Origin of the sequence: uncultured Shewanella sp. (assembly GCF_947501225.1) — a bacterium.
GTDB lineage: Bacteria > Pseudomonadota > Gammaproteobacteria > Enterobacterales > Shewanellaceae > Shewanella.
Map to the genome: position 1 here is coordinate 57,672 of NZ_CANMUW010000008.1, position 115,343 is coordinate 173,014.

The 115,343-nt window shown below is 48.3% G+C and carries 88 protein-coding genes, 2 tRNA genes, 1 pseudogene and 1 riboswitch (2 of these 92 cut by a window edge); of the genes and pseudogenes, 54 read left to right on the forward strand and 37 right to left on the reverse strand.

Going from position 1 to position 115,343, the window contains the following annotated elements:
* The 6 genes from hrpA to Q1B47_RS12990 all read left to right on the forward strand — a co-directional run.
* Positions 1-1,759: the end of an ATP-dependent RNA helicase HrpA gene (gene hrpA / locus Q1B47_RS12965; RefSeq protein ID WP_299794617.1), read on the forward strand. Its footprint begins 2,123 nt before the window's first position; 1,759 of the gene's 3,882 nt are visible here — the last part of the coding sequence; its start codon lies off the left edge, out of view; it ends in the stop codon at positions 1,757-1,759.
* 713 nt (positions 1,760-2,472) lie between these two features.
* Positions 2,473-2,754 (forward strand): chaperone NapD, encoded by a 282-nt coding sequence (locus tag Q1B47_RS12970; protein ID WP_299794340.1) that lies wholly within the window; start codon positions 2,473-2,475, stop codon positions 2,752-2,754.
* Positions 2,755-2,774: 20 nt separating this feature from the next.
* Positions 2,775-5,264 (forward strand): periplasmic nitrate reductase subunit alpha, encoded by a 2,490-nt coding sequence (napA, locus tag Q1B47_RS12975; RefSeq protein WP_299794343.1) that lies wholly within the window; start codon positions 2,775-2,777, stop codon positions 5,262-5,264.
* Between the two features lie 12 nt (positions 5,265-5,276).
* Positions 5,277-5,732, forward strand: coding sequence for a nitrate reductase cytochrome c-type subunit (locus tag Q1B47_RS12980; protein WP_299794346.1), 456 nt, complete (start codon positions 5,277-5,279; stop codon positions 5,730-5,732).
* A 17-nt stretch (positions 5,733-5,749) separates the two neighbouring features.
* Complete coding sequence (locus Q1B47_RS12985; protein ID WP_299794349.1) at positions 5,750-6,340, forward strand: NapC/NirT family cytochrome c; 591 nt, start codon at positions 5,750-5,752, stop codon at positions 6,338-6,340.
* Between the two features lie 9 nt (positions 6,341-6,349).
* Entirely contained in the window at positions 6,350-6,478 is a 129-nt protein-coding gene (locus tag Q1B47_RS12990) for a TIGR02808 family protein (RefSeq protein ID WP_299794352.1), read from the forward strand.
* Between the two features lie 124 nt (positions 6,479-6,602).
* Here the strand turns inward: Q1B47_RS12990 and Q1B47_RS12995 are convergent, their stop codons facing one another.
* On the reverse strand, positions 6,603-7,526 hold the full coding sequence (locus tag Q1B47_RS12995; RefSeq protein ID WP_299794354.1) for a LysR family transcriptional regulator: 924 nt from the start codon (positions 7,524-7,526) through the stop codon (positions 6,603-6,605).
* 382 nt (positions 7,527-7,908) lie between these two features.
* Between Q1B47_RS12995 and Q1B47_RS13000 the strand changes: the two genes are divergently transcribed.
* Together Q1B47_RS13000 and Q1B47_RS13005 are read left to right on the forward strand one after the other, a co-directional pair.
* Positions 7,909-9,630, forward strand: coding sequence for an ABC transporter substrate-binding protein (locus Q1B47_RS13000; protein ID WP_299794355.1), 1,722 nt, complete (start codon positions 7,909-7,911; stop codon positions 9,628-9,630).
* Complete coding sequence (locus Q1B47_RS13005; RefSeq protein WP_299794356.1) at positions 9,617-10,381, forward strand: ABC transporter substrate-binding protein; 765 nt, start codon at positions 9,617-9,619, stop codon at positions 10,379-10,381. Before Q1B47_RS13000 ends, Q1B47_RS13005 begins: the two co-directional genes overlap by 14 nt.
* Before the next feature lie 148 nt (positions 10,382-10,529).
* Here Q1B47_RS13005 and Q1B47_RS13010 read toward each other — a convergent pair whose 3' ends face one another.
* A complete protein-coding gene (locus Q1B47_RS13010) occupies positions 10,530-11,540 on the reverse strand; it encodes a D-alanine--D-alanine ligase (RefSeq protein WP_299794358.1) in 1,011 nt (336 codons plus the stop codon).
* A gap of 274 nt (positions 11,541-11,814) precedes the next feature.
* Between Q1B47_RS13010 and Q1B47_RS13015 the strand changes: the two genes are divergently transcribed.
* The 6 genes from Q1B47_RS13015 to Q1B47_RS13040 all read left to right on the forward strand — a co-directional run bounded on the left by Q1B47_RS13015 (position 11,815) and on the right by Q1B47_RS13040 (position 17,031).
* The gene (locus Q1B47_RS13015) at positions 11,815-12,282 is read left to right on the forward strand and encodes a MarR family transcriptional regulator (protein ID WP_299794360.1); all 468 of its coding nucleotides are present in this window, start codon (positions 11,815-11,817) and stop codon (positions 12,280-12,282) included.
* Between the two features lie 38 nt (positions 12,283-12,320).
* On the forward strand, positions 12,321-13,379 hold the full coding sequence (locus tag Q1B47_RS13020) for an HlyD family secretion protein (RefSeq protein WP_299794362.1): 1,059 nt from the start codon (positions 12,321-12,323) through the stop codon (positions 13,377-13,379).
* A gap of 181 nt (positions 13,380-13,560) precedes the next feature.
* Complete coding sequence (locus Q1B47_RS13025; RefSeq protein WP_299794364.1) at positions 13,561-14,601, forward strand: DUF2955 domain-containing protein; 1,041 nt, start codon at positions 13,561-13,563, stop codon at positions 14,599-14,601.
* A 371-nt stretch (positions 14,602-14,972) separates the two neighbouring features.
* A complete protein-coding gene (locus Q1B47_RS13030) occupies positions 14,973-15,419 on the forward strand; it encodes a hypothetical protein (protein WP_299794366.1) in 447 nt (148 codons plus the stop codon).
* A 137-nt stretch (positions 15,420-15,556) separates the two neighbouring features.
* Complete coding sequence (locus tag Q1B47_RS13035; protein WP_299794368.1) at positions 15,557-16,252, forward strand: HupE/UreJ family protein; 696 nt, start codon at positions 15,557-15,559, stop codon at positions 16,250-16,252.
* A gap of 95 nt (positions 16,253-16,347) precedes the next feature.
* Positions 16,348-17,031 (forward strand): hypothetical protein, encoded by a 684-nt coding sequence (locus Q1B47_RS13040; RefSeq protein WP_299794370.1) that lies wholly within the window; start codon positions 16,348-16,350, stop codon positions 17,029-17,031.
* Between the two features lie 60 nt (positions 17,032-17,091).
* On the opposite strand, the gene Q1B47_RS13045 is transcribed toward Q1B47_RS13040, so the two are convergent.
* From Q1B47_RS13045 to hypB, 3 genes are all read right to left on the reverse strand, one after another.
* Positions 17,092-17,433 (reverse strand): hydrogenase maturation nickel metallochaperone HypA, encoded by a 342-nt coding sequence (locus Q1B47_RS13045; RefSeq protein ID WP_299794372.1) that lies wholly within the window; start codon positions 17,431-17,433, stop codon positions 17,092-17,094.
* A gap of 81 nt (positions 17,434-17,514) precedes the next feature.
* On the reverse strand, positions 17,515-20,202 hold the full coding sequence (locus Q1B47_RS13050; RefSeq protein WP_299794374.1) for an FAD-dependent oxidoreductase: 2,688 nt from the start codon (positions 20,200-20,202) through the stop codon (positions 17,515-17,517).
* Positions 20,203-20,264: 62 nt separating this feature from the next.
* Positions 20,265-20,936, reverse strand: coding sequence for a hydrogenase nickel incorporation protein HypB (gene hypB, locus Q1B47_RS13055; protein WP_299794376.1), 672 nt, complete (start codon positions 20,934-20,936; stop codon positions 20,265-20,267).
* 501 nt (positions 20,937-21,437) lie between these two features.
* Here hypB and Q1B47_RS13060 point away from each other — a divergent pair.
* Positions 21,438-23,342, forward strand: a complete 1,905-nt coding sequence (locus Q1B47_RS13060; RefSeq protein WP_299794378.1) for a diguanylate cyclase — start codon at positions 21,438-21,440, stop codon at positions 23,340-23,342.
* 34 nt (positions 23,343-23,376) lie between these two features.
* Here the strand turns inward: Q1B47_RS13060 and Q1B47_RS13065 are convergent, their stop codons facing one another.
* Genes Q1B47_RS13065 through recC form a run of 4 tightly spaced genes read right to left on the reverse strand, consistent with a single transcriptional unit; the run spans position 23,377 to position 33,317 of the window.
* Complete coding sequence (locus tag Q1B47_RS13065) at positions 23,377-24,003, reverse strand: DsbA family protein (protein WP_299794380.1); 627 nt, start codon at positions 24,001-24,003, stop codon at positions 23,377-23,379.
* Positions 23,994-26,054 carry an exodeoxyribonuclease V subunit alpha gene (gene recD / locus Q1B47_RS13070; RefSeq protein WP_299794382.1) on the reverse strand — a complete coding sequence of 687 codons (2,061 nt, stop codon included), beginning with the start codon at positions 26,052-26,054 and terminating at the stop codon, positions 23,994-23,996. The genes Q1B47_RS13065 and recD overlap by 10 nt, the downstream gene beginning before the upstream one ends.
* Positions 26,051-29,716, reverse strand: coding sequence for an exodeoxyribonuclease V subunit beta (recB, locus tag Q1B47_RS13075; protein ID WP_299794384.1), 3,666 nt, complete (start codon positions 29,714-29,716; stop codon positions 26,051-26,053). Before recB ends, recD begins: the two co-directional genes overlap by 4 nt.
* Before the next feature lies 1 nt (position 29,717).
* Positions 29,718-33,317, reverse strand: a complete 3,600-nt coding sequence (gene recC / locus Q1B47_RS13080; protein WP_299794386.1) for an exodeoxyribonuclease V subunit gamma — start codon at positions 33,315-33,317, stop codon at positions 29,718-29,720.
* Positions 33,318-33,707: 390 nt separating this feature from the next.
* Here recC and Q1B47_RS13085 point away from each other — a divergent pair, with 390 nt between their 5' ends.
* On the forward strand, positions 33,708-34,982 hold the full coding sequence (locus Q1B47_RS13085; protein ID WP_299794388.1) for an MFS transporter: 1,275 nt from the start codon (positions 33,708-33,710) through the stop codon (positions 34,980-34,982).
* A gap of 198 nt (positions 34,983-35,180) precedes the next feature.
* Here the strand turns inward: Q1B47_RS13085 and Q1B47_RS13090 are convergent, their stop codons facing one another.
* A complete protein-coding gene (locus tag Q1B47_RS13090; RefSeq protein WP_299794620.1) occupies positions 35,181-35,471 on the reverse strand; it encodes a hypothetical protein in 291 nt (96 codons plus the stop codon).
* A gap of 482 nt (positions 35,472-35,953) precedes the next feature.
* Here Q1B47_RS13090 and Q1B47_RS13095 point away from each other — a divergent pair, with 482 nt between their 5' ends.
* The 5 genes and pseudogenes from Q1B47_RS13095 (at position 35,954) to Q1B47_RS13115 (ending at position 40,840) form a co-directional block, all read left to right on the forward strand.
* Positions 35,954-36,958, forward strand: coding sequence for a substrate-binding domain-containing protein (locus tag Q1B47_RS13095; protein WP_299794390.1), 1,005 nt, complete (start codon positions 35,954-35,956; stop codon positions 36,956-36,958).
* A gap of 195 nt (positions 36,959-37,153) precedes the next feature.
* Positions 37,154-38,044: a translation initiation factor eIF-2B gene (locus Q1B47_RS13100; RefSeq protein ID WP_299794392.1), complete on the forward strand. Its 891-nt coding sequence runs from the start codon at positions 37,154-37,156 to the stop codon at positions 38,042-38,044.
* A gap of 171 nt (positions 38,045-38,215) precedes the next feature.
* Positions 38,216-38,965: a hypothetical protein gene (locus Q1B47_RS13105; RefSeq protein WP_299794394.1), complete on the forward strand. Its 750-nt coding sequence runs from the start codon at positions 38,216-38,218 to the stop codon at positions 38,963-38,965.
* 705 nt (positions 38,966-39,670) lie between these two features.
* A pseudogene (locus tag Q1B47_RS13110) lies at positions 39,671-39,796 on the forward strand (transposase); the annotation flags it as partial.
* A 69-nt stretch (positions 39,797-39,865) separates the two neighbouring features.
* Positions 39,866-40,840 carry a transposase gene (locus Q1B47_RS13115; RefSeq protein ID WP_299794396.1) on the forward strand — a complete coding sequence of 325 codons (975 nt, stop codon included), beginning with the start codon at positions 39,866-39,868 and terminating at the stop codon, positions 40,838-40,840.
* Positions 40,841-41,088: 248 nt separating this feature from the next.
* Here the strand turns inward: Q1B47_RS13115 and Q1B47_RS13120 are convergent, their stop codons facing one another.
* From Q1B47_RS13120 to Q1B47_RS13135, 4 genes are all read right to left on the reverse strand, one after another.
* On the reverse strand, positions 41,089-42,039 hold the full coding sequence (locus Q1B47_RS13120) for a putative phage abortive infection protein (RefSeq protein WP_299794398.1): 951 nt from the start codon (positions 42,037-42,039) through the stop codon (positions 41,089-41,091).
* A gap of 131 nt (positions 42,040-42,170) precedes the next feature.
* Positions 42,171-42,779, reverse strand: a complete 609-nt coding sequence (locus Q1B47_RS13125; RefSeq protein ID WP_299794401.1) for a hypothetical protein — start codon at positions 42,777-42,779, stop codon at positions 42,171-42,173.
* 1,194 nt (positions 42,780-43,973) lie between these two features.
* A complete protein-coding gene (narL, locus tag Q1B47_RS13130; protein ID WP_299794404.1) occupies positions 43,974-44,615 on the reverse strand; it encodes a two-component system response regulator NarL in 642 nt (213 codons plus the stop codon).
* A 99-nt stretch (positions 44,616-44,714) separates the two neighbouring features.
* Positions 44,715-46,466 carry a histidine kinase gene (locus Q1B47_RS13135; protein ID WP_299794407.1) on the reverse strand — a complete coding sequence of 584 codons (1,752 nt, stop codon included), beginning with the start codon at positions 46,464-46,466 and terminating at the stop codon, positions 44,715-44,717.
* 393 nt (positions 46,467-46,859) lie between these two features.
* On the opposite strand from Q1B47_RS13135, the gene Q1B47_RS13140 reads away from it, so the two are divergent.
* The 7 genes from Q1B47_RS13140 (at position 46,860) to Q1B47_RS13170 (ending at position 56,735) form a co-directional block, all read left to right on the forward strand.
* The gene (locus tag Q1B47_RS13140; RefSeq protein WP_299794410.1) at positions 46,860-48,464 is read left to right on the forward strand and encodes an antiporter; all 1,605 of its coding nucleotides are present in this window, start codon (positions 46,860-46,862) and stop codon (positions 48,462-48,464) included.
* Positions 48,465-48,607: 143 nt separating this feature from the next.
* The gene (locus Q1B47_RS13145; protein WP_299794413.1) at positions 48,608-52,372 is read left to right on the forward strand and encodes a nitrate reductase subunit alpha; all 3,765 of its coding nucleotides are present in this window, start codon (positions 48,608-48,610) and stop codon (positions 52,370-52,372) included.
* 12 nt (positions 52,373-52,384) lie between these two features.
* Positions 52,385-53,923 (forward strand): nitrate reductase subunit beta, encoded by a 1,539-nt coding sequence (gene narH / locus Q1B47_RS13150; protein WP_299794416.1) that lies wholly within the window; start codon positions 52,385-52,387, stop codon positions 53,921-53,923.
* 3 nt (positions 53,924-53,926) lie between these two features.
* Positions 53,927-54,661: a nitrate reductase molybdenum cofactor assembly chaperone gene (gene narJ, locus Q1B47_RS13155; protein ID WP_299794419.1), complete on the forward strand. Its 735-nt coding sequence runs from the start codon at positions 53,927-53,929 to the stop codon at positions 54,659-54,661.
* 10 nt (positions 54,662-54,671) lie between these two features.
* Complete coding sequence (gene narI, locus Q1B47_RS13160; RefSeq protein WP_299794422.1) at positions 54,672-55,349, forward strand: respiratory nitrate reductase subunit gamma; 678 nt, start codon at positions 54,672-54,674, stop codon at positions 55,347-55,349.
* 315 nt (positions 55,350-55,664) lie between these two features.
* Complete coding sequence (locus tag Q1B47_RS13165; RefSeq protein ID WP_299794425.1) at positions 55,665-56,480, forward strand: peptidylprolyl isomerase; 816 nt, start codon at positions 55,665-55,667, stop codon at positions 56,478-56,480.
* A gap of 111 nt (positions 56,481-56,591) precedes the next feature.
* Entirely contained in the window at positions 56,592-56,735 is a 144-nt protein-coding gene (locus Q1B47_RS13170; protein ID WP_299794428.1) for a hypothetical protein, read from the forward strand.
* A 91-nt stretch (positions 56,736-56,826) separates the two neighbouring features.
* Here Q1B47_RS13170 and Q1B47_RS13175 read toward each other — a convergent pair whose 3' ends face one another.
* From Q1B47_RS13175 to rmuC, 10 genes are all read right to left on the reverse strand, one after another.
* Positions 56,827-57,090 carry a hypothetical protein gene (locus tag Q1B47_RS13175; RefSeq protein ID WP_299794432.1) on the reverse strand — a complete coding sequence of 88 codons (264 nt, stop codon included), beginning with the start codon at positions 57,088-57,090 and terminating at the stop codon, positions 56,827-56,829.
* A gap of 147 nt (positions 57,091-57,237) precedes the next feature.
* Entirely contained in the window at positions 57,238-57,633 is a 396-nt protein-coding gene (locus Q1B47_RS13180) for a ribonucleotide reductase subunit alpha (protein WP_299794434.1), read from the reverse strand.
* A gap of 133 nt (positions 57,634-57,766) precedes the next feature.
* Entirely contained in the window at positions 57,767-59,497 is a 1,731-nt protein-coding gene (locus Q1B47_RS13185; protein WP_299794437.1) for a bifunctional protein-serine/threonine kinase/phosphatase, read from the reverse strand.
* Between the two features lie 79 nt (positions 59,498-59,576).
* Entirely contained in the window at positions 59,577-61,052 is a 1,476-nt protein-coding gene (locus Q1B47_RS13190; protein WP_299794440.1) for a NarK family nitrate/nitrite MFS transporter, read from the reverse strand.
* 552 nt (positions 61,053-61,604) lie between these two features.
* The gene (locus tag Q1B47_RS13195) at positions 61,605-63,629 is read right to left on the reverse strand and encodes a DUF3488 and transglutaminase-like domain-containing protein (RefSeq protein WP_299794444.1); all 2,025 of its coding nucleotides are present in this window, start codon (positions 63,627-63,629) and stop codon (positions 61,605-61,607) included.
* Complete coding sequence (locus Q1B47_RS13200; protein WP_299794447.1) at positions 63,626-64,615, reverse strand: DUF58 domain-containing protein; 990 nt, start codon at positions 64,613-64,615, stop codon at positions 63,626-63,628. The genes Q1B47_RS13195 and Q1B47_RS13200 overlap by 4 nt, the downstream gene beginning before the upstream one ends.
* Positions 64,616-64,622: 7 nt before the next feature.
* Positions 64,623-65,534, reverse strand: a complete 912-nt coding sequence (locus tag Q1B47_RS13205) for a MoxR family ATPase (RefSeq protein ID WP_299794450.1) — start codon at positions 65,532-65,534, stop codon at positions 64,623-64,625.
* Between the two features lie 143 nt (positions 65,535-65,677).
* On the reverse strand, positions 65,678-66,373 hold the full coding sequence (locus tag Q1B47_RS13210) for an EAL domain-containing protein (RefSeq protein ID WP_299794453.1): 696 nt from the start codon (positions 66,371-66,373) through the stop codon (positions 65,678-65,680).
* Positions 66,374-66,598: 225 nt separating this feature from the next.
* Complete coding sequence (locus Q1B47_RS13215) at positions 66,599-68,548, reverse strand: transglycosylase SLT domain-containing protein (RefSeq protein WP_299794456.1); 1,950 nt, start codon at positions 68,546-68,548, stop codon at positions 66,599-66,601.
* 111 nt (positions 68,549-68,659) lie between these two features.
* Positions 68,660-70,156 (reverse strand): DNA recombination protein RmuC, encoded by a 1,497-nt coding sequence (gene rmuC, locus Q1B47_RS13220; protein WP_299794459.1) that lies wholly within the window; start codon positions 70,154-70,156, stop codon positions 68,660-68,662.
* A gap of 275 nt (positions 70,157-70,431) precedes the next feature.
* On the opposite strand from rmuC, the gene msrP reads away from it, so the two are divergent.
* The 6 genes from msrP to Q1B47_RS13250 all read left to right on the forward strand — a co-directional run bounded on the left by msrP (position 70,432) and on the right by Q1B47_RS13250 (position 77,165).
* Positions 70,432-71,448, forward strand: a complete 1,017-nt coding sequence (gene msrP, locus Q1B47_RS13225) for a protein-methionine-sulfoxide reductase catalytic subunit MsrP (protein ID WP_299794623.1) — start codon at positions 70,432-70,434, stop codon at positions 71,446-71,448.
* A gap of 91 nt (positions 71,449-71,539) precedes the next feature.
* Entirely contained in the window at positions 71,540-72,169 is a 630-nt protein-coding gene (msrQ, locus tag Q1B47_RS13230; RefSeq protein ID WP_299794462.1) for a protein-methionine-sulfoxide reductase heme-binding subunit MsrQ, read from the forward strand.
* 200 nt (positions 72,170-72,369) lie between these two features.
* Positions 72,370-74,016 carry a methyl-accepting chemotaxis protein gene (locus Q1B47_RS13235; RefSeq protein ID WP_299794465.1) on the forward strand — a complete coding sequence of 549 codons (1,647 nt, stop codon included), beginning with the start codon at positions 72,370-72,372 and terminating at the stop codon, positions 74,014-74,016.
* A gap of 231 nt (positions 74,017-74,247) precedes the next feature.
* Positions 74,248-74,742, forward strand: coding sequence for a putative 4-hydroxy-4-methyl-2-oxoglutarate aldolase (locus Q1B47_RS13240; protein ID WP_299794468.1), 495 nt, complete (start codon positions 74,248-74,250; stop codon positions 74,740-74,742).
* A gap of 30 nt (positions 74,743-74,772) precedes the next feature.
* Positions 74,773-76,593 (forward strand): AsmA family protein, encoded by a 1,821-nt coding sequence (locus tag Q1B47_RS13245; protein WP_299794471.1) that lies wholly within the window; start codon positions 74,773-74,775, stop codon positions 76,591-76,593.
* Positions 76,593-77,165 (forward strand): BsuPI-related putative proteinase inhibitor, encoded by a 573-nt coding sequence (locus tag Q1B47_RS13250; protein ID WP_299794474.1) that lies wholly within the window; start codon positions 76,593-76,595, stop codon positions 77,163-77,165. The genes Q1B47_RS13245 and Q1B47_RS13250 overlap by 1 nt, the downstream gene beginning before the upstream one ends.
* A 92-nt stretch (positions 77,166-77,257) precedes the next feature.
* Here the strand turns inward: Q1B47_RS13250 and Q1B47_RS13255 are convergent, their stop codons facing one another.
* The 3 genes from Q1B47_RS13255 to gloB all read right to left on the reverse strand — a co-directional run bounded on the left by Q1B47_RS13255 (position 77,258) and on the right by gloB (position 81,504).
* The gene (locus tag Q1B47_RS13255; protein ID WP_299794477.1) at positions 77,258-78,814 is read right to left on the reverse strand and encodes a PAS domain-containing methyl-accepting chemotaxis protein; all 1,557 of its coding nucleotides are present in this window, start codon (positions 78,812-78,814) and stop codon (positions 77,258-77,260) included.
* Positions 78,815-79,039: 225 nt separating this feature from the next.
* Positions 79,040-80,596: a LysM peptidoglycan-binding domain-containing protein gene (locus tag Q1B47_RS13260; RefSeq protein WP_299794480.1), complete on the reverse strand. Its 1,557-nt coding sequence runs from the start codon at positions 80,594-80,596 to the stop codon at positions 79,040-79,042.
* A gap of 89 nt (positions 80,597-80,685) precedes the next feature.
* On the reverse strand, positions 80,686-81,504 hold the full coding sequence (gene gloB, locus Q1B47_RS13265) for a hydroxyacylglutathione hydrolase (RefSeq protein WP_299794484.1): 819 nt from the start codon (positions 81,502-81,504) through the stop codon (positions 80,686-80,688).
* A gap of 169 nt (positions 81,505-81,673) precedes the next feature.
* Here gloB and Q1B47_RS13270 point away from each other — a divergent pair, with 169 nt between their 5' ends.
* Both Q1B47_RS13270 and Q1B47_RS13275 read left to right on the forward strand, forming a co-directional pair.
* Complete coding sequence (locus Q1B47_RS13270; RefSeq protein WP_299794487.1) at positions 81,674-82,393, forward strand: methyltransferase domain-containing protein; 720 nt, start codon at positions 81,674-81,676, stop codon at positions 82,391-82,393.
* Positions 82,394-82,501: 108 nt separating this feature from the next.
* Positions 82,502-83,398 (forward strand): LysR substrate-binding domain-containing protein, encoded by an 897-nt coding sequence (locus tag Q1B47_RS13275; protein ID WP_299794490.1) that lies wholly within the window; start codon positions 82,502-82,504, stop codon positions 83,396-83,398.
* Positions 83,399-83,401: 3 nt separating this feature from the next.
* On the opposite strand, the gene rnhA is transcribed toward Q1B47_RS13275, so the two are convergent.
* Complete coding sequence (gene rnhA, locus Q1B47_RS13280; RefSeq protein WP_299794493.1) at positions 83,402-83,872, reverse strand: ribonuclease HI; 471 nt, start codon at positions 83,870-83,872, stop codon at positions 83,402-83,404.
* 67 nt (positions 83,873-83,939) lie between these two features.
* Between rnhA and dnaQ the strand changes: the two genes are divergently transcribed.
* From dnaQ to Q1B47_RS13300, 4 genes are all read left to right on the forward strand, one after another.
* Positions 83,940-84,668, forward strand: coding sequence for a DNA polymerase III subunit epsilon (gene dnaQ / locus Q1B47_RS13285; RefSeq protein WP_299794496.1), 729 nt, complete (start codon positions 83,940-83,942; stop codon positions 84,666-84,668).
* A gap of 10 nt (positions 84,669-84,678) precedes the next feature.
* Complete coding sequence (locus Q1B47_RS13290) at positions 84,679-85,995, forward strand: TIGR03503 family protein (protein ID WP_299794499.1); 1,317 nt, start codon at positions 84,679-84,681, stop codon at positions 85,993-85,995.
* Positions 85,996-86,125: 130 nt separating this feature from the next.
* Positions 86,126-86,202 (forward strand) — tRNA-Asp (locus Q1B47_RS13295).
* A 69-nt stretch (positions 86,203-86,271) separates the two neighbouring features.
* Positions 86,272-86,348, forward strand: a tRNA-Asp gene (locus Q1B47_RS13300).
* A gap of 583 nt (positions 86,349-86,931) precedes the next feature.
* On the opposite strand, the gene Q1B47_RS13305 is transcribed toward Q1B47_RS13300, so the two are convergent.
* Positions 86,932-88,539, reverse strand: a complete 1,608-nt coding sequence (locus tag Q1B47_RS13305; protein WP_299794502.1) for a M28 family metallopeptidase — start codon at positions 88,537-88,539, stop codon at positions 86,932-86,934.
* A 261-nt stretch (positions 88,540-88,800) separates the two neighbouring features.
* Here Q1B47_RS13305 and Q1B47_RS13310 point away from each other — a divergent pair, with 261 nt between their 5' ends.
* A complete protein-coding gene (locus Q1B47_RS13310) occupies positions 88,801-90,642 on the forward strand; it encodes a sodium:proton antiporter (protein WP_299794505.1) in 1,842 nt (613 codons plus the stop codon).
* 93 nt (positions 90,643-90,735) lie between these two features.
* On the opposite strand, the gene fadE is transcribed toward Q1B47_RS13310, so the two are convergent.
* Complete coding sequence (gene fadE, locus Q1B47_RS13315) at positions 90,736-93,183, reverse strand: acyl-CoA dehydrogenase FadE (RefSeq protein ID WP_299794508.1); 2,448 nt, start codon at positions 93,181-93,183, stop codon at positions 90,736-90,738.
* Positions 93,184-93,423: 240 nt separating this feature from the next.
* On the opposite strand from fadE, the gene Q1B47_RS13320 reads away from it, so the two are divergent.
* The 3 genes from Q1B47_RS13320 to Q1B47_RS13330 all read left to right on the forward strand — a co-directional run bounded on the left by Q1B47_RS13320 (position 93,424) and on the right by Q1B47_RS13330 (position 94,858).
* Positions 93,424-94,203 (forward strand): class II glutamine amidotransferase, encoded by a 780-nt coding sequence (locus Q1B47_RS13320; RefSeq protein WP_299794511.1) that lies wholly within the window; start codon positions 93,424-93,426, stop codon positions 94,201-94,203.
* Positions 94,204-94,213: 10 nt separating this feature from the next.
* Positions 94,214-94,456, forward strand: coding sequence for a hypothetical protein (locus Q1B47_RS13325; protein WP_299794514.1), 243 nt, complete (start codon positions 94,214-94,216; stop codon positions 94,454-94,456).
* Between the two features lie 108 nt (positions 94,457-94,564).
* Positions 94,565-94,858 (forward strand): YciI family protein, encoded by a 294-nt coding sequence (locus Q1B47_RS13330; protein ID WP_299794517.1) that lies wholly within the window; start codon positions 94,565-94,567, stop codon positions 94,856-94,858.
* An 85-nt stretch (positions 94,859-94,943) separates the two neighbouring features.
* On the opposite strand, the gene Q1B47_RS13335 is transcribed toward Q1B47_RS13330, so the two are convergent.
* A complete protein-coding gene (locus Q1B47_RS13335) occupies positions 94,944-95,711 on the reverse strand; it encodes a DUF3108 domain-containing protein (protein WP_299794520.1) in 768 nt (255 codons plus the stop codon).
* 211 nt (positions 95,712-95,922) lie between these two features.
* On the reverse strand, positions 95,923-96,294 hold the full coding sequence (locus Q1B47_RS13340) for an MGMT family protein (RefSeq protein ID WP_299794522.1): 372 nt from the start codon (positions 96,292-96,294) through the stop codon (positions 95,923-95,925).
* Between the two features lie 193 nt (positions 96,295-96,487).
* Here Q1B47_RS13340 and Q1B47_RS13345 point away from each other — a divergent pair, with 193 nt between their 5' ends.
* On the forward strand, positions 96,488-97,174 hold the full coding sequence (locus Q1B47_RS13345; RefSeq protein WP_299794525.1) for a hypothetical protein: 687 nt from the start codon (positions 96,488-96,490) through the stop codon (positions 97,172-97,174).
* A gap of 94 nt (positions 97,175-97,268) precedes the next feature.
* Here Q1B47_RS13345 and Q1B47_RS13350 read toward each other — a convergent pair whose 3' ends face one another.
* A complete protein-coding gene (locus Q1B47_RS13350; protein WP_299794528.1) occupies positions 97,269-98,990 on the reverse strand; it encodes an MFS transporter in 1,722 nt (573 codons plus the stop codon).
* A 240-nt stretch (positions 98,991-99,230) separates the two neighbouring features.
* Between Q1B47_RS13350 and def the strand changes: the two genes are divergently transcribed.
* Entirely contained in the window at positions 99,231-99,722 is a 492-nt protein-coding gene (gene def, locus Q1B47_RS13355) for a peptide deformylase (RefSeq protein WP_299794531.1), read from the forward strand.
* A gap of 40 nt (positions 99,723-99,762) precedes the next feature.
* Here def and Q1B47_RS13360 read toward each other — a convergent pair whose 3' ends face one another.
* Positions 99,763-101,187 carry a histidine kinase sensor domain-containing protein gene (locus Q1B47_RS13360; RefSeq protein WP_299794534.1) on the reverse strand — a complete coding sequence of 475 codons (1,425 nt, stop codon included), beginning with the start codon at positions 101,185-101,187 and terminating at the stop codon, positions 99,763-99,765.
* A gap of 134 nt (positions 101,188-101,321) precedes the next feature.
* Here Q1B47_RS13360 and Q1B47_RS13365 point away from each other — a divergent pair, with 134 nt between their 5' ends.
* Positions 101,322-101,828, forward strand: coding sequence for a tRNA-uridine aminocarboxypropyltransferase (locus tag Q1B47_RS13365; RefSeq protein WP_299794537.1), 507 nt, complete (start codon positions 101,322-101,324; stop codon positions 101,826-101,828).
* 99 nt (positions 101,829-101,927) lie between these two features.
* Here the strand turns inward: Q1B47_RS13365 and Q1B47_RS13370 are convergent, their stop codons facing one another.
* From Q1B47_RS13370 to Q1B47_RS13380, 3 genes are all read right to left on the reverse strand, one after another.
* The gene (locus Q1B47_RS13370; RefSeq protein WP_299794540.1) at positions 101,928-105,392 is read right to left on the reverse strand and encodes a zinc-dependent metalloprotease; all 3,465 of its coding nucleotides are present in this window, start codon (positions 105,390-105,392) and stop codon (positions 101,928-101,930) included.
* 26 nt (positions 105,393-105,418) lie between these two features.
* Positions 105,419-106,288 carry a hypothetical protein gene (locus Q1B47_RS13375; RefSeq protein WP_299794543.1) on the reverse strand — a complete coding sequence of 290 codons (870 nt, stop codon included), beginning with the start codon at positions 106,286-106,288 and terminating at the stop codon, positions 105,419-105,421.
* Positions 106,289-107,234: 946 nt separating this feature from the next.
* The gene (locus Q1B47_RS13380; RefSeq protein ID WP_299794546.1) at positions 107,235-107,915 is read right to left on the reverse strand and encodes a hemolysin III family protein; all 681 of its coding nucleotides are present in this window, start codon (positions 107,913-107,915) and stop codon (positions 107,235-107,237) included.
* A gap of 457 nt (positions 107,916-108,372) precedes the next feature.
* Positions 108,373-108,471, forward strand: a riboswitch (TPP riboswitch).
* Between the two features lie 224 nt (positions 108,472-108,695).
* Between Q1B47_RS13380 and thiC the strand changes: the two genes are divergently transcribed.
* From thiC to Q1B47_RS13415, 7 genes are all read left to right on the forward strand, one after another.
* Positions 108,696-110,654, forward strand: a complete 1,959-nt coding sequence (gene thiC, locus Q1B47_RS13385) for a phosphomethylpyrimidine synthase ThiC (RefSeq protein ID WP_299794549.1) — start codon at positions 108,696-108,698, stop codon at positions 110,652-110,654.
* Positions 110,655-110,657: 3 nt separating this feature from the next.
* Positions 110,658-112,235, forward strand: coding sequence for a thiamine phosphate synthase (gene thiE, locus Q1B47_RS13390; RefSeq protein ID WP_299794552.1), 1,578 nt, complete (start codon positions 110,658-110,660; stop codon positions 112,233-112,235).
* Entirely contained in the window at positions 112,232-113,005 is a 774-nt protein-coding gene (locus Q1B47_RS13395) for a HesA/MoeB/ThiF family protein (protein WP_299794555.1), read from the forward strand. Before thiE ends, Q1B47_RS13395 begins: the two co-directional genes overlap by 4 nt.
* Positions 112,992-113,234: a sulfur carrier protein ThiS gene (gene thiS, locus Q1B47_RS13400; protein WP_299794557.1), complete on the forward strand. Its 243-nt coding sequence runs from the start codon at positions 112,992-112,994 to the stop codon at positions 113,232-113,234. Before Q1B47_RS13395 ends, thiS begins: the two co-directional genes overlap by 14 nt.
* Position 113,235: 1 nt before the next feature.
* Positions 113,236-114,000, forward strand: a complete 765-nt coding sequence (locus Q1B47_RS13405; protein WP_299794560.1) for a thiazole synthase — start codon at positions 113,236-113,238, stop codon at positions 113,998-114,000.
* A 36-nt stretch (positions 114,001-114,036) separates the two neighbouring features.
* Positions 114,037-115,158 (forward strand): 2-iminoacetate synthase ThiH, encoded by a 1,122-nt coding sequence (gene thiH / locus Q1B47_RS13410; RefSeq protein ID WP_299794562.1) that lies wholly within the window; start codon positions 114,037-114,039, stop codon positions 115,156-115,158.
* A gap of 100 nt (positions 115,159-115,258) precedes the next feature.
* Positions 115,259-115,343, forward strand: partial view of a chemotaxis protein gene (locus tag Q1B47_RS13415; protein WP_299794565.1) — the 5' portion only. 185 nt of this gene lie beyond the right edge of the window; 85 of the gene's 270 nt are visible here — the first part of the coding sequence; the start codon lies at positions 115,259-115,261; its stop codon lies off the right edge, out of view.

Sequence of the window (115,343 nt, forward strand, 5' to 3'; positions counted from 1 at the left end):
GGGCAGTGTTGTCGCACTGGAAAACCAGGTCCTGTATGGCCTGACCATAGTTAATCGCCGTAAGACCCAGTATGGGCCGGTCAACGCTATTGAGGCGCGCGAGATCTTCATCCGCAGCGCCTTAGCCGACGGTGAGCTGCGTACCAATGAATCTTTCTTCATAAAGAATCGTAACTTACTCAAAGAAGTTGAAACCCTGGAGCATAAATCACGTCGCCGGGACATTTTGGTGGATGAACAGGTCCTGGTGGACTTCTATGAACCGCGAATTCCCGCGGGTATCTATAACGCCCCTAAATTTTTTAGCTGGTGGAAGACAGAGCGTAAAAAGAACCCGCATCTGTTAGATTTTGAACGTGAGCAATTGATGCAGCGCGGTGATAGTCATATCTCGGCACTGGATTTCCCGGATTTCTGGCATCAGGGGAACCTTAAGTTAGCTGTAAGCTATCACTTCGAGCCATCGGCCGAAGATGATGGGGTTTCAGTTCATGTACCGGTAGCCCTGCTTAACCAGATCGAAGATGTGGATTTTGATTGGCAGGTGCCGGGTCTGAGGGAGGAGAAGTGCATCGCATTGATTAAATCGCTTCCTAAGGCGATTCGACGCAACTTCGTTCCGGCGCCGGATTATGCCAAGGCATGCATACAGGCGATGAAGCCCTTCGAGATGAGCCTTATCGACGCCATGTGTAAACAGTTGTTGCGCATGAGTGGCGTGCGAGTCGCACCTGAAGATTTCGATCTCAATCAACTGACCAAGCATCTGCTGATCAATTTTAAGGTGGAGGGAGATAAGGGTAAGCTGGTTGCGCAATCCCGAGATATAGAAGAGTTAAAAGCCTCTCTGCAGGGGCAAGTGTCTCATGCTATCCGTCAGGTGGCCGATTCAGGCATTGAGAAATCGGACCTGTTAGAGTGGTCTTTCGGGGATCTGCCGAGCCAGTTCCAACAGAAGAAGGGGAACTTCGAGGTTAAAGCGTTTCCGGCTTTAGTCGATAACAGAGAATCTGTTGCTATCAAGTTATTCGATGATGAGAATGAAGCGATTCGGGCGCACCGCTCCGGTCTGCAGCGACTCCTGTTGATCAACATACCATCACCGGTTAAGCACCTGCAAAAAACCTTGCCAAACAAGGCGAAGTTAGCGATGTACTTTAACCCCTTTGGTCAGGTACAGATCTTGATCGACGATATTTTAGCGGCCGCGGTGCAACAGTTACTCGACGAGAAAGGTGTCGATGTGCGCTCACAGGCGAGTTTCGAGCAGGCTAAGGATTGGGTAAGGCAGGAGCTTAACCCTACGGCGGCCAAACTTGCGCTGAAAGTCGAAGAGATACTGACGCTCTATCAGAAGATTAAGAAGCGCTTGAAAGGTAAGATAAGCCTGGATATCGCCTTTGCAATGAGTGATATTCAGACACAGTTGGACAAGCTGGTATTTAAGGGGTTTGTCGAGCAGTGTGGATGGCAGCGTCTTCCGGATATGGTGCGTTACCTGAAAGCTATCGATAATCGATTGGATAAGTTACCCGTCGACCCTAATCGCGACAGGCTTCATATGCAAAGCATCAATAATGTACAAAATGAGCTCGAAACCCAATTGGCTAAACTTCCCAGATCGGCTGCCATCCCTGAGTCTCTGCTCGATGCCCGTTGGATGATTGAGGAGTACCGGGTCTCCTGTTTTGCTCAGGTTTTAGGTACGGCTTACCCTATCTCCGAGAAGCGTATTCTGAACAGAATTAAAGAGAGCTGATCTCAATTTTTTGATAGAGGAAACGACACCTTTTCATTGAAAAGCGCAGCGTTATCGTCTGCGCTTTTTTATTCCCCCGGCTTTTGAATCCGGGGGCTCGACACCCCCTCATTGTCTGGATGTATCTGCGCCTCCTACCATCACCGCCTTAACTCAGTGTTAAGTGCCTGCTTTTTGTACACGCTTTTTGTGAGCTGTGTATCTATTTAGCGATAGCTTTACATCTTGCTAACTTGTTGTTAGGGAGATTGTGTGAGTTGGATCACGTTAAAAGTTGTTCCAGATCATGGTAATTATTAGAATGTTTGATTTTTAAGCTAAAATGTTTAGGTATTTGTTTTGATCTGGATCACAGGTTGCCCTGCAAATGTGATGGCCGTCGATCCGCTTGGGCTTTACCAAGTTAGGGGTATACAGCTGGAGATCTCAATACGGGTACCATTTCAAGCAAGTTAACAGCTTGGTTGAGATTTTACATACCAATCATCTAATTCGAGCCTGAATCTATGGCTCACCATGTGCGAGGCTAACGCCCCATGTTGGAGGAGTTATGAGTTTCACAGCCGAAGAAGAGAAAAGTCTAGAGCTTAAGGCTTTTATTTTTCTTACCGCCTTTTTCGCCTCTGTTGTATCGGTACTTTTGAGATTTTCTTCTCTGGTTGTCCAGGCTGTGTCATTTAAAAATTGTCCCAAGATAGATAAGGAACACCCACATGTCGTTAGCTGAGGCGCATATATCAAGCCTGCTTGTACAAGTTAGCCCCGAGCATTTAGAGGAAACCAAAGGCCTTATAGCAGGGTTAAAAGAGGCCGAAATTTACGGTGTTAATGAAGTCGGAAAAATTGTTGTGGTGCTTGAGACCCAAACAGAGGGCTTTATTAGCGAGATCATAGAACAGATTAACGACATGCCTGGAGTGTTAGGTGCAACCATGGTGTATCACCAGATTGATGTCGAACCAAACAGCAAAAAATCAATTTCCAAAAATAGCTAATGTGTTAGCGAGGAACAAGTATGAAAATGTCTAGACGTGAGTTTATCAAAGCCAATGCCGCAGCATCAGCTGCAGCACTCGCTGGAATTACTCTTCCTGCCTCAGCAACAAACTTAATTGCTTCAAGTGAAGAGTCAAAAATTCATTGGGATAAAGCGCCATGTCGTTTTTGTGGTACAGGGTGCTCGGTACTTGTGGGTACACAGGAGGGGAAAGTCGTTGCAACCCAAGGTGATCCGGAAGCCCCAGTTAACAAGGGATTAAACTGTATTAAAGGTTACTTCCTGTCAAAGATCATGTATGGGGCAGACAGGCTTACTCAGCCTCTCTTGCGTCAAACTAACGGTAAGTTCGACAAAAACGGTGAATTTGCACCGGTAAGCTGGGATGACGCTTTTGATATCATGGCCCGGAAATGGAAATCGGCCCTTAAGAAGAAAGGGCCTACCAGCGTTGGTATGTTTGGCTCAGGCCAGTGGACAGTCATGGAAGGCTACGCGGCCGTTAAGATGATGAAAGCGGGTTTCCGTTCAAACAACATCGACCCTAATGCTCGTCACTGTATGGCTTCCGCTGTAGGCGCCTTTATGCGTACCTTCGGTATTGATGAGCCTATGGGCTGTTATGATGATTTTGAAGAAGCCGATGCATTCGTTTTATGGGGTGCGAATATGGCTGAGATGCATCCCATTCTATGGAGCCGCATCACCGACAGACGTTTGAGTCATCCCCATGTGCAAGTGAATGTGCTATCGACTTACTATCATCGTTCATTTGAACTGGCAGATAAAGGTTACATCTTTAAGCCACAAACTGACCTTGCGATAGCTAACTATATCGCCAATTACATCATCGAAAACGATGCCGTTAATTGGGACTTCGTCAATAAGCATACGCACTTCAAACAAGCCACCACCGACATAGGTTATGGCTTAAGAGATGAGCACCCACTACAACAAGCCGCAGCCAACCCTAACGTAGGTAAAGTCGATTCCATCGATTTTGAACAATATAAGCAATCTGTTGCCCCTTACACGTTAGAGAAAACCGCTGAGATGACGGGGGTTGATGAAGAGAAACTTCTGGCTCTGGCTAAACAGTTCGCCGATCCAAAGATTAAGGTCATGTCACTTTGGACTATGGGGATGAATCAGCACACCCGTGGGGTATGGATGAACTCACTGGTTTACAACATCCACCTTCTGGTTGGAAAAATCTCTACACCAGGTAACGGTCCATTCTCACTCACAGGTCAGCCATCGGCATGTGGCACCGCACGTGAAGTGGGCACCTTCTCACACCGTCTGCCAGCAGATATGGTGGTGGCTAATCCTAAGCACCGTAAACTGTCTGAAAAATTATGGAAACTGCCGGAGGGCACTATTCCGCCTAAACCTGGTTTCCATGCGGTGCTACAAGATCGTAAGTTAAATGATGGTGAACTCAATGCCTATTGGGTGATGTGTAATAACAATATGCAGGCAGGCCCAAACATCAACAATGAGCGTCTACCTGGCTATCGTAATCCGGAAAACTTCATCGTTTGCTCTGATCCTTATCCGACGGCGACGGCGCAGGCATCAGACTTGATTCTGCCAACCGCTATGTGGGTAGAGAAAGAGGGGGCTTATGGTAACGCTGAGCGCCGTACACAGGCTTGGTATCAGCAAGTTTCAGCCCCGGGTGAAGCTAAGTCAGATCTCTGGCAGATCATGGAATTTTCAAAACGCTTCAAAATTGAAGAGGTGTGGAGCGAAGAGCTAATCGCAAAGATGCCTGAAGTACGCGGTAAGACCATGTATCAGGTGTTATTTGAAAATGGTCAGGTGAATAAGTTCCCGTTATCGGAGGCGCAACCGCTTAATGATGATGCTAAAGATCAAGGCTTTTATGTACAAAAAGGGCTATTTGAGGAGTATGCCAGCTTCGGTCGTGGCAAAGCCCATGATTTAGCGCCATACGAACGCTACCACAATGAACGTGGCTTACGTTGGCCTGTCGTCGATGGTAAAGAGACCAGGTGGCGCTTTAAAGAGGGATCCGATCCCTATGTTGGCAAAGGTAAAGGATTTGAGTTCTATGGCAAGCCAGATGGTAAAGCATGGATCATCTCTGCACCCTATGAGAAGCCACCGGAATCTCCGGATGAAGAGTATAACCTATGGTTATGTACTGGCCGTGTATTAGAGCATTGGCATACCGGAACCATGACCCGTCGTGTCCCTGAGCTATATAAAGCGGTTCCTGATGCGGTTTGCTATATGCATCCTGATGACGCTAAAGCCCATGGTGTTCGTCGTGGTGATGAGGTCCTGATGAGCAATAAGCGTGGTGAAGTGCGTGCCAGAGTCGAGACGCGTGGTCGAAACCGCCCACCAAAAGGCTTGGTATTTGTTCCTTTTTTCGATGCGCGAATTCTAATCAATAAGTTGATTCTAGATGCCACGGATCCTCTGTCTAAACAGACAGACTTTAAAAAGTGTCCAATAAAAATTACTAAAGTGGGTTAAGGCGGGGTTAACATGAAAAAGTTACTTTTATTATCAATCAGTTTGAGTTTAGGCCTGATGAGTGCTTTTGCTGTTAGCCAAGGGCGCGGCATTGGTGGCGTTGAATCGCTTCGGGGCAGCGCTGAGCTGGAAGCGACAAGAGCCGCCGACCCTATGAAGAAGGTACCACGAGATCAAGTCGATATCGAAAGCAGTTATGTGTTTCAGCCACCACTGATCCCACACCATATCAGAAACTATGAAGTCTCTCTTAATGCTAATAAGTGTTTATCTTGCCACGGCTGGAAAAACGCCAAAGAGATGGGAGCAACCAAGATCAGTGTGACTCACTTTACTAACCGGAACGATGAAGTGTTGGCCGATGTTTCTCCCAGAAGATACTTTTGCCTGCAGTGTCACGTGACACAAGCAGATGCGAAACCTTTAGTGGGTAACTCCTTCGAACGTGTTAAGTCACTGCAAAAATAAAATAGGCGGGTAATAATATGAAATGGATTATTAACGCCTTAAAAGGCTTCTGGGGCATATTGAAGCGGCCCAGTAAAGCCGCTGTGGGTATCGTTCTATTTATGGGCTTTGCAGGAGGGCTGCTCTTCTGGGGTGCTTTTAACACAGGTATGGAAGCGACAAACACCGAAGAGTTTTGTTCCGGATGTCATGCGCCGATAGTGGCAGAGATTCAAGAAACTATTCACTACGCAAACCGATCTGGTGTTCGTGCCATATGTTCAGATTGTCACGTGCCTCATGCATGGACAGATAAAATCGTGCGTAAGGTTCAGGCATCTAAAGAGCTGTTTGCATATTTTGTAACTCAAACCATTAACACACCAGAGAAGTTCAAAGAGCGTCGCGCTCATTTAGCCGAAAGGGAGTGGGCAAGACTGAAAAAGAACGACTCTTTAGAGTGTCGTAACTGTCATAACTTTGAGTATATGGATTTCTCAGAGCAGAGCCCACGCAGCGTAAGGCAGCACTCCACAGCCCTTGCCAGTGGGGACAATACTTGTGTGGATTGCCATAAAGGTATCGCCCATAAACTGCCGGATATGCACAAAGTCGAAGGTTGGCAATAAGGAGTCTATATGAGTACGTTAGAGAGTGTTATTTGGCATATTCTTGGCTACAGCGCCATGCCTGTAATTATATTAGCGGGATTTGCTGTGGTTGCTGCAGCCTCTGTTTGGATTCTTTCCAAAACAGCTGATAAATAAAAATTTCTGTCAGTTGGCAAGAGAAAGACGGCTTATACCGATCTAAATAAACAGTGCAATAAACCTGAAAGCCTGACTTTAATATTAAAGTCAGGCTTTTTTATTTGACGCACAACGCCCGTTGTCAGGTTTCAGGGGTATTGTTACTTATCAACTCTCTTAACCAACGGTGGCTCAGGTCATGATCAAAATGTTTATGCCAAAAAAGTACATAGGCACCCGGCACCAGATTTAACGGGATATCCAGGGTGGTTAACGCAAACTGATGACTCATCTGAGCGGCGTATTTTGCCGGGCAGCAAAGCAGTAGCTCGCTGTTTTCACAGAGGTGCATGGCACTATGGAAATCGGTTAAGTTAACGGCGATATCCCGTTTTTGTGACTCAAGATTGAGCACATCGTCCAGTAACCAATGTTCAAGTCCACCGAAGGTGACCTGAAGGTGGCGGTATTTGAGAAAGGTGGCTAAATTCCAACGCTCCTTGAGCAGGGGATGTTTATTACTTACTAAGCAAACGGGGTGGTCACGGAGTAGCTCAACATAGTTGAGTTCCTCGGGGATATTGGTCATGTGTAGCTGTGATCGTGTATCCCACTCCCTGCAGGCGATCCCCATATCTAATTCGCAACGAAGCAGTCTATCCATGCTCTCGGCATGCCAGGTCTGACTATCTAACTTAACGCTTGGCGCTTGTTGCAATAAGCTTGGCATAAAGTGGGGATAGGTCAACGAGTAGGCTGTCTCGACAATATTGAGCCTGAACTTTCTTCGACTGAGCGCTGGCTCGAATTCACTCGGGCGGGTGAGTTTGGCTACCTGTTTGAGTATTTGCCGAAGCTCGGGCGCCAGTTGCATCGCCTTTGGGGTTGGCCTTAACCCATAAGCTGTTCTTTCAAAAAGCTGATCATCGAAGGTATCTCTCAATCTGGCCAGTTGTTTACTCACTGCCGACTGGCTGAGATGAAGACGCGCCGCCGCAGCGGTGACACTTTGCTCTTCAAGTAACACTTCGAGAACACTGAGCAGGTTAAAATCAAAATTTTTCAATCTGTTACCATTTATTTAGATAAGTAGAGTTTCAGGGGAACAGCAATACTCTCAAAATGGCCGAAAGAGGCGAAAAGTAGCTCCAAGGTTCCTGAACTCCTTGAGATACAAGGGCCTAGCCATTCAGATGCGGGCCTATATGAAAGATAGTGCGCATTTTTCACATCATAGATGATCTATAGATAGCTGGGAAAGAGTAATTTGCGTGGGGGAGTTAACTTAGCTGCAAAGGCCGCTTTAAAAGAGAGTATCGGATGGGTGAGTCATATGTCATGCATAATTGGTTGGAGTGGCAGAAATTTGGCTATTCGGCCATAGTTATAACGTTTAGTGTAAGTTTTAGCAGATATTTTTCCGGTCTAATAATTGAGTGGAGTATGAAGTGGTCATTCACGACATTAAGATACTATTGATTGTCACAACCCTTTTCGTTCCATGGATAAGCTTCGAGTCATACGCACTTTTCGACCCTAAGGTGAAAGCAGCCGAGTATTGGGTTACCAATGAATTTAAACCCTCTACCTTGACCCAGGCCCAGCAGATGCAGGAGATGAACTGGTTTATCGAGGCTGCAAAACCCTATTCCGGATTACAGATCCGGGTGGTATCGGAGCGTATAGCGACACATGGTTACGAGGCCAGTGTGCTCGCCAAAGCATTTTTCGAGATAACGGGCATACATGTCGTTCATGAACTGACCGGTGAAGATGATGTCATAAAAAAACTGTCGGCACAGATTTTCACCCATCAAAACCTCTACGATGCGTACATCAACGACAGTGACTTGATTGGCACCCATTTTAGATCCGATGCCATCCTGCCTCTGTCTGACTTCATGAAAAATGAGGGGGCATCGGTCACCTCACCAGACTTAGATCTACCTGACTTTATCGGGCTTAAGTTTACTACCGGCCCCGACGGTAAGCTTTATCAGTTGCCGGATCAGCAGTTCGCTAACCTCTATTGGTACAGGCATGACTGGTTCAACCGAGCCGACTTTAAAAAACGTTTTAAACAGCGCTATGGTTATGAGCTTGGTGTACCGCAGAATTGGCAAGCCTATGAGGATATTGCTGAATTCTTCAGCGACGATGTAAAAGAGATCGATGGCGAGCGTATCTACGGGCATATGGACTATGCCAAAACAGACCCATCTCTGGGCTGGCGGATGTCTGATGCCTGGTTGTCGATGGCTGGCGTGGGGGATAAAGGTTTGCCTAATGGTCTCCCTGTCGATGAGTGGGGGATCAGGGTCGAGCAATGTAGTCCTGTCGGGGCGAGTGTCGAGCGGGGAGGTGCCTTGAACGGACCGGCTTCTGTGTATGCGATCGACAAGTTTATCTATTGGTTGAATCGATTTGCTCCGGAAGAGTCTATCGAGCTTAACTTCACACAGGCCGGAGAGTGGCCGGGTAAGGGGTTAATAGCGCAACAGATATTTTGGTATACCGCCTTCGTCGCCGATCTGACTAAGCCTGGTTTACCGGTGATGAATCCAGATGGCACGCCTAAGTGGCGTATTGCTCCCTCTCCGGTTGGAAAGTATTGGCAAGATGGCATGAAGTCGGGGTATCAGGATGCAGGTTCATGGACCATCTTGAAAAGTACTCCCCTTGAGCGGCAGCAGGCTGCCTGGCTTTATGCGCAATTTGTGGTTTCGAAAACCGTATCTTTAAAGAAAACCTTAGTCGGCTTAACACCGATCCGTCGCTCTGATATTGAGTCTGATGTGATGACCCAAAAAGCGCCCTACCTGGGTGGTCTGGTCGAGTTCTATCGAAGTCGTGGACGGGATGTGTGGACGCCTACCGGGACCAATGTTCCCGACTATCCGGGGCTGGCAAATTTCTGGTGGCAATATATTTCACAGATCATCGAGGGAAAGGTCACGGTACAAAAGGGGATGGATAACTTTGCCGCCGCTGTCGATAGGCGATTGAAGCTTATTGAAGAGGAGGGAGAGATGAAGTGCGCCCCCAAGTTAAACCCGGTTTCCAAGAGGGAGTTCTGGTTGAACGCGCCAGGAGCTCCTAAGCCACAAATTACTGCACCTGAAGCGGGGAGAACTCTTCCCTATGAGGAGGCGATAGATGTATGGAAGTAGCCTTAAACGGGTTTGCAAACGGTGTCGTTCGATAATCGTTTGTGCGTGTGCAGTCGGTATAGTTTCACTGGTAAGCGCGAGCTTAAGGGCCGAGACGATACAGGTATTGACCTATGAGGAGTCTCCGTTTGCGGTCAAGGTGGGGAAAACTCATCATGGATTACTGGTCGACATGCTTAAGGAGATGTTCTCACGAACATCGCTCGAATACCGGTTAACCTTTATTCCCTTGAAACGGGCGATCATTACCACCGAGCGCATGCCGGGGCATTGCGTATTACCGGTAGCAAGGAGTCAGGAGCGAGAGGCACACTTTCATTGGATAAGTCCGGTGTTGGTATCCAGGTACGGACTCTATAGCCGGAGCAATCAGACTATCCCGCTTACCACCCTCAGCGATGCGAGACCCTACAAGATTGGTAGTTTTCTGGGAAGCGGTATAGGTGAATATTTGACAGAACTGGGGTTTGATGTAGAGCTGGCATCGGTGAGTGCGCAAAACCTGCGTAAACTCAAACGTGCGAGAATAGAGCTTTGGGCGGCGGAGCTTGTCAGTGCTCAGGAGCAGATGAATAAGCAAGCCATCAACTTCGGTGTACCGGAGCTGGTCTTCTATACTTCCCTTCGTGCCATGGCGTGTAACAAGGAGATGCCGTTTGAGCAAACCTCGGCATTAGAGCGTGCCCTTAAGTCCATGTATCGTGATGGGTACATGAGTAAGCTGTATCTGGAATACGGCGTTGAGATGTGAACGTGAAATGAAATGCGCTTCTGATTGTCAGTCTGAGCCATAGAGGTGCTCAGCGTGAAACTGAGTATAGAAGATAAAAAGCCGGAGCTGCTCCGGCTTTTTTATCATTTGGGGTGACGGCTTATATCGGGTAAATGAATAACGCTATTCAGGCTTGTTCCGCCAGTTGAGCCTTAATGTTGCTTATCAGGAAATCACTGAAGCTATCGCCGTGATTTTCCAGCATCTTGGGAAACATGGAGATAGGTGTTAATCCAGGGAAGGTATTGATCTCGTTGAGAAGAATTTCATTGTCCTCGGTGAGGAAGAAGTCAATGCGCGAAAGATGACTGAGTTTCATTCCCTTGAACACCTTAATGGCATATTCGCGGATCGTTTGGCTTAACTCATCACTGATCTCCGCTTCAACTTTAGTTTCTGCCTGACTGTCCTCAGCATATTTCTCATCAAAGGTGTAGAAAGTATTGGAGGCGCAGATGATCTCACCGGGTTTAGTGGCAACAATTTCACCATTGAGTTCATAGGCGGCGACCTCCAACTCCCGGGCCTTGATGGTTTTCTCTATCACTACATAAGGCGAGTAGCTGAAGGCATCTTTCAACGAGCCCTCAAGCTCATCGAGGGAGTCGACACGGTAACAGCCTACAGATGAGCCTTGAGATGCAGCCTTGATAAACACGGAGCCCCAGGTTTCTAACGCCTTAGCGGCCCGGGCTATGGCGTCATCATTAAACTCATTGAGAAAAATATAGGGCGTGTTTGGAATGCCGAGTGCGCTGAACCACATCTTGGCCGTGACCTTATTGAAACAGTTTCTGCTGGCTTCTGAGTCGCAACCGAAATAGGGCAGGTTGATCAACTCAAAGAAAGATTGAATATCGCCGGTTTCTCCCGGATAGCCATGAATACATGGGATGGCGTAATCGACGGGCCAGGGAGCCAGAGTTTCATCTTCGAAACGTATCTGTTTACGGTTAGTCAGCTCACAGGTTTTCCCATCTGCGGTGCGATAATGCCCCTGCGCGTCCAGCTCGACACGTAATAGGTTGACTTCGGGTATATCTGCGAGTGAAGTTTCAAAAAAGTTTGCCGACAGCAGGGAGATCGCGTGTTCATCTCCACCACCTCCACATAGCAAAAGTAGATTCGTTTGGCTCATTGTATCTTCATCTCCGACATATAAACGTATTTGCAGGCTCACTATGGCTTAACCGCTATTTATTGCAACCATGCAGGAGTAACTTCTTACTTAAATGGCGAAGAAATATCCCAATTTCGATGCTTCAGGCTGACTTGGAGCAGAATCAAATCTGATAGATAGGTCATTCGGCCACAACGGCGGACTTTAGTATGGCTTACGGATCATGTCAGATATTTACTTTGCACGCTAAGTAATGTACAATGCTTAGCATGCTAACTAAATGGAGTTTGAGATGGTTGATGATATCAAGGTGCTTAAGGAGTTATCACTCGCAGAACAGTTGAGGCGGGTGGCACGTTTATGGCGCAATGTGGCAGACAAGGAGTTGGCGCCCCTGGGGCTCACCCACCCCAGATGGACCGCGCTGTGGAAGTTGCAGAATCTCAATGACAATGTCAGTCAAAAAGTATTGGCACAGGCTCTGGAGATAGAGCTGGCATCTTTGATGCGAACTTTGAGTCAGTTGGAGGAGCAGAACCTTATTGTCCGCCACAGCAGTGAAACCGATAAACGGGTGCGAATTGTGAGTTTGACCGGGGAGGGGCGGCAGATGATCAAGCAGGTTGAAGCGCGTATTTTGCAGATCCGCAGAGACTTGATGACAGGAATCAGCCAGGAGGAACTGGATCAGTTTAAGCGTACCGTCGAGATCATTGCCGGCAACGCGTTAGCACAACTGAACGAAAGTGAAGAGGATTAAATATTAGTGAAGAGAGTAATCATCGGGGGAGGAGTTTGATGACGCCGGATCAGAAATTTGCACGCTGGATTAAATTATCAATGTTAGTTTTTGTGATGATTTTTTCCTATTTTATTTTTGCCGATTTTAATATGCCATTGACCCAACAGGCTATGGCAACGAGAGATGTGACTAAGGTGGCACCCAGAGTCAATGGCCATATCGTCACAATCAATGTTGAGAACAATCAATCGGTACGTAAGGGCGATATTCTGTTTTATATCGACCCTACACCTTACCAGCTTAATGTTGAGAAGGCGGCGCTCAACCTTGAGCAGACACGCAAGTCCAATGCAGAGTTAGATGCCGCATTAGTGGCGGCAGCGGCCGATGTTAAAGCCGCTGGCATCATTGCACAGCAGAAGCAGGCGGATGCTGAGCGGGTAAACTCCCTGTTCGAAAGTCATGGCGTATCCAGACAGAAGAAAGACAGTCTGGATAGCGAGGCAACTGCGGCCAAGGCGAGTTTGCTTGCCAGTAAGGCGCGGCTGAAAGAGTTGAGGGTACGCCGAGGTGAACTCGATGAGTCTAATGTTAACCTGCGACTTGCACAGAACCAGCTCAAACAAGCCAAGCTAAACCTATCCTATACCCAGGTCAGAGCCGAACAGGATGGAACCGTGACCAATCTTCAGCTTCAGGCCGGCGCGTATGCGACTGCGGGTCAACCCTTGCTGGCTCTGGTGTCATCTGAGCTCGATATCATCGCCGACTTTCGTGAAAAAAGCTCACGCCGGGCCGTAAATGGCAGCCGGGCCCTGGTTGCATTTGATGGGGAGCCGGGTCAACTGTATCAGGCACAGATCGCCAGTAAAGATGCGGGCGTGAGTGTTGGTCAGTTCGATGCCAATGGCCTGCTTGCAACGCCAACGGAGTCAAACAGATGGGTCCGGGACGCTCAGCGTATGCGTCTGCACCTGAATCTAGAGGTGCCTTATCCAGACGCGCTACCCTCAGGAGCCCAGGCCACGGTTCAGCTGCTGCCCGACAGCACACTCTTATCATGGTTTGCAAGTACACAGATTCGTATTCTGAGTTATCTGCATTATATCTACTAGAGCCCGTCGCGCTCGAACTGCATCTAATTTCTGATATCTGGTTAACCCTTTGTCCATGTAGGGCAAAGCGGCTTTATTACGCCAAAATTTGAATCATCAGGCAGCTTAATCCGGTTAAGGAGGTGGGTTAAGTTTGCCGCTGTTCATCACTTAAACTGTCTGCTGCATTATAGGAGGAAAGATGAAGTTATGGCATCATCCACTATCGGAAAATGATATACGTCAATGCCTGCGTATTGCGACGGGGGCGAGTATAGGTTTTTTCCTGTGTAAGTTCTTTAACTGGAGTTACGGGGTTTTCTTTACTGTTACCCCCATCTTGCTTCTGGGGATGATCTCGAAAGTAACGGGAGATGCCGCTCGCCAGTGCCTGGCCTCTGCCGTAGTGTGTGGATTGGAGGTGGGAATATTAGGTGGTCTGTTTGGTTCAGCCCCGGCTCAGATGGCGATCGTCGCCTTCCTGCTTTTTATCTATAAATTTGCCTGCATGTCAAAGGGGAGCCTGTTTCTTTTTGGTGCCAACGGTGTGTTGAGTTTGAGCATCATGCTCAACTTCGCCAGTTATCCTGCCACCGACCTTAATGAGCTGATCTTCACTAATCTTGGTGCCAGCTTCTTGAGCGTGATAATAGCCTTCGCAATGATGGTGTTGATACCGGATAGAGGATCTGATGAGAAAGCATCGGCACATGTTCAACCTAAGGCTAAAAGAGAAAACCAAACGCGTCATGAAGTGCTTATGGGGGCGACTATTGCGACCATCTCTTTTCTAATGTTTCAGGTATTTGATTTAAGTGACTCCCTGTCGGCCCAGGCAACAAGTGTGCTGTTACTGTTTCCTATGCACTGGAACGGCACTCTGGGCTATGCAAGAAAGCGCGCCATGGGCACTATCTTAGGCGTCGCGGTGGGTTTGATTGCACAGGTTGTACTCTACAACTGGTCCGGAGAGTTGCTGTTAGTTCTGCCGGTTTTGTGGATAGGCCTGATGTTGTTCAGTTATGCCCATACTAAAGAGGGAGGGGGCTCAAGTGTGGGGTTCGGTGCCCTCACCACATTGGGGATCTTATTTGGACAAAATCTCGCGCCGGATAATGATCTCTTCTTCAGTGCATTGTATAGGGTCAGCAGCATTCTTTTCGCCATCGTCGTAACCCTGTTAATCTGTTACATCGTCCATAAATCACTCAACAGTTTCGCAGCCACGCGCTATGGGCAATAGACAGCACAAGCTTCGACCGAGGATCAGGCGCCGTCGTGACTAATCTTTCGGCGCTGCCGGCTCTGTTGGTGGGAGAGTTCATGTGACCAGGCTCTCATCGCTGAGGAGTAAAAATGCATTTGCCGTTGGCATATGGGGAGACAATCTGGTTGAACTGCTATCAGTTTCTCCCGCTGGAAGTTTGTGCCGGGATCTGATTTAATGCTTCGGGTTGAATATATGGCTATGTTCTCTGAACGGAAAAGTACCCACTGGAGCCGAATCTGTTTTCTGTTAAAACATTCAGATCATTTGCCTGTCGCTATTTACCCGCAAGCTCGGGAGAGCGGGGGCAATCTAAGTTTACGCTGGCTGTCTTGCTGGTGGTCTTGATGTGCCAGATGTTAGCAACAGGGACTGCATTTTCTGTTCAATATCCCGGTGGTGAGCACCCTATGGGGGTCGCGTTGAGCCATCATCACGTTCATGGTACTAGTCATAGTGTGAGTGACGGGGCAGATCAAGCCACACTCTCTGTCGGGGAGCATAAGGCCCATGGCCATGGCGCGTTCAATGCCACCGAACCTGTAAACGGCTCACCATATTTACAGCCGGATCAGGCTTCAAATCTTTATTCTACTGAGGTAGCCGGTTCGGCAACTGCGTCAGACGCTCCGGAAGCGGAACATGAACATGCGAACCACTCCCACACCCCATCACATCCCCCTGTAGACGCCATTTTTAAGGCTGAATTTTTTCAGTCTGATACGCTTATCGACCATGATATCTCATACCTGAATTTAGGTTACGCACCGCCTATACCTCCTCCATATTCATAGTTCTCTCTTTAGGCGAGCAGCACGCTCGTCGGATCAAGCTGTAAGGAGATGACGGGGAACGATTATGTCTCCCCGTGTCCTGCATTCATGGGTTAGTCCTTTCTACGGATTAACACCCAGATTTTGGAGTATGTGTAATGAGCCGTTTTCTGGCAAATACCATCAAGTTATTGGTGGTTTTCTCTGGGGTTATCGCCTCGTTTTCTCTATCCGCCCACGGCGTCGATGGAGACACCAGGCAGTTTTTAACCCTGAACCAAGGGGTGTCGATTCTGCCCTTTATCTATATCGGAGCCAAACATATGGTGACCGGATATGATCACCTGCTGTTTCTTGTCGGAGTGATCTTCTTCCTCTTCCGGGGCAAGGATGTGTTGCTGTATGTCAGCCTGTTTACCATAGGCCACAGCATCACACTCCTGTTCGGTGTGTTGAGCGACATTCAGGTCAATGCCTATCTTATCGATGCCATCATAGGTTTTTCGATCGTATATAAGGGGTTCGACAATTTAGGCGGCTTTAGACGGGTGTTTGGTTTTCAGCCCGATACCCGAATGGCGGTGATGATCTTTGGCCTGTTTCATGGGTTCGGCCTGGCCACCAAGATTCAGGAGTTTAACCTTCCTCAAGAGGGCTTAGTGCCCAATATTCTGGCATTTAATGTCGGGGTGGAGTTGGGGCAGTTTCTGGCACTGGGTATCGTGCTTATCCTGATGAGTTTCTGGCGCCGGCACAGGAGTTACCTTAAGTTCTCAGCCACAGCCAACACCCTGTTGATGAGTGCAGGCATGATGTTGGTGGGCTTTCAGTTAACGGGATATTTTACCGGTTGATACGTTGAGTTGAAGCCGTTAATCACGCCACTACATCAAACTGCCAGTCAGAAACAGATGAATAAATTACGCTCATCATGGGCGAAGGAATAAATATGACAACGAAAAATCTTAAGACTGACCCGAGTAATAACTCCATTGATAACAGTGAGATTGAAACTGTTAACGGGATCCCTGTTCACTCGACTACCAGCCTGATCAAGGCAAGTATCGTGGCCGTCGCAATCGCCTCTGTCGTGTTTGTCACGGCAATACTACCCGCCGAGTTCAATATCGATCCCACAGGGCTGGGTAAGCTCTCCGGATTGACTAAACTGGCTCAGGCCGCTCCGTCAGGGGGGGAGCCTGATCTTGCTGAGATCACAGATGTGAAGCAAGAGACGGTTATCGCATTCGGGCAGGGGAGAGAGCTTGCCGACGCGCCTTCAGTGGCAGAGATAACACAAAAGCGTCAGACCCCCGGGGTGAGAAGTGATACGGTGAAGATCGATATTCCAGCAGGCAAGGGGCTTGAGTATAAGTTATTGATGGATGAGTTTACTCATCTGGAGTATGAGTGGAGCACCGGAGGTGAGGCGCTCTATTTTGACTTCCACGGTGAGCCTCAGGGGGACACAACCGGCTATTTCGAGAGTTTTTCCATCACTACGTCAGATAAGATGAAGGGCTCGCTTACCACGCCTTTCGCCGGTTCTCACGGTTGGTATTGGAAGAATAAAACAGATGCCGCGATTACCGTAACCCTGTCGATGAAGGGAGATTACACCATAAAGGGTTAGCTGAACCGGTAACTATATGGGCGCACCGGTTGCGGTGCGTTTCCCGATAAGATCATCGCGCTACTGCGCGATGATCTCTTTAACAATAAACTCCTTGCCACTGAGTAGTCCCCACTCTTCAGCTTCACATCCTGGACATCTGGAGTGGTTTTCAAGGATATTAAATACCTGATGACAGGCCTTGCAGAGTGCGTTAGCGGGTAAGACTTCGATCTCTAGTCTGGTTTTTTCCAGTATCGTGCCATCGACTGCCGCCGGGTAGCAAGCCTGGATATATTCAGGGATCATGGATGACAGCTGGCCAATCTGCAGCACTATGGTATCCACGCTCTGCAGCTGGTTTTTTTCGGCCACCTTAATCACTGTCTTAACAACTTCGATGACTACACCCAGTTCATGCATAACAACATCCTTTATCGGGGGAGAGATACCTGACTGTGATAGCCGGGACAATCTGGCACTCCCGGCTGTCACAGGCATAAGTTAGTCGGTCATCATGGCTTTAATGCGCTTGATGGGGGTCTTCATCGCAATCCTGACCTTACGTTTGAGCGCATGTTTTATGATCACCTTCTTCACGGTGTGAAGATCGGCGCCATCTGCATCATAGGCTCTGACCAGAGATATGGCATCGAATTGGCACTTGGTGGTACAGGCACCGCAACCGATACACATAAACTCATCGGCAACGGCAACACCACATCCCAGGCAACGCTCGGTCTCCTGTTGTACCTGCTTTTGAGTGAAGGTTCCCCTCAGATCCCTGAAGGTCTGCCTGGATGCTTTACCGTCGACCTGAGCGAGGGTCTGCCTCGGGGCTGTATCGAAGCCGTCCAGCGATAGTTGTTCTTTGTCGAATGAGCGGTAATCCCGCTTAATACGGCCAAGTATCAGGCTCTGTCCCTGCTGCACGTAGCGATGTATCGATATGGCGCCCTCTTTACCCTGGGCTATCGCATCTATGGCAAACTTAGGGCCGGTTAACACATCACCGCCGACAAAGATGTCCTTTTCACTGGTCTGGAAGGTATCGGGATCGGCCTGAACGGTCAGATTGGGATTAAGCTTCAGCGCTGTGCCGGACAGTAAGTTGCCCCAGTCGATTGCCTGCCCCACCGAGATCAGCAGGTGATCGGCCTCTACCAAAGTGGTGGTCTTGTCATCGAAACGGGGAGAAAAGTTACCCTGTTCATCGAATACCGACAGACACTTGGCAAAGGCGACACCACTGAGGCGGCCTTCGTGAGTGATGATGCGTGTCGGCCCCCAGCAGTTGTTGATAGAGATCCCCTCGCTAATCGCCTCTTCGATCTCTTCGATATGGGCGGGCATCTGCTCCAGGCTCTCCAGCGTAAATAGATCGACGGTGCCGGTACCGATGCGGGTCGCGGTCCTGGCGACATCGATAGCGACATTTCCGCCGCCGATCACGACGACCTTTCCTTCGAGCTCTTTGGTTTCAGCCAGATTGACCCTGCGCAGAAAGTCGACCCCGGTCATGACCCCTTCGGCTTTTTCTCCCGCAAGGCCTAAGCGTCTGCCTGACTGCGCGCCTATGGCGAGATAGAAGGCTTTGTAATCTTGGGTTCGTAACTCGTCGAGGCTGATGTCTTTACCCACTTCGACGCCACACCTGAAGCTGACACCAAGGGCTTTTAACACCTCAATTTCGGCATTGATCACCTCTTTTTCCAGTCGGTAAGATGGGATCCCTAAAGTTAACATACCGCCCAGTGAACTCTGCTTTTCAAATACAGTGACCCTGTAGCCCTCTACTGCCAAAAAGTAAGCGCAGGAAAGTCCGGCGGGTCCACTACCGATAACGGCAATCTTCTTGTCATAACTGTGCTTAATTTCCGGGATAAAGCGAGTTTTAGCATCGAGATCCTGTTGGGCGATAAACTTCTTTATCTCGTCGATGGCGACAGGGTTATCTATGTCGCCACGGGTACAATCGGACTCACATTTTTTCGGACAGATACGCCCACATACGGCTGGGAAGGGGTTCTCTCGTTTAATCAGTTCGAGAGCCTCACGGTATCTCCCTTGAGCCGCTAGCTTGATATATCCCTGAATGCCGATGTGAGCCGGACATTCGGCCTTACAAGGGCTGGATCCACTGTCCATTACTACCTGCTTGTTGGTGCGATAATCAGGGTTCCACTTGTCCGGACCCCAGTGGGTGTCGTGGGGCAGTTCACGCTCAGGTGTTTTAGCCGGTGTTGCGCTGCACAGTTTCTGACCTAACTTCAGGGCGTTGGTCGGGCAGACCTCGACACATTCACCACAAGCCACGCACTGCTCAGCGTCGACGTCGACGACATAGTTGGAGCGAACCATGTCCGGATTCTGCCACATGCCGGCGAGGCGGAGCGCAAAACAGCCACAGCCACAGCAGTTGCAGATGGCATGAGTCTCTCCGGAGCCGTCAAAGTTAGGCATGCTATGCATCAAGCCATTTTCTTCCGCTTTTCTGATAACCTCAAACGCCTCTTCGCGGCTTATCTTGCGGCCCCGGCCGGTACGAATATAGTATTCGGCGGCATGCCCCATCTGAATACACATATCCTCTTTGAGGTGGCCACACCCTTCGCCCATAGCTTCCCGCGATGTGCGGCAGGCACAATCGGATAGAGAGAACAGTGTGTTGTCATTGAGGTATTTGGACACCTCTTCATAGGAGGCGCTGCGGGTCTCCCCATCGATAGCGGTTTGAATAGGGATCACGCGCATCGGTCCGGAACCAACCGGAATATTTCCTGCAGCGAGCGGCCCCTTTTTCTTGCCAAAAGCATCGAAGGCGGCACCGAGTTGGGGGAATTTCTGTATCAGGGCTTTGTTGTTGACGATCATCTCCATATGACCCGGCACCCAGACATCTATCCAGTATTTATCTATGCCATCGATCTCGTTGACGAAGGCTGCACCCACCATGGCAACTTCCCAAAGCAGCTCGGCAGTTTCCTCTTCAGATCTGCCACACTTCTGTGCGACCTCCTTTGCACTGAGGGGGTTACGTAAACCCAGACAAAGTGCCACCTCGGCCATCGGCTCGGTAAGTATGGGCTCCAGGATCTGATACTCGGGATCCTCCGGCGTTATTTCGCTTCTCGAACCTCGTTTCGTTCTGCTGATCTTATTGGCGAGATCTAATACTCTTTCTTTTACCATGCTGCTGGCTCCGGGGTAAACGGCTACATCTTATAGTTGATTAAATCTGGACTTGAATTCAGTTATGTCTGATTCCAGACTCTGACCTGGTTGCGAAGCCAATCGGCCCACAGCTCAACTCCCTGACCGGTTTTGGCCGAGATAGGGATGATAGTGATATTGGGGTTGAGTTTTCTGGCCCGCGCTTTAACCGCTTCGATATCGAAATCGAAAACGCCAATAGTATCTATCTTGTTGATTAGCAATACATCGACCAGAGAGAACATCAACGGGTACTTCAGGGGTTTATCATCGCCTTCGGGCACACTCAGAATCATGGCATTTTTGGCCGCGCCGGTATCAAACTCGGCAGGACAGACTAAGTTGCCTACATTTTCCAATATGGCCAGATCTAAATTATCTGTGTTCAGTCCTGTCAGTCCCTGTCTGGTCATATCGGCATCGAGATGGCACATGCCTCCGGTGTGAAGTTGAATCACCCGGGTCCCCGTTTGGGCAATGGTGTGGGCATCGACATCTGAATCAATATCCGCTTCCATGATACCGATGTTCATCTCACCTTTGAGGGTTTCGATGGTACTCACTAAGGTGGTGGTTTTCCCCGACCCCGGTGATGACATAAGGTTAAGCAGAAACACCTTCTCCCTTTTCATCTCGTCTCTTAGCAGGTCGGCCTGAATGTTGTTGTTTTCAAAGATACTCTCTTTGATTTCTAGGGTTTTGAATGTGTCCATAACTACTCCTGATCTGAATTCTGACCAATGGGCCGGACTTAATCCGCTCCAGTTTCCTGCCGCGCTAAAAATCTAATAGGGAGGTGAAAACCGATCTACCCTTGGTTTAGAGTATTTGCTCTATTTATGTTGCTAATTTACGTTTTTTGCTGCCATTTTGTTGTGATAACTCTCTCAAAAAACAAGTGCTGGCCTTATATTCGAGCTGTTAATACAAAGGTTACTGAAAAATAAAGAAAAATAGTGAAAGGGCTTTTTGTTGTTTAATACCAGAGTGAATTTACTAAAATGGTGTGGCTGGCTTATCTGGCCGAGACAATGGCCGGTATTGGCGGGAGTCAACACAGGATTAACAGCTCGACTGCTTATGACAACTCTTGTCAGCTAACTGCTTAATGGCTCAATAACTTTCAATTACCCCATATATATCCATACTAAAAGTAGGCCGATATGTTGTTTGGGGTTAAAGCAAAGTGGCTTTCAATGGTAAAAGGGCAAGATATGAAGGATATTTTCGGGTTTAAAAACCTATCTTCCTCCACAGTAGGAAAGCGCTACTACTGGCTCTTTACGCTATTTTTCCTGCTCTTTGGCAGTTTAGTCGCGGTGATCACCTCATTAATCAACTACAACATTCAATATACCAATATTGAGAGTGAGATCCGTGAAAAAGTGGCCGCAGAAAAGGCGATAAAATATGAGCTGCTCAGTGAGTTTATTCAACATGCACAAAATGTCGTGCGTGCCATAGCCGGCAGCGAATTTACACATAGATATGTCAGCACAGGCAGCGCTGAATCGCATCATAATCTGAATCTGTTGCTGCATGCGGCAACCGTATCAAACAATGCTTTCATGCAACTTCGTTTCATCGATTCTACAGGTATGGAGTCTGTCAGGGTGGAGCGAATAGAAGGCTTGGATATGCCGCTAATCATTGACAAGAAAAGGCTGCAGAATAAACGGGACAGGTATTACTTCAAAGAGGCGGCTCTCCTGTCAGAGGGGGAGTATTGGCACTCAAAGTTCGACTTGAACATGGAACACGGCCGGATAGAGATTCCTATCCGTCCCACGTTTCGTATCGCGACTCCGGTATTTTCCCAAAATCAGTTTTCGGGGCTGATCATTGCGAACATCTCAATCGATACCCTCCTCTCTACCGTCGGCACCTCTTCCGATTTCGATATCTATATCATAGACAGGGAGGGGGAGTTTATTCTTCACCCTTCATATGCACTGGCCTGGAGCCGCTACCTGCCGGACCGCTCAAATGTATTTACTCAGTTTCCTCAGTTCGGCGCATCTGTATCAGAGCTTAAGGATAGCCGTAAAGCAGGTCATTTTACCTTTTCTGTTAGTGAGATATTCATGAATGATGATGAAGCGTTTGTGATGGCAGTCCCTCGAAAGAGCTTACTTGCCAAATTCAGGAAAAATAACATGTTAACCGCGGGGCTAACCGCGCTCACCGTGCTGATGGTATCCTTCATTTTGTCGGGGTTAGTCGCAATCATTCCGGCCCGGTTGCAGAGAAAACTGAGCGATGCGTACTTTAAGATTAAAAATTATGCCGAGATCATAAATCGGTATGTCATTACATCATCGACGGACAGAGCGGGTCATATTCTCTCTACCAGTGCCGCATTGAGCGAGGTATATGGTTTTTCGGCGCAAGAGATGAAGGGCAAGAAACACAATATCGTTAAACATCCCGATACCCCGGCCGAAACCCATAGGGATATCTGGCGGACTATTTTGAAGGGAAAGACCTGGCATGGGGAGATCAAAGATAAAGCTAAGAATGGAGAAAGCTTCTGGCTAAATCATGTGATCACTCCCGATTTTGACGATAAGGGCAAGATTGTGGGTTTTACCTCGGTCAGTCATGACATTACCGACAAGAAGGAGATCGAACGTTTGTCAGTTACCGACACGCTTACCGGACTCAGTAATCGTCGTCGACTCGACGATCTGTTTAGCCATGAGTTTGATCGCTTCAATCGATATGAACGTCAGTTTGCCATGATCCTGCTCGATGTCGATCACTTTAAACAGGTTAATGATAAGTTTGGTCATAAGGTGGGAGACAGGGTTTTAATCGAGATGGGGCGGCTCCTGGCCTTGAATGTGCGTAAGAATGATCTACTGGGCCGATGGGGAGGGGAGGAGTTTCTGCTTATCTGCCCTGAAACCTCCCTCGATGGTGCAATAAAGCTGGCCGAAAAAATCAGGCAGATTATCGAAGTGACAGATTTTTCTGAAGTCGGTCGTGTGACTGCAAGCTTCGGAGTGACGGTTTCGATAAAAGATGATAGCGACGAAGCTATGTTTGTCCGGGCAGATAAAGCCCTATATATGGCTAAGCGGGACGGACGTAACTGTGTCGTACATCTGACCCTGTGAAACCTTGTATCTGCAGCAGTGCTATAAACCGTGCTCAGCAGAGCCGCTGTGCTACTGCGTTAAAGCTTATCTGCCACCGTTTATAATCCAATGGGATAGGCGTTAACTCTCCGCCATGCTCCAGCACTAATGAGGGGAAACCTCGAATGGGAAGCCGGCGTACACCGTCAATCTCCTCCATCAGGCAACGGTCCAGGCTATTGCTGTGGATCTGGCTCGTAAATCTGTCTGCATCGAGGCCGATGCTGGCAGCGATGTCGGTTAAAGTTTCAATATCTGACGGATTTCTCGCCTCAAGATAGTATGCCTGTTGGATACTCTGAACCATGGCTTGTTCCAGCCCCGAAGCCCTGGCAATCAGAGCCGCGCGGCAGGCCGGGTAGGTAGAGCGTCTGGGATTACATAGCTGCCAGAAATCGTGGTTAAACTCTGTGCCTAATTCCCGGTTGATCTGCTGCCAGGTTTGTTCGAGAAAACGCTGCATATCTTCAGCCATGGGCTCATCAGAATCCGGTGCCAGTCCGCCGAGCCTGTACTCGACCTCAATTCCGGCTCTTTGCAGCTCTGCTTGCAGTTTGAGCCAGGTCGGGGCGTAGCCCCAACACCAGCTGCACATAGGATCGTACACGTAATAGAGTCTGACCGGACTTTCTAGCCCCATAAGCGCCTCGCCAGACCCGATGAACGTTGAGTGGCCTGCAGGCTGGCATGCTCGAACACGGCTTGTGATCCAAGGCAGGTGAAGTGGAGTTTCGCGCGGGTGATGGCCGTATAGATGAGCTCCTTGGTCAGCAGCTGCTTCTGGGCCAGGCTTGGCCAGATGGGGAGTACGAATGCCACATTGGCAAACTCACTGCCCTGACTCTTATGCACCGTCATGGCATAACAGGTGTCGTGGCTTGGAAGGCGTGCGGGCAGCACCTTCAGGATGCTGCCATCGGCCTGAATGAAGTGTGCCATGAGCCGGTGAGCGTGCTTAATCCCTTGTTCATCTTCAGTAAGATGTTGAGATGAGCGTTGCGATGAGATATCGGGCAGGATGAGACCGATATCGCCGTTAAACAGCCCCAGGTTATAATCGTTACTCTGAATGATCACAGGTCGCCCCGGATAAAACTCGGTGTCACCTGTGATAAGTTTGGCCTGTTTAAGCGCGGTCGTGACCCCCTGGTTGATGCCATCGACACCATACTCGCCCGAGCGCATGGCACACAGGACTCTGAATTCGTTATAGCATTCGATGATCGCCGATGCACTTTGGTCGCTATCCTCGGCCATCTTGAGATATCGGCGGTAATGGGCGACGGCCTGCTGTAGCAGCTCATCCAGCCCGGAATTTCCTGCATTGGTCTTGTGGTGCTCAATCCACTGAAGTTCATCGTATCCGGCTTGCCATACCTGCATAATCCGGTCTTTGTCCGAGTCATTGACCGCCGAGGCCAGCAGGCCGATACCCGCATCTCCTTTAAATCGGTGGCTGTGCATCAACATGCAGAGGCTGTCACCAATCCTGGGTTTGGGGCTGATAAAGGGGGTGAGATCAAATTGAGTCAATTGAGATAGATGCTCTCCATAATCAGTAGAGTATCGCATCCGCCACTTGTTCATTGAGCCGTTATTTGGGTCTGTGGCCGGCTGTTTCAACCCGGCGCAGATATCCGCCAGCACGGCGCCCGCTTCTACCGAGGCTAACTGATCCTGATCTCCAAGAAGAATGAGTCTGGCACCTTCAGGAAGTGCCGATAATAGCTTATGCATCATGGGCAGATCGACCATAGAGGCTTCATCGACCACCAACAGATCCAGTCTCAGAGGGTTATCCTTGTGGTGCCTGAACTTAGGCGAGTTGGGTATCACCCCCAGCAGGCGGTGCAGGGTGGAGGCCTCCTCGGGTACCCGGTTTAAGCTTGATAGATCTACCCTGTCGGCGAACGGAGCCAACTCCTGTTTAAGCCGAACTTTCGAGGCCTTAATTGACTCGCTCAACCTCGCCGCAGCCTTACCGGTCGGTGCGACTAAACGTATGGTCATGGCCTGGTTTTGAGTGAGTAAAAACAGTAATTTAGTTACTGTGGTGGTTTTACCCGTGCCCGGTCCGCCGGTGATCACCGCTAAGCGTTTGGTGAAGGCGGTGGCGGTGGCAATTTTTTGCCAGTCAAAATCGCCGGCCTCCTTGTCATCACGTCCGGGAAACAGCATCTCCAGGGTGTTGCGGGTATCTGTGACTGCAGAGGGGGGAAGCGCGATTTCACCTTCGGCCAACTGAGTAAAGTAAGTCGCAACTTGTGTCTCGAACTGGTGATAGCGCTGCAGGTAAAGATCACCCTTATCCAGCACAATTGGTGTAGCAGGCGAGGTGGCGAGCTTTGAATCCACTGAGCCTACCGCACCGAACCTCGTTAGCTGTTCGACTACCTCATCGTGACTGCACGTTATGCGGCAGTGGGAAACCTGCTCGTGCATCGGGTTTTCCAGCACTATCTGATGAATAGGCAGGCAGGTATGTTGCTGGGATAACTGACGGCTGAGCAGCGCACAGATCAGCAGGAAGAACTCACTTTCACCGGCCTGTCTTTGATGTTCGCCTTTATGCATCAGCGGCTCATGAAAGCGGGATAACTCCAGTGCGAAGTGTCTGTCCAGCGGCGTGATTAACCGCTCCGACTCCCATAGCTTCAGAAGGTCTTTGATGGGGTGTGTTGACTGGATCATAGTTTTAGCTCCATCTGCTCTGTCTGTGCCTGAGGAGCATTTGATATTGATTGTTCATTGTCGAACAGCGCATCGAGTGATTCGATAAGCGCCTTGGGTGGCTTATCATAGAAGACCCCGGCCATGGGGGCACTGACTGACATCCCCCGCAGGAAGAGATAAAAGCTGCCGCCGATATGCAGATCATAATCGTAATTTGTCATTCTCAGGCTCAGATATCTGTGCAGCGCCAGGGTATAGATGATGTACTGCAGATCGTATCTATGGCTGCGGATAGCGCCGCTCATGGCGTCGAATCCGTAGTGGGTGAAATCATCACCCAGATGGTTCGACTTATAGTCGGCAATATAGAACCGGCCCTGATATTCGAAGGTCAGATCGATAAAGCCTTTCAGCATTCCCTTGAGCGACTCGAAGTTAAGTCCGGCGCTGTAGCCATGCTGTTCGAGAAGCGCATTGAGTTTATCGGCCTTCAGCGCCTCAATAGGCAGGTAGAACTCCATCTCAACCAGTTTTTGGCTATTGCTCAACTGAGCAAGTTTGAGTGAACCATCCTGCAGCAGCGGCGCTTCGAGCAGATCCAGATACCAGTGGGTCAGCACATCGAACCAGCTTTCATCGATACCATATCGCTCCATGGCGCCGGGTAACTGCTCAGCAAGGCCCGCCGGTGCATCGGTGAAGTCGATAAGTTCCAGTACCAGGTGCATAAAGCTACCTGCGTTGGCGCCGCGTTCGAAGCTGAAGCGCGACGGTACGGGGTCGCTCTCATCTTCGATGATCTCAAGTTCCGGAAAGGCCTCATCATCGGCTCCCGGTTGCACCCGCTCATGGGGCAGGTCTTTTACCAGCCCCGAGTAGCTGCCGACACGCCATGGCGTATAAAGTTTACGTTCAAGCACTCTCGGTGCCAGATGTGGTTGCTCAGCGCTGAGGGGAGCAAAAACCTGAGTCGGGAGATCGCCGAGCATCTCATTGACACTTATCGCCTCACTGGCAAGTTGTTGTGCCCTGTTTTGAATATGTGAAAACTCGCAGGCCTTATCTTCTATGCCGAGCAGGTAGCCGATACCGGTTTCGTGAAGCTGGCTGGTGATCCCCGCCTTCTTGGTGAAACGGCTGTGGTTAGCGACATAGAGGTAGCAGCGGTACACGGGGCGGGTCATGGCCACATATAGCAGACGAAGATCTTCGGCAAGGTTCTCCCGCTTGTGTCGCTCCCAACCTTCATCGCTCTGGGCGATATCCCATATCAGCTGCTGCTTGTCATGGTAGAGCATAGGTGCCGGCTTACGGCGGTTGTCACGGGCCAGACTGACGAAGGGAATAAAACAGACCGGATATTCGAGCCCCTTACTCTTATGTATGGTGACGATCTGTACCAGGTTCTGTTCACTCTCAAGCCGCAGTTGTGCCTCCTCGTTGGCACTGTTTTCGATAAGGGCCTGCTCGTACCAGTTAACCAGCGCACTGATCCCGTCGAGTTCGGTGGCCTTTTGCTGCAACAGCTCGGCCAGGTGTCTGAAGTCGGTCAGTCGCCGCTCGCCATCTTCGCTTTGTAGCAGGCGTTCGATGAGTCTGGTTTCGTTAGCCAGGTTTAAAAGGGCGGGCATGACGCCTCGTTTGAGCCAGTTTTGATGCAGGCCATCAAACTGCTCTAGCAGGGTCTGCCTGATCATCTCATCCTGATTGAAGCCGTGAATGGCCTGTGCGTTATACCCCAGCAGAGAGGTGGCCAGTGCCGAGCGCAAGGCGCGCTCATCTTTTGGTGTAGCCAGTGCGTGCAGTACAAGCGCCATCTCGCGCGCTTCCAGGGTGTTAAATACGCTGTCCCGACTTAAGAAAACGGCACCAATCTGTCTGCTCGATAGTGACTCTCTTACTACTGCGGCTTCATTTCTGTCGCGTACCAGCACCGCGATATCTTTGGCTTTAAGAGGGATGCCACTGATGGTGCAGTCCCCGGACTGTGACTCGCTGAGCAGTCGGGCGATCTCTGCCGCCGCATCTTCGGCTAACTGTTTTCTGGCGCTGGTCTTATTGAGACCCTTTTCGGGATCTTCACTCAGCAGCTTAATTTTTAATGCAGCCGGGTCCTCATGCTTCTCGACTAATAACTTGTCAGCGGCGAAGGGGGAGGGTTGCACCGGCTCGAAGGGGATAGCGTCACTGATAAAGGCATCGTCCCGGTTCTCAAACAAGGCATTGACTGCCAAAATCATGTTACGGCTGGAGCGGTAGTTAGTGTCCAGGTTATAGTGCTGAGGAGTTTGCTCCCGCGCCTCAATGTAGGTGTGAATGTCGGCGCCCCTGAAGGCATAGATCGCCTGTTTCGGGTCGCCAATCATCAACAGGCTCAAGCCTTTCGATGAGCTCTCCGCCGCGGCCTCATCTGTGGATATTGCAGGCTTGGGTCGGTAGATCCGGTTGAAAATGGCAAATTGCAACGGATCGGTATCCTGAAATTCATCGATAAGGGCCACGGGGAAGCGTCTGGCTATGGTGTCGGCCAGACTTAGCCTTTGTCCATCGTCCTCCCGATGGGTCGGGCGCAGGGCTTGCTCCAGCGTTATAAGCAGATCGTCGGGTGTCAGCAGGTTGCGTTCAGATTTCTGATTGGCAAATCGGGCCGAGATGCCGTGTCTGGCACAATAGAGGAAACTTGGCACAAAATCTTTGATAAGCACGCACAAACGCTCGATATGATCGAGCACAGGTGCCTGCTCGGGCGTGGGAATTTCACCACCCTTGTTAAGCTTAAGCCCGCTCAGTGACAGGCTCTCCATCACCTTCATCGGCGGCAGGCTGTGGCTGAATTTGCACCAGTTATCCATGGCATCGAGCATGACCGCGAGCTTGGGAAACCCATCGGCTTTCTTGCCGAAGCGTACGCCATTGAGTGGCAGCGAGTGCAGTAAAGTCTCGATAACCTCTCTCTCGCGGGGCCATATAAGCTTGAGCCGACTCAAGCTTTGTGTGAGTGCTAGTTGCAGCCTATTGAAATCTTTTGGTTTTGGTTGAGCTGTGGCCTGGCTGGCACCGAGCAGAGGTCTTAGCTGTTTGGAGAGGGCATCGGGATCGGCGAATTTCTTCTGAATTATCTCGGCAAGATATTCCGGCAGCGGATAGCACTGCTCACGCCAGAAATCACGTACGGCGTGGTGCAGAAACTCGCTGTCATCTAAGGTGAATTCAGATTCAAACAGCAGGGATGACTCGAACGCCATATCGGCAAGAATACGCTGACAGAAACCATGAATGGTAAAGATGGACGCTTCATCGAGGGATTTAAGCGCCAGATCCAACCGCTTAAGAGCCAGATGGCGTTCACTCTCGGGAGTCAGCCGATAGAGGGATTCAATCAGTTCATCACCGGTCTTAAGGCCGATAAAGCGGCGATAGGCCAGCTGAATTTTACGCCGGATACGATCTCTGAGCTCTCCCGTGGCGGCGTTGGTAAAGGTCACCACCAAAATTTGTTCACAGCTCAGAGGCTTCTCTGTCTCATGGCCCAACAGCAGACGAACATACAGACCGGCTATGGTGAAGGTCTTGCCCGTGCCGGCGCTGGCCTCAATTAACCGGCTGCCGCCAAAAGGCAGGGTGAGGGTATCGAGTGGCTGTGACTGGCCTTGAGTTTGGCCTGTAGTAACGGATGACATATTAACAGCCTCCTTCGACGAAGTTTGACAGCTCGCTGAGCTTATCTTTGTGGTACAGGCTGAGCATAGGGCTGAGCAGCGTCATGGCAATCTGTCCGAATTGATCCTCTGTAAAATCCTCGGGGAAATTGTACAGGCGCTGGTAGTGGGGCTCGAAGCCTTCGCCGAGCTGGCTCTGCTCATCTATCCATTGGCTTTGGGCATCGATGAGTTTATCTATGTGATCGCCTTCGGCCTCGACATAGGCGAGGGCGGTTCTGGGCATAAACATCAAAGGGTGCAGCTGCCCTGATTGGAAATAACTCAGCCACAGACGCAACTGAGTCTTTGCCTGCTCAGGTGTGACACCATGAAACGCATGGAAATGGCCGATATCCAGCAGATAGCTGATGTGCTGTCCGCTTTCCTTTATGGCGTTTTTCCCCATAGCGCAGATACACAGGTGCCGGATATAGACCCGGATCAGGTCGCGGCCATTGGCGGTGCCCGGGCGGTAGTTAACCAGCCCCTTGGCGCAGAGATCGTCGATGCGCCCCACTAGTGTCACGGCTTGCTTGAGCGGATCATCCATCTCCTCTTTTGTGAAAGGGAGGTCTATATCCAACGAGTGCTGATCCTCACCACGCAGATAGAGCGCACGGCCGATCAAGGGCTTAATATCATGCAGGTATTGACCCAGTAGCAGATCATCAAATGGCTCAAGAGGAAGCTCACCACTGGCCTTTAATCGTTGCAGCAGTGCTTCACCCGGCAGCTCAAGGCCTTGAGAGATGGCGTTATCGAGCAGGTTGGCCTGCAGCTTATAACGCTCAAGGGCATTGAGGCTGAAAGGCTCGTCATTATCGTCGGCCTGAATATTCAGGCCCAGATCGACTTTAAGAGTGCGATTGAAGAAGTACTGCGCCGGGTTTCTGAAAAAGCGGATGAGCGCGGATACCTCAAGTTCGTTCTCCTGCAGAGAGTCAGTAACCTCACTGCCTTGTACAATCTCATGGCCAGGGGGGATAAAGCGGGGCGTTTCATCCGGATTATCGGCGGACTTCGCCGGGCACCACTGCGCCGAGTAACTCTGCTTTAACGGCGAACTCTCATCGCTGTGCGGCAGGTAAAGCCGCTCATCGAAAGGTTGCAACGGTTGCTCAATCAATAACTGTTTATGGATCGCGGCTTCGATGGCAGGAATATCGGGCTCAAGACCGGACTTGATCAGCCCTGCGGCAATCTCCTGGGGCAGGTAACAGAGCTGACAATATTCGACCAACTCGGAGACCAACATGGAGGGGATCCGTTCAGAGTTATCCCGTTCACTGTGACCTATGTAGCTGATGTAGAGCTGCTCCCTGGCCGAGAGAATGGCCTCCAGAAACAGGTATCTGTCATCTAATCGACGTGAACGGTCACCTTTACGTGGCCCGAATTGGGCCACCAGGTCGAAACCGACCGGGTGCTGTACCCTGGGGTAGATCCCATCGTTCATGCCGACCAGGCACACCAGCTTAAAGGGGATGGAGCGCATCGGCATCAGGGTACAGAAGTTAACGCTGCCGGCCAGGTAGCGCTGGCCTACGCGGGATTCACTCAGGGTGCGGTTAAACCAGTTTTGCAGCACCTGTGTATTGAGTGGAGTAACTTGTCCCGCCTCAATCAGCTCCGTTTTAAGTTTGTTGATGGCCTCGCGAATCTCCTGCAGCTGTTGCTGCTCCTCATCATCGACCTCATAAAAGTCTTCCAGAAGCCGGGCCAGCTGCCCCATGCGTTCATCGATTGAACAGCTCTGAGCCAGTGCCAGCTGGTACTCATCTAAGGTTTCGATGAAGTTGAGCAGCTTACCCAGGGCCTGTGCCGATTGACCTTCGATACCTTCGACCAGCAGGGTATCGTGGTAAAGCCCGGCATCATCACTGAAGGCGTAGCCTAAGATAAGACGCTTGATACCGAAGGCCCATGAGTTCTTGTCGAATGCGGGCATAGATTGAGCCGCACGGCTCTGTTCATCCCGTCCCCAGCGTACGCCGGCCTGTTCGAGCCAGTGACGTATCATGGAGAGTTCATCATCATCGAGCTCGAAACGTCTGAGTACGGCCGGCACCTCAAGGATGCCTAAGATATCGGTCAGGGCGAAACGACTCTGGTTGATAGCAAGAATGTGCAGGAAACTGTTGATGAGTGGTGACTCCTGCGCCGCACCGCGATCGGCGATGGCGTAGGGGATGTAGTGCGCTCCCTGTTTTGCGGAGAACACGGCATCGATATAGGGGGCGTAGGCAGCCACATCGGGCAGCATGATGACGATATCTTTGGCAAGCAGCGGATCGTTTGGATCTGCAGGCTCCCGGGATAACATCTCGAGCAGATGATCGTGCAGCGTCTCTATCTCACGCAGCGGGCTGTGACAGCTTCTAAGTGTCAGCGAATCATCGGATTCTGATAGTATGCGGCGATCGTCGATGGTCAGGTACAAAGCTGCATCCGGCCCTAGGCTTCTGTTGCGGGTCGTGAGCTCCAATATATCGTGCTGAACACCGCGAAGCAGGGTTTGCTCCGCATCATCCAGTGGGTCTTGATAGCACTCGAAATTAAAGTCGGTGTGCTCTTCGGGCAGCTCCAGTATCAGGTCCAGCAGCTCGCGTCCCATCTTGCCGTTATTGGCAAGCAAGGGGTTACCGACCTCGAGTTTATCTTCCCACTGCGCCTCGAGCTTATTCTTGTTGGCATATTCAAGGGCCATACGAGCACGAAGACGAGGATCGACAATATCGCCCCAGTAATGCTGACAGGGGCTTAAATTCAGCATGATCACATCGATACGCTTAGCCAGATGATAGAGCACATCCAGAGTTTGTGGTGCCATGGATGAGATACCGAATACAAACAACCGTCTTGGGAGACCAACGAGACAGGTATCGGGGTCATCCAGTGCATCGAACAGAGACTGATGCAGATTGGCCCTGTGGTAGCGACTCTTGTTGAGGCGGTGATTATTAAATTCAAGCAGAGCACGCCACAGTATTGGCTGCCAGGCCTGGGCCGGTGATAACTTATCACCTTTGGGGGGCAGGGTGGGCTCATTGGCCTCCCAGGCCGCTATCCAGTCCGGGCGGTAGACCAGGTATTGGTCGAAGATATCGGCTATCTGCCCACAGAGCTGGAATAGCTTCAATGGGTCGGCGTTCTTGCCGAGGGGCTGCTCATTGCCGTCACCGGCGACTATATCACCTAAAGATTGGGATGAAGGCTCGGTGCTGTCTGTGTTCAGGTAGTGGCTGAGCGGCGCGAACTCTTCGATATGCAGCAGCTCCGGCAGCAACTCCATCAACTTCCAGGTCATGGCTGGCTTAGTGAAGGCGTTCTCTTTGGGCACATCGCTCAGCAGGGTGTGACAAAGCTGCCAGATAAAGCTCGAGGGAAGGGGAAATTCCAGCGCCGCGGCTATCTTGTTCTGTCTGGCAATCTCCAGCCTTAGCCAGGTGGACATACCCGGGCTCTGGACTAATACCTGCTCCGGCATCAACAGCGGCATGCCGGGCATGGGGGTCTGTAGCTCGGTCGCGAGTTGGGTCGAGAGTGCTTCCATTCGATTAGACTGTACAAGATAGAGCATGAATATTCCCAGGCAAAGAAACGATAGGCATTCAGTGAGTCGATTCACCATCGGATTAGTCAACTATTCTATGTGTTTAGTTCGGTAAGTCCAATGAAACTATGGGATATTGATCTTAATGGAGCATGTTTCGACAATAGGCAGATACAGATGTTTACACTGAGTCAGTATCGGGATTTTTTCCGGCAATCACAGACTCACACCGGGTGCTGTTTTCGGGTGATGATAGTTAAAATTTGATGTGGAACATCTAATTAGGCGAATGCTAATCAATGGGGTTGGTTTTTACACAGATTCAATTAATATAAAAATGAGACGTAAGTATTTACAGGGTAAGAGTTCTCAGGGTTATTCAGGGAACACTTTTCGGGAACACTATTCGGGAACACTATGGATATTCAACAGCGTCGCTCATATCAGGCTCTAACACTCGCCACCCTGGCATTTGCCGCATGTTTCTCTGTTTGGACCCTCTACTCAATTATCGGCATCGAGCTCAAAGAACGTCTGAGTTTGAGCGCAACCGAGTTCGGTTTTCTGCTTGCCGCGCCTATTTTTACCGGCGCAATCTTTCGGGTTCCCATAGGCTTTGTGGCCGAAAAGGTGTCGTGTCGTGAGCTCTTCTTCTGGCAGATGCTACTCGCGGTTCCGCCTCTGTTCTATCTGCCTCATATCGAAACCTACTGGGGGTATATCTGGATTGGCTTCGTGCTCGGCCTAACAGGGGTCTCGTTTACCATAGGTATCCGTTATGTTACCGATTGGTTTGAGACCAAGCGCCAGGGCTTCGCGCTGGGGGTGTTTGGTGCCGGCAATGCGGGCGCCGCCATTACTTTGGTGTTAGTGCCCTTTATTGTCGACATCTTCGGCTGGAACCAGATAGGCTACGCCTACGGGGTGGGCATGATCTTTATGGCGGTGCTGTTTCGTGTGATGGCGCCCGAGGTGAATGAGTACTACCAGAAACAGAAAGACAGCCATGATATGGCGTTTCATATGGCGCCGCTTAAAGATCTGCAGGTGTGGCGTTTCGGACTCTACTACTATTTCGTATTCGGCAGCTTCCTGGCACTGATCCTCTGGTTACCTCAATACTATGTCTCCGCTTATAACCTCTCTCTGACCCAATCTATGGCGCTGACACTGCTGTTTGTCACCAGTTCCAGTATGGTCAGGGCCGTGGGCGGCTGGTTCGCCGATACCTATGGGGCGAGGGCGGTTAACTGGACCGCATTTTGGATCTGCATGGTGTGCCTGTTCTTCCTGAGCTACCCGCCGACCACAATGATCATTCACGGCGTGACTAAAGATGTTGAGGTCTCGTTTGAGGTGAATGTCTGGGTGTTTACCTTCCTGATCTTCATCATCGGTCTGGCACAGGGCTTCGGCCGCGCCAGCGTCTATAAGACTATCTATGATTACTATCCGAATCATATGGGCAGTGTAGGCGGCATCGTCGCCGCCATCGGGGCCTTGGGGGGCTGTACTCTGCCTATCATGTTCGGTTTCGCCGTCGATGTTATCGGTGTCTACAGCGCCTGCTTCATGCTGCTCTATGGTGTGTTGGCAACCTGTATGGTGGTGATGTACTTCGCCCTCAGGGCCGAGCGGCATCAGAAGCTGTTGAGAGACTCGATAGCGAATAACTTTCTGGAGCAGGACTGACTCAGTGCTCACTTAATGCCAGTTGACGTAAGTGCAGCGCCTTCAAATAGATGCATAAGGTTGGTGTTTTGCGGATAGTTTCTAACCTGATTTAAAAGTAAAGCCGGTTAATTTAGATGACCGGCTTTTAGTTGGTGAGCTTTGCTAACAGCTTTTGATTGAAAATTTAACCTGTTATCCCGGATAAAACCTAAGCTGTTACTGCTTGCACTTGTAAATAACGGCGACCACGCTTATCTCTTTGTCTTTATCTTCACACTCATCGATGTGTAGCCAAACGATATGGGTGCCACCTAAGCCTTCGCCATACTTTATCGCCTGTTTCTTCGCATCTCTTAATGCAAACTCACCCGAAGCCTTGCCTCTGGCCATGGCGAAACTGTCACAGTGAGTCACCTCAAAATCATAGGCTTCATTAATTCGGTAGTGCAGGGTGCCAGAATCCTGTTTACTATCCCAAAGCGAACAGCCCGTAGCAGATAAAGCGATAAGAAAAGAGATAGATAAAGAGGTTAGGGGCGAGATAAGGAAACAGTTACCCCCCCGTAAAGTTTTTAACACGAAATGAATCCCTTTTGGTAAGCGACGGCGTGAAAGGTATTACGGCTAAGAATTTGTATCAATGCTGATTGTTACACACCTTGTTAATCATGCTTATTCTTTTTGAAAACAGAGTAATAAACAGTCAAGCTATGTAAATGATTGAAAAGTTGTTGGTACAGCGGGTAAAAGTGGCTGGTGGCAGATACCCATAGGTAGGAGAGAACTTTTTGGCGTGTTTGTGATCCTTTTGGTGTATTTGTAACTAACTTGGTGTGCCCGCCTCGGCTTTGAGCTAGTCTATGGGCTCGCAGTCTGCTCTGCGCTTGAGTCTGACATCTTAGTTGAGACCTTATCTGGTGCAGATAAGCTTCTTCTTGCGATTGAAAATATAGGTTAACTAACAGTCTCATTATATGGGAGAAAATTTGATGAGATTATCGATACTAGTTTTAGTATTTACCATGTTGCCATTACTTTCAGCCAGTGGAAAGGATCTTAAGTTCGCCGTTGTCCCTAAGTACCACAGTGTCTTTTTTGAACAGAGCAAGCAAGGTTGTATGGAGGCTGCGGCTCAATTAACGGGCGTCGAGTGCATATACCGGGGGCCCGAGACCGCGAGTGTCAGAGTCCAGGATCAGATCATTTCACAACTGATCGACGAGGGGGTTGACGGTATCGCTGTCGCCGTGACGCAGTCTAAATTCCTCGCAGAAAACAGTATTCAAAAGGCGCGCAGTGCCGGTATTCCTATTGTCACCTATGACTCAGATTTTGACGCTCAGACCCTCAATAAGTACAAAAACATACGTTCAAGTTATATCGGGACAGATAATTTCGAGTTTGGCAGGGCGTTAGGGGAGCAGTTAAAGAAGCAGCGTCCCGATGGAGGCACCTTGATCATTCAAACCGGACGCCCGGACTCTCCCAATCTGAATCTCAGAATCATGGGGATCCGCGCCGCACTGTCCGGCAAACACTATACTTCGCCGCCAGGGAAAATGCTCCGCAACGACAATGGCTGGACCGAGGTGAGAGAGCCTTTCAATAATTTCGATCAGCTCTCAAGGGCGGTAAAGCAGATGGAGTCGGTGGTGCAGGGAAGGCGATTGAAAGCGGACGCCTTTATTGCCGTCGGTGGCTGGCCGCAAAATGATGAAACGCTCTATCGCAACATGATAGCGCCTTATAAAACCAAGCTTGAACGCAAAGAGGTGATAGTGGTGATGTCAGATGCTCAGGAGCAGCACTTAACCATGTTACGGGACCGCCTCGCCCATGCAAATGTCGGTCAAAGCCCCTATGAGATGGGTAGGCAAGCGATATTGGCCCTGTATAACATTGTCAAACATCGAGACTATGATGAGTTTATCCATACCCCGATAAATCTGTGTACCCGGGAGAACTACAGCAGCTGCACCCAACACAAGTTATAACTTGCAGGATATCGGCAAATCCTCGAAAGGACCTGAGTCATTGTTTGTTCTCATAGCCTGCGGAACTGGCTGCAAAAAGAGTGTATCTCGGATGGTGTCCTCCCAATAAAACTCCCTGAAACTAAAATAGCCGGACGATGGATACTGTAATGCCGAAACCGGGATGAAGAGGGCTATTTCGGCTAATATTAATTCATGGAAAACAATCGATTCAGGCAAACCTGCCTGCAAAACATCATATCTGACCATCAAAGTGGCTCGGCTGAAATTGCCTGTATGGCGCTTAAGGCCCTAGCAGACTACAGTCAACGATGTGAGGAGGCACAGCCTTCGACCTATCTGAAAGAGTTGAACGCCTTTGCCGTTGCGCTGCAACAAACCCGCCCCAGCATGGCTATTTTGACAAATATCATCGATGCCTGGCTTGAGGAGGTAAATAGGAGTAAACATCCACAATCAGATGTAATGACCTTAAAGCAGGTTGCGCTTGGCAAGGCAGAGGAGCTGATGGCGCAATCGAGCCAGGCTAATGAGCGCATCGCACAACATGTCTGCGATTTGATTGCTGATAACAGTGTCGTGCTCACCCATAGCATCAGCTCTACCATTATCGACTGCTTTACGAAGCTGGCAAAGAGAGAGATAAGCGCGATCATCACCGAATCCAGACCGGGTAATGAAGGCCTGCAGCTCGCCGAAAAGCTCTCTAAATCTGGCATAGAGACCCAATACATCACCGACGCACAACTGGGCCTGTTTATGGAAAAAGCAGATGTCGTGCTCCTTGGCGCAGATTCGATATTGGCGGACGGCTCGCTGGTTAATAAAGCGGGCAGTTATCTCACCGCCCTGGCGGCTCACGACCTCGGCATCCCGATCTATGTCTGTGCAGAAAAATTTAAACAGAGCAGGGAAAGCCGCGAAACCATTCACTTAGAAGAGATGGACAGCGCAGAACTGAATCTAGCCGACTTGCCCCATATCACAGCGAGAAACATCTATTTCGACGTTACCCCGCCCAGACTGATCAATGGCTGGATAGATGAAGAGGGTGTACAAACGCTTATGGGGACACCATCTACTTAATGTGCGCTTAGATAGTTTAAAACCAATCTGTCATGTGTATATGACAAAAAGGAGGGGCAGTAAATGGATGTTTGTTTTAGCTATTTTTAAACTTAGATCGCATTTTATATACATTAAAGCTAGTAGCTTAGATACCGCTCTGTTTACACATCAATTATTTATGGAAGAAAAATGATTAAGACAATTTACAGACAGTACGGAAAAGTAGATTCTATATATGCTATTGGCTTTCTTGCTATCGCAATTGTGATCGGCGCTTTCATTGCCGGTATAGCTGCTTACATTTTCTTAAAACTGTATGAGGTTAACTCTGACGCTACATGGAAAGATATATTAAATAAGTGCCTACAGATGGCCCTTTTAGTTACAATTGCTATGTACATAGGTAGTGCCGCTGGCTATGTCATTTTTGAATCAATATTTTCCCCATCTTCTTCACCTTTTGCCGCTCAATTTGACTACAAAGGTTATGCGATTAACTTACTTACCATTAACGCAATTCCCTTCTTTATTGAGTCATTTTTAGCTCTGCTGTGGGCAGTATTTTCCGCCAAAACATTTCACTTATCGAAGGTTAAGATGTGGTTGGTAGTATGGATCGGTGTCTTTATCGTTTTTAATCTGGGTAATTTGATTGTATTTTTTGTTAGCCGGTTTACCCTTGCGGAATTCCTATCGTTTGGCTTTTTTAATCTCTTGCTGGCGTTACCAAAAACTATCTATTTTCAAATGGAGCAAGCTGTAGCCGTTGTGTCGGACCCAATTGGATACTTCAACAGTCTTTGGTACAGTGTTAAGCTCTCTAATGGCAATCAATTCTATTTAGTAACACAATTCCCTAAATGGGCAATATTACTACTTCCGCTTAGTGTTGGTGTTCTTGGTTATAGGCACCTGTTTCCTTTAGAGGCTGATAACTAAGTTGTTATCAGAAAGTTGAATAAGAAAAACGCTTAAATTGCAGTCTTATAAGACTAAGAATACTTGAACATTAATGATACTTTATTTCTATCTTATCTTATCTGAGCTGTGTGAGAAAAAATGTCCCAAATAGTCATCAATCCCACGCACAAAGAGCCTTTCACAGAGTGACAACAACAATGTGAAAAAAAGTGGCAGGCCTTTATTATAATTAAAGAGCCTGTAGAACGAGGTCTAGGCAAATTACATCCATGTAAAAAGGCCTGTTCGGCATCACTTTCTCTCGATCAAAGCGGTCATTCGATCTTCGCCGTGTCTTCTTAAATATCCAAAATCGATTCTTTCAAGTGAAGATGCCAATGTAAAAGTTAGCTAACTAACATGGGGGGGCCTAATAGTTTTTTGATTGATTTGAATTCAGCTGTCAAAGCTGCCAAATAAGTTAGACTCGCCTAGTGACTGGCGGAAGGGGCATATGTGATAGATGCCACTGTAAAACTGTGGCATCTCACTTTTTATGGCGGTGATTTTGTTTAAAAATCATGATCTATAGGAATTACAGAGTTAAAGTTTCCAGCTTCAGGTTCTCCAAAGATTGGTGTTCCTGAATCTTCAGTTTCTACAAAACACATAGACACCCAATGTTAATGGCACAAATGACGACCTCCGACTAATCTTGATTTGAGCATCTAACAAGGAGGTTGTATGCCAAGGCCAAGACGAACCCTCATTAGTTTGGAAGATACCCCTTATTATCACTGTTGCAGTCGTGTAGTTCGGCGCGCTTTCTTGTGTGGTGATGACAAATATACCGGTACAAAACACATAGACACCCAATGTTAATGGCACAAATGACGACCTCCGACTAATCTTGATTTGAGCATCTAACAAGGAGGTTGTATGCCAAGGCCAAGACGAACCCTCATTAGTTTGGAAGATACCCCTTATTATCACTGTTGCAGTCGTGTAGTTCGGCGCGCTTTCTTGTGTGGTGATGACAAATATACCGGTAAGAACTATGACCATCGCCGTGGTTGGGTAGAAGCACAGCTATTGAAGCTAACAGAGGTGTTTGCAATAGATGTAGCCGCCTATGCAGTGATGAGCAATCACCTCCATGTAGTCCTTTATATTGATGTAGAGCAGGTTAATGCATGGTCAGATAGAGAAGTAGTGCTGCAATGGCATAAGTTATTTAATGGCACAGCTTTAACGCAGAAGTTTGCCAAGGGCGAAGTAATAGAAGAATATGCGGTTGCCCAGCTTAAACACCTAATTGCTATTTATCGTGCTCGCCTTAGCGACATAAGCTGGTTTATGAGATGCCTCAATGAACCCATAGCAAGACAAGCTAACCTAGAAGACAATTGCACAGGGCATTTCTGGGAAGGGCGGTTTAAGTCTCAGGCTTTATTGGATGAAGTGGCGGTATTGGCGTGTATGGCTTATGTGGAGCTTAATCCTATTCGTGCCAAAATGGCTAATACACCTGAGCAATCAGATTTCACCAGTATCAAGCTTAGAGTTAAAGCAGCACTATCAGGTGAGCAACCTAAACGTCTTTTACCGTTTGTTGGTAATGAACGTGCTAATCAGCCCAAAGGGCTTGTTTTTTCATTGCAAGATTACCTAGTACTGGTTGATGAAACAGGCAGGGTAATTCGTGATGATAAGCGCGGAGCTATAGCTACTCATGCTACTGACATACTCGAACGGTTAAATATTCCTACAGAGAACTGGCTAAAAATCGTCACTGAATTTGGTCAATTGTTCCATGGCCCAGTTGGCACATTGCAGGAGTTTAGCCACTACTGTGAGCACTTGAATAAACGAAGGCGACATTTTTCAAGTAGTTGCCAGTTTATCCCCCACTAGCTGAAGCAAAACTCACTTAACAGCTTGTTCCTCAGTCACATTGACAGAGTTATTACTCCTTACCCGAAATACAGCAATTAGTGCCTGATTTCCCTATTAAGGTCGGATGTTGTACCGACAGTTTGTTTTACGAGAGATTATTGGCGAAGAGCGCACTGTCTATCATCGCTATACCTGATGTGAGTTTGCTATGTTGTTGATTAACAATGGCTGGCTATTACTTTTATTGGTCACTCTTAAGCAATTTGTTATACATCGGTTTCGACCGAGTCTAAGTAAACATGCAAATATCCACCTTCCATTAAACTGTCAACAAATAGGTTGGGATATTTTGACTTTAACAAACTAACTTTTTGTAAAATGTCATTTTGACTTTTTTCACCCATTGCATACGAGTAGCGATCAAAGATAAGAAAAGTCGATAAGTTCAAAGGTAAATGATCTAAACGCATATGCTCAAGAAAGCCGTACCGCTCAAGCAGAGCATAATATTTTTGTAAGTTGTTTAAACCTTCATAGGAAGGTATACAGTTTAAAGCGAGTACGGGAAGTAGTTTTACTGGTACAAAACTTCGAACCAAACTTGCATACATTTTTTCTTCATTTTCGTATTCATCAATCGTGCTTCTTTCCCCCAAGTATGCTTCGCTAAAGTTGCGGTCACCATTCTTAATATTATTTTTAGCGATGAACTTTAAGAGCTGATATAGCACCCTAAAGTACTGTGAAAGCTCAACATTCTTTAATATATGCTCTTGACGCTCCTTTAGGTAAGACGAAACATCACAGCCATCATCAAGTGTATTTAGATTTGCAATATATTCGTCAAGATCATTTGAATTCAATTCAAGAGATCGTACCGCATCATTGTGAAGCTCTAAAAGAGAGTAAAACGTAGTTTCAAACTTTTGAGCTTCATAGTTTTCGACTTGTTTTTGTTGAGACTCAGCACCATCCTGTAATGCTTTGATCGCTGTAGTTAATTCCTCTCTCTGGAGGTAGACTGTATATAAAAGAGCTAAGAATGACAATGAAGCGAAAAGAGCACCTACCGTACCACCGATATAAGATCCAAAACTCCCCCAATCAGACTGATTTGTACTAAATGCACCTGAAAACACACGAAAATATGCTCCGCAAACTACAATTGCAAAGATAACAGCAAATAAACCCACGATAGGTACAAACTTCTTAAACATACTACATCTCTAATACTGAAATTAATTCAGATGTATAACGCCTGCAATAAGGTGTGCCCCACTGAACAAGCAAAGCGCACCGGACTCCATACCAAAACCGCCGAGTGTAACGCATCACCTTGATTGCCTTGTTAAATGCGCTTAACTGCTGAACTATTTTCATTTGCGAATTTTGATATCATAGCTTGTTGCTTTTTAGTATTAGGTAATATTGAGAACTGATATTCATCCTTGTATACCGATTTATGATCATAGGGTATTTGATAATCAGAACATAAGGTCGCAAGATCATCTACAACACGTTCATTTACATAAAATTTTAATGAATTGTCGATTAGTTCACCTTGTGAACGAGCCGAATTTTGGTTCATGCCAACCTTAATATATCGAGATATTTCTTCCAGTTGTATTTCAAATTGTGAGAGTCTTTTATTAATAACTGTGTCAGCATCGGTTGCATCTTCAGGGACTTTAATTAAATCTACATCAACAACTCTATAAACTGGATTATCAGGTTTATCATCCGAGAGAGCATTTGGGATAATAGTGTCTAATCTTTGTTTTAGTTCTTCAACACCATAGATATCGTTATGATAAAAAATTGTTCTCTCATCACTCAAATCAAAAGGAAGAGTTACATCATCACGAGCAACAACAATTGTAGGCTTTCGTGAACAATGGCGAATACCTAACTCGTACATAACATTTGGGTTTAAATTTGTGAGATTAGCAATTACCAAATCAGCTTCTAAGAGCCTTTTAACAACCTGCCTTGTAATGCTCCCCGTTTCAGATATGTGATGTGCTGCGACTGGTTCTAATTCATATTTTTCAGAACTGGCTCAAAAACACTCGTTATCAATCCATCAGTTTCACGGCGAATAGCCGAGTTATCTTGACCAATAGGCGTAACAATAAAACATTCTTTCATTAAATTAATCCATTAATAGCTAATATTTGCGCATTTAACAGCTTATTCAATAGCAGCAGGATAACGCTCCAAGCTGCTGGTCCATTTCTTGTCAATCTATCACCGCTAACTAACTGTTGTAAATGTATTTATTTGTGTTTAATTCACAAAACATTTCGAGAATCGGCCGTTAAAAAGATGCTTCGTTGTTTATGAGGTCTCTGTAACCACATCTGTCTTGATGTAGGTTGTTGATATGTAGTGAATTTAAATTTTATGTGTGTATTATCAGTGCGTCAAACTGTCGATTTACGCATCTTTTTTGCGTCAGTTATCTCAATATTAGTTATAACGGTGTATCCATACAGTGTTGTGTGTAAAAGGATTTCAACGGGGCAATCAATATTTACTGAGGCTATAGGGACAGAAGTTAAGGCTGTTTTTTCTAAGGTATCGACAAAGCCAAATCGAAGAGATAGATAACTGATGTAAGTGAGATCGAGGACTTCTGTTTCATGGCCGTTCTTTGGCGTCCATGCCACCACGGCATTTGTGAATCCATTCACATCAGATGTTATCGCAGAGCGCCCAAGGCCGAAAATGTTCCCTACATTTTACGGCATTCCCACCATCCATGGTGGTCAGATATACTCACAGCGACTGTCAGAAGTACCTGCACATAGAAAAGCTGGATCCTACTTTTTATCGACAAGAAACGTTCAGGATGACGGCTAAATATGAATGTAATCAGCCTTCATTCGAAGTTAGCGTCAAAGCCAAATCGAAGAAAATACTTGCTTGAAATCAGCAGGTGTAGATGCGGCTGTGACCGTCCGTGACAGGGATGTCACGGCCGAGACTATAGGGATATACTCGTGTCGTGTCACAGAAGTATCTGCACATCCCTCGCCGGGAAGGCGTTAGATAACAATGAAAGTATAACTTTCAAACACGCAACCCAATACCAACTCAGCCGGAAGTTAATACAAAAAATGTAATCAGTCTTCATTCGAAGGCTGCGCACTTAATGACTAATCTTATGCTCCACCGCCCATACGGCGGCCTCAACCCGGCTCTTCAGTCCCAGCTTCTTCAGCAGGTTTTTCACGTGCACCTTGACCGTGGTCTCGGCGATCCCCAGCTTGTTGGCGATGTCCTTGTTGCTCTTACCTGCGGCGATAAGCTTGAGGTTTTGCAGCTCCCGCTGGGTGAGGTTCTCGAGCGGCGAGACCGGTTTGCTGCTGGGGCGCAGGGATCTGGCCAGGATCTGGGTCAGGGGATTGCTGATCACAAACTCCCCCTGAATGGCGAGGTTTATCTTGTCGATAAGCTCCTCGGGCTCTGAGTCTTTTAGAAGGTAGCCGTCGGTATTGAACTTGATGGCCTGCAGCACATCGCTTTCGCTGTCGGAGACGGTAAAGATGACAATTTTACTCTGCACCTCGGCGCGCTTGAGTGCGATCAGGGTATCGATACCGCTTAAACCTTTCATGTTGAGGTCCAGCAGAATCAGATCCGGTTCGTGCTTGATAGCCAGGGTTATCGCCTCATCGCCGGAGCCCGCCTGGGCGACCACCTCCAGATTATCTTCCAGTGCGATCAGCTGGGCCAGTCCCTGACGAAGGGTAGGGTGGTCATCGACCAATAGTATTTGTGCTGTAGTCATGATTCATCTTCTTTTTCTATTATAAGCGCTTAAAGACACTTAAAAAGGCAATAGATTCGGGTACTGTGTCACTCGCTGACAAAGAGCTAATGTATAAAGCTAATGTATAAATTCCAGCACCACCTTAGTGCCGCTGGGGGAGTTGGGCTTAAAGTTCAAAACAGAGTTGAGTGACTTGGCACGCTCTTTCATGATGCCTAAGCCAAAATGTCCCTGTTGCTCAAGATTCGTAGGTAGCCCCTTACCGTTATCCCAAACTTCCAGCTTGATCCTGTCATCCTCTTTGACCAGATTGACCCCGGCGCAGCTGGCATCTGCGTGCCTGTGAACGTTAGACAGGCTTTCACGGATGATCTGCAGCACATGTATCTCCTGATTGGCGGTCAAATAATTCTGTGGTATTTCAAATTTTAATTCAATGCCATGTTGGCACTTTTCGGCGAACTCCGCCACCGTGCCCTGCAGGGCATTTTCAAGGGAGGGATCATCCAGTTTCAGACGGAAGGTGGTGAGCAGCTCCCTGAGCTGCAGGTAGGCGTTATTTAATCCCTGCTTGATATCATTAATTGTTTCATCGACCTGCTCCTCCGGAAGCCCTTTCTGCATCTTGCGCGTCAGCAGGCTCATCTGTACCTTAAGGAACGAGAGTGATTGGGCCAGAGAGTCATGCAGTTCACGGGCGATAACGGCGCGCTCCTCGGCAATCAGCAGCCTGTTTTCGCTGTTTTTCTTCTGCTCCAGTTCGATAGCGGTTGCGACGATGTCGGCCATGGCCTGCAGCAGCTGTTTCTGCCACTCCTGCGGGCTCTCATACTTAGGCACCTGCCAGACGATATCGCCGAAGAAGCGGCCCCGCTTCTCTAACACGAACTGGTGTACCTCCATGTGCTGGTGATCTATGGTGTTAGTTCTGGCTTTATAGAAAACAAGATTGTTGACACTCTTCTCACAGAGCACTATCGAGACTTTACCGAAGCCCAGAACCTGTACCAGCTCCTGGATTATCTTCTGATCGATCTGATGATATTCATAATTAGACAGGTTACTGGCGGCCCGGTATAAGACCTCGAGTGATTGGTTACTCCGGGTGAGCTCTCGGGTTTTTTTATCTACCCGATCTTCAAATTCCTGATAGGTATTCTCAAGCTGTTTAGACATATGGCCTATGGTGCGCGAGAGCAGGCCTAACTCATTATCTGCAACATGATCGACCCTGATATTAAAGTTGCCCTTACCCGCTTCTGAGGCGACCTTGACCAGCTGTTTAAGCGGCGTTATCAGCGAGCGATTGAGCTTAAACAACACGAAGGCGCTGACAATAAGAATAGAGAAGAGGGTGATCCCCTGAATTAAGCGTAGCAGGCTTAACTTTTTCTCCGACTCCATCTGTAACAGGTTGACTAACTTGTCTATCTCTACCGTGAAGTTATCGAATGCTTCGATAGAGGTGGTGTGAGGCGATCGCTTTATCGACTCCCAGCCAGAGAGGATTTTTTGATGCTGGGCAAGCACCTGTGGATTATCTATGGTACTGGTTATTCCACCTAAGAAGAGATGCGACAACTTAGTCTCAAATCTCTGGATCTCCCGCTTTACCACTGGCCTGCTACTGTCTTGCGCTATCAGGTTAGCCCTTGAAACGCGTATCGCCTGCATCCTCATCGCACCTGCACGGTTTATCTGTTCGGCGTCACCGCTGAGACTCTCGGTGACCAGGATTGAGGAGATCATACTAAACAGGCCTAAGGTGATGATGATCGCCATAAACTGGCCGGCGGCGGCAACCAGTGATGTACTACTGGTGGGCTCGTCGACATAGAGCGACTCACCAAGGTGTTGTTTCATTTTCATATCGTCAACTTCATCGTTAACCAAGTGTTACAACCGTGGTTGTATGTGTATTTTATGTTACTACTACTTAATAGTTTGGCCTACTCGCTTTCTCACCATAAAAATTAACAATTCAAAATAAACCTATATTTTTCAGCGCTTTATATCGGGCTCCTTTCTAGTGCTTTAGTAGTAGTTTTGTGTGAGCCAGTGCAAAGTTGCAGGTTTAAACATGATCTGGATCAACTTGTCGATTATCCGTGGTGATACCTTCATCGTCGCAATAACAATATTTGAATGTCAACTAACAAATCAACGCATTCAAAAACGAAGAATAAATTTAAGAATGTTTTCGCCTCTAATTCAGTCGGGATACGAAATAGAGAATAACCTTGTGATCAGTTGGAGAAAATAATGTCTGATATCAAAAAATGGGACGTAGAAGATCCCAAGTTTTGGGACAGTGAAGGGAAGAAAGTTGCCAACCGCAACCTTTGGATCTCTATCCCTAGTCTGTTATGTGGGTTCGCAGTATGGCTATACTGGGGCATCATCACCATCCAGATGTTGAATCTGGGCTTTCCATTTGCAAAATCTGAGCTATTCACCCTGATGGCGGTTGCGGGTCTGACCGGGGCTACACTGCGTATTCCGAGCAGTTTCTTTATCCGTCTGTGTGGCGGACGAAATACCATCGTCTTCACTACGGCGCTGCTGATGATCCCTGCAATCGGTGCGGGTATCGCGCTGCAGGATAAGAATACACCGCTTTGGGTATTCCAGATCCTGGCTCTTCTATCTGGCTTCGGTGGCGGTAACTTCGCCTCATCGATGTCAAATATCAGCTTCTTCTTCCCTAAGAAGCAGCAGGGTCTGGCCTTAGGGCTTAACGCGGGTCTGGGTAACTTCGGTGTGACTACCATGCAGATATTGGTACCGCTGGCGATGACCTTCGGTCTGTTCGGTGGTGAGCCGATGGAACTGGTTAACACCTCAGGTACCCTGATTGGTAAAATTCCTGCAGGCAGTGACGCCTGGATCCATAACGCCGGCTATATCTGGTTACTCTTTCTGATCCCGCTGGCAATCGTCGGTTGGATCGGCATGAACAACATCAAGGCCTCTCATGTCACCCCGGATCTACCGAGTCCTGTTGGTTCTTTCGGTATCATCTCCGGCATGCTTGCCATCGGTTTCCTGACCTCAATATTCGGCCTGTGGCTGATGTTGCCTGAAAAGGTGGGTGGCTCAGGTTTCGGTGTCAGTAAGTGGATTGTACTGCCTATCGTTATCGCGCTGACCGTGTTCCTGCTGAAGCTTATCCCCGGTCAGGTTAAAGAGAACCTGTCTCGCCAGTATAAGATCTTTAATAACAAGCACACCTGGGTGATGAGCGTCATCTATACCATGACCTTCGGTTCATTCATCGGTTTCGCCGCAGGTTTTGGTCTCTCGATTAAGGTTATCTTCGGTTATCAGCATGTGTTGGTCGATGGTGTCATGAACCATGATATGGCCAACCCTAACGGCCCGAGCGCATTGATGTATGCCTGGATGGGGCCTTTCATCGGTGCATTGATTCGTCCGGTCGGTGGTTGGATTGCCGATAAGATGGGTGGCGCCAAGGTGACGCAGATCTGTGCGATCGTGATGGTTACCAGTGCACTGGGTGTTGCTTACTTCATGCAAGCCGCTTATGCCTCTCCTACGCCGCAAGAGTACTTCGTACCTTTCTTAGTGCTGTTCCTTATTCTGTTTGCCGCGACAGGTATCGGTAATGGTTCCACCTTCCGTACCATCTCTATGGTATTCGATAAAGAGCAGGCGGGTCCGGTACTGGGTTGGACATCGGCCGTTGCCGCCTACGGTGCCTTCATCATTCCTAAGGTGCTGGGTGAGCAGATTAAGCTGACTACGCCTGAGAATGCACTCTATGGTTTCGCCTTCTTCTATGCGGTTTGTATCGTCATCAACTGGTGGTTCTATCTGCGCCCAGGCGCCGAGCATCATAACCCTTAATAATCATATTTTTACGCGAAGAGAGTTGACTTGGAGCGACTCTCTTAGGTTATGAGCTTATAAATAATAAAAATTGGTGACTGACGTTTAGTTTTATATCTGAGACTAAGTCGCCGTCAGTCATAGGTCAATGGAGTAAAAAGATGAGTAATTTTCTTGATCGCTTACAGTTCTTAAAGAAGAAAACAGGCGAGTTCAGCGATGGTCATGGTGATACCACCAATGAAAGTCGTGAATGGGAAAACAGTTATCGTCAACGCTGGCAGCACGATAAAGTCGTTCGTTCTACCCACGGTGTAAACTGTACCGGTTCCTGCTCTTGGAAAATCTATGTAAAGAATGGCTTGGTAACCTGGGAAACACAACAAACCGACTACCCAAGAACCCGTCCGGATCTGCCAAACCACGAGCCTCGTGGTTGTCCCCGTGGTGCCAGTTACTCCTGGTACCTCTACAGCGCCAACCGTCTCAAGTATCCGAAAGTGCGTAAGCCACTACTGAAACTATGGCGTCAGGCCCGTGCTAACCAGAACCCAGTCGATGCCTGGGCCTCTATCGTTGAAGATAAGGCCAAGACCCAAGCCTATAAGTCTAAGCGTGGTTTGGGTGGCTTCGTTCGTTCCAGCTGGGATGAAGTCAACGAAATTATCGCCGCGGCTAACGTCTACACCACTAAGACCTATGGTCCGGATCGCGTCATAGGCTTCTCGCCTATTCCGGCCATGTCTATGGTCTCTTATGCTGCAGGTGCACGCTACCTGTCACTCATAGGTGGTGTTTGTCTGAGTTTCTACGACTGGTACTGTGACCTGCCGCCATCATCTCCCATGACCTGGGGTGAGCAAACCGACGTACCTGAGTCTGCCGACTGGTATAACTCAAACTACATCATCGCCTGGGGCTCAAACGTACCTCAGACCCGTACTCCCGATGCGCACTTCTTTACCGAAGTTCGTTATAAGGGGGCCAAAACGGTGTCGATCACACCCGATTACGCCGAAGTATCTAAGATTACCGATGAGTGGCTCAACCCTAAGCAGGGCTCTGATGCTGCGCTGGGAATGGCATTCGGTCACGTTATCTTAAGAGAGTTCCATTTAGATAATCCGAGTGAGTACTTCACTAACTATGTTCGTCAATACACCGACTTCCCTATGTTGGTCGTGCTTGAGAAACATGACGACGAGTCGCTGAAATCGACCCGCTTCCTGCGTGCATCAGATCTGGCCGATAACTTAGGTCAGGAGAATAACCCTGAGTGGAAGACTATCGGTATCGATGAAAATTCCGATGAGTTTGTCTCTCCAACCGGTTCTATCGGTTATCGCTGGGGCGAGAAGGGTAAGTGGAATATCAATGAGCGTGAAGGTAAAGAGGGCAAGGAGACCAAGCTGCAACTGTCACTTATCGGTGGTGATGTCTCACCCGTAGCCTTCCCGCACTTCGCGGCAGACGACACCAACAAGCATTGGGTCTCTTGTGAGCATGATGAGGTTCAGGTCAGAAACGTACCAAGTCGTAAGGTGATGGGAGCTAACGGTGAAGAGCTCACCGTGGCAACCGTATATGACTTGATGATGGCAAACTATGGTCTGGACCGTGGCCTGGGTGGCGGCGGTGTTGCCAGCAGCTACGATCAGGACGTGCCGGGTACACCTGCGTGGCAGGAGAAGATCACCGGCGTTTCACGCGATAAGGTGATTAAGGTTGCCCGTGAGTTTGCAGACACCGCCGACAAGACAAAGGGTAAGGCGATGATCATCGTCGGCGCCGCAATGAACCACTGGTACCACATGGACATGAACTACCGTGGTCTGATCAACATGGTAATGATGTGTGGTTGTGTGGGTCAGTCCGGTGGTGGTTGGTCTCACTATGTGGGTCAGGAAAAGCTACGTCCTCAGACGGGCTGGCAGCCATTGGCATTCGGCCTTGACTGGTCTCGTCCGCCACGTCAGATGAACAGTACCTCCTTCTTCTATAACCACTCTTCACAGTGGCGCCATGAGAAGGTGAGTATCCATGAGGTTCTGTCTCCTCTGGCCGATAAGTCTCAGTTCTCTGAGCATATGCTCGATTACAACATCAAAGCGGAGCGTATGGGGTGGTTGCCATCGGCACCTCAGCTTAATATGAACCCGCTGCATCTGGCTAAGCAGGCTAAAGAAGCCGGCATGGAGCCAAAAGAGTTTGCCGTAAAGCAGCTTAAGTCCGGCGAGCTGAAGTTTGCCAGTGAAGCCCCCGATGCACCGGAAAACTTTCCGCGTAACATCTTCGTTTGGCGCTCTAACTTATTGGGATCTTCGGGTAAGGGCCATGAGTATATGCTCAAGTACCTGCTCGGTGCCAAGAATGGTGTGATGAATGACGATCTCGGAAAGCGTGGCGGATTCAAGCCTGAAGAGGTCGAATGGGTCGATGAGGGCGCTACCGGCAAACTCGACCTTGTGACTACGCTCGATTTCCGCATGTCTTCGACCTGCATGTTCTCCGACATCATACTGCCGACCGCATGCTGGTATGAGAAAGACGATCTGAACACATCCGATATGCACCCGTTCATCCACCCGCTCTCGACGGCTGTGGATCCGGCATGGGAAGCGAGATCGGATTTCGAGATCTATAAGGGCATCGCCAAGGCATTCTCCGAGGTGTGTGTGGGTCACTTAGGCGAAGAGACAGACTTAGTCACTGTGCCTATGCTACACGATACGCCCGGTGAACTGGCTCAACCATTCGACGTTAAGGACTGGAAGAAGGGCGAGTGTGACCTGATTCCGGGCCTGACCGCGCCGAACATGGTGGTGGTAGAGCGCGACTATCCAAATACCTATAAGAAGTTCACCTCATTCGGTCCTGCACTGGATAAGCTGGGTAACGGCGGAAAGGGTATCAACTGGAATACAGACGATGAGATCTTACTGCTTGGTGACCTTAACCATCGCAATACCGATGAAGGGGTGAGTGAGGGGCGTCCTATTATCGAGTCGGCTATCGATGCGGCCGAAACCATCCTGACTCTTGCGCCAGAGACCAATGGTGCGGTAGCGGTTAAAGCCTGGGCTGCGCTCAGTGAAGCTACCGGTATCGATCATACGCACCTTGCCAAGCCTAAGCAGGAGGAGAAGATCCGCTTCCGCGATGTGCAGGCTCAACCACGTAAGATCATCTCATCACCAACCTGGTCGGGTCTGGAAGATGAGCATGTGAGCTATACGGCAGGTTACACCAACGTCCATGAGTTGGTGCCATGGAGAACCATCACAGGACGTCAACAGTTCTATCAGGATCATAAGTGGATGCAGGCCTTCGGTGAGCAGTTTATGTCTTATCGTCCACCGATCAACACCAAGACGGTTGATCTGGTGAAAGGGACTAAGTCAAACGGTAATAAAGAGATCGTACTGAACTGGATCACGCCGCATCAGAAGTGGGGGATTCACAGTACTTACTCCGACAACCTCCTGATGCTGACCCTGTCCCGTGGTGGCCCGATCATCTGGATGAGTGAGATAGATGCCAAAGAGGCCGGTATCGAAGATAACGACTGGATCGAGGTCTTCAATGCCAACGGTGCCATCGCTTGTCGCGCCGTGGTTTCACAACGTGTGAATCAGGGCATGGTGATGATGTATCACGCTCAGGAGCGAATCGTTAACGTACCGGGCAGTGAGATGACAGGTACCCGTGGTGGTCACCATAACTCGGTAACCCGGGTCGTGATGAAGCCGACGCATATGATTGGTGGCTATGCTCAGCAGTCCTGGGGCTTCAATTACTATGGCACTGTGGGTTGTAACCGTGACGAATTTGTTGTGGTGAGAAAGATGGATAATGTTGACTGGTTAGAGGGTTCCAATACCGATGACCTGCCACGTCCACTGCCAACTAACCCAGATGAAGCTTAAGAGGATCTGACCATGAAAATACGTTCTCAAATCGGTATGGTGCTGAACCTCGATAAGTGTATCGGCTGCCATACATGTTCAATTACATGTAAAAATGTATGGACGTCTCGTGAAGGCGTCGAATATGCCTGGTTCAACAACGTTGAAACCAAGCCGGGCATAGGTTATCCCAAGGAGTGGGAAAACCAGGATAAGTGGAATGGCGGTTGGGAGAGAAAGTCCAACGGTGATATTCAGCCCCGTATCGGTGGCAAGTATCGTGTGTTGGCTAATATCTTCGCTAACCCGGATATGCCGGAAATTGACGACTATTATGAGCCGTTCGATTACGACTATCAGCATCTTCATACCGCGCCTATCGTCGAGCATCAGCCGACGGCACGTCCTCGCTCCGTTATCTCAGGTAAGCGAATGGAGAAGATCGAGTGGGGGCCCAACTGGGAGGAGATCTTAGGCAGCGAGTTCGAAAAGCGCAGCAAAGATAAAAACTTCGATAACATGCAAAAAGAGATGTACGGCGAGTTTGAAAATACATTCATGATGTATCTGCCGCGTCTTTGTGAGCACTGTCTGAACCCCGCCTGTGTCGCTTCATGCCCCTCTGGCGCTATCTACAAGCGTGAAGAGGACGGCATCGTCCTGATTGACCAAGAGAAGTGTCGCGGCTGGCGTATGTGTATCAGCGGCTGCCCATACAAGAAGATCTACTACAACTGGAAATCGGGTAAGTCTGAGAAGTGTATCTTCTGTTATCCGCGTATCGAAGCGGGTCAACCAACGGTGTGTTCAGAGACCTGTGTGGGCCGTATCCGTTACCTGGGTGTGTTGCTTTATGATGCGGATAAGATTAAAGAGGTGGCATCGACAGCCTCTGAAACAGACCTGTATGAGAAGCAACTCGAAGTGTTCCTGGATCCATTCGACCCGGCGGTAATCGCTCAGGCCCGCAAGGATGGGATTGCAGACTCAGTTATCACAGCGGCACAGAAGTCACCAGTGTATAAGATGGCGATGGACTGGAAACTGGCACTGCCGCTTCACCCTGAGTACCGCACCTTGCCTATGGTCTGGTATATCCCTGCACTGAGCCCGATTCAGAGTGCGGCCGAAGCCGGCACCCTGGGCAAGGCCGGCGTTATTCCGGATGTACGCTCACTGCGTATTCCGGTTAAGTATCTGGCAAATCTGTTAACAGCGGGTGATGAAGAACCGGTAATACGGGCGCTTGAGCGTATGCTGGCTATGCGTGCCTACAAACGCGCCGAAAATGTCGAAGGCGTAGAGGACTTAGAGGTGCTGCAGCAGGCGGGACTGACTAAGAAGCAAGCCGATGAGATGTATCGTTACCTGGCCATCGCTAATTACGAAGATCGTTACGTTATCCCAAGTGGACACCGTGAGATGAACGTACCTCAGGCCTATGGCGAGAAGAGCGGTTGTGGTTTCACATTCGGTAACGGCTGCAGTGATGGCCAGAGCGGTGTAAACATGTTCGGTGGAAAGAAGATCTCCCGCCGTGACGTGATTAAGACCGTAAAAGTAGGAGAATAAACTGTGCTTATCCTTAAAGTTGTTTCACGTTTATTGGATTATCCGACCGCCGAGCTTTTTAGCGCAGTTGACGAGATAGTTGACGTAGTGAATCAGTCTGATGAACTCAGCCCTCAGGGCCGCGAGCAGTTGGTGGATTTTATCCGCCAACTGACCGGGCGGGATCTATATGACGCTCAGGAGAGCTATGACCTCTTGTTTGACCGGGGGCGTGCGCTCTCTCTGCTCTTGTTTGAACACGTTCACGGTGAGTCCCGTGATCGTGGTCAGGCGATGGTTGACCTGATGAACGTCTATAAATCCAATGGCTTCGAGGTCGATTCATCTCAACTGCCGGATTATATCCCGCTCTATCTTGAGTTTCTGAGTGAGCAATCACCGGAATTTATTCTGGAGTGGCTGGGAGATATCAGTCATATCCTGACCATGTTGTCTGAGCGATTGATCGACCGGAAATGCTACTACAACGTGCTCTTGGATTCACTTATCGAAGTCTCGGGCGCCGATGTAGATCGCGCACAAATTGCTGAAGCTGTCAGCAAGGAGGAGCGTGATGATACCGTCGAAGCCATAGATAAAGAGTGGGAAGATAAAGAGATCCGTTTTGATGATCCCGTGGGTGGGCAGTGTTCGAGTGCGGGAATGCACAACTCGCAAAAATCATTAGATCCAAACACCGTTCATCAAGTACCAATCAAGTGGCATGACGCCGATGCCGCAGAAGTGGCGGGATTGTAAGGAGAAAACTATGTCATATTTAAATTTTTTACTATTTGGGATCTACCCCTTCATTGCACTAACTGTATTCTTTGTCGGTTGCTGGGTTCGCTATGACCGTGAACCCTATAGCTGGAAAGCCGATTCGAGTCAGTTGATGGATAAGAAAGGGTTCCGCCTGGCGAGTAACCTGTTTCATATCGGGGTGATCTTCATCCTGGCTGGTCACTTTGTGGGATTGTTAACGCCTGAGTCGATCTATCATCATTTCATCTCAACGCCTAACAAGCAGTTATTGGCGATGGTCAGTGGTGGATTCTTTGGGGTCGTATGCTTAGTTGGTCTTGTGATGTTGATTAAACGTCGCATGAACAATGATCGCGTGAAGGCCAACACCAGGCGTTCTGATCTTGTCGTGCTCTATATGTTACTCATTCAGGTGATCCTGGGCCTATTAACCGTTGTGGTATCTATGGGCCATCTCGATGGTTCTGTGATGGTGTTACTGGGTACCTGGACCCAGAGTATCGCAACCCTTCAGGGTGTGCAGGCGGCTGCCGCCATCGAGCCGGTAAACATCATCTACAAGTTACATATCCTGGTGGGGTTAACCCTGATCATGATATTCCCGTTTACTCGTCTGGTTCATGTTATCAGTGTGCCGGTGAAGTATTTTGCAAGGAATTATCAGATAGTTCGTCAGCGTTAATCTATGGCCGATAGCAGCTGATATAGTCAGCGGACAGGAGTGCCTGTCCGCTTATATCGGGTTTCAACAGGCGTTTAGATTAACGATTGAGATTAAGGAGTCTGATTTCAATCGTTAGTAAAAACTGAAATGGATATCTGTATTGCGCTTTAATGTTCAGATAAAACTCAGCTAAATAGTCGATGCCATAACGGCCGATGTGAGTTAGCTTTTGAAGATATATCTCTGTCAAAATTAAATCAGGTGTAAACCGCTAATAGAGCCAATAAAGTTAACCTTTTGGCTCTATGGCCAATAATTAAAAGAGTAGTAATTATGAGTTCATGTGGCACAAGTACCCCAACGACACCATCTAAGGAAGCTTTACCGGTTATCAGAGTAAATGGTGTAACGATTGAAGAGACCGATCTCGCTAACGAGCTTCAGTATCACGCGAACAGTAACTTTGATCTGGTTGTTCAGCAAGCCGGCCAGACCTTAGTGATCAGGCAGCTGTTGATTGAACAGGCTCAAAAGCACGGCTTCGATGTAACCGGTGACAATGAAGAGGCCGGTGTGCAGCAACTGCTGGAGACTCAGGTGAGTTATGATGACCCTAAAGAGGAGGATTGTAAGCGCTACTTTGATAATAACCGGGAAAAGTTTACCACTATGCCGCTTATGGAGGTTGATCATATTCTGTTAGCCGCAGCCAAAGATGATATCGATGGCAGAGACGATGCTAAGACAGATGCATTAGATATCATCTCCCGCCTGCAAAAGGATCCCTCTTTGTTTGCAGAACTGGCTAAACATCACTCGGCTTGCCCCTCTAAAGATACCGGCGGTTCGCTGGGACAGATCAGCAACGGGCAGACTGTGCCTGAATTTGAAAAACAACTGATGCTGCTACCACAAGGTTTAGCGCCTAAGCCTATCGAATCACGCTATGGCTTCCATGTGGTCAATATTGCCCGCAAGATAGATGGCAAGCCTCTGGAGTACGAGATGGTTTACGATAAGGTGCGTGGTTATCTGGTTCACCGTGCATCACATCTGGCTATTCAGGCCTATATCCATGGGCTGGTGGAGATGGCAGACGTTGAGGGGGTAGAAGTTAAATTTGCAGATGAGAACATATATGTCCAATAGCAGATGAAGCGAACCTTCAGAGCTGGAAGTTGCCAGTCACTGTAGATTTGATGAAGAAGCGGCAGAAATGCCGCTTCTTGCGTTGATGAGTTGAAAATGTCGGAGAGGGGCTTGGTTATTGATAGAGTGATTCCGATAGCCTCTATCCTTGGCTCTGTTGATGACGAAGGGGGCTTCTCTCTGAATGTGCCTATGGTCACGGCTATCGAGAGTAATATTATGGCGTTAAAAAATACCGGCATGACATCAAAATAGTAGCCGGGTTCATGGTTTCTATAGCCACCAGTTACCGCCGTCGGCTCACCGGCTTGCTACAGGGGCTGGGAGTTTTCAAATACCGCAGGGATCAGATCAGCTTATTTTTCTTCATGGAGCGGTGTACCTTAGTGCCGATTCTTGCCAGATCAGAGAGATCCAGTAAACTGGGTTTTTCGTGATTTTCCAGTTTGCACTCCCAATATTCGACCTCTGAGCTGATGTACTCCATCAGCTTTTTCGGGCAACCTACGCATACGCCCGCACAGATCTCATGCTCAGGCATACCAAAAGGCAGCGCCTGTTTGATCTGTTCTATGAGGATATACATGGCCTGGGTCGTATCAGGTTTCAAATCGGGGATCCACGTGAGGTAAGTTCACTCTCTATAACTCTCATTTAGTTAGGCTGTGGGTATCGGCTGTTGGCAACAAATTTGCCGCCGTCACAAAGGAGGGCGGCGATTACCGGCTGACCATGCCTATTATAACTAAATGCTGCTTTAAGCGTTAGCTTTCAACTCTATTGGGTTCTCATCACGGTCAAAGATGACGTACCTGCCTATGCCGTTACCTGTCTCGATATCGTTGGCCATCTTGTTAAGAAATGGCTCGGCTTCATCCGATGTTGGTGCAACACCGTCTTCGCCACTGAGGCTGGCAATAAAGACAAAGTTCCACTGTTTGGCTATAGAGTCAGCCTCTTTGACCAGGGCGTCGAAGGTCGTGAGCTCTGATGGAAGTTTATCTACACACATCACCGGGGATATGGTTCCCCTCTGGTGTTTCTTACTCTTCTTGGGATTGGTTGATTCTGCGTTGGCAAAAAGAAACATCAGGCGTTGAGGGGCCGATTGCTCCTTCGTCATCTTGAGAAGTTCTTTAAACATTTTTATCATGTAATTCTCACTTTATATTATTGTTTCAGCCAGATAGAAGTTCCCAATCTGACCTGGTTCTTAATCTGAACAGGCATTGGAAGCTCGCTAATCAGACACATATATTTAACTGTCGCTTAACGGACAGAGCCGCTTACCCCTGCTTAAACATTGCGACGACTAATATCAGCATCAAGATCCAAAAACCGGATAACAATTGCCAAAATAGCACCTGGCTCCTGTTTTTTGTGACCTTGGGATCATCGCGCAGATAAACAGGATTTGGATTTTTTAAATCCGTCAGGAATTCATCGATACTTTCATAGCGCTCCTCAAGATCGAACGCTACACCCCGCTGTAAAGTTCTGTCGAACCACAAAGGGATAATCGGATTAACTTCGTTAGCAGGTATATAGCGCAGCCTGTCATATTCGAATGCGGTTTGGCACTCCTCTATCTTCTCGCCGTAGGGCAATTTGCCGCAAAACAGCTCATAGGTGATGGTGGCCAGCGCATACAGGTCGCCCTGGATCCCCGTATTTTGACCGAGCAGATACTTGGGATCAGAGTAGGTAGCGGTTCCAAGCACGCCTTCGTGCTCCAGGGGGATAAAAATTTCGGCAAGGCCGGCAACAAATACCGATCCAAAGTCGACAATCTTTATGTTGTTTTGCCCGTCGATTAAGATATTGGCAGGTTTCAGATCCTGATGTATGGTTTCAGTGTTATGAAACGCGGCCAACCCTTTTGCAATCTTCTCAACGATGGAGATTGCCACTTTCGGCTTGGGAAAGTGGTTTTGTTTCATCCACTTATCCATAGATACGCCGTGTACATACTCCATCAGATAATATAAGCAGGTTCTCGGTCTTTTTTGCTCGATAATCTTAACGACGTACTCGCTGGTGATACGTTTGCCTATCCACTCCTCCTGTATAAACCTATCGATATAGCCGGTATCCTCCTCATAGGTGACAGACGGCGTCTTCATCACCATCTGCTCACCGGTTTCCATATCTTCCACCAGGTAGAGTTGACTGCGGCTGCTGGCAAAGAGCTCTTTGATCACCTTATAGCCGTCGAGTTTGACGCCCGGATCCAGGGGGGGCGGGAAGGGTAAACGTAGTAACTTAGTGTTGTAATCATTGAGGCTCTCGTTAGGAAGTGTTTTGACCTGAGCAATGACCCCGCTGATATTATCGTCACTGCCATTGTCGAATGCGTATTTGGCAAGCAGATCGATCTTCTCCTGCTCTGAGACGTCTAATGCAAGGGTTTCGATAAGCATATCCTGCTCGACAAAGTCATGGATCCCATCTGAGGTCGCAAGCAGGAGGTCGTTATCTTGCAGATCCAGGCTGCTGTAATCTATCTGCAGGCAGTTATCCATACCTACAGCACGAGCCAGGAAGCTCCGCCCGGTGGCGATACTGGCTATATGGTCTCTGGTCAGCTGCTTGAGCTCATTATCGCGGAACAGGTAGGCCCTGCTGTCTCCCACATGAAACAGATGGCAGGTGCGGGACTTTACCACCAGTCCGGTGAAGGTAGTCAGATAACCTTTCTCTTCGTTAGCAAATTCATGGCTGCGTTTAAAGAGGGTGATATTGATGTTTGAGAGTAACTTTTGTCCGGCATGTTTTACTGACCAGGTATCCGGGGTGGGGTAGTAGTCATCGATGAAGCGCTTTACAGCTGTTTCACTCGCATCCTTACCCGCTTCCGCACTGCTGACACCATCGGCGACGGCGAGTGTGATCCCTTTGCCCTCTAGTAATCTATCTTCCGCAGGAACATAAAATCCAACCGCATCTTCATTAATATCCTTTAAACCTTTTTCGCTATGGCTTGCCAGATTCATGCTTAGACGATTGGATTTTGTCATAATAAATATCTTTTATTAATAGATGTTTAGATAGAAAAACATACCAGTAATCAACCGCTCATTCCAATCTCGATTGAGATTAGTTAACATCGATGAGCTCAACGGTACCATCTTCATTTACCTCAGCCATATGACCCTTTGGTTCATTGAGGAACATAACGGCAAAGAAGATAAGTGCAGCCGATGCCGCGATGACCATGAAGAAGGTGCTGTAATCGACGAATGAGAGCACGGTCAGGTAAGTTACCGCACCTACGTTACCATATGCACCTGCCATCCCCGCTATCTGCCCCGTCATACGGCGCTTCACCAGAGGGACGATTGCAAACACCGCCCCTTCACCCGCTTGAACGAAGAATGAGCAGCACATGGTTGCAATAACTGCCAGCGGGATAAACCAGCTTCCGTCAACCTGACTCAATATTGAGTAACCTATGGCAAGGCCACCGATGAAGATCATCAGGCTCTTACGGCGACCAAACTTATCACTGAACCAGCCGCCGGTAGGACGCGCGACCAGATTCATGAAGGCGAAACCTGAAGCGAGCAGACCGGCTTTAACCGGGTCTAGTCCCTCGAAGGTCTCCAGGAAGAAAAGAGGAAGCATAGAGACAACGGCTAGCTCAGAACCGAAGGTAACGAAGTAAGCGACATCTAAGATGGCAACTTGTTTAAATTGATACTTATCGATATCGGCGACACCTTTAGTCAGGTTGTCTTTATTAACACGCCAGATAGAGTTGACCTGAATGAAAAACAGGATAACCAAGCCAAACCACATCAGATACATGACTTCGGTGGTAAACAGACTCACACCCGATGGAGATAGCTTCCAGGCGAGCACTCCCAGAGCAAGGTACATAGGGATGTTCATCAATAGGTAGAAGTAAAAGTCTTTCTTGCTGGTCACCTCAAGTCCGCCGGACTTTTTGGGTTTGAAGTAAGTTGAGCCTTTAGGTGTGTTACGCGCCATGGTGTAGAAGAAGAAGCCATAGAGGCCCGCAATGATACCCGTTAGCCCCAGTGCGTATCTCCATCCATCATCGCCGCCGAAAGCATAGGCGATTGTCGGTAGTGACATTGCTGCAGCTGCAGAGCCGAAGTTACCCCAGCCACCGTAGATACCCTCGGCGATACCGACCTGCTTTGCCGGGAACCATTCACCCACGAGGCGAATACCGATCACAAAGCCGGCACCGACAAAACCGAGGAGGAATCTGAACAGGGCAAGCTGTTCGAAGCTGTTGGCCATTGCAAAGCCCATGCAGACAACGGATGAGGAGATCAGCAATCCGGAGTAGATAATTCTGGGACCATATTTGTCGACTAAGATACCTACAATAATTCGTGCAGGAATGGTCAAGGCAACGTTAAGAATCAGCAAAGCCTTAACTTGTGCAGCAGTCAGGTCAAACGCCTCTTTAATAAAAACCAGCAGAGGAGCATGACTGAACCAGACGACAAACGTTAAGAAAAAAGCGAACCAGGTTACATGAAGTGTTTTAATTTTCGGATCTGCAAAATTGAGCAGATTCATTTTCCCTTCGTTAGACATTTAATTAACTCCATCAAGTTATTACGAAGAAATTTCATTCTCTCTTTGTATAAATGTTAATTATTTTATTTTTTTGTAACTGGTGATAGTTTGCGCTAATTACACAGGCGTTTGTTGATTTGCATCAAGGATGTGGCGAATGTATGACGAATGTGCTCTATTTTGACGATATCTGACATTAATCACGCTTGGTCTGTGATCCCGGTCTCGTTTGGGTGCTGGTTTGTGTGCTTGGTAGGCCTGCTTGTTGCTGTTTTGTTGTTTTTTACTACCCTAAATGGGGTAGGTGTTTGTCGGGTTTAGTCAGCTAGTAACGGCTTGGAGCAGGGCTGATATGGAATCAATTTTGTGTTAATTCGACTCAAAACTAGCAATGACTTTAGTTATTTCCCTCCATTTCATATATCTATCTGACCAGTATTTAAATTTGAGTGTTTTGTTTTGGTTGAGCCTATTTGTGGTGCACCTAAAGAGGATAAAAAAATACCCCTTGAAATAATCTACTTATTACTGGGTAGTTATTTGGTCGATGTTTCATATTTTTTGATCTTTTTAAGCCTTTTTGCCATTGATTATTTTTAGCTTCAACTTTCTCGACTGTTGTAAAAATAGTTTTACCGTCTGTTTTCTTCCGTTTGCCGACAGAGGTTGATATTTCAGTGCCACATAGTATTTGGTAAACAGGGCGAAATCGTCGGCGATGGCGGGAAAGTTCTGCTGTACCGTTTGAGAGTAATCTATGGGCCCCTGTCTTGTGTCACGTATGAGTCCTTTTTTCTCCAGTAAGCGGCATATTCTCAGGTAGGTTGAGCTGATCCTGTCCTTGCCACGGCTAAAGTGGATCAAGCCGGCGCTGTAGGCGATAGCGAGGCCGATAAGAGCGATACTCAGCAACACGAAGATGGCAACTTTTTTCTGGGTCACCTCTCCCAGTAACTTTTGCAGCACCTGCCTTTGTTTGTTGGTGTCGAAACCAAGAACCCAGACACTCCAATAAAAATCAATACTTGCAAGTGTCAGCCTTAATTCGTTGAGAAGTGGAAACTCCCTTAGCCGCAATGGGCTGAAGGGGCTGTCTAACAGGTAGCTGTCCTGTGCCTGAAAATAGGAGTCAAATCCCTGTAATACCCGCTGGGGGGCGATCATGGCCGTAGGGTCAAACCTTACCCAGCCCTTATCCTCTAACCAGACCTCTGTCCATGCGTGAGCCATATATTGATAGATACTGAGGTATCCTGCATTTTGGTTTATCTCCCCTCCCTGATAACCGGTGACTAAGCGTGCCGGAAGGCCTGAAGCCCTGGCCATAAATGCGAAAGCGCTGGCGTAATGTACACAGAAACCCGCTTTGTTTTCGAACAGAAAGTCATCTATCTGCTGGGGACCGACCTGCGGCGGGGTGAGGGTATAGAAGTAGGGTTGCTCGGTGAAGTACTTCATCATGGCATTGAGTCTCGTTTCAGGCTCGGGGAAGCGTGTCTCAAATGCCTTTGCCAGGTCAAAGGTTCTGGGGTTAATTCCATCGGGGAGTTGTAAGTTAAGCTGCCTGACCTCGTCATCTAGCCTACTGTCCATAGTATAATCCGGATAGGATTCGACCCGGTATTGAAACTTCTGATCCAGACTTCTCACCGAATAGAGGCGATAGTCAGGTAGGTTGATGATACCGCTATCACTGCTGAACGCCGTATCCAGACCAAAGAGCCAGTGCTGATTGCTGGGTTCGGCTATCACCGAATACTGTATCGATTGACCTTCGGGCCTGACCCTTTTTGGCGTCCGAAATGGCGTGTTTTCTTCGATATCATCGATACTCTTGTTCTGGGTCCAGCGCCGCCCGTCGTAATCCTCCATCACCAGGGCTCGCCAGTACAGTTGATGGTTACCGGGGGGGGATTGTGTAAAGTCTGCCCTGAAGGCCAATTCCGCCGAGCGGGTCAGCTCGGTAATGTCACCGAAACTGACCTCATCGGATAAGCCGGTTTCTGTTGACTTCTGCTGTGGCACCAACCAAAGCGGCGGGAGTCTTGGCAGTACAAGAAAGAGCAGCGCGGCCAGCGGCAGGCTCTGAAACAGCAGTTTAAAGCATATGCGGGCGGTCTCTTTTAACTTCACATCTTCTCTGTAGAGGCTGACCAAGACACAAGTATTTATCCCGGCGACAAAGGTGAGGTTGATGGCATAGAAGATAGATTGCTGGTCTATGAAGGTGATGGCGATAAGGAAGTAACCCACAAGTACTACCGTTCTCACGTCACGCCTGTTTCTCATCTCGATGTATTTAAGGGCATAACCTAAGATGAGCAGGTTGATGAGCCCGTTTAATATCCCTATCTCTGAGGTGACCAGAGCCAACGTGATGGCTGATGCTATGGCCAGGCCGGTGACAAGGTACCTGGGGGGCTTAGCCACCTTGCCGACAAAGATACCAAAGCGCCAGACAAGGCAGATGCCACAAATGGCCAGGGTCCAGGGGGTGAATTTATCGTACAGGGGGGCGAGAACGGCAATATTGACGATAAGCAGCCATAGCAGGCTGTGCCGGGAGATGATCTCTTGCTGGCTGGTTTGACTCATGAGCTCTCCCCATCGACAGCTGGGATCAAGGCCAGCTGTTGAAGGCAGTGTACCCGGTGGGAGTCACCCACAGAGGGGGCAATTTTCCTGCGGCCGATGACCAGGCCGAATGCCTCTCCCCGCTCACTCATCTTGTCGATTGTCCAGGTCAATTCGCTAATCTGTTTTTCAAGCTCGCTTGCTTTAAGATCTTCTATGACCAGCCAGTGGGGTTTCCCCTGAGGCTGCTGGAACTCTTTACTAAGCATACCCCGTCCCTGTGCAAGCTGTTTCCAGGCGACCTGTTTCAATGATTCACCCGGAATATGTTGTTTGAGCCCCTTAAACTCATCGACCCCGGGGACATGGCTGCCTCTGTCATCGATGAGATGTTCGTTATCTGCATCTAAAGATTTGAGTTGTGACTGAGAGGGTAAAGGCCTGGCAAAGACTATGTGTGGATTATCAAGGTTTACATGTGACCAGGCCCGGCATAGTCCGAGAGGGTATCTCGATTCGAGCTTTATCCGGCCCGGTGAAACACGGCCGCGCTCAAGGTTGTCAAATGGCAGCAGCGCCTGTGTGGGCTCCTCCTCGACGGTTTTTACTATCTGAATCGGGTTATCGGGATAGTTGAGCAGAACCTCATACTGGTGTTGAACAGAGGAGAGGGTGACCGGGAACACTATGGTTTCGCCGGCATAGGCTTGTGGTGAAGCAGAAGCTGTGATTGTTAGCCCGGCGAGATTACGATAGCTGTAGATGATGCAGGTGTTAAACAGGCTGAGTAACAGTATGCTTAAGCCGATGACCAGATTATTCTGATAGTTGGTTCCGAAGATAAATAGGATCAGCACCAAAAGGATCCAGAACAAACCAAAACCCGTCGGAAGTATGAAGATACTCTTATGAGCAAGGGTAACTTGTGTGGCAGGGGGCAGGCGTCTGTTGAGCCATTGAGCCCACCAGAGGTTGAGTCTGTGTCGTCTTGCGCTACGTTTGTTCATCGTAGAGTCAAAGGATAGGGTTGACGCTGCTGAGGATCTTCTGGGATAGGGCTTCTCCTTGCTGTTGGCTGCTACTGCGAATACGGTGTTCGGCGACCGAGGAAAACACGGCTTGTACATCTTCGGGAACAAGATAGCTGCGTTTGTGAATAAAGGCCCAGGCCTTTGCGGCCTGCAGCAGGGCTTTACTGGCACGGGGGGAGAGACCAAAACCTTCACTTTGTGAACGGGAGAGATCAACCAGGGCCAGGATGTAACCCAGCAGGGCATCGGATGCACTGACTTTTTCAACTTCCTGCTGCAGTTGGCTGAGCTCCAGTTGAGTTATGCATTGGGGTAATGATTTCACTTGTGGAGATTGATCATGGCCCTTTAACATGGCTATCTCGGCTTCGGCGCTGGGATAACCAATGGACAGTCGCATCATGAAACGGTCCAGTTGGGATTCCGGCAGTGGGAATGTCCCCGACTGTTCACTGGGATTTTGAGTCGCAATAACGAAGAAGGGGCTTGGGAGTGGATGCGTGATCCCATCGACGGTAATTTGATGCTCGGCCATGGCTTCAAGCAGGGCGCTCTGCGTCTTTGGGCTTGCCCGGTTGATCTCATCCGCCAGGATCATCTGCTTGAAGATGGGACCGGGGTGAAAGACAAACTGAGACTGCTCTTTATCGAAGATAGATACGCCTAAAATATCTGCCGGAAGCATATCACTGGTGAACTGAATGCGTTGATAACTCAGCCCCAGACTCTGAGCAATGCCGTGTGACAGGCTGGTTTTCCCCATGCCGGGAAGATCTTCGATCAGCAGGTGCCCTCTGGCTAACAGGCAGGTGAGTGCTAATTTGATCTGTTCGGGTTTACCTAACAGAACCCGTCCGAGCTGAGTTAAGATCTCTGTGATATTGCTCTGTGTCATTGAATTCCCTTTGCAGTCCCGGCGTTTAATAACACTATGCGATAAAAAGCACCATTGATCCAGTTTAAGCCCTGCAGCCTCGAGGCTTAGCTAAAGTTGGTTCTGCACTACCTTGTTGCAAACTTAACTTAGAGGAAGGAATTTCAGGTCAGTTTTACACTCTGCTCGGCATATTGAAATTCCGGCTTAAATAGAAACCCTTGTACCAGATCTACACCGAGTCTTTGGGCCAGCCCGAGTTGCTCACGGTTCTCTACGCCCTCAAGTACAGTTTTTTTACCGCTGTCTTTCGCAAACTGTATCAGTGCATTCATAAGATGTCTCTGCTCGGGATTGATGGAGCCGTTAAGCCATTGAATATCGAACTTTAATACGTGGACCTGGCTTAACAGTTCCAAAGAGAGCATAGAGTGGGGCGCGCCTATATCGTCGAGGGCAACTTCTATCTGTTTGTCCTTGAGACGGGAGACGAGTTGTGTCGAGAGCCGGGCATCGTTGATGCAGGTATTTTCGATAATCTCAACGGTGAGGTCGTTACGGCTCGATAATAGCTCCACCATACTCTCACTGTTGTTCTCTATTGCATGGGGATCTAAATTGAGGAACAGGGGGCGAGAGTTATCGGCGTGTTCAATTTGAAACTGTTTAGCCTTGAATTCGATGTTGGCGAGTAGAGAGGTTTGACTGTGAAGTTGTTCGAAAATCAGGTTTGGCGGAGTCGTTTCCCCCAGCCTGTCACGAAATCTGGAGAGCGCTTCATAGCCATAAACATGTAGATCAGTGGTATCGATAAGAGGTTGATACTCGGCGCTGAGGTAAAGTGAATCTAGTGCAATCATATGAGTATTTGCAGTAACCGACGTTAATTCGATGTAAATAGTAATTATTCACATTATCGTGTGCGAGTCTAAAATCTTTACATTGGTAACCGTTCAATTGGTTTCTTTTTCGACAAAATACAGCCTGGCTTGGGTCGCTGGCAAGAGAGCCAACGACACAGTGTTTGTTTTGGGGGGAGAAGAGTACACGCCGTAAAGTGGAATGATGGCAGAACCTAAGCTAATTCAGTATCTGAAATTTAACTCATCGGCCGAAAACAGCTCAGCCGTTTTGCCCTGTTTGACCTGATAGATCACCCGATAACTGAGTACCGCCTGTACATACTCGCGGGTTTCGGTGAAGGGGATCGACTCTATAAATGACATGACATCCAATTTACCATCTGTCTGTTTCAGCCAGCGTTTGACCCTGTGGGGCCCTGCGTTATAGGCGGCGGTGGCGAGAACCCGATTATCGTCAAACTGTTTGAGTAAGCCGGCATAGTAGGCGCTTCCCAGACGAATATTGGTTTCGCTGAGATAGAGGCTGCGCTGCCCTTTGTATTTGAGACCCTCTTTACGGGCGGTTTCCTTAGCGGTGGCAGGCATCAACTGCATCAGGCCTCGTGCACCGACGCCGGAGGTTGCATAGGGATAAAAAGCACTCTCTCTTCGGGCTATCGCTCTGAGCTCATCTATGTTGACGCTTTGCTTCTTGCTCGCCTCGATAAAGGCCTCATCGGCGGCGTAGGGGAACCTCAACGTCATATCATTCCAAAGCTGGCCTTGTATGCTGGCTTGTACCCCCAGAGCGTGCCAGCCTTTTTCGAGTGCAAGTGTTGCATACTCTTTTTGCATCGCTTTGCTGTGACGGTTTAACATCTGAATCCACTCTGAGCGGGCATCGATAGTTTTATCTATGGCAAGAAGCTCTATGACGCGGCTCAAGCCAGGATCGTCTTCGAGTCTCACCCGTAGAGCCGCATCACTTATCGTGTCTTTATGGGCTAAGGAAAACTGAGTTTCTATCTCACTGGCGGCGCTAAAACCGTAGAAGTTACGTAGTTTACTCAGTTCCGTAAGCTGAGTTGACTCACTGTCTTCACCGTCATCAGTGACTCTGGACTTCCAATAGAGCCATCTGGGGTTCGCTCTTTTCTGTTCGGTGAGCATGGGGAGGAAATGTGCTACCGATTCACTATCATTTTCGCGCAGCGCCCACCTGAGTCTGGCCTCAATAAGGTCATCACTGTCCAGCAGGGGAAGCATAGAGTCAACGAACCCCTTAAGTTTTGTCTCCTGCTTTATGATGGCCCGCTTAATCAGATAGCGGCTGAGTTTACGCCCTTGATAGTCGCTGAATCTGTCAGCCTTTTGGTAGGTAACATAGAGCTTTATGGCTTGGTTAAGATCTTTTCTCGCTAACTTTCTCAAGCCGGAATCGACGATGTCGGCGTTGATCTTGGCCAACCCTTTAAACTTTTTGGTGTGCCTTAAACTTCTGGGATCCCGGTACACCTTCAGTAGTCTTTTAGCTTCAGCCTGGTGAGATGTCACCTTCTTCGACAGGTATTTCAACAGCCCGTATTGGTTGGCATTAAAGCTGAGCAACATCCTGGACCATATCAACTCCTGCGAACGGTGACCGGCCTTCTCCCATGCCTTGAATAGGGGATCGCACTCATCGGGGCGTGATTTTCCGTGTAACCAGAGGGATTTGGCTCCCTTAAATGCCGCCTGCGTATTGCCTTGTGAGAGTTGAGCGCGGTAGAAATAACACTGTAGGGCTACATTATTGGGTCTACCTGGGCTGATGGCTAAGAAATCCTGCCACTGTTTGCGTGAGCCCGCTCGCTTCAGGTATCGAAATCTTGCAGTGTTATATAGAGGGGTATTTTTAAACTGGGACAGCTCTTTAAGTGCTGGTTCACCGCTAAGAGTCAATATCGAATTAATTTTGGCGTGAAAGTCCAGGTAGACGGCCAGAGGGTAATCGTCCAGTTGGCTCCTCAGTTGTTTATAGCTCTTGGTATCTCTTTTATCCAATGCTTCCCGGGCATCTAAATACCTCTGTTGATCTTCGGTATACTTGCCGGCATGAGCCGCCCAGGAGAGAGAAACAGCAGCGAACAGCATGAGGGTTGTAGATATAGACGGATAGCTGTTTCTTAAAATGCCAATTAACCGCTTATGCATTTTGATTATTCCTCATAGACAGGATAGGTTTAATATCCCTATGTACGCCTGCACGTTGTCAACTGGCAGGCGTATCTGGTTTACCGGGTTTGCAGATCGGATAAATTCAGCTTAATTCAACTTCTTTTCATCGACATGGTAATCAGCAAGTGCCTTCTCGAGCAGCTGAGGATCGAGCTGCTTACTGGTATCGACTCCGAGTTTTCGCATCTGATGCGCCTGCTTTACCAGATTTCCTTTACCGCTCGATAGTTTGTTCATGGCGCTGGCATAGGTTTTTTCCGCCCCCTCCAATGCTCTGCCCAGCTTTTCCATATCGTCGATATAGCCGCACAGCTTATCGTATATTTTACCCGCTTGTTTGGCGATCTGCTGTGCGTTTTGGTTTTGATATTCATAACGCCAGATGTTGTTTATGGTCCGTAATGCAACCAGGAGGTTGGTCGGACTCACCAGCATGATATTCTGCTCTAATGCATAGTTGACCAGGCTGGGATCATGTTCGAGTGCAAGCAGGAATGCCGGCTCAAGGGGAATAAACATCAGGACATAGTCCAGGCTGGTTAAGCCATGTAGCTTTTGATAATCCTTCTGACTCAGCCCTTTGATATGTCCTCTGACCGAAAGTACGTGATCTTTCAGAGCCTGAGCCCGAACAGTTTCATCATCGCTGTTGAAGTAACGCTCATAGGCAACCAGAGACATCTTGGCATCTATAACGACATCTTTATTCTCGGGCAGATGAACGATGACATCGGGCTTAAATCGTTTACCGTCATCATTTTTAAGATCGCTCTGAGTCTCATATTCATGCCCCTCACGTAACCCACTCTCCTGCAATACACGTTCGAGAATGACCTCTCCCCAGTTGCCCTGTTGTTTGTTATCCCCTTTGAGGGCGTTTGTCAGGTTTACCGCATCCTGACTCATCTGCAGATTGAGCGCCTTGAGAGATTCGAGTTGATGGTTGAATGCGCTACGCTGTGATTGTTCGTTGGTATAAGATTCGTGAACCTGCTTTCTGAAGCCCTCCAACTGCTGTTTAAATGGGGCGAGCACACTATCGAGCTGGTGAGTGTTCTGATGCTGCAGCTTTTCACTTCTCTCTTCGAAAATTTTATTGGCTAAATTTTCAAACTGGGTCTTAAGTCGGCTCTCGGCATCCTGCAGAACATGGATTTTATCCTCGAGTGCCGCTTGCTCAGTATTATGCTTAACGGTCAGAGTCTGCTGCATCGCATTCGATTTTGACAGGGCCAGCTGAGTCTCCATCAATTTTCGCTGGCATTCGCTAAATTGTGTCTCTAATTTTGGGACTCGTTCGGCCGCAGCCTCGGCCTTGCCCAGAGCCGCCAGATTTTGCTCCAACTTATATTGAAACTGCTCTATCTGCAGATCTTTGTCCGACAGCAGTGTCTCACTGCTTTTTAACGACTCCTGTAACTCGTCCATCGCTTGTTGGTGTTGCCCGACGAGCTCCTCTCTGACACTCTGCCATCTGCGCCTGGTGAGTTTCTGATTCAGCAGTGCTCCGATTAAAACAGACAGGAAAGAAACTGCCGCTAAAACGATAATTTGGGGAAGAGTAAGCGCAATGTCTATAGGCATAGGAGGAAGGCCGCGGTCTTGATGATCAAAAGAGAATGTTAGATTCTCATGGGAAGTCGCTATCTTCAAGTGTCATCGACGTAAATGAATAACTCTTAATCGATTATGAATGTTAAACAACAGACCGGAGAGCTGTGACTCAAGAGCCCGGCTTATATCGAAACGGGCAACACCTGTCTGTTTTCTCTACACTCAGTGCCAGGGAGAGGATTAATGTGAAATAGATCACGCTCAGTGACGGTCTAATGTTGGAAGAAGAGTTAAAGGGACGCTACATGTATATCCATAAGAAATCATCATGGGATAAATGCAAGGGAGCAGAGATCACACCTGAGTCTGTGTTCGATGATCGCCGCAATATCATTAAAGCGCTGGGGTTGGGCGCCATAGGGGCCAGTATTCCGGGTCATGTTCAGGCCGGAATATTTGACCTGTTCGGTGAAAAAAAGCCAGAGTCTGCATTTATCACCTCGCCGCTGACCTATACCACAAATCCGCAGTTTTCTGCTACCGGGATACCTACGCCCTTGGAGAAGGTGACAACACATAATAATTTCTATGAGTTCGGGACAAGTAAGCAAGATCCTGCTGAGAATGCGCAAGGTTTTAAGGTCGATCCCTGGACCCTGGTGATTGAGGGGGAGGTGGAACGTCCGTTGACGTTAGATCTCGATGATCTGACTAAGCTGATCCCCCTGGAGGAGCGTACCTATAGATTACGCTGTGTTGAGGCCTGGTCCATGGTGATCCCCTGGGTTGGCTTCCCGTTAGCCGCATTACTCAAGCGGGCAGGGGTGACCAGTAAGGCCACTCATGTCGCGTTCGAGACCCTGTTCGACCCCGAGCAGATGCCGGGTCAGAAAAGCCGTTTGATGGGGGGAGGGATCCATTATCCCTATGTCGAAGGCCTGACCATCGCAGAGGCGATGAATGAGCTGTCATTTCTGTCGGTAGGCTTATACGGGAAAACCTTACCGCCGCAGAACGGAGCGCCGATACGTCTGGTCGTGCCATGGAAGTATGGCTTCAAAAGCATAAAATCGATAGTGAGGATCCGCGTCATGGACAGGCAACCGCCGACGAGCTGGAATCAGTTAGCCTCACACGAATATGGCTTCTATGCCAATGTGAACCCCGAGGTCGATCATCCCCGCTGGTCCCAGGCCACCGAGCGGCGAATTGGTGAGGGGGGACTGTTTTCTGCTAAGAGAATTAAAACACAACTCTTCAACGGTTATGCCGAGCAGGTATCCGAGCTGTACAGGGGGATGGATCTCAAGACCAATTTCTGAATCCAAGACCAGGATCTCCTTACACCTGTGGTGTGTCGCGCCGTAATAGGGTTGGAGAGGAGCCATTTTTCATCATATTCCGGAGTAATGAATGCGATTGACAGCAAAACACCTGTTTTTATTAAAGACGGTGATCCACATTGTCGCCATGGCGCCGATTGTATACCTGGTCTTACTTGTCCTGGATAACGCTGCAGGCGGTGATCCTGTGCAGTTCATTATTCATTACACCGGGATGGGGGCTTTAAATACCCTGGCTGCCTTACTCATGGTGTCTCCCTTGGCGCGCAAGTTTAAACAGGGGTTGTTAATTCAGACCCGCAGGTTGTTGGGGTTGTATGTTTTTGCCTACGCCTCTTTACATATCGCGGCGTTCGTCAGCCTGGACCTGCTGTTTGAATGGTCACTATTTTTGCAGGAGCTGGTTAAGCGGCCCTATATCGTGATCGGTATGATCGGCTATCTCATTTTGATTGCGCTGTCCGTAACTTCATTGAAGTCAATAAAACGTAGGATGGGTAAACGATGGCAGCAGCTACACAATCTGGTCTACCTGCTTGCCATACTGACTCCAATTCACTTCTACTGGTCGGTGAAATCTGAGGTGATAGAGCCTGGCATATATATAGTGCTGTTCAGCATTTTGTTGCTGCTCAGAGTCAGGTCAACTGGAAGATTATCTCAGTTTCTCTCACGTTTTAAGCTTAGGCCGAATGAGTAGGGCATACTCATTTTGCTTATCTGACACTTGTGTCTTTGGCACTGCCTGAAGTAAAAAAACAGGTGAACCCCTACTTTTGTATTTGTGATTGCGGTCACAGAAATGTGCTGGGTAATATTGTTGGGAATTCTTTGACAAACTAAGGTTTTTCTTCAAAGGTTATAAGTAGGGTCAATTTCATCAAAGCTTAAGGAATGACAATGGACAGCGTTAATAGTTTGTTTCGAAAGGTAAAAATATCAACTCGACTTTTTGTGATGTTGGGTTTATCGATCGTTGCGACCATTTTTATGTTTCTTTTTGCTCTGGTGAGTATTGATAACCTGTTATTGGGGGAGAAAGAGTCAAAGTTATCATCCCTGGCTGATGTCGGTGAGAAAGTGATCTCACGATATTATCAAAGTGCCCAATCGGGCTTATTGACAGAGGACGAGGCTAAGCAGCAAGCGATTCTGGCCCTGGATGAGCTGAGGTATGCGGGCAAAGAGTATTATTGGACCATAGATACTGATGGGGTCATGATTCAGCATGCCTTTGCCAAGAAACTTATCGGGACTAATGTATTGGGGATAAAAGATCCCAATGGGGTTAAGTTATTTGAACTGATGGTGTCAGGTACGGCGCGTAATGAGTATGCGCTTATCGAATATATGTGGAATCGACCTAATGAAACAGATCCCAGCCCTAAGATGAGTGTGGTTAAGCGTTTCAAGCCCTGGGGGTGGATTGTTGGCACCGGGATGTATGTGGATGATATCAGAACCCAGGAAGCTGCTTTTGCGTGGAAATATCTCTTTATCGGTGCACTGGTCTGGTTACCGGTTATCTTCATTCTGTTTATGATCACTCATAGCATCTCCCGGCCTATGCAGCAGACCATTTCGGCGTTTGAGAACATTGCCAAGGGAGAGGGGGATTTAACCCTGAGACTGGAGGAGTCGGGAAAGGATGAGCTGAAAGAGGTGGCGGCTAATTTCAATATCTTTATCGAAAAAATTCAGGCCGTGGTGCAATCTGTTCTGACCTCGGTCTCTCACAGCCAGGAGCTGGCAACCGGTCTCGCATCGATCTCTCAGGAAGCGAGTCAGGTGACCAATAGAATGCAGTCTGAGACAGAAAGTGTTGCAACGGCTATCAATGAGATGTCTATGGCGGCATCAGAGGTTGCATCAAATGCCCAGCTGGCGGCCGACAGTGCCGGCAGTGCCGACTCAGAAGCGGACAGAACCAACAGTGTGGTCGGCAGTGCGATGGTAAAGATCAATGCGCTTTCATCAGAGCTGGAAACGACATCGGTCGTCGCTCAGGACTTACAGGTCAGTTCGGGTAAGATAGGGCAGATTCTCGATGTTATTGTTGGTATCGCCGAGCAGACTAACCTACTGGCGTTGAATGCGGCGATTGAGGCTGCCCGTGCAGGCGAGGCGGGTCGCGGTTTTGCCGTTGTAGCCGACGAGGTGAGAACACTGGCAAGCAGAACCCAAGAGTCGACACAGGAGATCAATGGCATCATCGACGCGATTCGCGATTCGGTTGTGAGTGTTAACCGCTCAGTTGAGCAGGCAAAACTTCGCTCCAGTGAGACGGTGCAGGAGACATCTCAGGTTGTCGATGCCCTCGATACCATTAAATCATCGATTCGCCAAATATCAGATATGAATATTCAAATTGCAGCCGCGACAGAAGAGCAGAGCGCCGTGATTGCCGAGCTCAATAAAAATGTGACCCGAATTAACGATATCTCATTGGAAAATCAGGAGAAGAGTGTGGAGATTGGCAATTCGAGTCAACAGATACAGGATGGCTCGACTGATCTGAGCAGCCTGGTTTCGAGTTTTAAAATTTAACCTGTAGCGGGTCGTAAATAATCTGTTAACAGAGCCAGGCAGAATGTCTGGCTTTTTTTTCGGACTAAGCCCTGGTTACAGTGCATTCAGGTACCGGCTTAGATGCAATATCCCCGCCGGCTCAGTAATAGCATCTGTTGCGTAAAAAATTCGTGTGAAAATAATAAGTTCACCTTGTTAGGCATTAGTGTAGAGGTTAACCTGAATCTATATTGACCTTTGGAGCCTTCTATGAACGACCTCTTACCCGATCTATTTGACCACTTTGCCGGTGAACTTTCTCTGTTATCCGCTAAATTTAAACAGTATGGAAAAAGAGAAATTTTCTGGGGTGAGATAGTCACGATAAAGTGTTTTGAAGATAACTCTAAAGTGAAACAGCTTCTCTCAACCCAGGGCAGGGGCAAAGTGTTGCTTGTCGATGGCGGTGGCTCGATGAACAGGGCCCTGCTTGGCGACCTGATTGCTCTCAGCGCGGTCGACAATGGCTGGGAAGGCATAGTGATTAATGGTTGTATCAGGGATGCCGGAGCACTTAAAACCATGGACATTGGGGTTAAGGCTCTCGGCGTCAATCCGATTAAGACGGTCAAACTCGATAGAGGGGATGTTAACATTACTCTCGAGATAGGTGGGGTCAGAATTGAGCCGGGTATGATGCTATATTCAGATGACAACGGTGTCGCCGTATCACCCAAGCCATTAGATCTCGCTTTCTTATCGTAAAAAATACGTAAAACTCAGATGGAACCTGTTATGAAAATATTGAAGTGGTTTGTTGTCGTTTTTATCATTCTCATCATCTCTTTGGCGGCTTATCTGACGCTGCTATTTGATCCCAATGATTTTAAGCCGCAACTTGTTGATGCGGTAAAGGAGAATACCGGCCGGGAGCTGGTCGTTGCCGACGAATTGTCATGGACCTTTTTTCCATCCATTGGCATAAAGCTATCTAATGTGTCGCTATCAAATCCAACTGGATTCGATATGAGGGATATGCTGGAGGTTAATGAGATCGTTGCCGAGGTTGCGTTAATGCCGCTGTTCAGTAAGCAGGTTGAAATTGCGCAGCTGAATGTAGATGGCTTGACGGTAAACCTTGAAACCCGTATCGATGGCCAGACAAGTTTCGATGGGCTGGAGGGGAGCAAGAGTGTCGACAAGCCTGTAGAATCGAGTGACGCAACGGGTCAATCGCTGACAGCGCTCAATATTGGTGGTGTGGCGATTACCAACACTAAGATCAGAGTGCTGGATCAGAAGAGTGGCACAGAACAGCTCTTTAATCTGGAAAAGCTGACACTCGGTCAGTTCTCACTGGATGAGTTTTCTCCGTTGGCGTATGAGTTCAATGCCGAACTCCCGGATATGACACTGTCCAGCCATGGTGAGGGCATGATTCGACTGGATAGTTCCATGCAGGCGATCGAATTTAAGGACCTGAGCATTCGTAACTCCGTGGCCGGAGAGGGGATACCAAATAAGAAACTCGATATCAATCTACTCACTCAGGTGTCGGTGGCACTGGATAAGCAGCTGTTAAAACTCTCCCTGGATGAGTTCAACGCCGATGAGATCCAAGCCAAGGGTGAGGTGAGTATCGCCTATGGTTCGAAGGTGCCGAATATCGACGGTCAATTGAGTTTTGGTGCGATCGATCTTGATAAGTTTATGTCGGCAAGCGGCACTCAGAGTGAGACCCGGGATAAAGAAGCACAAGCGGCAACGACTCAGGAGCCGGATCTGTCGGCGATGAAGCTGGTTAATCTGAAATTGTCGGTTACGGCAGAATCGATCAAGGTTGCTAATATGCTTACCAGTCAATGGGTGATGAAACTGTCGCTCAAAGATGGCCTCTTGAATCTGAGCAAGCTTAATGCCGAACTATATAAAGGTAAGCTTGCTGTCACCGCTCAGCTTGATGCCGGAAAACCAGTAGCGACCTACAGCTTCGAAGAGTCTGTTGAAAAGGTACAGATACGTGAACTGTTGAAAGATGCTGCCGATATCGATCTCTTATCGGGAGCGGCGAACTTCACCGTTAAGGGGAAAGGGCGTAGCCTGATCCCTGATAATATGAAGAAAAATCTGGCAGCCAAGGGGAGCTTCGCTATCGCCGACGGCGCACTCTATGGCGTAAACATTCCCCAGATGTTGAGGGATGCGCAAGCCAAATTAAGCGGCGATCTATCCTCAACGGGCAGCGGCGAGAAAAAGACCGATTTCACCAGCTTAACCGGGTCATTTTCGCTGGTAAATGGCGTGGCCTCTAATCCGGACCTGCTAATGTCCTCACCACTTATCCGTATGTCGGGCGCCGGGAGTGCAAATATCATCACTCAAGCGCTGGATTACTCATTGATCACCTCTGTGGTTGGCTCGCTGGAGGGGCAAGGCGGGGGCAAGCGGGAAGCATTACATGGCGTCGAAATACCGTTTTCAATTACAGGCACATTTACCGAGCCTGAGTTTGCGCTGGACACAGCTGCGCTTTTCGATGCCAAACTGAAGCAGGAAGCAGAGAAAGTGCAAGACAAGCTTAAAGATAGTCTTCTGAAGAAACTGGGTGGATTTTAATGAATAAGATAATGCTTCTCTCTGTGGGAGCTCTGGTGTTAACGGCTTGCTCGCAAGGGGCGAATGAGGAGTCCTTGACCGAGGTGAGTACGGTTGGAAAAGAGCAGGAAAGTGTACTGGTGGTACCTTCGAACCTGGAGTTAAGGGATGGACAATTGACGCCGACGCAGACCGAGCAAGAAAAGGGAGTACAAGACGGGCTCTTTTCGGGTGAGCTACAGGTGATAGCTGACAATGGTTTGAGTGTCACCTTACTTATCACTAATACACAAAAATATGGTGTGCCCATTCAATACCGTTCGGGTAAGACCGCAGATCTTCACCTTCTTGCCCCTGATGGAAACAGGATATGGGCCTGGTCTGACGATATGATGTTTACCCAGGCACTGAGAGATGTCTCTATCGCCTCGGGTGAGGTGATAAGGGTTGGATTTGAGGTCCCTGAAAAAGTATTGCAGCGTCTTAAAGGTCGAGGCTATTCGCTGGTGGCAAGCTACGCCGGGCGTGCGACGGAGTCTGAACGTGCCGCCATGAGTGATGTCTCACTTTCACTCGACCCATATATACGATAATTAACTGTTTATAAGCCTGACAAAGCCCGTTCAATGTATGCACGGGCTTTTTTGAGCATTGGCTTATCGGCTAGGTATAGTTTGTTGTTCAATCAGCTATCGAACTGTTTGACTAGCTCCAGTTGTCTGCTGCTTTGCGCCGTGACATCCTGACTACAGTTTGCCGCATGTTCACAATTTTGTCTGAATCTGTTTGTTCCGGACTCCAGCTCCATCGCACTGGCGTAGACTTGATTTATGACGGTGGACTGCTCTTCAGCAGCGACTGCAATTTGCTCCCCGTTTGACTCCATCTGGTTCAGTGCTTCGCTGACGGAATGCAAACTCTGAGATAGTAATTGATCAGATTCGATGCTTTTCGATGTCAATTGATGACTCTGCTGCATCTGATTGACAGCCTGAGCGGTAGTATTACTCAAGGTATCTATGATGGATTGGATCTCATGAGCCGAAGTCTGTGAGTGGTTGGCCAGGCTGCGAACTTCATCAGCCACAACGGCAAAACCACGTCCGGCTTCACCTGCGCGCGCCGCTTCAATGGCTGCATTGAGTGCGAGCAGGTTGGTCTGCTCGGCCAGACTGTCTATCACCTCAAGTACAGATTTAACCTTGGCACACTGGGCCTCTAATGCGGCAATAGAGTGTTGAGACTCGGTCAGCATCCCGTTAATTTCAGAGGTCGTCTGTTGACTCGTTTCAAGTGCAGACTGAGTCGTTTGAATCTTTACTACCAGATTGGATATCTCATCTGCCGAGCTTGTTGTGTTATGAGCAATCTCATTCACCGCTTCATTCATCTGACCGATAGCAACCACGACCTGTTCCAGGTTTGACGATTGTTCAACCAATTGAGACTGGTTGGATTGGGTCTGCTGGTCGTGCTCCTCCATGCTCTCCTGTAGCTCTTCACAGCTGTCCTTTACTCGCCCGAGGATAGCAAGGCACTCCGCTTTCTGCATTCTCATGCTTAATTCTAGGTGTGACAACTCATCAAGGTAACCTGTGTAGATAATTTGATTAAGAGCGTTGTCATGAACAGATTTGCTCATCTCTACCAAGTTCTGGAGTCGTTTATTGAGCCTGCTTAATGGGAGCAGGAAACAGACTAACCCAACAGCAACTAAACCTATCGTTACCGGTATTGTCGTCAGCGTAGACAGATAAAACAGTAAACATGAGATAGCCCACCCCAGGCCCAGGGTGTTAACGATAGAGAGGCGGTTCTTTGGTTTAACTGTTTTTCCCGCATTGATCTGTTCATAACATGATTGTGCTCTGGTCTTGAGCTCAGGATCAGGTTTGGTTCTGACTGATTGGTACTCAGTTACCTTGCCTTGCTGCTTAATGGGGGTGACGAACGCATTGACCCAATAGTAACGTCCATCTTTACAGCGGTTTTTAACCAGGCCCATCCAGGAGTTTCCACCTTGTATGGTATGCCACAGATCTTTAAAAGCCGCCTTGGGCATATCCGGGTGCCTGATGATGTTATGGGGCTTGCCAATCAACTCTGACTCTTCGTAGCCACATGTCTGGGTAAAATCACTATTTACGTGGGTAATATGGCTATCAAGATCTGTGGTTGATAGGATCTTAAAACTGTCGGGGTAGATAACTTCTTGTTCTTGGGGGTGACGCTGATTGTCCATAATGTAGGTATCTAAGTTGATTAGGATAATTATTTGGCGGGATTATTGAACAATTATCAGATTTAAACTGTGATTATCAGCAGCTTATAAGGTACATATCAGATGTTTTTTTGACTCTTGTGATGAAGCTCGCAATGAGGGGATTTATCTGCTAGGGAGTGTTCTGTTTGACCGCGGTATTTCCGCGGTCAAACAGTTAAAAACTTCGGCTAAAGTAGACGGGGTTCAGGCTCTGACATCGGTGACATTGACATACAGCTTTAATTTTTGACCCGGTTGGATATATTTACTCTTTTCCAATGAGTTCCAACGGACCAGGTCATTGACCCTTACCTTAAACTTACTAGCGATACGGGCAAGAGAGTCGCCGGAGCGTACCGTGTAGTTCACTGTACGCGTGATGGAAGATGAACCTTGCTTAATGTTTCCTGTCCATATTGCCAGCTTCTGACCGATTTGGAGCCTATCTTTGGGAGCCATACTATTCCAGCTGGCCAGTTGGGATATTTTTACATCATGAGCCTTAGCAATTTTCCATAGTGAATCTCCGGATTTGACGCTATAGGTGATTTTTTGATTGCCACGTTTTACATTCTGTTTGGAAAGTTGTCTCTGATCGACCGAGAGAGCATATTGCTCAGGATCTTTAGCCGCAACCGGGATCAGCAGGTGTTTACCGGCTATGATGGTGTTTCCCTTGATATCATTAACGGCGCGCAGTGCCGATGGTGTGGTTCGGAATCGTTGGGCAATCAGTCCCAGACTATCGCCGGATTTTATCTTATAACGTTCCCAGTTTAGCCGCTCCTTAGCGTCTGTATCGGCAAGTGCCAACTCGAAGCCTAATACTCTGTCGACCGGAAGCACTAAGTTATGGGGTCCCTGGGGAGCCGTAGACCAGCGGTTGTAACCTGGATTAAGTTTATGTAGTTCAGAGGTCGTCATGTTGGCAAAACCAGCTGCCAGAGCCAGGTCTATCTGTCCCTTTATATTGACCACTTCGATCTGTGGGTCATTCTTGATTGGGGTAAGTTTGATACCGTATTTTTCAGCGTTTTGAACCACATCGGCTAAGGCGAGTAGCTGAGGAACATATCGCTCTGTTTCTGTTGGCAGGTCGAGTGACCAGAAATCTGTTGGTTTGCCTTTTTTCCTGTTTCTTTTCGCGGCATTTAAGACCCGGCCTTCGCCTGTGTTGTAGGCTGCAATGGCGTACAGCCAGTTTCCGTCTGTCTTCTTATACAGGTACTCCAGCATGTCTAACGCCGCGACCGTTGCGGCCGGTACATCACGGCGGCCGTCGTACCACCAGTTCATCTGCAGACCAAAGTGTTTCGCCATCGGGGCGGTAAATTGCCATAAACCAGAGGCGGCACCGTGGGAATAGGCAAAAGGATCGAATGCACTTTCCACTATCGGCAGCAGTGCCAGCTCGATAGGCAGGTCACGCTTTTCAATCTCTTCGACAATCAGGTAGAGAAATGGTGTAGCCCGCTGGGAAACTCTGGCCAGATGTTGAGGGTGCTTGATATACCATTCCCGGTATTGTTTTACTAACTTGTGTTCAGGAACGGGTAGGGTTAAGCCAAGACGAATACGCTCCCAGACATCGGTGATCTCGACGACCTCGATTGTTTCAGAGGTTTGAGTTTCCTCGATATTGACCGCAGGAGTCGGTGTGTTGCTTTGGCTTTGAGCGGCATCGGGTGCCGGAGTGTCGAGTGACTGACAAGCCGAAAGCAGGGAGAGACTCCCTGCAATAACAATAGTTTGTATGCGCATTAAAAAAACATTCCTTAATTCTGTCCCTCTGTTTTTTTGAAAAAATGGTAAAACGGGGACTTATTTAGCGCATCATTCTAATTTATTTTTTAGAAATTGTCCTTCCATTGTCTAAGAAGGCCGAAAGTGGTGACTGTATCTGAGTGTTCAACCTCGAAATGGCGGCAAACTGAGTGCTTGATCGCCGGGGAATCACAACGCAAAAATGGGTTAATCTTTCGCTCCAGCCCCATGGATGAAGGGAGGGTGGCTTCACCTTTGCTTCTCAGGTTCAGGCACTGTTTGTTGTAATTAGATAACGCGGTGTTTTCAGGATCGACGGCCAGTGCAAATTTCAGGTTCGAAACTGTGTATTCATGAGCACAGAAGACCTTGATATTGTCAGGCAAACGGGCAAATGCTTGCAGTGACTGGTGCATCTGCTCAGGTGTTCCCTCAAATATCCGACCGCAACCGCCACTGAAGAGTGTATCTCCGCAGAAGAGGCTATCTCCAATTAAATAGGCGATATGCCCCAAGGTATGGCCCGGCACGTCGATGACAGTCATGGGGCAACCGAACCTCGAGAGACTTGCCTCACTCCCGGCCTGGAGGGGCGCATTGATGTTGGGGATACGCTCTGTTGCCGGGCCGAAGATCTCCAACTCCTCGTTGGCGTAGCCGATTAGTTTCTCGACGCCACCAGTGTGATCGTCATGATGATGGGTGATCAGGATCCCTGCCAAAGTCTGGTTATTCTGTTGAAGGTGGCGAATAACGACCTCGGCGTCGCCAGGGTCCACCACATAGACGAAAGAGTGTGAGGGCTGGGATATGACCCAGATATAATTATCATCGAATGCAGATACAGGTGTAACGGTAAAGGTATCTGAAGTGGCTAATGAGGTAAACGATTCTGCGCCATGCATACTGAGATCCCGATTCAAACAAAAAGTAGTATTGTGTTCATTTTACTTAGCAATACTATTGCTTGTATAGCGCTTTAAGGCTTTAATAGTTTTGTATTTAGTATTGTTTCTGTATTTGACGGGACTATCTCATTAACTCGCTTTTATGAGTGTTCTACAGGAGTCTACATTGTCAGTTAACCTCAGACCCCTCGCTCCTCAGCATTGGTCACAACTGCCTGATGGGTTGACCATTAAACACCATGTTGAAAAAGAGTTGGCGCCCTGGTGGCCAAAAGTCTTCGGTTATCATATGTTGAGTCTGGGAGCATTGAGTGCCCAGCTTGATATGCCGGGGCTTCCTATCGGCCGCCGTTTCTCTGTTTTCGATGGTGAAGGTGCATCGCTCAGGGCTGATTTTAATGAGCTGCCTATACAAAATGGTGTGATAGATGCGGTGGTCATGAATATGCTGCTGGATTTTGACCCCGATCCCTACAAGCTACTGAGGGAAACAGACCGTGTTTTGATATCGGGCGGCTATCTGTTCATCGTAGGTTTTAATCCTCTCAGCCCCGTTTTTCTTGGCAAGCTACTTCCTAAGCAGCAGGATGAGTTTCCCTGGTGTGGACGTTTTTTCATGCCCTCCAGGGTAAAAGACTGGCTGGGGTTATTAGGTTACCGTGTCGTCTGTGATGAGCGCTTGTTGTACCATCACCTGCTGAGTGATATTAACCGGGACAGCATATGGCAACATGCACTGGAGGCCTGGTTACCCGGTTCCGGTAGCCTTTACCTAATCGTTGCCAGAAAGCTGGAGTCGCCATTGACGCCAATTCATGAAAAACGCAAGATCAGACAACCTAACTGGACCACTGCGCCCAGTGCTGGAAGGGCCGGTCACCATTGAGAGCGGCAGCGGGAAATTGGAAGCCGGTCTGACTGCCTCTGCGTCTCAATAGCTCCGTCGTGAAGACATCTTTGAGCCAACAATTTATAAACGGTAGATATTTCTAAGATGCGAATAACATTAAAACAGCTGACTATTTTTGAAGCGGTAGCTAGAAGCGGTCAGGTTGCACGTGCGGCTGAGATGGTTAATTTATCTGCGCCGGCAACGTCGATGGCGTTATCTGAGTTGGAGAGTCAGCTCGATGCCAGGTTGTTTGAACGAGTCGGAAATCGTTTGAGGCTTAATTCTCAGGGGAGTTTGTTATTGCCGCTAGCGACGGAAGCGTTACAGAAATTTGATCAAATCGAACACCTCTTCTCCTCTCCCGAAGCCGAGCTAAGCGGAACATTAAATGTCAGTGCCAGTTCAACCATAGGTAATTATCTGCTGGCCAAGAGTTCAGTTGCTTTTTGCCAGCAGCATACCAGTGCCCTGATCGATCTCGATATCGATAATACCCTTAGTGTGATTAAGTCTGTGTTGGAGTTTCGAAGCGAGGTGGGCTTCATCGAAGGCCAATGTCTGGATAGCCGCATTAAGGTAGAGCCATGGCATAAAGACAAATTACTGATATTCTGCCACCCGGCACATCCGCTGGCGGGTCAAAGAGTTGCGCCGCCGGCACTGGAAGGTCAGCCTTGGGTGATGAGGGAGGAGGGGTCTGGCACGCGGGATTACTTTATCAGCGCGGCACATGCTGTAGGCATTCAACCCGTTGAGCGATTTAATTTCTCTACGCCTGATGCGATAAAACAGGCAGTGAAGCAGGGGGCCGGGCTGGCAGTGCTGTCTGAGCTGACATTAGAGAAGGAGATCAGCCGAAAAGAGCTGGCCGTTATCGAAGTCGATGGTCTGGTATTGGAGCGACACTTTTATCGAATCCACCACAAGAGTCGAAAATCCACCCCCTTGTGTGATGCCTTTATCGACTTTTGTAAGAGCTTTATTAATGTCGCGATCTAAGAGCTAAGCCTGATAGCCGACATCTTCCTGAACAGGAGAGGCCTCTGCCGCCTCTCTTGCTAAGGTATCACAACGTTCGTTTTCGATATGGCCCGCGTGCCCCTTGACCCAGCGCCAATCGATCTGATGGCCTTGTGTTGCCGAGTCAAGCCGTTTCCAGAGGTCGACATTTTTGACAGGTTGTTTATTGGAGGTGACCCAACCTCTTTTTTTCCAGCCATGTATCCACTGCGTTATCCCCTGCCGCATATATTGACTGTCACTGGTCAGTACGATTTTACAGGGAACCTTGAGTGCTTCCAGTGCAATAATCGGGGCCAACAACTCCATGCGATTATTGGTGGTCAACAGAAAACCATCAGAGATCTCTTTGGTGTGTTGTTTGTATTTCATGACTACGCCATAGCCACCGGGACCGGGATTACCTAAGCAAGATCCATCAGTAAATATAGAGAGCGGTTTCAGTACAGTCATCAAGTTGCTACCATAGACAAATCGTGGGGGGAGTATACCCAAAAACTTAATAAGTGCTATCAATCTTATGAATATCGTTTCAAATGCAAAGCGTCAGGTGATTCTGGATACAGAAACCACAGGTATGAACCAGGGAGCGGGTGCGGTCTACCTTGGACACCGTATTATCGAAATTGGTTGTGTAGAGGTGATCAACCGTCGTTTAACCGGTCGACATTACCATGAGTATATTAACCCTCAGCAGATTATTGATGAAGAAGCGATAGAAGTTCACGGCATAACGAATGAATTTGTGGCAAATAGGCCGAAGTTTGCCGAGATTTCACAAAGTTTTATCGATTTTATCGCCGGTGCTGAAGTGGTGGCGCATAATGCGACCTTCGACGTTAGCTTCATGGACCATGAGTTCTCTCTGCTACAGCCTCAGGGACCCAAGACCGCCGATATCTGTTCGGTCCTCGACTCCCTCGAGATAGCAAAGTTTCTACATCCGGGACAGAAAAACAATCTGGATGCCCTGTGTAAGCGTTATGGAATAGATAACTCCAGACGTGAACTCCACGGCGCACTACTCGATGCGGAGATCTTAGCCGACGTCTACCTTATGATGACTGGTGGGCAGACAAAGTTTAACCTTTCCAGCGAAAAGGCAGGTGAAGAAGATGGAGGCATCATACGGTTAAGCCCAAACAGAGCAAATCTTAAAGTGATCAGAGCATCGGCCGATGAACTAACTAAGCATGAAGAAAGATTAGATTTAGTCGCAAAATCAGGACAATGTATCTGGCGAGGATAAACGTCACCCTATGACTGTTATGAAGATTAAAACTGGACTTATTGGTTTTATCGCGCTGCTGTGCGTCGTTATCACTTCGGTGGTGCACGGTGCCGTCGTGCCTTCCGAGCGTGCGAGCGAGCTAAAAAACCGTTTCCGAATCGATCATATGGTCGACAGTCTTACACTTGTTATCCAGCGTAAATATGGCAGCGGACCGGTAGTTATCGTACTGCCTGACGGCAGTAAGTGGTATGCCAGTCGCCATCCTGAGAATGTTAAATGGGTAGATGGGCTCAGCGGGGATATTGTAACTATTGAGAAGCCGATGCCGGGTCCCTGGCAGTTACTCGGACGTGTAGTTGAGGGCTCGACCATAAAAAAAGTGTCCAAACTGGATATCTTTGTCGAGCCGTTTCCTCAGCCACTGTTTCAAGGGGAACGTCTTAAGGTTACGGCTGAACTCCTTGGGGATGAACAACGTGTCAGAATGCCCGGCTTAGATTACTTGGTTGAATGGACCGCAAAATTTATCAGCGATCACCAGGTTGGAGAGGAAAACTTTGCTACGGGTAATATCGTTGTAGGCTCCTATAAGGATAATGGCGAAGGATTAGATGAACGGCCCGATGATGGGGTTTTCACCGGTAAGATCAACTTAACCCAAGCGTGGGGCACCTATGAGCTGCACGTCAATGCGCGAAACAACATCTTTACGCGGGATTTCCGTCATAAGTTTGTATTATCGCCTATCCCGGTTCATGTGGATGTTATTGAGCCTGAAGATCCCCTCAAAGACAGATGGAAGTTGTTTGTAAAAGTCGATGATACAGCCGTCAAACTTGACCAGACACATCTGGACTTCGAGTTAGTGGGCCCCGCCGGACTCCAGCTTCCCATTACAGTCAACGGCATGGAAGATAATCAGAGCGAACTCCTGCTACCCGAGGTCGCAGAGTTCGGTAGTTATCGGATTAAAGGCGTTGCAGCAACCACGACCATTAACGGCAGGGAGATTGTACTCACCCTGCCTGAACGTTTCTTCAACTTGATTGAGCCGCCGGAACCTCCGCCAACGGCAGAGGAGTTGGCAGCCATTGCTGCTAAGAAGGCGGCGATTGCTGAAAAGAAAGCTAAAGAGGATGCAATCTTTTGGATTATCGTGATCAATAGTTGTATGTTGATATTCGGCATCCTTGGATTACTGTTTTGGCGTAAGCGTCGTAATCTGAAAGAGGCGTTGGCTGCAACTCAACAAAGATTAGATGAGGAGAAGGCGAAAAAAGAGGGGATTGGCCCTGCTTTGGATGAGATCGATCTGACGATGCCGGAAGAACCGCCGTCATAGCGCCTCTGTATGGTTAGAAAATGCAGCTAAAATATGCAATTTGCTGCTTTTTTAACTGATCGGATAAACTCTTAAAAAAAGTGATTGACGAGACCATCCGACCTACGTATTATTCACCGCAACTTGATGTGGAGCGGTAGTTCAGTTGGTTAGAATACCGGCCTGTCACGCCGGGGGTCGCGGGTTCGAGTCCCGTCCGCTCCGCCAATCAAGTTACTAAATTTAGTTTTATTGTTAGTGACATAACGATGAAACAGCTGAAAAGCGATAAGTTTAGGAGCGGTAGTTCAGTTGGTTAGAATACCGGCCTGTCACGCCGGGGGTCGCGGGTTCGAGTCCCGTCCGCTCCGCCAAACAACGAAGCCCTTGTCGAAAGACAAGGGCTTTTTTGTATCTGAAAAATACAGAATATATTCATTCAACTTAAGAGAGCTAGTTCAGTCGGTTTGCAACATATAGAGAATACCGGCCTGTCACGTCGGGGGCGCGGGTTCGTCTTTTGATAAGAGCAAGTCCGCTCCGCCAACAAAAAGATGAAAGCCTCTATACTTCTTATTGCAAAGAGTGTGGAGGCTTTTTTCGTTGTGGCGGATAAGCGAGGGGCGGTCACTCTCGACCATCTATGGTCTGCATGACATTTGTGCTTCCATGCACTTCCTAGTTCAGTTGTACTCACATTGTTCCTGACAATGTTGAGCATACACTCCGTCCATGGAGATATTCGCTTCTTTTGAATAGAAAGCGGCCTGTCTCGCGTGCCGAAGGCACATTCCTGTGTTTCGATAAGAGCGAGTCCGCTCCGCACACTTTGTTATGAAAAATTCAAAGCCCTTGTCGAAAAAAGCCCCTGTTTGAAGACAGGGGCTTGTTGCTACCTAATATCGTCCCGGCATTATAGAGAGTAAGTGGCGGGTCTATGTGCTATCTATGATGATATTAACGCTTATCCTGTTCTCTACGTTTCTTAAAGTCAGAGTCGGCTTTCCACCTGGGCCAGTCATCGCCGCTTGCCAGTTCACTGGCGATATCGACAATCAGGGAGATCTCCTGTTCCATCCCTCCCAGAGACCAGCTTGGCGAATAGTCGTCCGCCTCTTTATGATACTTGTGGCTGATATAGTCAGGATCGGTATCGCCTAGGCTCATGAACAGCAACCCCGGCACTCCCTGTTTGGCTAATGAGAAGTGGTCTGAGCGGAAGAAGAGTCCGTTTTGCGGTCTGGGATCGGGTTTGACATGACGCTGCTGCTTACTCGCGGCCCTTGCCAGATAGTCCTCGAGTTCTGACATCCCCTGACCATATTGCAACACATAGTCGACGCCATCCAGGGCGTTCATGCCATCGATATTCAATAGTCCGACTATGTTTTCAGTGGGGACCAGATCGCCATTGCCAAAGAGCTCAGATCCAATCATACCTGTCTCCTCTGCGGTAAAATTAGCAAACAGAATGGAGCGCTCGAAGGGTTTTACTTTATGGCGTTTCATCAGTATCCGGGCAATTTCCAATGTACCGGCCACGCCTGTGGCATTATCTATGGCTCCGTTAAAGATCTTAGGCCCCTGGGCAGTCTGTCGGGTGCCAAAGTGATCCCAGTGGGCGCTGACGATAACCGTCTCATCTGGTCTGGTACTGCCCTTGATTAATGCCAGTACGTTGTTAGATTCGGCGTGTTCTATCTCTGTTCTCAGCTCCAGGTTGGCTGCTAATTTCAGTGATCTCGCTTCAAAGCTTCGCTGAACAGCGGCCTGCTTTAACTGCTCGAAATCGAGCCCCGCCTCGGCAAATACACGCTGCGTAGCTTCATGTTGTAACCAACCCATGATAGGCAGTTTACTTAGGTTTTCATTGTCATCGACTAAGCTGTACTTGCTGCCTGTATTGGAACTTTCCACCACACTCCAGGGATAGGCGGCTGGTGCAGTTTCATGGACAATCAGTACGGCTTTCGCGCCTTGTCTGGCCGCCTCTTCATACTTGTATGTCCAGCGACCGTAATAGGTCATTGCGTTACCGGTGAACAGCTTTTCATCCTGTGTAGCGAAGCCCGGATCGTTCACCAATACGATCACCGTTTTGCCTTTAACATCGATATCACGATAGTCATTCCAATGATATTCAGGCGCATTAATACCATAACCTACAAACACCACCTCAGAATCTTTGAGTCTGATATTACTGTTCATCTGTTGAGTGCGGGCGGTAAAATCTGTTCCCGCCTGGAACTCAAGATCACCTATGGTCAGGAGCATAGATTGGTCCGAAGTCAGCTTTGCCATTGGGACACCCTGAAAAAAACTTCCTTTGTTTGCTCCGGTTAACCCCATGGCGCGGTACTGCTTGGCTAAATAATCTATTGTGAGGGTTTCCCCTTCGGTGAGGGGCCCCCGGCCGCCGAATTCATCTGAGGCTAATATTTTAAGGTGGCGGTGTGTACTATCCAGGTTTACCTCTGAAGCCGGCGCATCTGGAAGCTGTTGACTGCATGCTGATAAAAATAATGTCGATATGAACGTCATTAACAGAGAGTTTCTACTATTCATATTATTGTTCGTATAGTGAATAAGGATTAAACACTATAAATCATTTTAATATCACTCGCATAGGCCGTTTCAGCTTTCTATAGCTCAAATTTGAGCCATACTCAGTTCAAAAGCCGAATCGAACCTGACGATATCAGTTTTCTGTATCTGCAGGTTCAGTGAACTCAATCTTGCCTTTCTGGTGCTTACTGTGTCTGTCATATGATTGAGTTGGGGCATTCATACCAGTGTTGGCGATATTCGTTTGTGAGGGCAGGGGTTATGGTTGAGCAGATCACCGCCATGTTGGGGCTGGTGGGGGTGTTATCTCTTATTTGTCAGTGGATAGGCTGGAAGTTAAGGCTACCTGCAATATTACCACTCTTGCTCTGCGGGTTAATCATGGGGCCGGTATTGGGACTATTGAAGCCGGATGCAATCTTCGGAGATCTGCTTTTCCCGATTATCTCTTTAGGTGTCGCAGTCATTCTGTTTGAAGGCGCGTTAACACTGAATTTTAAAGAGATAAAAGATCATGGACGTATGGTGACACACCTGGTGTCGATAGGGACTGTGATCACCTGGCTCTGTATCGGGATAACAACTCACCTGCTGCTGGACTTTAACTGGAATATGGCCATGTTGTTCGGGGCTTTAGTCGTTGTTACCGGTCCGACAGTAATCGTTCCTATGCTACGCAGTGTTAAGCCAAAGTCTCAATTGGCCAACATATTACGATGGGAGGGGATCATTATTGATCCCATAGGTGCACTGCTTGCCGTGTTGGTTTTCGAATATATCGCAGTAGCCGCCGATCCGACGACTCATATGATCTATGCGCTTACCTATACGTTATGTATCGGTTTAGGTTCCGGTTCCCTGGCCGGTTACTTCGTCGGTCAGATTTTAAGGCAGAATTTACTCCCCCATTACCTGAGGAATACCGCCGTTTTAACGATTATGTTGGGAGTGTTTGTCGGCTCTAACTTGCTACAGGAGGAGTCTGGGCTACTGAGCGTTACCGTTATGGGGATCTTCCTTGCCAACATGCGAGGGGTGGATATCGGGGATATCATAGAATTCAAAGAGACGCTGACTGTGCTGCTCATCTCTGCGCTGTTCATACTTCTCGCTGCGCGCCTGGACTCTCATGCCTTGCTGAATCTGGGCTGGGAGGGGATTGGATTATTGTTTGTTGTGATGTTTATTGCCAGGCCGCTCAGTGTCTGGCTATGTGGTGTTGGTACATCCTTAACGCGCGAAGATAAGTGGTTTCTGAGCTGGGTTGCACCGCGAGGGATCGTTGCTGCGGCAGTCTCCTCGTTGTTCGCCATCAAGCTGGAGGCGCTGGGTGTTGATGGTGCCGGGCTAATTGTACCTTTGGTCTTTTTAATCATCATAGGTACGGTAGTGATACAGAGTCTGACAGCCGGTATATGGGCTCGCTACCTTAAGGTGAATGCCGGTTCAAGTGAAGGGTTATTGATTTTCGGAGCCGCCCAATTTTCCCGGGAGTTGGCAAAGGTATTAAAGTCTAAACATGTGTCGGTAATGCTGGCGGATAATAACTGGAACAATATCAGACTGGCTCGTATGGCTAATCTGCCGGTTTATTTCGGTAATCCGGCATCGGAACATGCTGCAAATTTTCTCGATATGACGGGAATAGGGCGCTTGTTGGTGATCTCTCCCTATCGGCAGCTCAACCCTCTGGTCAGTTTTCACTATCAGGATCTATTGGGAACAGAGAAAGTGTATGGATTAAGCAGCAGCGAAGAAGCCAGTGCCAGACATCAGTTTTCAGAAACATATAAGCAACGCCTCTGTCTGTTCGGTGAGTCAGTTTCCTATGCCAAATTAGCGAGTCTGATGTCAAAAGGCGCAGTGGTTAAGAGTACCAATATTACCGAAAGCTTCAGTTTTGATGATTTTTGCTCACGTTATGGAGACAGTGCTATGCCGCTTATCTATCTTGATGGTGAGCGTGTGCACATTTATACCGGTTCCCCCCCACCGCAAACCAGTCCCGTCGAGTTGATTAGCCTGTTGCCGATTGAAGCTCAGGAGTCTGCCAGGGAGCAGGATAAGATGAGCGAGAGTATGGATGGCTCTGAGGTAGAGTGAGCCGGTCTCATTGCTGACGGCATATGAAAGGGGAGGCTTTCGCCTCCCCCTTAATTGTGATGATTAATTGTTGTCTATTAATAGCCGAGGCTACTATGCCGCTCGCTCATGATCTGTGCTGGGAATAGTGAAAGCACGTAACTCATCGGAGTCGAAGTCATCAACATTAATCGATTTCATACGACCGATTTCGGCGCGTTCAAGCAGGGCAACCTCATCTTCGCTCAATACTCCCATCGCTTTACCTTCGGCAGCTATCTTATCAAGCCACATAAATGGCAGACGCTTACCGGCTGCTTTACAGACCTTGTCATACAGGGGCTCACAAGCAAGAATATCTTTAAAGGTCTGCTCCTGAACGCCGACGGCATTATTTTCACATGCTGTCCAGAATTGACCCTTGCCCAGACGGTCACGACTTGCACATGGGGTCTGCATTATTTTGGCGACTTTATGATCTAATATGTCACTAGGTCTCTTCAGTGGGCGACCAAACGGAAATATTATCAAACGTAATACATGACCCAGCCCCATAGGGAAGTTGTCTAACAGATCATCGAGTGAATCCTGAAGCTTGTACAGGCAATCCTCTACAGCCCATTGTACAAGCGGAAGATCTGCTGTTTGACGTCCATCATCCTGATAACGTTTGAGCGTCGCAGATGCCAGATAGAGCTGGCTCAATAGATCGCCGAGTCGAGCCGAAACGCGCTCTTTGCGCTTCAAGCCACCACCGAGTGTTGCCATCGCCAGATCCGAGAGCAGTGCCAGGTTTGCACTGAAACGATTCATATGTTGATAGTAACGTTTCGTCTTATCTGAGTATGGCGAGTTAGAGAAGCGGCTGGATGTCAAACCAAGCCAGAAGCTTCGAACCAGATTACTGGTGGTAAAGCCGATATGGCCGAACAGTGCCGAATCGAACTCATTAAGGCCTCTTTGGGAATCAGTATCGAAGGCAGACTCCATCTCAGCGAGTACGTATGGATGACAGCGAATCGCTCCCTGACCATAGATGATCATGGAACGGGTCAAGATGTTAGCCCCCTCCACAGTGATCGCAATAGGCGCCGCCTGATATCCACGTCCAAGATAGTTATTAGGGCCTAAGCAGACACCTTTACCGCCATGTATATCCATGGCATCAATGACGCATTTTTGCATCCTATCGGTGAGGTGGAACTTAACGATGGCGGAGATCACCGACGGTTTTTCACCTAAGTCGATTCCGGTAGTCGTCAGGGTCGTTACTGCATCCATCAGGTAAGCGTTACCGCCAATTCTTGCCATCGGCTCCTCGATACCTTCGAGTTTACCGATAGGAAGCTTAAATTGGCGGCGAATACGTGAGTATGCTCCGGTTGCAACGGCTGCAGTTTTTACACCACCGGCAGAGTTAGAAGGCAGTGTGATGCCACGGCCAACAGATAGACACTCGACCAGCATACGCCAGCCCTGGCCGGCCATTTCAGGTCCACCTATGATGAAGCTTAAGGGCACGAAAACATCTTTACCTTTAGTCGGACCATTTTGGAACATACAGTTTAGCGGGAAGTGACGTCGGCCTGCCTCTACACCCCGTATATTGGTCGGGATCAGCGCACAGGTGATACCAATCTCCTCTTTATCACCCATAAGGTGATCGGGATCTTGCAGTTTAAAGGCAAGCCCCAATACAGTGGCGTTTGGTGCGAGCGTGATATAGCGCTTATTCCAGGTCAAGCGCATGCCCAGTACCTCTTCACCTTCCCACTCACCTCTACAGACGATGCCGTAATCAGGAATAGCACCCGCATCGCTGCCGGCTTCGGGGCTGGTTAGTGCGAAGCATGGTACTTCGAGCCCTTTAGCCAATCTTGGCAGATAGTGATCTTGCTGCGCAGGAGTACCGTAGTGCTGCAGGAGTTCTCCGGGACCCAATGAGTTTGGAACGCCGACAGTAGAAGCCAGCTCGCTGCTGACTCCGGCGAGCTTTTGAAGCACACGGGACTGAGCATAGGCTGAGTATTCCAGGCCACCATATTTCTTCTTAATAATCATTGCGAAGAAACCGTGGTCTTTTAAGTATTGCCAAACATCCTCTGGCAGGTCACCCAGTTGGTGAGATACCTGATGTTGATTGACCATTTTACAGACCTCTTCCACAGGACCGTCCAGAAATGCCTGCTCCTCGGCGCTTAATCTGGCCGTTGGATAGTTGTGAAGCTTATTCCAGTCCGGCTTTCCGGCGAATAGATCGGCATCCCACCAGGTCGTTCCTGCTTCGATTGCCTCTCTTTCGGTGGAAGACATCTCGGGCATTATTCCGCGATAGAGCTTTAACAGGGGCTTGGTTAGATAGTTTTTTCGAAATGCACTAATGTTAAGGGGTAGCGCAATAACTAAAAAGATAATCCACACAAGGGGACTGAGAACTTCAGTCGCAGAACCGATAGCCATGACGACTGCTGCGATGATGCTTGATGTAAGCAGAGATACTCTTAAATAGGCTAATGCGCCCAGTGTAAAAAGCATCGCAAGGATCCAAAGTAGGGTAGTCACTGTATTTCTCCTTAAAATGCGACCTGAATAATGACCTTAGGCCAAGCTTTTACTGATCATAATCACAATTATAGGTTGTGGTCAGACCTGTGTCGCATAAAATTTAACCCTATGTGTGATCGAATACAAGTTTTATTTCAAACAAACGTTTAAATAAATTGTTTTAATGACAGATTCCACTTTTACCTTCAACTAGTTAAAATGGAAAATAATCTAGATAGCGACGAATTGGATATATGAATGTGTGAACTACTGGCAATGAGTGCCAACGTGCCGACAGATATTGTTTTCAGCTTTACCGGCCTGGCGCAAAGAGGCGGTGTTACCGGCCCCCATGTCGATGGTTGGGGGATCACCTTTTATGAGGGGAAAGGTAGCCGGACTTTTAAAGATGCCTGCCCAAGCAGTGAGTCCCAGATAGCCAAGCTAATTCAATCCTATCCTATTAAGAGCGAAGTGGTTGTGAGCCACATTCGACAGGCTAACCGTGGGTGTGTCTCTCTCGAAAATACCCACCCGTTTACCCGTGAATTATGGGGAAGGTACTGGACCTACGCACATAATGGTCAATTGAGTGATTATCAGGATAAGTTTATCGTTTCACGGTATCAGCCAGTTGGCGATACCGATAGTGAGCTGGCTTTTTGCTGGATCTTGGAGAAAGTTGTCGACAGGTTCGGTGATAACGAACCCGATGATATCACCCCTGTATATCATTATATTGCCGAACTCGCCAATGAGATCCGGGCGTTGGGTGTGTTCAACATGATCTTGAGTGACGGTGATCACCTGATGAGCTACTGCAGCAACAATCTGTGTTATATCACCCGCAAGGCTCCCTTTGGTAAGGCGCGCCTCATAGATTCTGACGTGGTGATAGACTTCGATAAAGAGACCACGCCCGATGATATCGTGACTGTGATTGCAACCCGACCGCTAACAAATAATGAGCATTGGCATATCTTATCCGCTGGTGAGTGGAAGTTGTTTTGTAAAGGTCAACTGATAAAGGATCGGTGAAGCATCTGTCATGAAAGATATGTGGGGAAATGACGTTGCCGTGGGGGATCGGGTTAGACTGCTTCAGTTGCCCGAGGTTAGCTACGACAAAGAGCAGTACAAAGAGGTGTCGGCCATGTTAGGTGACTGCTTTATCCTTGAGTCGATCGAGTATGAGTGTGTACAAATTTCGAGATCGTTTGATAACGGTAACCGCTGTCATACCCTTTTCCTTTGGCCTGCAGAATTTGAGCTGGTGAAAGATGCTGAATAGATTAGATGATTTGCTACCTCATATCGATGAGTAGATTTAGTATCAGTTTATCAGCAATTTATGGCGGGTTATCGCACTTGGGCCCTTCTAACTACAAGGGGTTATTCTATGAAGCAATTTATTTATCAACTCTTCCCTACCAGAGTCGAGATGTTATCCGAGGGAGCAGATGCAAGGGAGTCGCTGATTCTCGATGACCATTTTAACTATCTGAAAGGTCTGAAAGAGAATGAAGTTGTATTAATGGCTGGACGCACACTGACACAGGATAAAAGCACTTTTGGGATCGTAATACTCGAGGTTGAATCAGAGTCGGCGGCTGAAGCAATAATGCACAGGGATCCTGTCGTTGAGAAGGGGGTGATGAAGGCTGTGCTGTCCCCTTTCAGAGTTGCGATCTGAGTTGCAAACTGATTTGAGAGCGAAACTAAATACAAGGGGCTCAAGCAAAGTGAGCCCCTTGTAAGATGCTGAGAAAACAGCTTGTCTAAAGCGGTGTTACTACCTCAGAGCTCAATGGTTCTGCATTGACCGTCTGTGTCTCTTGATAAAACTTATAATTAAGCAGTTTTATATCGAGCTGTTTACTTCCCTTTTCAAAGTGAGTCAGACGGATCGGAAGATAACCGAGATCCGGTGCCATCCAGAAGAATGTCTGTCTCTTATTATTGTCTCTGACCACCTCTATCTTAACGGTTTCATAGCTGCCGCTTTCGATATTCATCCTCTCTTTTCCGACCACCCTGAAGCCATACTCATCGAGCTCACCACTTTTTACCATGACGTAGTGTAGTTCTTTCTTGCCTTTAGCTAAATCGAGTCTGAACTGTAACTGCACCATTAAAGGGTCATAGAGGATATCTGTGTATGGCAGTTTTGCTCTCTCATCTTTATAACGGCTATGAACGACCTCTTGCCCCTTAGCGAAGGCGGCCTGCTCCTGATAACTTGGACCGGTCCCTTTGCGGTTATGGGTATAGCGCATGGGGGTGAGTTGTTGGTCATTGAGGGTAAAATCACTGACAATATTTCTTCTGTCGGAGAGTACCAACAGGCTGACATCACTATCGAATCGATATTGATAAAGATTCCCCTCGGCTTCTGGTAGCTGGTATCTGGCTTTTCCCAGCTCTATGCTGCCGTAATTAACCTGATATTCAGCCGTGTGGGGTGTCAATGGTCCGGGCTCAGCGCTTAGGAAAAAGCTAAAGCATAATAAATTCGTTGCCAATACAAGTCGTTTACCGATAGACAATGAAATCTCCTTAGGAAAGATAGTTTCAGATACTCTTCCAGTTATGAGCATAGCAATATTTTTCTCATCTTGATATTCGACAAGATTATTGGGCTTCGGTTCATTGAAGCTTATCAAGAGTAGGTCATACCGAGCCGGTATCGAATAAAATTATCTTCTTTGTGATAAATAGTTGGTGCAGTGAGTCGGGATAATTATCAAACCAGCCTGATTAAAACGGGAGTTGTAATACCAGAGTCGCTATATCGGGTTGCCACTCATACTCTTGCAAACGTATTTTTCCACGATTGACCACAACCCCTTCATTCCTTAAATGCTCCATCTGCTCTCGGTAGGGCTGCGAGTGTTCATCAAAAGAGATCCGACCCTGACTGTTGATAACTCTATACCAGGGAAGCGCCATTATATCAGGTGCTGATTTGAGTGCTTTGGAGACATAACGGGCCCTTCCTGGTAAACCGGCCAGGTCGGCAATTTTGCCGTACGAGCTGACCCTGCCATGGGGAATCATGCTGACAATAAACCAAATTTTTTCCATGGGTGAGAATCTCTTTTGATCTGTCACCACTGCTCCCGTTCTCATTTTTCGGCTGTTACATCTTATCCTCAAAGAGAGAGACAGACCAGAGTATAAGCCTGGATGTGATACTGTTCGATACCTTTGTTCTTGTTTTGCTTTTCATGTTGTTACATGTTTAAGTTGCTGTAATAGAAGGTAAAACGCCTTGAAAGGCTTAGCGTTGACGGTGATAATGACATTTTTGTCGGTGTTACAAATGTATTTTATTCATAAAGCAGGGCTTCCCTTAACCCTTATATTTATCATGCTCTCCTGCAGCACTTATGCTCAAGGTTCTCGTCACATTGCCGATCCGTTAAATCTAACCACGACCCTGGGAGCGGGCTTCGATGCCGATGTTCTGAAAGTGGCTGGTCGCCTTGGAGGTGATAGTCAGAAGATTGAAATAAGCTCAAACTTTGGCGGAGATAAATGGCATCTGGCGTATCTCTATTCGCCGCAGACTCAGTTAAGCAACTGGAATGTTAGCGCGTCAATTAAGCATGGTAAAACGGACACCGAGATAGGCCGTTTTAACCACTACCAATATCAACTGGGTATTATCAGTGAATTCAGTGGCTGGATGGAAACCTCTGTATTTACCGAGTTAGGCGCAAACTACCTGAGTGTGAGAGATTATCCCGATAACGACAGCTTGACTGCACAGGCCAGTGTTACGATTCTTAAACCCTGGAGCGACAGGTGGTATAACGCCCTGGTGGCGAAGAGTAGTGCTGCCATAGATGGCAGTGAACGTTATGAAACTCATGGATGGCTCTCAACAGGTTATCGATTGACCGAGCGTTGGTCATGGGAGATACAGTATCGGTATGAGTCTGTTCGATATGAGGGGATGAATGAAGAGGAGACAAACTGGAGCTTTGCAATTCAGTCCCAGTTTTGATGACTCAATATTTGAGCGAAGGGATGGAGCTGAGGGCGGACTCTGACTGCGGCATCGACAGAGTGTTAGGGCTGTCAGTGTCCCAAAGAGCATATCATACCGCCTCTGCTGTCCCTTGCTGCAACTCAGCCTCTTTCGATGGCGTTACAGCGCACTTATGAAACATCACCAGGCCAAAGGCGGTAATTAAACCGAAACAGCCTATGATGTACCACATGAGGTCGGGTCGATGGGCGCTCCTGGCCACCTCTCCATAGAGATAACCCGATAGCGGGCCTGCGAGTAAAAATCCGATGGCGGAGGAGACAAAGTAATAGCCCATAAACATGGCCTTCTTCTCGTCTGGTGCAAAGCTGGCCACATACTCCTGGCTCTTGGGAGATGCAACCATCTCGCCGACGGAGAAGACCAGAATAGAGGTCAACACCATAAAGCCTCCCATGATCACACCATGGGCAATGCCACCCAGTGCGGTCCCCAATGATATGATGACGGTACCTGCAACTAACACAGGTAGCGCTTGAAAGCGTTCGATAAAGCGGCTGATCATCACCTGAAGCAGAACAATGGAGAGAAAGTTAAGTCCAATCAAATACTCGGGGTTTATCTGTCGGTGTTGTGCCTGGTAGTTTTGAGCGAACTTAACGGCACTGGAGGGGTCTTGTGCAATGGACGCTAACCCAATGCTTAATTCATTAACAGGAACCATCACCTTAGCGTGCACCAACTCGAAATAAGCCTGATCTATGTCTAATTCATTGATTGCATGGGCCTGTGCGAGCCTGATGAGCTCACTCTGCAGAGTGTGGATATCGACAGGCGCTAAGAAATTTAATAATGCCGGATATTGTGACAGCATGCTCAAAAGATCTGATGTGTCTACAAAGTCGCGGATGAAGATAGGGAGGGTAATAAATATCTGTTGGTACACCATCCAGAATCCTGAGAGGATAAGCAGGTAGATAACGAAGGGTTTATTACCCAGACTAATTTTTTGTCGGTACCATGGCTGCTTAAAATCTGAAGTCGCAGCCAGGTTCCACAATAGATGCCCGCTAAACCAGGCAAAGTAGATAATTAATGTCGTTTCTCCGGATATCCATTTGGCACCATATGACATCAGGATAACTAAGGTACCAAAAAAAAGGATAGCAAAACGGATGTTACCCAGTACTTGTTGAATATCGGTAAATACTGCACTCAGTGGCTTTCCTGCCTGTCTCTTGCGATCGGTTGGCTCCTTATAGAACAGCAGAGCAGGAATAAAGTTAACCGCTATCCAGAACGAAGACATGATGAACACCCAGTCCCAACTGATCGCGCGTACGTAGCCGGCGATGAATGGACCGAGAAAACCGCCGATATTCACCATCATATAAAAAATACCGAAACCCAGCCCGCGGTTGGTTTCATCGGTCGTGCGGGCAATTGTACCGGTAACAACCGGTTTAAAACAGGCTGCGCCAAGGGCTACGCCCATGAAGGCGATAAAGAAACCGGCGAAAGAATCGACCTGTCCGAGAAAGAAGTAACAGGGACTCATGATGAGGTAGGCGATTAAAAACATCTTTCGGTACCCATATCGGTCGGCTAACGCGCCGGTTAACACGGGAAAGAGGTAGAGGAAAAAGGGGATCATACCCTGCAGTAAGCCACGCTCCTGATCCGTGAAGCCTAAACCACCTTGCCGTGCCGGTGAGGTCATATAGAGAGACGAGAGGGTGAAAAAACCATACCAGGCAAGGCGTTCAAATATCTCCATGGTATTGGCAACGAAGAAGGTTCCGGGCAGAGGTGTGCGTTTTACTCGTGACATAGTAAGCTTGATATATTGTATGCAATTTGATTTATACTATCGATTAGTATTGGGGAATACAAGTCAACAGGGTGAGTTCATGGGGAGAAACTGTTTTTAATAGCTGAGCTAGAGGTTATAAAAGTGTGAAAAGAGAAAATACCGATAGCCACTATCGGGTTAAATAATTGTTTGAATAGTTGCCTTTAATGATAATTAGGTCATAATGACGCCAATTTTTTCTCAACATGTGATCTTGAAATGGCTGTACTGGATATTCTGACAATTCCCGATGAACGTTTAAAAAGAAAAGCTCAGCCCGTTAAGGATATCGAATCGGTACAAGGCGTTATTGACGACCTGCTCGATACTATGTACGACACCGAAGATGGAATTGGTCTGGCCGCGACTCAGGTTGGCAGTGTTCATGCCATCTTAGTCATCGATCTGTCGCCTGAGAGAAATCAGCCTCAAGTGCTTATTAACCCAGAGATTATTGAAGCAGAAGGGGAGTTCGTCGGAGAGGAGGGCTGTCTTTCAATCCCGGGTTACAGAGCCAAGGTTGCCAGAAACGAAAAAATTAAGATCAGCGCCCTTGACCGTAACGGTGAGCCATTCGAGATAGAAAGCGATACCTTCTTAGCCATTGTCATACAGCATGAGATGGATCACCTGCAAGGCGTAGTATTTACCGATCACCTTTCAAAACTTAAACAGCAGATAGCCCTTAAGAAGGTCAGAAAATATCGATAGATCTTGAATATCGATCTGCTGTTTTAACCTGAACTGCCCGTTATCGGTTGTCTGATAGCGGGCATTTTAGTGTAAGGGGGATCGCCATGGTTATGGATAGGCCGCCATCGCTGCCATTTCGGGCTGTGACCTCGCCTCCCAATAATTTTATGCTTTGCTTTACTATGGCGAGACCTAAGCCGTAACCGCCTTGGCTCGAGTGTCGCGCCTCATCCAATCTGGTAAAGGGGTTAAACAGGGTGATGAGTTCACCTTCCTGAATGCCCGGCCCATCATCTGAAATGTCCAGTGTCAATCGGTTTTCAGACACCTGAGACTCAACCACTACTTTGCAGTTATGCCCTGCATATTTGAGCGCGTTTCGAAGCACATTCTCGATGGCACTGATAAGGTAGCTGGAATCAGTGTGTAGGGAGTGCTCCTCCCCCGACTCAAGCCACAGGATCTCCTGTTCCGCTTTGGCCTCAAACTGAATATCTCTCAATATCTTCTCTCTCAGGGAGCTTAAAGTAAAGCTTGTGGGGTTAAGTGCCAGATAGGCATTATTGAGTCGACTGTAATTTAAGATACTGTTGATCAACTTGGCCATCTGCACATTCTGATCTTTGAACCTGTTTATCAGCGGGAGTTGCTCCGTCGTTGCCTGCTTCTCCAGCAGATGCAGGGCTATCTCTTGTCTGGCAAGGGGAGTTCTTAGTTCGTGGGATACATCCCTTAATAGCCTTTCCTGATTTTGCATGCTGTTTTGCAGCTGCTCGGCCATATGGTCAAACTCTGTCGCCAGATGGTAAAACTCAGGTTCTTTGACCGAAAAGTGATGGGCGATCCGCGTGGTTAACTTGCCACTGGCCAGTGCCTTTGTACCCTGTTGCAGGTGGGTCAGTGGCCGAATGAGGTAGCGGCCAAGCAGGGATGAGAACAGTATCAGCACAGTGATGCCAACTAAGGTTCTGATCAACCATAGGCTGGTGCTGAGTTGTTGTGCAGGGTGAAGATCGGCATTTAATTGAACCACCAGAGTCAATGGGGATTCAGGCTTGATGCTTGATGGCAAAGGGATGCCGATCAAAGGCTTTCTGACACGATCCCCCATAGGCTGCTGTAGCTGCCTGGTATACTGCAACTTGAATACAAAATGGGGGTGCATCTCTCTCAGGCTGACCGAATTTTGTTCGTTATCGAGAATATAGAGAGTGAAAGCTTGTTGTTCCTCCCACTGTGCAAGTCCGGCGATATCATTTTTATCGATGAGTTGACCGGCTTCGTTGGCCAATTTCTGTAGGTGTTGTTGAGTCGATTCCGGTAGTGTCAGCAGCCGGTTCAACACAACATCTTCAATGGCGGTCGCAATGAGAAGGATCGCCAACAGTGATACGGCAAAGTATCCGAACAGTTTAAATTGCAGGTGTGAGAATAGCCCGGTAAAAGGTAGCAGCATAATCAGGTGAGTCTGGTATTGTCGCAAATGGTAATCGTTCTCATCATGTTATCCGAATGAGCAACCCTGTTCCACATCTAACTTCGATAAATTTGAACATAGATGCTTAATCGTTAGATAATGAATACTCCGCACTTAGTACCGCAAATAAAGATATATCGATGAACGTGATCCTGCTAACCCATGAAAGAGAGGTCGAACGGCCAACCAATACCGGATCCGTGGCATTGAAAGCTTACCCTCAGTGGTGTCGGCGGATAATCTGGTCAAGGGTCAGTCCCGATGAAACTGTTCTTGAGTTGCTGCAGCAAAGCAGTACGGCGGTTTTATATCCTGCAGTGACCTGCCAATCAGGTGTGAGTGAAGATGCCAACAGTAATGAGACAATAGTTTCAGGCAGTTACCTTACCGAGTTACCCGAGACGCTGATCATTATAGATGCGACCTGGCAGGAGGCGAGGAAGATGATCCGCCAGAGCCCCTATCTGCAGCAGGCGAATAAATTTGCACTTCCCGATCTTCAGTCCCGTTTTAAGTTGAGGCGTAATCAGGTAGAGGGAGGCTTGTGCACATTAGAGTGCATCATAAGCCTGTGTCTGCTCAATGAGCGGTATGCCGAAGCGGAAAATCTGGAGCAGTTATTTCTCTCCGTGAATCAAGCTCGATGAAAGGATGACAGGAGAGGGAACTCATAAAAAAATGTCGCCGGAGAGAGACTCTCCGGCGACATGGATTTTATTCAACTATTTAACTTTACCCATCTTTGCTCAATCAAGCACCGGCAGATAGGTAAGGGTCAAACGGTCTCGTTCAAGCTGACCATTCAACAGCTCGCCAACCGTACCCGATGAAAGTTCAACGTCCATCGATCCCGGGTTGTTTTGTATGAAGGCTTCGACACTCTCAATACGTGCGATCAGATTCTTCGCCAGGGTATTTTCGGCTGTAGCGACATAGATACGACCATTGAGCGAGATCTGTGCCTGAGTATCAAGCGCCGGGCCAGCCAGGTGGATACCTACATATTCGCGCCATACTCTCGCTTTTTGCTCGCCTTTATAGTCACTGTCTACCGAGGCTAGAACCACCTGACGTAACATCATCTCAAGCAGGTTGCTCTTACCCTTAGGCTGACCGTTGACGGTATCGAAACCAAAGTAACGGGATACCATGCGATCGTAGTTAGGCAGAGGCTCGATACTCTGAGTGGCAAAGTCGACATAGTTAGGTAGCAACTCATCGAGTTTTCCGCTTGCACCACAAGACTCGGCGAACAGCGCTGTGCCGCCGCTTGTTAGCCCGGGACCATCGCCCATTACCATCTTACATAGCATATCTTTGAAGTTATCGCCGACCTCTGGAAGGTCAACCAGTGCCTTATAACCACGGCCGGTTGTGCTACGAGCGGTCGTGCGGGAAACCAGCGCGCGAACGGCAAGCAGTTTGTCCGGCCATACGCCCAACACATCACGCTCGTTGACATAGGGGTGGTTTGGTGACGATGCCGGCACCTTGATACCGTTAAGCAGTCGTCCTGAGAAGACCACATCCATATCCAGCTTGTCATGGAAGCTTGGGTTGATTGCATAGTTAAGGATCAGCTCCTTAAGGGCCTCGGGTGAGTCAGAGAATTTACTGATCACTTCACCGGGTTCGAGCTGCGCCTTCATATCGCCACTCTTGAAGCGATACTGAGCCAGAAGTTCGGCGAAGTTGTATGATTTTCTCATGGCAACTGAGCCATCATCGGCCATCTTGAAGGTGACTTCGACGCTGGCATCATTTTCACCTGCCAGAGTCAGGAAGAAGTCAGCGGCGTCGTTCAGGGCTCGTTGATTGTTGCAGTACCAAGCCGTTGCCGAGTCATCTTTACATGGCTCGACGAAGTAGTTTTCAGGCAGTCCGAAAATATTTTCCAGGCTACTGATATCTTCGACAAACTGACGAATCTCATCGAAACGACGCTTACGGCCGACGGCATAGCTGATAGTATGATCTTCGAACAGGGTCTGACGGTTATGTCTCAGGTTCGTGGTTTCATAGCTATCGTTATACTTATCGATATAGAACTGGGCGATGTCATTAAGGTTTTCGCCGGCATCACCGCGGTTACAGTTACTGTTCAGAGATACGTGACCATCTGTACAGAATGAGTAACTGCGCAGGTCGTGCTGCTGAGCTATGTTGTATAAAGCTCCGAAACGGGTATCACCGTTGACATTGCCGTCCATAAGCTCCTGACGACGTTTCTCATCTTCCTCTTTTAACGATACAAACTTGAGACCGTTTTCAGATCCCGCCTTTAGCTCGACCTCACGGGCATAACCGAAACGAAGTGCGGCAAGATCGTAGGGCTGTAACATGGTGGCAAAACGGTTGACGTTATAGTCCATCTGACTGGAGAACTCTGCCTTGGCCGTCAGGTTGGGGTAGCCTGCAGCGCTAAACGCGTCATGGAGTGCATCGAGCTCTGTTTCACTGAAGGTGTTAGCCGCATCGGTACTTCCCGAGAAGTTATGTCTCAAACCGAAGGTATGGCCAAGTTCGTGGCTTAACGTCCCGGCGAAAGCCTGGGCTGCCAGCTTTGTCGTTAACTCATCCTGTAAAGAGATAGGCATCTCCTCGAAGGCAATAAGCTCACCACCTATGTTGCCGTCGACCCATAACGATGGATTCTTCCAGTCGATCTCGTGATCTTTGACGCCTCTTGGCAATTCACGGTTTTTACCACCATCGGCAAAGACCGTATCCATGTGCATCATGCTGTTCTCTGACCAAAATGCCTGTGTATCGGCATCAAATTCGACCAGATTCTCGAACGTGCTGTCGACCGGTAGTTGTGGCAGTGTGATAGCCGAAACCGCTAACACGGTATCAGGCTTGGCAAACTCTGCGCTATCGACAGCCGTGCCGGTAACGTTGACCGCTTCGGCAGTTGCCGTCGATGTGTATGGAACACCGGTGAGTTCGGTTGCCGTTGTCGCATCTAACTTACCGCGATTGTAGTCCAGGCGCACCTGACGGTAGTAGCGAACCGCACCCTGTTTGAGGTTAGAGCTGTACTGGTTTACCCGGGCACTGACAATTTCACCTGTAGCCGGGTTAGCAGCCGAGGGACCATAGCCGGCTAAACCGTTATCAAGGGGCTCGTCGAAAAGCGTAATGTTGCTGTAGCGCAGGTCACCGTGACGTTTATCGTGAGCTTGTTCGATTACCAGTTCAGGGAAGCCGGTCTTGTAAAGCTTGTTTTGGATATTCAGTGCAGTGATCGTCTGATGTGCTGCATCCAGATATGGTTTGTTCTTCGGCAGGAAGAAGTTATTGCTCATGTAGTAAGTTAAGGTTTTCTTTGCCGGATCTACACGGTTCATGTAGGTACGAACATAACCATCTACGCCTGCACTGTCTGTCGCATCACGGTAACTGTGATCCGATGTGAAGAAGCCGTAGGTGCCATTTTCATTCGGGCTGTAGGGGATTGGTTGATAATCCTTACTCGCCAGTTCATCGATGGCTACGATAGAGATATATTCTGTGCTCGTAAAGGAGAGGTTATCCAGGCTGCCGTTATAAAACTTATTGAGACACCGGGGCTCGGCTTGATAGGTGTGCTCAATTTCGAAGTTGATGACACCCTTGGCCAGATCCATCTCATAGCCTTTCCAGTCACCACTGTTGACTAAGCGCGGATCTTCGGTCTCGGTAACACATTGGCCGAACATGAATAGATCGTTGATACCCAGCTCGGCAATTTTTGTCTCGGCAAAATCCGGAACGAAGTAGTTCTTATCCTGCCATTTTAGATCGGCGTCGGTATTTTCCTCTTCGACATTGATGCACTCGCGCCATCTGTCCTCGGTACATTTATAATCGATATATTTACCGGGAATGGTCAGCACAGGTGCTTCGTTGTACTCATCGGTGTAGCGTGAGTCGTGCTCGAGCCCGATGGCATCACGGTCGATTTGACGAACCTGAATACCATTTTCTGTCTTACGTAGTGTGACAAGTTTCGGGGTGCCCTGGGAGAAGCCGCGAATCGATGCGGCGTAACGAGGGGCCTTACCGACACTGCGAATATAGAGATACTGGCGTTCGCCTGCCTTTTCTATGTCTGCCGTGGTGATCTGTTTTTCATCTTTGGGAAGTTCCTTATAGGGTTCCTCTCCCGCGCCACAGCCGCTCAGAGCCCAGGCTCCTGATATGGCCAAGCAAAGCATTGACTTCTTCATTTATACCTCTTGATTAAATGACTTACTTATAAATATGTTGTGAGTGACAAGTAGAAGGTTGAGCTCTTCTTGTCGTAGACCTCAAACCCTTGTGACGGGCCTATTTCGGGATCGTAGAACTTTCCACTGTTGTTATGGCCGACAGCCACAACCCAGTCTGGAGTGAACTCCCAGCCTAGCTCCTGAGCGAAAGTAAACTGATCATCCATGCGTCTGCCGTAGTAGTTTTTAGAGATGCGATATCGACCACTAACATCGAAATAGAGGCTGTCGGTAATTTGCCACTGGGCGTCGAGAAGCGTATCGAACTGGTGTTCTATCAATACTCTCTGGCCAGCAGTCTTATACTGATAGGCGTTATAGCGATAACGAGGTGATAGATAGAAACTCATCGAGTCGGTGGGTGTCCAATAGAGGTAACCGGCAACACGGGGCGCATACTGTAATCTATCGAGCTTGGTGTAGTGGTTACCCGGCAGGTAAACACCGACACTACCTCTGAGAAACAGGGTGTCAGAGAACACATGAAAAGGCGTACGGTACTCCAGCAGAGGATCGTAGAAACTCGATTCTTTACCGTGAAGGGTCTGCTTTTCGCCACCTACGGTCAGCAATAAGGAGCCCCAGTCAGATTTATAACTGACGCGGCTGCTGAAGTTATAGGCCTGATAGGCACTAAATGTATCAGAGTCATAGGAGTTTCTGGTAAAACCCACATTGATATAACCTGACCAATTAGTTTCTACTTCATTTCGTGTGATTTCATACTCATTAACCGCATTAGCAGGGGATGAGCCTAATAAGGCTAACCCGGCAATGGCAACACAATAGAGGCTATTTAATTTACTCTTTATATGCTGTGATGGTAATGAATAGAAAGCTGGTGTAGAAGGCATATTTCAATCCAATATATTTATCATTAGTAATATAAAAGACTCACAGTAATAAATAACTGATGAGAAATTTCTAATTAAGTTACTTGAGATGACTTAACTGTGAATAACAATCTTGATATCTCGCGTTTTTATTTGTCATTTGTTTAATTGCTTATGGCGAACTCGAGTTAACCTTATGCCGTATGGTATAAGGCTTAATGTTTTAAATTATCTATTTAATCATTGATACAAGACGTTTAACTGTGCTGGCAGTTAAAGTGGCTATCTATGTTGTTGTATTTTATCCGCTTTATCTGGATAAAATATAAGGCATTAACTTTTTAAATAAGTATTGCTCAGTCAGAATCAAACTTAATTCCAGTTTTGAGTAACAACGTAAGTTAAATTAGATAAACACGATTATCACCGTTACAACTTGATACATTTAATTGATAATATGTTTATCTTAATGTGGAGGTCAATAGTTGTTTTCTTCTTGTTTATATTTAAAGTCTAAAAAAGCAGTGTCATGTCAAATAATGTAATTATGTTTGTTATCAACTTTGTCCAGGGTTGTAAATGCAGTTGTGATTTATTTGTTACCAGGTTTGGTGTGTTTTTATTGTTGATACAATTGAATGGAAAATAGATAAAGTGGTTATCTTTTCAATCGATAAGGGGAGGAAAAAGAAAAGATCCGTATGAGAAGATAAACCTGGGTCTAATTAGAGTTAATAGTGTTTGGTTTGCATCAGATGATTTCGGCTAAGGCCTTTGAGAACGCTGTATGTGTGAGGTGCACGTGATTGCAATTGAACGGGGGAGTAGCGCCAGTTGTTAAGAGGGCTTGAGCTAATTTTAACGAGCTTGTGAGCAGTAGCTACGGCAGGTTGAAATGAGACGTTGAAGTCTTTGCCTGCTACCTTTCTCAACGTCCATGTTGATGAGATGAATAAACCAGTTAAATTCAGATGACTGTCAGGTAGATGCAAAGAAAATGGCTTAGCGCTCCACCTAGAACAAATAGATGCCAAATGGCGTGATTATAGGGGATCTTCTTACCCACATAGAAGATGACCCCCAGACTGTAAAACAGGCCACCGGTGAGCAATAACTGAAACCCCTCCTCAGACATGGCCTCAATCAGATCGGTGATGACCGTCATGCATAACCATCCCATCATCAGATAAAGACCGACGCTTAATCTCTTAAAACGATGGATAAAAAGAGTTTTAAAAAGCACTCCACCCAGTGCCAGAGACCAGATTGCAGTCAGGATTACCTGTGCCTGAACTCCTCCCAGAGTGATCAACATAAGAGGTGTATAGGTGCCTGCGATTAACAGGTAGATGGCACTATGATCGGCGATTTTAAGTCTATTTTTCAAAATTGGGTCTGAGACTGTGTGGTATAGGGTCGAACAGGTAAAGAGCAATATAATGCTGGTACAGTAGATCACTACTCCGGTTAGTTGAATGGGGGTTAATGAAGCCGCTCCTTTGAAGAGGGATAATATAAGGCCTATGATCCCGGCAACGATACCTAAGGCATGACTTATACTGTTGGCCGCTTCTTCGCTCTTTGTATAACCGCTTGAATTGACGCATATCGACGGTGAGGGGCTGGAATATAGTTCCTGTGCAGGCATAAAAAAATCAACTTCTGGTAAGACCAATTGAGACGAGTGTACCAGCATTTAGCTCAAAAAACTACAGTTGAGCGTACATGTGTACGCTTGTTTTTGAGGGCGGTTTTCCGCACATGATTTGATCTCGCTTGCTATAGAGATATACGAATCACGCCCTGTAGAACAAAATCAGATTATCACTATTTTCATATAAAATTAGACAAATTGGCTAAGTTAAGCTTCGGGGAAATTGAGTGTAAACCAGTAATATTTGAATATCGGTTGAGTGATAAACAGACTTTCAGATGGTGGTTATAATCCATAGTCAGGCTTGAGATGACCAGTAAATATGGGTATGTTTTTACGTTATCTACCTGTTTTAATTGGCTCGATAATGGAGTCGTTGTTTACCACGGTATCTCGAGCGAATAAAAAATAAATCTCTTGTTAATCTTCAGGCATTGAGTCTATACTTCTTGGCATCTTGTCGGAGTGCCTATTGGCTGAGACCGTTTATTCGGGATCCGTTGAACCTGATCGGGTTAATACCCGCGAAGGAAACAAGCATGATAATTAGCTTGAATTCGTGCTATTGATTTATATTGCAGAGTACAGCTGTACCACAGCGTTGTGTTCAAATATGTTTTTTTAGCCGTTCAGATTCAGAACTTTGCCCGAGACTTTCATCTCAGCAGAGTTAAAACAGTAATTATCCGATGCATCTTCATCGTCTTTGTGGATGTGCCAGCTATTCAACTCTCCAGACAAGCAACTTCATTCTTTTTAAAAGTGAGATTGCTTATGTCAACACGTCGTGAAACCCGGGCTCAGGCTCAACAATTTATTGATAATCTTAAACCGCTGCAACATCCCAATTCTGAAAAAGTTTACCTTGTGGGGAGCCGCGACGATATTCGGGTGGGAATGCGTCAAATTTATCAATCCGATACTGCGATCGGCACCTCAGGCTCCGAGCCTGTCTTTGAAGCTAATCCCCCATTGAAAGTTTACGATTGTGCCGGTCCCTATTCAGATCCTGATGCCGATATTGATGTCAGAAAAGGATTGAATAAGTTGAGACAGAGATGGATCGATGAACGAAACGATACCGAGCAACTCTCCGTTGCCAGTTCCGGATTTACTCAGCAGAGGTTAGCCGATTATGGGTTGGATCACCTACGCTTCGACTCGCTACTTTCGCCCCGAAAGGCTAAAAAAGGCCGGTGTGTTACTCAGCTACATTATGCCAGGAAAGGGATTATCACTCCTGAGATGGAGTATATCGCTATCAGAGAGAATATGGCATTGAGCGAGGTGAATGATGAGCGCTTAACTCAAAAGGCAGAGGGAGAAAGTTTCGGGGCTTCGATAGCTGAGCCCATTACCCCTGAGTTTGTCCGACAGGAGGTGGCACGTGGACGTGCCATTATTCCGCTTAATATCAATCACCCCGAAGCCGAACCTATGATAATCGGTCGTAACTTTCTGGTTAAGGTCAATGCTAATATCGGTAATTCGGCGGTGACCTCATCGATCGAGGAGGAGGTGGAGAAACTTGTCTGGTCGACGAGGTGGGGAGCAGATACCGTGATGGACCTCTCTACCGGAAGATATATCCATGAAACCCGTGAATGGATCATCCGAAACTCTCCCGTTCCTATCGGTACGGTTCCTATCTATCAGGCGCTTGAGAAGGTCAACGGTGTTGCAGAAGATCTCACCTGGGAGATCTTCAGAGATACGCTGCTGGAGCAGGCTGAGCAAGGGGTGGATTACTTCACCATTCATGCTGGTGTGTTGCTCCGTTATGTGCCAATGACGGCTAAACGCTTAACCGGAATCGTCTCTCGGGGGGGCTCGATCATGGCTAAGTGGTGTCTGTCACACCACAGGGAAAATTTCCTCTACGAACACTTCAGGGATATCTGTGAACTCTGCGCCGCCTATGATGTGTCACTGTCACTGGGCGATGGTATGCGTCCGGGCTCTATCGCGGATGCCAACGATGAAGCACAATTTTCCGAACTCGAAACCTTAGGGGAGCTGGTTAAGATCGCCTGGGAATATGATGTGCAAACGATCATCGAGGGACCCGGCCATATTCCCATGAATCTGATTAAGGAGAATATGGATAAGCAACTTGAGCTATGCGATGAGGCACCGTTTTATACCTTAGGTCCGCAAACTACCGATATCGCTCCGGGTTATGACCATTTTACCTCGGGAATCGGTGCCGCCATGATAGCCTGGTACGGCTGTGCCATGCTCTGTTATGTCACCCCTAAAGAGCATTTAGGCTTACCGAACAAGGAAGATGTTAAACAGGGGTTGATAGCCTATAAGATTGCCGCTCACGCCGGTGATGTCGCGAAAGGGCATCCGACGGCACAGATCCGCGATAACGCGCTCTCCAAGGCAAGGTTTGAGTTTCGTTGGGAAGACCAATATAACTTAGGTCTGGATCCCGAAACCGCCAGTGCATATCACGATGAGTCACTTCCTCAGGAGTCGGCTAAGGTCGCTCATTTCTGTTCTATGTGCGGACCAAAATTTTGTTCTATGAAGATAAGCCAGGAGGTCAGGGAGTATGCCGCGACTCAGGAGGTAAAATTACAAACCGATGAAGCGTTCAAGGCGATGAACATAAAACAGTCGGGTATGGCTCAGATGTCTGCAGAGTTTAAGGCAAAGGGGGCGGCGCTCTATCATGAGAGTGGCGCGCTGGTGAATGATACTGAGATTGCAGAAATAGAGGACTAGGCCATGACTCCTTCAATGCCTGCATCGCCGGTTTTAAAGCCTGTCGTTTGGACTATTGCCGGGTCGGATAGCGGAGGGGGCGCCGGGATACAGGCCGATCTTGCAACAATACACGATCTTGGCTGCCATGGCTGTAGCGCCATCACCTGCATAACCGCACAAAACTCGGTGAGCGTAACCTTGGTTGAACCTGTGTCAGAAAGGATGCTGCTGGCTCAGCTCGATGCATTGCTTAACGATCTGCCGCCAAGAGTGATTAAGATTGGCTTGCTGGTGGATCAAAAGCAGATAAACACACTCGCTACTTGGCTTGGCAGTGCATTGCGCGAGTATCAGGCCCGAAGCGGCAATGTTGTCTGCGTCATTCTGGACCCCGTCATGGTTGCCACTTGTGGCGTACGTTTCGGCGATGGTAAGCGGGGAGGAAACCGGCTCGATTTTCTGCCGTTCAGGGGAGTTATTACACTTATCACGCCTAATGCGGCCGAGTTGACTGAATTTGCCGGGCGTGGCCTCACTGATCTGAGCGACTGTCACGATGCAGCTAAATCCCTTGCAGACACCCTTGACTGTAGCGTGTTGGCAAAAGGGGGAGACAGAGGGGCTGTCTGGGAGGCTGAAACGGCGCGGGATCTATTTGTCTGCGCAGAGGCTGATGGCAGCTCTTGGGTTCATCAGCACAAAAGCTTCCTGCTATCGAGCCCGAGAGTGGATAGCTGCGATACCCATGGTAGTGGCTGTACCTTGAGTTCGGCGATCGCCAGCGTCATGGCCAGTGGCTTCGTGTTGCATGATGCCATTATGGTCGCTAAGGCCTATGTCTCTGCGGGGATAAAGCAGAGCCATCGCCCGGGTAAGGGGCCCGGTCCGCTTGCTCGTACAGGTTGGCCGCACAAGCTCAATGAGTTTGCGTATATCTCTGAGCTTAATAGCAACGATCCATTTGCAGAGAAACTCAAGTTCAAGACCCTGGATGAACGGCTCGGGGTCTACCCGGTCGTGACCGAGCTTTCACTGCTGCAGGCCCTGTTAGAGGCCGGAGCCAAGACGGTTCAACTGAGGGTAAAGGATAGAGAGGACCCCGGACTCGAAGCGAAGATCATCGAGGCAGTCCGGTTAGGCCGGGATTATCACGCTCATGTCTTTATCAATGACCATTGGGAGCTGGCAATTAAGCACCGGGCATTCGGTGTGCATCTGGGACAGGAGGATCTCTATCAGGCCGATCTGCCAAAAATTGCGCGTGCCGGCATTGCGCTCGGGGTATCGAGTCATAGCTTCTTCGAGTTGTTATTCGCAGCTCAATTGAGCCCCTCCTACATCGCACTCGGCCACATATTTGCGACAACCACTAAGGTGATGCCATCTCAGCCTCAGGGGCTCAACAAGTTGAGTCATTATGTGGCTCTGTTAAAAGGGCAATATCCTCTGGTTGCCATCGGCGGGATCGATCTAAACCGAATTGCCGCCGTGAAGCAAACCCGGGTCGATGATATCGCCGTGGTTCGTGCGGTGACTGAAGCAGACGATCCGATCGCGGCCTATCGTTCACTTGTCGATGCGTGGGAGAGTGAGGGGTGAATGATTCGGACTTTATGCGATATTCAAGGCAGATCTTACTGGATGAGGTGGGGATGGAGGGGCAGAAAACACTGTCTGCCAGCCACGCCGTCATCATAGGTGTAGGCGGTCTGGGGAGTCAGGTCAGCCATCAGCTGGCCGCTGCCGGAGTCGGAGAGTTAACCCTCATCGATCATGACAGGGTAGAGCTGTCTAATCTCCCCAGACAACTGCTGTTTAACGACTGTGATATCGGCGAGTATAAATCTTTGGTTGCAAGAGATAAGTTGGCAATGGCGTATCGGCACTGTGCGATATCATCGGTCACAACCAGGTTTGGACAGGATAACCCATGCAACGTTATTGAGGCGGCAGATGTCGTTATCGACTGTACGGATAATTTCAATTCTCGCCGGCTGATTAACCGTCAATGCGTCGATATGCAGATCCCTCTGATCACCGCCTCTGTTGCACATTTTCAAGGTCAGCTTCTTGTAACAGATCTTAGCGCAGCTCCTGACTCAGGTTGTTACCAGTGCCTGTTTCCTGTGGAGTCAGTGGAATCTCAAACCTGCCGCAATGTGGGGGTTGTAGGTCCTATGGTCTCAGTTATGGCCTCCATGCAGGCGCTTGTTGCTATCAACTGTCTCCTGGATATAGGTCAATTTACCGGTAAGTTATTACGCTTCGACGGGATAAACCTGAAGTGGCGCGAAGCATCGCTGACCCGTTCCCCACAATGCCCGGTTTGCTTTTCGAAATATAAGGAGGTTTGCAATGAACATGGCTAGAGAGATGAGTGAAACAGAGGACGAGACCATCAAAGTCTCAATCAATGATGAAAGGGTAAACCTCGAAAAAGATCTAACCATAGAGCAGCTTTTACATAGCCGAAATATAGCCGTCAATTCGGTAGCGGTAGTCTGTAACGCCAGAGTTATCACTAAGAGTGAGTGGAGTAAAAGGCTCTGTATACAGGGGGATGAGTTTGAAATATTTGCTGTAGTGGCGGGAGGTTAATATGTTAAAAATTGCAGACAATGAGTTTAACTCGAGGTTGTTTACCGGCACAGGTAAATTTTCAAGTTCGACAAGGATGTTAGAGGCGATAGCATCATCACAATCACAACTGGTGACGATGGCGATGAAGCGCTTAGATCTGAGCGGCGGCAGCGATGATATCCTGCAACCATTACTGAGAAGCGGTATAAAGTTACTTCCCAATACTTCCGGAGCCAGGGATGCCAGGGAAGCGGTATTTGCGGCTGAATTGGCAAAAGAGGTGTTGAACACTAACTGGATAAAGCTTGAGATCCATCCGGATCCTAAGTATCTGATGCCCGATCCGGTAGAGACCTTAGAGGCAGCTAAACGCCTGTGTGATAAAGGATACGTGGTGTTGCCCTATGTACACGCCGATCCGGTATTGTGTCGACGCCTGGAGGAGGTGGGCTGTGCCGCCGTCATGCCGCTGGCGAGTCCGATTGGCTCTAACCAGGGGATAGCTACCGAGACCTTTCTCAAGATGATCATCGAGCAGGCACAGGTTCCGGTAGTGGTTGATGCGGGAATAGGAACCCCCTCCCAGGCAACCCATGCCATGGAGTTGGGGGCAGATGCTGTATTGGTTAATACCGCTATTGCCAGCAGTCAGGATCCTGTCTCTATGGCACGCTGTTTCTCCCAAGCTGTTAAAACAGGCAGAGAGGCCTATCTTGCAGGCTTAGGCCGTGTCAGTGAACGCGCGGAGCACACGAGTCCGCTAACGGGGTTTCTTAATGACTAAGAGGATGACATTGCAGCCGGTAAACGGAGGGGGACGATGAGCTTCTTAACGTATCTGCAAGGATTGGATCGGGAGGCGCTGAAGCTCAGACTCTACTCCTGTGGCCCCCGCGATGTAGAGAAAGCACTCAATGGGCCCGCTGGCTCTCTGGACAGCTTGCTGGCGTTACTCTCTCCTGCTGCAGAGCCGTTTATTGAACAGATGGCTCAGCGTTCCGCGGCGCTGACCAGGCAGAGGTTTGGTGCAAACATAGGCATGTATCTGCCTCTTTATCTCTCTAATCTATGTGCCAATGAGTGTGACTATTGCGGTTTCAGCATGAGTAATAAGCTCAAGAGAGAGACGCTGACCCTGGAACAGCTCAATGCCGAGATGGCGGTGATAAAGCAAACGGGGTATGACTCCATACTGCTGGTTTCAGGCGAACATGAAACTAAGGTCGGCATAGATTACTTCAAAACTGTTGTGCCTGTAGTTAAACAAGAGTTCAGTTATCTGGCTATGGAAGTTCAACCGCTCAAGGAAGCAGAGTATCGAGAGTTGGTTTCGCTGGGTTTGGATGCGGTGATGATCTATCAGGAGACATATAATCCGACAATCTATGCCGAACATCACACCAGAGGCAAAAAGCAAGATTTTGCTTATCGACTGGAGACACCGGAGAGGCTGGCAAGAGCCGGTGTAGATAAAATCGGCATAGGAGTCTTGTTGGGGCTGGACGATTGGCGCCTAGATGCTCTGTTATTGGGTCATCACCTTTCCTACCTGGAGTCTCGATACTGGCGTTCCCGTTACAGTGTTTCACTGCCCAGATTGAGGCCCTGCACCGGCGGGATATCCCCCAGAGTGGAGCTGTCTGATAGAGGGCTGGTGCAGATGATATGTGCCTTCCGGCTGTTTAATGAGCAGCTTGAAGTAAGCTTATCTACCAGAGAATCCTCGGCGCTGCGTGATAATCTCTTAACTCTTGGGATCACTAACCTCAGTGCCGGCAGTTCGACGCAGCCGGGGGGCTATGTAAAACCAAATAGCTCGTTGAATCAGTTTGATATCAGCGACGAGAGAACTGCTCAGCAGGTGAGTGAAGCCATCAGGGCTCGTGGACTTAACCCTGTATGGAAAGATTGGGAGGCGGCTTGGGTCAGAAGGGGAGGCTGAATACGCGCTGTTTATTGCAGGCAGAGACGAGAGAAACTGTACTTCTCGTACGCGATGGTTAATAATTGACCATAAGAACGAGTTTTTTGGAGCTATCGTTATGGAAATACCTTCCAGTTTATCCTCCGGTCTATCTGGATTACAAAAAGCGCAGTCGGGATTGACCCAGGCTACTGTAGATGTGG

Excerpts from the sequence above, each read along its gene's own strand:
- Q1B47_RS12970 (WP_299794340.1), top strand. The coding sequence starts at position 2,473 with ATGTCGTTAGCTGAGGCGCATATATCAAGCCTGCTTGTACAAGTTAGC.
- napA (WP_299794343.1), top strand. The coding sequence starts at position 2,775 with ATGAAAATGTCTAGACGTGAGTTTATCAAAGCCAATGCCGCAGCATCA.
- Q1B47_RS12980 (WP_299794346.1), top strand. The coding sequence starts at position 5,277 with ATGAAAAAGTTACTTTTATTATCAATCAGTTTGAGTTTAGGCCTGATG.
- Q1B47_RS12985 (WP_299794349.1), top strand. The coding sequence starts at position 5,750 with ATGAAATGGATTATTAACGCCTTAAAAGGCTTCTGGGGCATATTGAAG.
- Q1B47_RS12990 (WP_299794352.1), top strand. The coding sequence starts at position 6,350 with ATGAGTACGTTAGAGAGTGTTATTTGGCATATTCTTGGCTACAGCGCC.
- Q1B47_RS13005 (WP_299794356.1), top strand. The coding sequence starts at position 9,617 with ATGTATGGAAGTAGCCTTAAACGGGTTTGCAAACGGTGTCGTTCGATA.
- Q1B47_RS13010 (WP_299794358.1), bottom strand. The coding sequence starts at position 11,540 with ATGAGCCAAACGAATCTACTTTTGCTATGTGGAGGTGGTGGAGATGAA.
- Q1B47_RS13015 (WP_299794360.1), top strand. The coding sequence starts at position 11,815 with ATGGTTGATGATATCAAGGTGCTTAAGGAGTTATCACTCGCAGAACAG.
- Q1B47_RS13020 (WP_299794362.1), top strand. The coding sequence starts at position 12,321 with ATGACGCCGGATCAGAAATTTGCACGCTGGATTAAATTATCAATGTTA.
- Q1B47_RS13025 (WP_299794364.1), top strand. The coding sequence starts at position 13,561 with ATGAAGTTATGGCATCATCCACTATCGGAAAATGATATACGTCAATGC.
- Q1B47_RS13030 (WP_299794366.1), top strand. The coding sequence starts at position 14,973 with ATGTGCCAGATGTTAGCAACAGGGACTGCATTTTCTGTTCAATATCCC.
- Q1B47_RS13035 (WP_299794368.1), top strand. The coding sequence starts at position 15,557 with ATGAGCCGTTTTCTGGCAAATACCATCAAGTTATTGGTGGTTTTCTCT.
- Q1B47_RS13040 (WP_299794370.1), top strand. The coding sequence starts at position 16,348 with ATGACAACGAAAAATCTTAAGACTGACCCGAGTAATAACTCCATTGAT.
- Q1B47_RS13045 (WP_299794372.1), bottom strand. The coding sequence starts at position 17,433 with ATGCATGAACTGGGTGTAGTCATCGAAGTTGTTAAGACAGTGATTAAG.
- Q1B47_RS13050 (WP_299794374.1), bottom strand. The coding sequence starts at position 20,202 with ATGGTAAAAGAAAGAGTATTAGATCTCGCCAATAAGATCAGCAGAACG.
- hypB (WP_299794376.1), bottom strand. The coding sequence starts at position 20,936 with ATGGACACATTCAAAACCCTAGAAATCAAAGAGAGTATCTTTGAAAAC.
- Q1B47_RS13060 (WP_299794378.1), top strand. The coding sequence starts at position 21,438 with ATGAAGGATATTTTCGGGTTTAAAAACCTATCTTCCTCCACAGTAGGA.
- Q1B47_RS13065 (WP_299794380.1), bottom strand. The coding sequence starts at position 24,003 with ATGGGGCTAGAAAGTCCGGTCAGACTCTATTACGTGTACGATCCTATG.
- recD (WP_299794382.1), bottom strand. The coding sequence starts at position 26,054 with ATGATCCAGTCAACACACCCCATCAAAGACCTTCTGAAGCTATGGGAG.
- recB (WP_299794384.1), bottom strand. The coding sequence starts at position 29,716 with ATGTCATCCGTTACTACAGGCCAAACTCAAGGCCAGTCACAGCCACTC.
- recC (WP_299794386.1), bottom strand. The coding sequence starts at position 33,317 with ATGCTCTATCTTGTACAGTCTAATCGAATGGAAGCACTCTCGACCCAA.
- Q1B47_RS13085 (WP_299794388.1), top strand. The coding sequence starts at position 33,708 with ATGGATATTCAACAGCGTCGCTCATATCAGGCTCTAACACTCGCCACC.
- Q1B47_RS13095 (WP_299794390.1), top strand. The coding sequence starts at position 35,954 with ATGAGATTATCGATACTAGTTTTAGTATTTACCATGTTGCCATTACTT.
- Q1B47_RS13100 (WP_299794392.1), top strand. The coding sequence starts at position 37,154 with ATGGAAAACAATCGATTCAGGCAAACCTGCCTGCAAAACATCATATCT.
- Q1B47_RS13105 (WP_299794394.1), top strand. The coding sequence starts at position 38,216 with ATGATTAAGACAATTTACAGACAGTACGGAAAAGTAGATTCTATATAT.
- Q1B47_RS13115 (WP_299794396.1), top strand. The coding sequence starts at position 39,866 with ATGCCAAGGCCAAGACGAACCCTCATTAGTTTGGAAGATACCCCTTAT.
- Q1B47_RS13120 (WP_299794398.1), bottom strand. The coding sequence starts at position 42,039 with ATGTTTAAGAAGTTTGTACCTATCGTGGGTTTATTTGCTGTTATCTTT.
- narL (WP_299794404.1), bottom strand. The coding sequence starts at position 44,615 with ATGACTACAGCACAAATACTATTGGTCGATGACCACCCTACCCTTCGT.
- Q1B47_RS13135 (WP_299794407.1), bottom strand. The coding sequence starts at position 46,466 with ATGAAAATGAAACAACACCTTGGTGAGTCGCTCTATGTCGACGAGCCC.
- Q1B47_RS13140 (WP_299794410.1), top strand. The coding sequence starts at position 46,860 with ATGTCTGATATCAAAAAATGGGACGTAGAAGATCCCAAGTTTTGGGAC.
- Q1B47_RS13145 (WP_299794413.1), top strand. The coding sequence starts at position 48,608 with ATGAGTAATTTTCTTGATCGCTTACAGTTCTTAAAGAAGAAAACAGGC.
- narH (WP_299794416.1), top strand. The coding sequence starts at position 52,385 with ATGAAAATACGTTCTCAAATCGGTATGGTGCTGAACCTCGATAAGTGT.
- narI (WP_299794422.1), top strand. The coding sequence starts at position 54,672 with ATGTCATATTTAAATTTTTTACTATTTGGGATCTACCCCTTCATTGCA.
- Q1B47_RS13165 (WP_299794425.1), top strand. The coding sequence starts at position 55,665 with ATGAGTTCATGTGGCACAAGTACCCCAACGACACCATCTAAGGAAGCT.
- Q1B47_RS13180 (WP_299794434.1), bottom strand. The coding sequence starts at position 57,633 with ATGATAAAAATGTTTAAAGAACTTCTCAAGATGACGAAGGAGCAATCG.
- Q1B47_RS13185 (WP_299794437.1), bottom strand. The coding sequence starts at position 59,497 with ATGACAAAATCCAATCGTCTAAGCATGAATCTGGCAAGCCATAGCGAA.
- Q1B47_RS13190 (WP_299794440.1), bottom strand. The coding sequence starts at position 61,052 with ATGTCTAACGAAGGGAAAATGAATCTGCTCAATTTTGCAGATCCGAAA.
- Q1B47_RS13195 (WP_299794444.1), bottom strand. The coding sequence starts at position 63,629 with ATGAGTCAAACCAGCCAGCAAGAGATCATCTCCCGGCACAGCCTGCTA.
- Q1B47_RS13200 (WP_299794447.1), bottom strand. The coding sequence starts at position 64,615 with ATGAACAAACGTAGCGCAAGACGACACAGACTCAACCTCTGGTGGGCT.
- Q1B47_RS13205 (WP_299794450.1), bottom strand. The coding sequence starts at position 65,534 with ATGACACAGAGCAATATCACAGAGATCTTAACTCAGCTCGGACGGGTT.
- Q1B47_RS13210 (WP_299794453.1), bottom strand. The coding sequence starts at position 66,373 with ATGATTGCACTAGATTCACTTTACCTCAGCGCCGAGTATCAACCTCTT.
- Q1B47_RS13215 (WP_299794456.1), bottom strand. The coding sequence starts at position 68,548 with ATGCATAAGCGGTTAATTGGCATTTTAAGAAACAGCTATCCGTCTATA.
- rmuC (WP_299794459.1), bottom strand. The coding sequence starts at position 70,156 with ATGCCTATAGACATTGCGCTTACTCTTCCCCAAATTATCGTTTTAGCG.
- msrP (WP_299794623.1), top strand. The coding sequence starts at position 70,432 with ATGTATATCCATAAGAAATCATCATGGGATAAATGCAAGGGAGCAGAG.
- msrQ (WP_299794462.1), top strand. The coding sequence starts at position 71,540 with ATGCGATTGACAGCAAAACACCTGTTTTTATTAAAGACGGTGATCCAC.
- Q1B47_RS13235 (WP_299794465.1), top strand. The coding sequence starts at position 72,370 with ATGGACAGCGTTAATAGTTTGTTTCGAAAGGTAAAAATATCAACTCGA.
- Q1B47_RS13240 (WP_299794468.1), top strand. The coding sequence starts at position 74,248 with ATGAACGACCTCTTACCCGATCTATTTGACCACTTTGCCGGTGAACTT.
- Q1B47_RS13245 (WP_299794471.1), top strand. The coding sequence starts at position 74,773 with ATGAAAATATTGAAGTGGTTTGTTGTCGTTTTTATCATTCTCATCATC.
- Q1B47_RS13250 (WP_299794474.1), top strand. The coding sequence starts at position 76,593 with ATGAATAAGATAATGCTTCTCTCTGTGGGAGCTCTGGTGTTAACGGCT.
- Q1B47_RS13255 (WP_299794477.1), bottom strand. The coding sequence starts at position 78,814 with ATGGACAATCAGCGTCACCCCCAAGAACAAGAAGTTATCTACCCCGAC.
- Q1B47_RS13260 (WP_299794480.1), bottom strand. The coding sequence starts at position 80,596 with ATGCGCATACAAACTATTGTTATTGCAGGGAGTCTCTCCCTGCTTTCG.
- gloB (WP_299794484.1), bottom strand. The coding sequence starts at position 81,504 with ATGCATGGCGCAGAATCGTTTACCTCATTAGCCACTTCAGATACCTTT.
- Q1B47_RS13275 (WP_299794490.1), top strand. The coding sequence starts at position 82,502 with ATGCGAATAACATTAAAACAGCTGACTATTTTTGAAGCGGTAGCTAGA.
- rnhA (WP_299794493.1), bottom strand. The coding sequence starts at position 83,872 with ATGACTGTACTGAAACCGCTCTCTATATTTACTGATGGATCTTGCTTA.
- dnaQ (WP_299794496.1), top strand. The coding sequence starts at position 83,940 with ATGAATATCGTTTCAAATGCAAAGCGTCAGGTGATTCTGGATACAGAA.
- Q1B47_RS13290 (WP_299794499.1), top strand. The coding sequence starts at position 84,679 with ATGACTGTTATGAAGATTAAAACTGGACTTATTGGTTTTATCGCGCTG.
- Q1B47_RS13305 (WP_299794502.1), bottom strand. The coding sequence starts at position 88,539 with ATGAATAGTAGAAACTCTCTGTTAATGACGTTCATATCGACATTATTT.
- Q1B47_RS13310 (WP_299794505.1), top strand. The coding sequence starts at position 88,801 with ATGGTTGAGCAGATCACCGCCATGTTGGGGCTGGTGGGGGTGTTATCT.
- Q1B47_RS13320 (WP_299794511.1), top strand. The coding sequence starts at position 93,424 with ATGTGTGAACTACTGGCAATGAGTGCCAACGTGCCGACAGATATTGTT.
- Q1B47_RS13325 (WP_299794514.1), top strand. The coding sequence starts at position 94,214 with ATGAAAGATATGTGGGGAAATGACGTTGCCGTGGGGGATCGGGTTAGA.
- Q1B47_RS13330 (WP_299794517.1), top strand. The coding sequence starts at position 94,565 with ATGAAGCAATTTATTTATCAACTCTTCCCTACCAGAGTCGAGATGTTA.
- Q1B47_RS13340 (WP_299794522.1), bottom strand. The coding sequence starts at position 96,294 with ATGAGAACGGGAGCAGTGGTGACAGATCAAAAGAGATTCTCACCCATG.
- Q1B47_RS13345 (WP_299794525.1), top strand. The coding sequence starts at position 96,488 with ATGTATTTTATTCATAAAGCAGGGCTTCCCTTAACCCTTATATTTATC.
- Q1B47_RS13350 (WP_299794528.1), bottom strand. The coding sequence starts at position 98,990 with ATGTCACGAGTAAAACGCACACCTCTGCCCGGAACCTTCTTCGTTGCC.
- def (WP_299794531.1), top strand. The coding sequence starts at position 99,231 with ATGGCTGTACTGGATATTCTGACAATTCCCGATGAACGTTTAAAAAGA.
- Q1B47_RS13365 (WP_299794537.1), top strand. The coding sequence starts at position 101,322 with ATGAACGTGATCCTGCTAACCCATGAAAGAGAGGTCGAACGGCCAACC.
- Q1B47_RS13370 (WP_299794540.1), bottom strand. The coding sequence starts at position 105,392 with ATGAAGAAGTCAATGCTTTGCTTGGCCATATCAGGAGCCTGGGCTCTG.
- Q1B47_RS13375 (WP_299794543.1), bottom strand. The coding sequence starts at position 106,288 with ATGCCTTCTACACCAGCTTTCTATTCATTACCATCACAGCATATAAAG.
- Q1B47_RS13380 (WP_299794546.1), bottom strand. The coding sequence starts at position 107,915 with ATGCCTGCACAGGAACTATATTCCAGCCCCTCACCGTCGATATGCGTC.
- thiC (WP_299794549.1), top strand. The coding sequence starts at position 108,696 with ATGTCAACACGTCGTGAAACCCGGGCTCAGGCTCAACAATTTATTGAT.
- thiE (WP_299794552.1), top strand. The coding sequence starts at position 110,658 with ATGACTCCTTCAATGCCTGCATCGCCGGTTTTAAAGCCTGTCGTTTGG.
- thiS (WP_299794557.1), top strand. The coding sequence starts at position 112,992 with ATGAACATGGCTAGAGAGATGAGTGAAACAGAGGACGAGACCATCAAA.
- Q1B47_RS13405 (WP_299794560.1), top strand. The coding sequence starts at position 113,236 with ATGTTAAAAATTGCAGACAATGAGTTTAACTCGAGGTTGTTTACCGGC.
- thiH (WP_299794562.1), top strand. The coding sequence starts at position 114,037 with ATGAGCTTCTTAACGTATCTGCAAGGATTGGATCGGGAGGCGCTGAAG.